General features: G+C 66.0%; 117 protein-coding genes and 3 tRNA genes (2 of these 120 running past the window's edge). 78 read left to right on the forward strand and 42 right to left on the reverse strand.

All coding sequences use genetic code 11. From position 1 onward, the window contains the following. The 38 genes from rpsL to IFT71_RS15355 all read left to right on the forward strand — a co-directional run. Positions 1–261 carry the 3' portion of a 30S ribosomal protein S12 gene (gene rpsL / locus IFT71_RS15170; protein WP_010164594.1) on the forward strand. 111 nt of this gene lie to the left of the window's left edge, so 261 of the gene's 372 nt are visible here — the last part of the coding sequence; its start codon lies off the left edge, out of view; the stop codon is at positions 259–261. 76 nt (positions 262–337) lie between these two features. Then, entirely contained in the window at positions 338–808 is a 471-nt protein-coding gene (gene rpsG, locus IFT71_RS15175; RefSeq protein ID WP_031393769.1) for a 30S ribosomal protein S7, read from the forward strand. Positions 809–931: 123 nt separating this feature from the next. Continuing rightward, positions 932–3,028, forward strand: coding sequence for an elongation factor G (gene fusA / locus IFT71_RS15180; protein ID WP_031393768.1), 2,097 nt, complete (start codon positions 932–934; stop codon positions 3,026–3,028). A 106-nt stretch (positions 3,029–3,134) separates the two neighbouring features. Beyond that, positions 3,135–4,328 carry an elongation factor Tu gene (tuf, locus tag IFT71_RS15185; protein ID WP_031393767.1) on the forward strand — a complete coding sequence of 398 codons (1,194 nt, stop codon included), beginning with the start codon at positions 3,135–3,137 and terminating at the stop codon, positions 4,326–4,328. 170 nt (positions 4,329–4,498) lie between these two features. Continuing rightward, complete coding sequence (locus IFT71_RS21995; RefSeq protein ID WP_197976162.1) at positions 4,499–4,852, forward strand: GFA family protein; 354 nt, start codon at positions 4,499–4,501, stop codon at positions 4,850–4,852. 268 nt (positions 4,853–5,120) lie between these two features. After that, entirely contained in the window at positions 5,121–5,429 is a 309-nt protein-coding gene (gene rpsJ / locus IFT71_RS15195) for a 30S ribosomal protein S10 (protein WP_007406109.1), read from the forward strand. 287 nt (positions 5,430–5,716) lie between these two features. Next, positions 5,717–6,463 carry a 50S ribosomal protein L3 gene (gene rplC, locus IFT71_RS15200; RefSeq protein WP_192141845.1) on the forward strand — a complete coding sequence of 249 codons (747 nt, stop codon included), beginning with the start codon at positions 5,717–5,719 and terminating at the stop codon, positions 6,461–6,463. A gap of 2 nt (positions 6,464–6,465) precedes the next feature. Beyond that, positions 6,466–7,092 carry a 50S ribosomal protein L4 gene (gene rplD, locus IFT71_RS15205; protein ID WP_031393764.1) on the forward strand — a complete coding sequence of 209 codons (627 nt, stop codon included), beginning with the start codon at positions 6,466–6,468 and terminating at the stop codon, positions 7,090–7,092. After that, on the forward strand, positions 7,085–7,399 hold the full coding sequence (locus IFT71_RS15210; RefSeq protein WP_031393763.1) for a 50S ribosomal protein L23: 315 nt from the start codon (positions 7,085–7,087) through the stop codon (positions 7,397–7,399). The genes rplD and IFT71_RS15210 overlap by 8 nt, the downstream gene beginning before the upstream one ends. Positions 7,400–7,403: 4 nt before the next feature. Beyond that, complete coding sequence (rplB, locus tag IFT71_RS15215) at positions 7,404–8,243, forward strand: 50S ribosomal protein L2 (RefSeq protein WP_031393762.1); 840 nt, start codon at positions 7,404–7,406, stop codon at positions 8,241–8,243. A gap of 1 nt (position 8,244) precedes the next feature. Then, the gene (rpsS, locus tag IFT71_RS15220) at positions 8,245–8,520 is read left to right on the forward strand and encodes a 30S ribosomal protein S19 (protein ID WP_031393761.1); all 276 of its coding nucleotides are present in this window, start codon (positions 8,245–8,247) and stop codon (positions 8,518–8,520) included. Next, entirely contained in the window at positions 8,520–8,897 is a 378-nt protein-coding gene (gene rplV, locus IFT71_RS15225; RefSeq protein ID WP_037529220.1) for a 50S ribosomal protein L22, read from the forward strand. The genes rpsS and rplV overlap by 1 nt, the downstream gene beginning before the upstream one ends. Further along, entirely contained in the window at positions 8,897–9,604 is a 708-nt protein-coding gene (rpsC, locus tag IFT71_RS15230; RefSeq protein WP_031393759.1) for a 30S ribosomal protein S3, read from the forward strand. The genes rplV and rpsC overlap by 1 nt, the downstream gene beginning before the upstream one ends. A gap of 15 nt (positions 9,605–9,619) precedes the next feature. After that, complete coding sequence (gene rplP, locus IFT71_RS15235) at positions 9,620–10,054, forward strand: 50S ribosomal protein L16 (RefSeq protein ID WP_031393758.1); 435 nt, start codon at positions 9,620–9,622, stop codon at positions 10,052–10,054. Between the two features lie 4 nt (positions 10,055–10,058). Continuing rightward, complete coding sequence (gene rpmC, locus IFT71_RS15240; protein WP_031393757.1) at positions 10,059–10,265, forward strand: 50S ribosomal protein L29; 207 nt, start codon at positions 10,059–10,061, stop codon at positions 10,263–10,265. A gap of 10 nt (positions 10,266–10,275) precedes the next feature. Further along, positions 10,276–10,548: a 30S ribosomal protein S17 gene (gene rpsQ / locus IFT71_RS15245; protein ID WP_031393756.1), complete on the forward strand. Its 273-nt coding sequence runs from the start codon at positions 10,276–10,278 to the stop codon at positions 10,546–10,548. A 164-nt stretch (positions 10,549–10,712) separates the two neighbouring features. Then, entirely contained in the window at positions 10,713–11,081 is a 369-nt protein-coding gene (gene rplN / locus IFT71_RS15250) for a 50S ribosomal protein L14 (protein ID WP_031393755.1), read from the forward strand. Continuing rightward, positions 11,081–11,398 carry a 50S ribosomal protein L24 gene (gene rplX / locus IFT71_RS15255; protein ID WP_031393754.1) on the forward strand — a complete coding sequence of 106 codons (318 nt, stop codon included), beginning with the start codon at positions 11,081–11,083 and terminating at the stop codon, positions 11,396–11,398. The genes rplN and rplX overlap by 1 nt, the downstream gene beginning before the upstream one ends. Further along, positions 11,391–12,005, forward strand: coding sequence for a 50S ribosomal protein L5 (gene rplE, locus IFT71_RS15260; protein ID WP_042466294.1), 615 nt, complete (start codon positions 11,391–11,393; stop codon positions 12,003–12,005). Before rplX ends, rplE begins: the two co-directional genes overlap by 8 nt. A 65-nt stretch (positions 12,006–12,070) precedes the next feature. Next, complete coding sequence (gene rpsN, locus IFT71_RS15265; RefSeq protein ID WP_031393752.1) at positions 12,071–12,376, forward strand: 30S ribosomal protein S14; 306 nt, start codon at positions 12,071–12,073, stop codon at positions 12,374–12,376. Between the two features lie 10 nt (positions 12,377–12,386). Continuing rightward, positions 12,387–12,782 carry a 30S ribosomal protein S8 gene (gene rpsH / locus IFT71_RS15270; protein WP_031393751.1) on the forward strand — a complete coding sequence of 132 codons (396 nt, stop codon included), beginning with the start codon at positions 12,387–12,389 and terminating at the stop codon, positions 12,780–12,782. Then, positions 12,782–13,315, forward strand: coding sequence for a 50S ribosomal protein L6 (gene rplF / locus IFT71_RS15275; RefSeq protein WP_031393750.1), 534 nt, complete (start codon positions 12,782–12,784; stop codon positions 13,313–13,315). Before rpsH ends, rplF begins: the two co-directional genes overlap by 1 nt. Beyond that, the gene (rplR, locus tag IFT71_RS15280) at positions 13,315–13,671 is read left to right on the forward strand and encodes a 50S ribosomal protein L18 (RefSeq protein ID WP_031393749.1); all 357 of its coding nucleotides are present in this window, start codon (positions 13,315–13,317) and stop codon (positions 13,669–13,671) included. Before rplF ends, rplR begins: the two co-directional genes overlap by 1 nt. Positions 13,672–13,674: 3 nt before the next feature. Further along, entirely contained in the window at positions 13,675–14,466 is a 792-nt protein-coding gene (gene rpsE, locus IFT71_RS15285) for a 30S ribosomal protein S5 (protein ID WP_244654946.1), read from the forward strand. Positions 14,467–14,472: 6 nt separating this feature from the next. Beyond that, positions 14,473–14,649: a 50S ribosomal protein L30 gene (rpmD, locus tag IFT71_RS15290; protein WP_031393747.1), complete on the forward strand. Its 177-nt coding sequence runs from the start codon at positions 14,473–14,475 to the stop codon at positions 14,647–14,649. A gap of 116 nt (positions 14,650–14,765) precedes the next feature. Beyond that, positions 14,766–15,308 (forward strand): 50S ribosomal protein L15, encoded by a 543-nt coding sequence (gene rplO / locus IFT71_RS15295; RefSeq protein ID WP_031393746.1) that lies wholly within the window; start codon positions 14,766–14,768, stop codon positions 15,306–15,308. Between the two features lie 325 nt (positions 15,309–15,633). Then, positions 15,634–16,998, forward strand: a complete 1,365-nt coding sequence (gene secY / locus IFT71_RS15300) for a preprotein translocase subunit SecY (RefSeq protein WP_031393745.1) — start codon at positions 15,634–15,636, stop codon at positions 16,996–16,998. Positions 16,999–17,049: 51 nt separating this feature from the next. Further along, positions 17,050–17,700 carry an adenylate kinase gene (locus tag IFT71_RS15305; RefSeq protein WP_037529375.1) on the forward strand — a complete coding sequence of 217 codons (651 nt, stop codon included), beginning with the start codon at positions 17,050–17,052 and terminating at the stop codon, positions 17,698–17,700. 210 nt (positions 17,701–17,910) lie between these two features. Further along, positions 17,911–18,603 (forward strand): winged helix-turn-helix domain-containing protein, encoded by a 693-nt coding sequence (locus tag IFT71_RS15310; protein ID WP_031395241.1) that lies wholly within the window; start codon positions 17,911–17,913, stop codon positions 18,601–18,603. 6 nt (positions 18,604–18,609) lie between these two features. Next, the gene (locus tag IFT71_RS15315; protein ID WP_192141847.1) at positions 18,610–19,953 is read left to right on the forward strand and encodes a sensor histidine kinase; all 1,344 of its coding nucleotides are present in this window, start codon (positions 18,610–18,612) and stop codon (positions 19,951–19,953) included. Between the two features lie 49 nt (positions 19,954–20,002). Beyond that, on the forward strand, positions 20,003–20,236 hold the full coding sequence (locus IFT71_RS15320; RefSeq protein WP_056674863.1) for a hypothetical protein: 234 nt from the start codon (positions 20,003–20,005) through the stop codon (positions 20,234–20,236). A 215-nt stretch (positions 20,237–20,451) separates the two neighbouring features. After that, on the forward strand, positions 20,452–20,820 hold the full coding sequence (gene rpsM / locus IFT71_RS15325; protein ID WP_192141849.1) for a 30S ribosomal protein S13: 369 nt from the start codon (positions 20,452–20,454) through the stop codon (positions 20,818–20,820). An 84-nt stretch (positions 20,821–20,904) separates the two neighbouring features. After that, the gene (rpsK, locus tag IFT71_RS15330; protein ID WP_031395237.1) at positions 20,905–21,294 is read left to right on the forward strand and encodes a 30S ribosomal protein S11; all 390 of its coding nucleotides are present in this window, start codon (positions 20,905–20,907) and stop codon (positions 21,292–21,294) included. Between the two features lie 100 nt (positions 21,295–21,394). After that, a complete protein-coding gene (locus tag IFT71_RS15335) occupies positions 21,395–22,465 on the forward strand; it encodes a DNA-directed RNA polymerase subunit alpha (protein ID WP_031395236.1) in 1,071 nt (356 codons plus the stop codon). A gap of 252 nt (positions 22,466–22,717) precedes the next feature. Further along, complete coding sequence (rplQ, locus tag IFT71_RS15340) at positions 22,718–23,140, forward strand: 50S ribosomal protein L17 (RefSeq protein ID WP_031395235.1); 423 nt, start codon at positions 22,718–22,720, stop codon at positions 23,138–23,140. 94 nt (positions 23,141–23,234) lie between these two features. Continuing rightward, positions 23,235–24,791, forward strand: a complete 1,557-nt coding sequence (gene guaA, locus IFT71_RS15345; RefSeq protein ID WP_192141851.1) for a glutamine-hydrolyzing GMP synthase — start codon at positions 23,235–23,237, stop codon at positions 24,789–24,791. 107 nt (positions 24,792–24,898) lie between these two features. After that, positions 24,899–26,515, forward strand: coding sequence for a carboxylesterase/lipase family protein (locus IFT71_RS15350; RefSeq protein WP_192141853.1), 1,617 nt, complete (start codon positions 24,899–24,901; stop codon positions 26,513–26,515). Between the two features lie 641 nt (positions 26,516–27,156). Continuing rightward, positions 27,157–27,588 carry a c-type cytochrome gene (locus tag IFT71_RS15355; RefSeq protein ID WP_192141855.1) on the forward strand — a complete coding sequence of 144 codons (432 nt, stop codon included), beginning with the start codon at positions 27,157–27,159 and terminating at the stop codon, positions 27,586–27,588. 6 nt (positions 27,589–27,594) lie between these two features. Here IFT71_RS15355 and IFT71_RS15360 read toward each other — a convergent pair. Then, positions 27,595–27,671: transfer RNA gene (locus IFT71_RS15360), tRNA-Arg, on the reverse strand. Positions 27,672–27,777: 106 nt separating this feature from the next. Between IFT71_RS15360 and IFT71_RS15365 the strand changes: the two genes are divergently transcribed. Further along, entirely contained in the window at positions 27,778–28,479 is a 702-nt protein-coding gene (locus tag IFT71_RS15365) for a queuosine precursor transporter (RefSeq protein WP_051916672.1), read from the forward strand. 127 nt (positions 28,480–28,606) lie between these two features. Here the strand turns inward: IFT71_RS15365 and purQ are convergent, their stop codons facing one another. From purQ to IFT71_RS15395, 6 genes are all read right to left on the reverse strand, one after another. Further along, positions 28,607–29,275 (reverse strand): phosphoribosylformylglycinamidine synthase subunit PurQ, encoded by a 669-nt coding sequence (gene purQ, locus IFT71_RS15370; protein WP_192141857.1) that lies wholly within the window; start codon positions 29,273–29,275, stop codon positions 28,607–28,609. Further along, complete coding sequence (gene purS, locus IFT71_RS15375) at positions 29,272–29,502, reverse strand: phosphoribosylformylglycinamidine synthase subunit PurS (RefSeq protein WP_031439802.1); 231 nt, start codon at positions 29,500–29,502, stop codon at positions 29,272–29,274. The genes purQ and purS overlap by 4 nt, the downstream gene beginning before the upstream one ends. Beyond that, positions 29,503–30,282 carry a phosphoribosylaminoimidazolesuccinocarboxamide synthase gene (gene purC / locus IFT71_RS15380; protein ID WP_031396310.1) on the reverse strand — a complete coding sequence of 260 codons (780 nt, stop codon included), beginning with the start codon at positions 30,280–30,282 and terminating at the stop codon, positions 29,503–29,505. Between the two features lie 148 nt (positions 30,283–30,430). Further along, positions 30,431–31,534 carry an acyltransferase family protein gene (locus IFT71_RS15385; RefSeq protein WP_192141860.1) on the reverse strand — a complete coding sequence of 368 codons (1,104 nt, stop codon included), beginning with the start codon at positions 31,532–31,534 and terminating at the stop codon, positions 30,431–30,433. Between the two features lie 140 nt (positions 31,535–31,674). Next, positions 31,675–32,889: a kynureninase gene (gene kynU, locus IFT71_RS15390; RefSeq protein ID WP_192141861.1), complete on the reverse strand. Its 1,215-nt coding sequence runs from the start codon at positions 32,887–32,889 to the stop codon at positions 31,675–31,677. A gap of 34 nt (positions 32,890–32,923) precedes the next feature. Further along, positions 32,924–33,820: an alpha/beta hydrolase gene (locus IFT71_RS15395; RefSeq protein ID WP_192141863.1), complete on the reverse strand. Its 897-nt coding sequence runs from the start codon at positions 33,818–33,820 to the stop codon at positions 32,924–32,926. Positions 33,821–34,042: 222 nt separating this feature from the next. Between IFT71_RS15395 and parC the strand changes: the two genes are divergently transcribed. Together parC and IFT71_RS15405 are read left to right on the forward strand one after the other, a co-directional pair. Beyond that, positions 34,043–36,292: a DNA topoisomerase IV subunit A gene (gene parC / locus IFT71_RS15400; RefSeq protein WP_192141865.1), complete on the forward strand. Its 2,250-nt coding sequence runs from the start codon at positions 34,043–34,045 to the stop codon at positions 36,290–36,292. A 186-nt stretch (positions 36,293–36,478) separates the two neighbouring features. Further along, positions 36,479–38,155, forward strand: a complete 1,677-nt coding sequence (locus IFT71_RS15405) for a putative bifunctional diguanylate cyclase/phosphodiesterase (RefSeq protein WP_037530078.1) — start codon at positions 36,479–36,481, stop codon at positions 38,153–38,155. A 4-nt stretch (positions 38,156–38,159) separates the two neighbouring features. Here IFT71_RS15405 and IFT71_RS15410 read toward each other — a convergent pair whose 3' ends face one another. The 4 genes from IFT71_RS15410 to IFT71_RS15425 all read right to left on the reverse strand — a co-directional run bounded on the left by IFT71_RS15410 (position 38,160) and on the right by IFT71_RS15425 (position 41,113). After that, positions 38,160–39,353 carry a CCA tRNA nucleotidyltransferase gene (locus IFT71_RS15410; RefSeq protein ID WP_192141867.1) on the reverse strand — a complete coding sequence of 398 codons (1,194 nt, stop codon included), beginning with the start codon at positions 39,351–39,353 and terminating at the stop codon, positions 38,160–38,162. Beyond that, complete coding sequence (locus IFT71_RS15415; RefSeq protein WP_031440742.1) at positions 39,344–39,940, reverse strand: CoA pyrophosphatase; 597 nt, start codon at positions 39,938–39,940, stop codon at positions 39,344–39,346. The genes IFT71_RS15410 and IFT71_RS15415 overlap by 10 nt, the downstream gene beginning before the upstream one ends. After that, positions 39,937–40,527, reverse strand: coding sequence for a DUF1285 domain-containing protein (locus tag IFT71_RS15420; protein ID WP_166745974.1), 591 nt, complete (start codon positions 40,525–40,527; stop codon positions 39,937–39,939). Before IFT71_RS15420 ends, IFT71_RS15415 begins: the two co-directional genes overlap by 4 nt. Before the next feature lie 76 nt (positions 40,528–40,603). Next, the gene (locus IFT71_RS15425) at positions 40,604–41,113 is read right to left on the reverse strand and encodes a GNAT family N-acetyltransferase (RefSeq protein ID WP_192141869.1); all 510 of its coding nucleotides are present in this window, start codon (positions 41,111–41,113) and stop codon (positions 40,604–40,606) included. A 138-nt stretch (positions 41,114–41,251) separates the two neighbouring features. Between IFT71_RS15425 and IFT71_RS15430 the strand changes: the two genes are divergently transcribed. Together IFT71_RS15430 and IFT71_RS15435 are read left to right on the forward strand one after the other, a co-directional pair. Then, the gene (locus tag IFT71_RS15430) at positions 41,252–41,623 is read left to right on the forward strand and encodes a dihydroneopterin aldolase (RefSeq protein ID WP_031395199.1); all 372 of its coding nucleotides are present in this window, start codon (positions 41,252–41,254) and stop codon (positions 41,621–41,623) included. A gap of 4 nt (positions 41,624–41,627) precedes the next feature. After that, positions 41,628–41,918 (forward strand): Rossmann fold domain-containing protein, encoded by a 291-nt coding sequence (locus IFT71_RS15435; RefSeq protein WP_192141870.1) that lies wholly within the window; start codon positions 41,628–41,630, stop codon positions 41,916–41,918. A gap of 24 nt (positions 41,919–41,942) precedes the next feature. On the opposite strand, the gene IFT71_RS15440 is transcribed toward IFT71_RS15435, so the two are convergent. Next, entirely contained in the window at positions 41,943–42,902 is a 960-nt protein-coding gene (locus IFT71_RS15440) for a hypothetical protein (protein ID WP_244654947.1), read from the reverse strand. Between the two features lie 254 nt (positions 42,903–43,156). On the opposite strand from IFT71_RS15440, the gene IFT71_RS15445 reads away from it, so the two are divergent. The 5 genes from IFT71_RS15445 (at position 43,157) to IFT71_RS15465 (ending at position 46,298) form a co-directional block, all read left to right on the forward strand. Continuing rightward, on the forward strand, positions 43,157–43,837 hold the full coding sequence (locus tag IFT71_RS15445; RefSeq protein ID WP_056406249.1) for an energy transducer TonB: 681 nt from the start codon (positions 43,157–43,159) through the stop codon (positions 43,835–43,837). 51 nt (positions 43,838–43,888) lie between these two features. Further along, a complete protein-coding gene (locus IFT71_RS15450) occupies positions 43,889–44,683 on the forward strand; it encodes a MotA/TolQ/ExbB proton channel family protein (protein ID WP_031395815.1) in 795 nt (264 codons plus the stop codon). Between the two features lie 92 nt (positions 44,684–44,775). Further along, the gene (locus IFT71_RS15455; protein WP_031395816.1) at positions 44,776–45,255 is read left to right on the forward strand and encodes an ExbD/TolR family protein; all 480 of its coding nucleotides are present in this window, start codon (positions 44,776–44,778) and stop codon (positions 45,253–45,255) included. 33 nt (positions 45,256–45,288) lie between these two features. Beyond that, positions 45,289–45,717 (forward strand): ExbD/TolR family protein, encoded by a 429-nt coding sequence (locus tag IFT71_RS15460; RefSeq protein WP_031395817.1) that lies wholly within the window; start codon positions 45,289–45,291, stop codon positions 45,715–45,717. Between the two features lie 233 nt (positions 45,718–45,950). Then, complete coding sequence (locus IFT71_RS15465; protein WP_235516361.1) at positions 45,951–46,298, forward strand: tetratricopeptide repeat protein; 348 nt, start codon at positions 45,951–45,953, stop codon at positions 46,296–46,298. 90 nt (positions 46,299–46,388) lie between these two features. Here the strand turns inward: IFT71_RS15465 and dcd are convergent, their stop codons facing one another. After that, entirely contained in the window at positions 46,389–46,943 is a 555-nt protein-coding gene (gene dcd, locus IFT71_RS15470) for a dCTP deaminase (RefSeq protein WP_031395819.1), read from the reverse strand. Between the two features lie 119 nt (positions 46,944–47,062). Here dcd and IFT71_RS15475 point away from each other — a divergent pair, with 119 nt between their 5' ends. Next, entirely contained in the window at positions 47,063–48,616 is a 1,554-nt protein-coding gene (locus tag IFT71_RS15475) for a porin (RefSeq protein ID WP_192141871.1), read from the forward strand. A 7-nt stretch (positions 48,617–48,623) separates the two neighbouring features. Here IFT71_RS15475 and IFT71_RS15480 read toward each other — a convergent pair whose 3' ends face one another. Genes IFT71_RS15480 through IFT71_RS15490 form a run of 3 tightly spaced genes read right to left on the reverse strand, consistent with a single transcriptional unit; the run spans position 48,624 to position 50,254 of the window. Further along, a complete protein-coding gene (locus IFT71_RS15480; protein WP_192141872.1) occupies positions 48,624–49,088 on the reverse strand; it encodes a cytidine deaminase in 465 nt (154 codons plus the stop codon). Beyond that, positions 49,085–49,762, reverse strand: a complete 678-nt coding sequence (locus IFT71_RS15485; protein ID WP_031395822.1) for a GH25 family lysozyme — start codon at positions 49,760–49,762, stop codon at positions 49,085–49,087. Before IFT71_RS15485 ends, IFT71_RS15480 begins: the two co-directional genes overlap by 4 nt. Positions 49,763–49,771: 9 nt before the next feature. Then, entirely contained in the window at positions 49,772–50,254 is a 483-nt protein-coding gene (locus tag IFT71_RS15490; protein WP_031395823.1) for a UPF0262 family protein, read from the reverse strand. 143 nt (positions 50,255–50,397) lie between these two features. Here IFT71_RS15490 and IFT71_RS15495 point away from each other — a divergent pair, with 143 nt between their 5' ends. Further along, a complete protein-coding gene (locus tag IFT71_RS15495; protein WP_031395824.1) occupies positions 50,398–51,888 on the forward strand; it encodes a replicative DNA helicase in 1,491 nt (496 codons plus the stop codon). A gap of 42 nt (positions 51,889–51,930) precedes the next feature. Here the strand turns inward: IFT71_RS15495 and IFT71_RS15500 are convergent, their stop codons facing one another. From IFT71_RS15500 to cobA, 5 genes are all read right to left on the reverse strand, one after another. Beyond that, entirely contained in the window at positions 51,931–52,683 is a 753-nt protein-coding gene (locus IFT71_RS15500) for a phosphoadenylyl-sulfate reductase (RefSeq protein WP_192141874.1), read from the reverse strand. After that, complete coding sequence (locus IFT71_RS15505) at positions 52,676–53,116, reverse strand: DUF934 domain-containing protein (protein ID WP_031395826.1); 441 nt, start codon at positions 53,114–53,116, stop codon at positions 52,676–52,678. The genes IFT71_RS15500 and IFT71_RS15505 overlap by 8 nt, the downstream gene beginning before the upstream one ends. Continuing rightward, complete coding sequence (locus IFT71_RS15510; protein ID WP_159512445.1) at positions 53,109–54,740, reverse strand: nitrite/sulfite reductase; 1,632 nt, start codon at positions 54,738–54,740, stop codon at positions 53,109–53,111. Before IFT71_RS15510 ends, IFT71_RS15505 begins: the two co-directional genes overlap by 8 nt. 273 nt (positions 54,741–55,013) lie before the next feature. Further along, positions 55,014–55,310, reverse strand: a complete 297-nt coding sequence (locus IFT71_RS15515; RefSeq protein WP_159512446.1) for a DUF2849 domain-containing protein — start codon at positions 55,308–55,310, stop codon at positions 55,014–55,016. Beyond that, the gene (cobA, locus tag IFT71_RS15520; RefSeq protein WP_031441363.1) at positions 55,307–56,095 is read right to left on the reverse strand and encodes a uroporphyrinogen-III C-methyltransferase; all 789 of its coding nucleotides are present in this window, start codon (positions 56,093–56,095) and stop codon (positions 55,307–55,309) included. Before cobA ends, IFT71_RS15515 begins: the two co-directional genes overlap by 4 nt. Positions 56,096–56,294: 199 nt before the next feature. Here cobA and IFT71_RS15525 point away from each other — a divergent pair, with 199 nt between their 5' ends. Then, positions 56,295–58,112 (forward strand): DUF885 domain-containing protein, encoded by a 1,818-nt coding sequence (locus IFT71_RS15525; protein ID WP_192141877.1) that lies wholly within the window; start codon positions 56,295–56,297, stop codon positions 58,110–58,112. 62 nt (positions 58,113–58,174) lie between these two features. Here the strand turns inward: IFT71_RS15525 and astD are convergent, their stop codons facing one another. Further along, the gene (gene astD / locus IFT71_RS15530; RefSeq protein ID WP_031441361.1) at positions 58,175–59,587 is read right to left on the reverse strand and encodes a succinylglutamate-semialdehyde dehydrogenase; all 1,413 of its coding nucleotides are present in this window, start codon (positions 59,585–59,587) and stop codon (positions 58,175–58,177) included. A 69-nt stretch (positions 59,588–59,656) separates the two neighbouring features. Further along, positions 59,657–61,036, reverse strand: a complete 1,380-nt coding sequence (locus IFT71_RS15535; protein ID WP_192141879.1) for a protein adenylyltransferase SelO — start codon at positions 61,034–61,036, stop codon at positions 59,657–59,659. A gap of 37 nt (positions 61,037–61,073) precedes the next feature. Here IFT71_RS15535 and IFT71_RS15540 point away from each other — a divergent pair, with 37 nt between their 5' ends. The 3 genes from IFT71_RS15540 (at position 61,074) to IFT71_RS15550 (ending at position 64,040) form a co-directional block, all read left to right on the forward strand. Beyond that, positions 61,074–61,955: an alpha/beta fold hydrolase gene (locus tag IFT71_RS15540; protein ID WP_192141881.1), complete on the forward strand. Its 882-nt coding sequence runs from the start codon at positions 61,074–61,076 to the stop codon at positions 61,953–61,955. 62 nt (positions 61,956–62,017) lie between these two features. Further along, positions 62,018–62,776: an SDR family oxidoreductase gene (locus IFT71_RS15545; RefSeq protein ID WP_192141882.1), complete on the forward strand. Its 759-nt coding sequence runs from the start codon at positions 62,018–62,020 to the stop codon at positions 62,774–62,776. Positions 62,777–62,924: 148 nt separating this feature from the next. Further along, positions 62,925–64,040 carry a glycoside hydrolase family 130 protein gene (locus tag IFT71_RS15550; RefSeq protein WP_192141884.1) on the forward strand — a complete coding sequence of 372 codons (1,116 nt, stop codon included), beginning with the start codon at positions 62,925–62,927 and terminating at the stop codon, positions 64,038–64,040. 35 nt (positions 64,041–64,075) lie between these two features. On the opposite strand, the gene IFT71_RS15555 is transcribed toward IFT71_RS15550, so the two are convergent. Beyond that, positions 64,076–64,282, reverse strand: coding sequence for a hypothetical protein (locus IFT71_RS15555; RefSeq protein ID WP_128082019.1), 207 nt, complete (start codon positions 64,280–64,282; stop codon positions 64,076–64,078). Between the two features lie 139 nt (positions 64,283–64,421). Here IFT71_RS15555 and IFT71_RS15560 point away from each other — a divergent pair, with 139 nt between their 5' ends. From IFT71_RS15560 to IFT71_RS15575, 4 genes are all read left to right on the forward strand, one after another. Continuing rightward, complete coding sequence (locus IFT71_RS15560) at positions 64,422–65,558, forward strand: glycosyltransferase family 4 protein (protein ID WP_192141886.1); 1,137 nt, start codon at positions 64,422–64,424, stop codon at positions 65,556–65,558. 68 nt (positions 65,559–65,626) lie between these two features. Further along, the gene (locus tag IFT71_RS15565; protein WP_031441354.1) at positions 65,627–67,030 is read left to right on the forward strand and encodes an NAD(P)H-dependent flavin oxidoreductase; all 1,404 of its coding nucleotides are present in this window, start codon (positions 65,627–65,629) and stop codon (positions 67,028–67,030) included. 26 nt (positions 67,031–67,056) lie between these two features. Beyond that, the gene (locus IFT71_RS15570) at positions 67,057–67,683 is read left to right on the forward strand and encodes a LysE family translocator (RefSeq protein WP_192141888.1); all 627 of its coding nucleotides are present in this window, start codon (positions 67,057–67,059) and stop codon (positions 67,681–67,683) included. A 122-nt stretch (positions 67,684–67,805) separates the two neighbouring features. Continuing rightward, positions 67,806–68,054, forward strand: coding sequence for a hypothetical protein (locus IFT71_RS15575; protein ID WP_197975206.1), 249 nt, complete (start codon positions 67,806–67,808; stop codon positions 68,052–68,054). A 47-nt stretch (positions 68,055–68,101) separates the two neighbouring features. On the opposite strand, the gene IFT71_RS15580 is transcribed toward IFT71_RS15575, so the two are convergent. Both IFT71_RS15580 and IFT71_RS15585 read right to left on the reverse strand, forming a co-directional pair. Then, on the reverse strand, positions 68,102–68,293 hold the full coding sequence (locus tag IFT71_RS15580) for a hypothetical protein (RefSeq protein ID WP_031395371.1): 192 nt from the start codon (positions 68,291–68,293) through the stop codon (positions 68,102–68,104). Between the two features lie 90 nt (positions 68,294–68,383). Continuing rightward, positions 68,384–69,406 carry a 2-hydroxyacid dehydrogenase gene (locus tag IFT71_RS15585; RefSeq protein ID WP_192141890.1) on the reverse strand — a complete coding sequence of 341 codons (1,023 nt, stop codon included), beginning with the start codon at positions 69,404–69,406 and terminating at the stop codon, positions 68,384–68,386. 162 nt (positions 69,407–69,568) lie between these two features. On the opposite strand from IFT71_RS15585, the gene IFT71_RS15590 reads away from it, so the two are divergent. From IFT71_RS15590 to IFT71_RS15630, 9 genes are all read left to right on the forward strand, one after another. Further along, positions 69,569–70,060 carry an SH3 domain-containing protein gene (locus IFT71_RS15590; RefSeq protein ID WP_166748445.1) on the forward strand — a complete coding sequence of 164 codons (492 nt, stop codon included), beginning with the start codon at positions 69,569–69,571 and terminating at the stop codon, positions 70,058–70,060. Positions 70,061–70,092: 32 nt separating this feature from the next. Continuing rightward, a complete protein-coding gene (locus tag IFT71_RS15595) occupies positions 70,093–70,560 on the forward strand; it encodes a GNAT family N-acetyltransferase (RefSeq protein WP_192141892.1) in 468 nt (155 codons plus the stop codon). Between the two features lie 61 nt (positions 70,561–70,621). Beyond that, a complete protein-coding gene (locus IFT71_RS15600) occupies positions 70,622–71,395 on the forward strand; it encodes a prepilin peptidase (RefSeq protein WP_244654948.1) in 774 nt (257 codons plus the stop codon). Then, positions 71,392–71,835, forward strand: coding sequence for a hypothetical protein (locus tag IFT71_RS15605; protein WP_052380969.1), 444 nt, complete (start codon positions 71,392–71,394; stop codon positions 71,833–71,835). Before IFT71_RS15600 ends, IFT71_RS15605 begins: the two co-directional genes overlap by 4 nt. A gap of 154 nt (positions 71,836–71,989) precedes the next feature. Beyond that, a complete protein-coding gene (locus IFT71_RS15610) occupies positions 71,990–74,107 on the forward strand; it encodes a BamA/TamA family outer membrane protein (RefSeq protein ID WP_342212670.1) in 2,118 nt (705 codons plus the stop codon). Then, positions 74,107–78,363 (forward strand): translocation/assembly module TamB domain-containing protein, encoded by a 4,257-nt coding sequence (locus IFT71_RS15615; RefSeq protein WP_192141900.1) that lies wholly within the window; start codon positions 74,107–74,109, stop codon positions 78,361–78,363. The genes IFT71_RS15610 and IFT71_RS15615 overlap by 1 nt, the downstream gene beginning before the upstream one ends. A 725-nt stretch (positions 78,364–79,088) precedes the next feature. After that, positions 79,089–80,378 carry an EAL domain-containing protein gene (locus tag IFT71_RS15620; RefSeq protein WP_244654949.1) on the forward strand — a complete coding sequence of 430 codons (1,290 nt, stop codon included), beginning with the start codon at positions 79,089–79,091 and terminating at the stop codon, positions 80,376–80,378. Then, a complete protein-coding gene (locus tag IFT71_RS15625; RefSeq protein WP_192141902.1) occupies positions 80,379–82,853 on the forward strand; it encodes an ATP-binding protein in 2,475 nt (824 codons plus the stop codon). Between the two features lie 64 nt (positions 82,854–82,917). Continuing rightward, entirely contained in the window at positions 82,918–83,310 is a 393-nt protein-coding gene (locus IFT71_RS15630) for a response regulator (protein ID WP_192141904.1), read from the forward strand. A 22-nt stretch (positions 83,311–83,332) separates the two neighbouring features. Here IFT71_RS15630 and IFT71_RS15635 read toward each other — a convergent pair whose 3' ends face one another. From IFT71_RS15635 to IFT71_RS15680, 10 genes are all read right to left on the reverse strand, one after another. Next, complete coding sequence (locus IFT71_RS15635) at positions 83,333–84,487, reverse strand: N-acetyltransferase (RefSeq protein ID WP_192141906.1); 1,155 nt, start codon at positions 84,485–84,487, stop codon at positions 83,333–83,335. 68 nt (positions 84,488–84,555) lie between these two features. Continuing rightward, positions 84,556–85,653 (reverse strand): LPS export ABC transporter permease LptG, encoded by a 1,098-nt coding sequence (gene lptG / locus IFT71_RS15640; RefSeq protein WP_056674932.1) that lies wholly within the window; start codon positions 85,651–85,653, stop codon positions 84,556–84,558. After that, positions 85,650–86,843, reverse strand: a complete 1,194-nt coding sequence (gene lptF, locus IFT71_RS15645) for an LPS export ABC transporter permease LptF (protein WP_031394134.1) — start codon at positions 86,841–86,843, stop codon at positions 85,650–85,652. Before lptF ends, lptG begins: the two co-directional genes overlap by 4 nt. 115 nt (positions 86,844–86,958) lie before the next feature. Then, on the reverse strand, positions 86,959–88,848 hold the full coding sequence (locus tag IFT71_RS15650; protein WP_192142104.1) for an ATP-binding protein: 1,890 nt from the start codon (positions 88,846–88,848) through the stop codon (positions 86,959–86,961). Positions 88,849–88,972: 124 nt separating this feature from the next. Next, entirely contained in the window at positions 88,973–90,235 is a 1,263-nt protein-coding gene (spt, locus tag IFT71_RS15655) for a serine palmitoyltransferase (protein WP_183936254.1), read from the reverse strand. 138 nt (positions 90,236–90,373) lie between these two features. Then, a complete protein-coding gene (locus IFT71_RS15660) occupies positions 90,374–90,619 on the reverse strand; it encodes an acyl carrier protein (protein WP_037527622.1) in 246 nt (81 codons plus the stop codon). 58 nt (positions 90,620–90,677) lie between these two features. Continuing rightward, entirely contained in the window at positions 90,678–91,577 is a 900-nt protein-coding gene (locus IFT71_RS15665; RefSeq protein ID WP_192141908.1) for an NAD-dependent epimerase/dehydratase family protein, read from the reverse strand. Between the two features lie 34 nt (positions 91,578–91,611). Beyond that, the gene (gene proB, locus IFT71_RS15670) at positions 91,612–92,712 is read right to left on the reverse strand and encodes a glutamate 5-kinase (RefSeq protein ID WP_192141910.1); all 1,101 of its coding nucleotides are present in this window, start codon (positions 92,710–92,712) and stop codon (positions 91,612–91,614) included. 187 nt (positions 92,713–92,899) lie between these two features. Then, positions 92,900–93,946 carry a GTPase ObgE gene (gene obgE / locus IFT71_RS15675; RefSeq protein ID WP_107929587.1) on the reverse strand — a complete coding sequence of 349 codons (1,047 nt, stop codon included), beginning with the start codon at positions 93,944–93,946 and terminating at the stop codon, positions 92,900–92,902. A gap of 66 nt (positions 93,947–94,012) precedes the next feature. After that, a complete protein-coding gene (locus tag IFT71_RS15680; protein ID WP_031441339.1) occupies positions 94,013–94,612 on the reverse strand; it encodes a TetR/AcrR family transcriptional regulator in 600 nt (199 codons plus the stop codon). Positions 94,613–94,645: 33 nt separating this feature from the next. Between IFT71_RS15680 and IFT71_RS15685 the strand changes: the two genes are divergently transcribed. Then, the gene (locus IFT71_RS15685; protein WP_056674939.1) at positions 94,646–95,542 is read left to right on the forward strand and encodes a metal-dependent hydrolase; all 897 of its coding nucleotides are present in this window, start codon (positions 94,646–94,648) and stop codon (positions 95,540–95,542) included. Between the two features lie 267 nt (positions 95,543–95,809). On the opposite strand, the gene IFT71_RS15690 is transcribed toward IFT71_RS15685, so the two are convergent. From IFT71_RS15690 to hspQ, 4 genes are all read right to left on the reverse strand, one after another. Beyond that, positions 95,810–96,361: a GNAT family N-acetyltransferase gene (locus IFT71_RS15690; protein WP_031441337.1), complete on the reverse strand. Its 552-nt coding sequence runs from the start codon at positions 96,359–96,361 to the stop codon at positions 95,810–95,812. A gap of 175 nt (positions 96,362–96,536) precedes the next feature. Continuing rightward, positions 96,537–96,827 (reverse strand): 50S ribosomal protein L27, encoded by a 291-nt coding sequence (rpmA, locus tag IFT71_RS15695; protein ID WP_031393730.1) that lies wholly within the window; start codon positions 96,825–96,827, stop codon positions 96,537–96,539. Between the two features lie 13 nt (positions 96,828–96,840). Next, on the reverse strand, positions 96,841–97,185 hold the full coding sequence (gene rplU, locus IFT71_RS15700) for a 50S ribosomal protein L21 (protein WP_031393729.1): 345 nt from the start codon (positions 97,183–97,185) through the stop codon (positions 96,841–96,843). A 172-nt stretch (positions 97,186–97,357) separates the two neighbouring features. Further along, positions 97,358–97,792 carry a heat shock protein HspQ gene (hspQ, locus tag IFT71_RS21750; protein ID WP_081874363.1) on the reverse strand — a complete coding sequence of 145 codons (435 nt, stop codon included), beginning with the start codon at positions 97,790–97,792 and terminating at the stop codon, positions 97,358–97,360. A 145-nt stretch (positions 97,793–97,937) separates the two neighbouring features. Between hspQ and IFT71_RS15710 the strand changes: the two genes are divergently transcribed. The 3 genes from IFT71_RS15710 (at position 97,938) to IFT71_RS15720 (ending at position 100,073) form a co-directional block, all read left to right on the forward strand. Further along, a tRNA-Ser gene (locus IFT71_RS15710) sits at positions 97,938–98,027 on the forward strand. A gap of 203 nt (positions 98,028–98,230) precedes the next feature. Further along, entirely contained in the window at positions 98,231–98,551 is a 321-nt protein-coding gene (locus IFT71_RS15715) for a hypothetical protein (protein ID WP_192141912.1), read from the forward strand. Positions 98,552–98,819: 268 nt separating this feature from the next. After that, positions 98,820–100,073, forward strand: a complete 1,254-nt coding sequence (locus IFT71_RS15720; protein ID WP_192141914.1) for a glycosyltransferase — start codon at positions 98,820–98,822, stop codon at positions 100,071–100,073. A 209-nt stretch (positions 100,074–100,282) separates the two neighbouring features. Here IFT71_RS15720 and IFT71_RS15725 read toward each other — a convergent pair whose 3' ends face one another. Together IFT71_RS15725 and IFT71_RS15730 are read right to left on the reverse strand one after the other, a co-directional pair. After that, complete coding sequence (locus tag IFT71_RS15725) at positions 100,283–101,365, reverse strand: cellulase family glycosylhydrolase (protein WP_192141916.1); 1,083 nt, start codon at positions 101,363–101,365, stop codon at positions 100,283–100,285. A 254-nt stretch (positions 101,366–101,619) separates the two neighbouring features. Continuing rightward, positions 101,620–101,693, reverse strand: a tRNA-Cys gene (locus tag IFT71_RS15730). A gap of 182 nt (positions 101,694–101,875) precedes the next feature. Here IFT71_RS15730 and IFT71_RS15735 point away from each other — a divergent pair. The 7 genes from IFT71_RS15735 to IFT71_RS15765 form a co-directional block, all read left to right on the forward strand. Further along, complete coding sequence (locus tag IFT71_RS15735) at positions 101,876–102,949, forward strand: AraC family transcriptional regulator (RefSeq protein ID WP_192141918.1); 1,074 nt, start codon at positions 101,876–101,878, stop codon at positions 102,947–102,949. Positions 102,950–103,288: 339 nt separating this feature from the next. Then, on the forward strand, positions 103,289–103,918 hold the full coding sequence (locus IFT71_RS15740) for a protein-L-isoaspartate O-methyltransferase family protein (protein ID WP_107931343.1): 630 nt from the start codon (positions 103,289–103,291) through the stop codon (positions 103,916–103,918). A gap of 8 nt (positions 103,919–103,926) precedes the next feature. Continuing rightward, positions 103,927–105,456: a TolC family outer membrane protein gene (locus tag IFT71_RS15745; protein ID WP_192141920.1), complete on the forward strand. Its 1,530-nt coding sequence runs from the start codon at positions 103,927–103,929 to the stop codon at positions 105,454–105,456. Between the two features lie 26 nt (positions 105,457–105,482). After that, entirely contained in the window at positions 105,483–106,103 is a 621-nt protein-coding gene (locus IFT71_RS15750) for a DUF2497 domain-containing protein (protein WP_244180299.1), read from the forward strand. 148 nt (positions 106,104–106,251) lie between these two features. Further along, a complete protein-coding gene (locus tag IFT71_RS15755) occupies positions 106,252–107,853 on the forward strand; it encodes a histidine kinase famiy protein (RefSeq protein WP_107929575.1) in 1,602 nt (533 codons plus the stop codon). 39 nt (positions 107,854–107,892) lie between these two features. Further along, positions 107,893–110,694 carry a valine--tRNA ligase gene (locus tag IFT71_RS15760; protein WP_192141925.1) on the forward strand — a complete coding sequence of 934 codons (2,802 nt, stop codon included), beginning with the start codon at positions 107,893–107,895 and terminating at the stop codon, positions 110,692–110,694. A 114-nt stretch (positions 110,695–110,808) separates the two neighbouring features. Continuing rightward, positions 110,809–111,210: the 5' portion of an MATE family efflux transporter gene (locus tag IFT71_RS15765; RefSeq protein ID WP_192141926.1), read on the forward strand. The gene runs 1,068 nt beyond the window's last position; only the first 402 of its 1,470 coding nucleotides appear in the window; it begins with the start codon at positions 110,809–110,811; the stop codon falls past the right edge of the window.

Raw genomic sequence — 111,210 nt, forward strand, 5'->3', positions numbered from 1 at the left:
TACACGACGACCCCGAAGAAGCCGAACTCGGCTCTGCGCAAGGTGGCCAAGGTTCGCCTGACCAACCAGCGCGAAGTCATCAGCTACATCCCGGGCGAGGGCCACAATCTTCAGGAGCATTCGGTTGTCCTGATCCGTGGCGGTCGTGTCCGCGATCTTCCCGGTGTTCGCTATCACGTCCTGCGCGGCGTGCTCGATACACAGGGTGTGAAGGACCGGCGTCAGTCGCGTTCCAAGTACGGCGCCAAGCGTCCGAAGTAAGCCGATCAATGCCAACCGACGCAAGTCGGCACTGGTATGTTTGATCACACAGGCTGAAGTTTAGAAGGAATATAAAATGGCACGTCGTCGTCGTCCCGAAAAGCGGGTCATCCTGCCTGATCCCAAGTTCGGGGATGAGGTTCTGTCGAAGTTCATGAACAGCGTCATGCTGGACGGCAAGAAGTCCGTCGCAGAGCTGATCGTGTACGGTGCATTCGAAACCGTCGAAAGCCGCGCCAAGCGCGACCCGATCGGCGTTTTCCACGATGCGCTGAACAACGTGAAGCCGGGCATCGAAGTCCGTTCGCGTCGCGTCGGTGGTGCAACCTACCAGGTTCCCGTCGAAGTGCGTCCCGAGCGTGCACAGGCGCTGGCAATCCGCTGGCTGATCGGTGCGGCACGTTCGCGCAGCGAGAACACGATGGCCGCACGGCTGTCGGGCGAGCTGATGGACGCGGCCAACAACCGCGGCAACGCGGTCAAGAAGCGCGAAGACACGCACCGGATGGCAGAAGCCAACCGTGCATTCTCGCACTACCGCTGGTAACAGCGGGCTTCGAAGCCTAGCATTGGTAACCGTGTCACGGGCGGTCTTTCGCCCGTAACGCAAACACCTATATATTGGGGAGCCGGCACGTTCGGCTCCCCATATCCTTAAGGAAGCACGATCATGGCCCGCAGCCATCCGCTCGACCGTTACCGCAACATCGGCATCATGGCGCACATCGACGCCGGCAAGACGACGACGACCGAGCGCATCCTCTATTACACCGGCAAGTCCTACAAGATCGGCGAAGTGCATGAAGGCACCGCGACGATGGACTGGATGGAGCAGGAGCAGGAGCGCGGGATCACGATCACGTCGGCTGCAACCACCTGCAAGTGGCGCGCCGAAGAAGGTAAGGGTGAAGAGCACCTTATCAACATCATCGACACCCCGGGCCACGTCGATTTCACGATCGAAGTCGAGCGTTCGCTGCGCGTCCTTGACGGCGCGGTCGCGTGCTTCGACGGCGTTGCCGGCGTTGAGCCGCAGTCCGAGACCGTGTGGCGCCAGGCCGACAAGTACGGCGTGCCGCGCATGTGCTTCGTCAACAAGCTCGACCGCACCGGTGCCGACTTCTATTTCTGCGTCGACTCGATCATCGAGCGTCTCGGCGCGCGCCCGGCGGTCCTGTACCTGCCGATCGGCATGGAAGGCGGCTTCAAGGGCCTGGTCGACCTCGTCGAGAACCGCGCGATCATCTGGCTCGAAGAGAGCCTGGGTGCGAAGTTCGAATATCAGGACATCCCGGCTGACATGGCCGACAAGGCCGCCAAGTATCGCAGCGATCTGATCGAGATGGCCGTCGAGCAGGACGATGCTCTGATGGAAGCCTATCTTGAGGGTAACGAGCCGAGCGTCGCCGATCTTAAGAAGCTGATCCGCAAGGGTACGCTCAGCATGGCGTTCGTGCCGGTGGTCTGCGGTTCGGCGTTTAAGAACAAGGGCGTCCAGCCCCTGCTCGACGCCGTGGTCGACTATCTGCCGTCGCCGCTCGACGTTCCCGCCATTCAGGGCCTGAAGCTCGACGGCGTGACGCCGGACGAGCGTCCGTCGTCGGACGAGGTTCCGTTCTCGGCATTGGCGTTCAAGATCATGAACGATCCGTTCGTGGGCACGCTGACCTTCGCCCGCATCTATTCGGGCAAGCTGGAGACCGCATCGCAGGTCACCAACTCGGTCAAGGACAAGAAGGAAAAGGTCGGCCGCATGCTGCTCATGCATGCGAACAGCCGTGAGGACATCCAGGAAGCGTTCGCGGGCGACATCGTCGCTCTCGCAGGCCTCAAGGACACGACCACTGGCGACACGCTTTGCGCGATGAACGCACCGATCATCCTCGAGCGGATGGAATTCCCCGAGCCCGTGATCGAGCTGTCGGTGGAGCCGAAGACCAAGGCCGACCAGGAGAAGATGGGCGTCGCGCTCAATCGTCTCGCACGCGAGGATCCCTCGTTCCGCGTGTCGTCGGACCCCGAGTCGGGCCAGACCATCATCAAGGGCATGGGCGAGCTCCATCTCGAGATCCTGGTCGACCGTATGAAGCGCGAGTTCAAGGTCGAGGCCAATGTCGGCGCTCCTCAGGTCGCGTATCGCGAATATCTGAAGAAGCCGGTCGACGTCGACTACACGCACAAGAAGCAGTCGGGCGGCACCGGTCAGTTCGGTCGCGTGAAGGTCAAGGTCACGCCGGGCGAGCGCGGTTCGGGCATCACGTTCAAGGACGAGATCAAGGGCGGCAACATTCCGAAGGAATATCTGCCCGCGATCGAGAAGGGCTTCCGCGAGACCGCTGCTTCGGGTTCGCTGGTCGGCTTCCCGATCATCGATTTCGAGATTGTGCTGTATGACGGCGCGTATCACGACGTCGACTCGTCGGCTCTGGCGTTCGAAATCTGTGCACGTGGCGCAATGCGCGAAGTGGCGCAGAAGTCGGGCATCACGCTGCTTGAGCCGGTCATGAAGGTTGAGGTCGTCACCCCGGAGGACTATCTGGGCGACGTCATCGGCGACATGAACAGCCGTCGTGGCCAGATCCAGGGCACCGACAGCCGCGGCAACGCGCAGACGGTCGAGGCGATGGTGCCGCTGGCCAACATGTTCGGCTATGTGAACTCGCTCCGCTCGTTCACGCAGGGCCGTGCGCAATACTCGATGCAGTTCTCGCATTATGATGAAGTGCCGCAGAACGTCGCTGACGAGGTGAAGGCGAAACTGGCCTAACCCTTTAAGGGGGTAGGGCTAGCGTCAGGCTTTAACAGCCGCTATGGGGCCGCGTTCGCGCGGTTCCCGGTGTGGCACCGGAATACGAATCAGAAGGTAGGAAACAATGGCCAAGGCAAAATTTGAGCGGAACAAGCCGCATCTCAACATCGGCACCATCGGTCACGTCGATCATGGCAAGACGTCGCTCACCGCTGCGATCACGAAGGTTCTCGCCGAGACGACCGGCGGTACCGCTGTCGACTTCGCAAACATCGACAAGGCTCCCGAGGAGCGCGAGCGCGGCATCACGATCTCGACCGCACACGTCGAGTACGAGACGGCCAACCGTCACTACGCGCACGTCGATTGCCCGGGCCACGCCGATTATGTGAAGAACATGATCACCGGCGCAGCCCAGATGGACGGCGCGATCCTCGTCGTTTCGGCGACCGATGGCCCGATGCCGCAGACCCGTGAGCACATCCTGCTCGCACGCCAGGTCGGCGTGCCTGCCATGGTCGTGTTCATGAACAAGGTCGATCTGGTCGACGACGAGGAAATCCTCGAACTGGTCGAGATGGAAATCCGCGAGCTGCTCAGCTCGTACGACTTCCCGGGCGACGACATCCCCGTCATCAAGGGTTCGGCAACCTGCGCGCTGTCGGGTTCGAACCAGAAGCTTGGCGCCGACGCCGTCACCGAGCTGATGCAGGCTGTCGACGACTACATCCCGCAGCCCGAGCGTCCGCTCGACAAGCCGTTCATGATGCCGATCGAGGACGTGTTCTCGATCTCGGGTCGTGGTACGGTCGTCACCGGCCGCGTCGAGACCGGCATCGTCAAGGTTGGCGAGGAAGTCGAGATCGTCGGTATCCACCCGACCGTTCGCAAGACCACGGTCACGGGCGTCGAGATGTTCCGCAAGCTGCTCGACCAGGGCCAGGCTGGCGATAACGTCGGCGCGCTGATCCGCGGCGTTGCACGCGACGAAGTCGAGCGTGGCCAGGTGCTCTGCAAGCCAGGCACGATCAAGCCACACACCGACTTCAACTCGGAAGTCTACGTGCTGTCGAAGGAAGAGGGTGGCCGTCACACGCCGTTCTTCGCCAACTACCGTCCGCAGTTCTACTTCCGTACGACGGACGTGACCGGCACCGTCGAGCTGCCTGAGGGCACCGAGATGGTCATGCCAGGCGACAACGTGTCGCTCGGCATCAAGCTGATCGCACCGATCGCCATGGACGTGGGCCAGCGCTTCACGATCCGCGAAGGCGGCCGTACCGTCGGTGCAGGCGTCGTCAGCCAGATCGACAAGTAAGCATCCTCTCCTTCGGGAGATGATCGAAGAGCCCGGCTTCTCGCGAGAGAGGCCGGGCTTTTTCGTGTTCGGGGGCGGCCACAGCGTCGCCAGAGCGTTGGGCGGCAAGCATGCAATTGCCAGGGTCCGGCGATCGGCTAGATTAGGCACGTCACAGGGGGGCGGGGCTCATGCGTGCGCAATGTCAGTGCGGCCAACTCACGGTCGAGCTTCCGGGGCCATCGCCTGCCGTGGTGGCATGTCACTGCATCGCCTGTCAGCGCCGAAGCGGATCGCCCTTTGGTGTTCTAGCCTATTATCCCGAGGAACTGCTCGCTGTCGCCGGTGAGGGCAAACGGTTTGAGCGAGCGACGGACGAAGGCAATCGCTTCGAGACGGTCTTCTGCCCAGAGTGCGGATCAACGGTCTATGCGAGGACCGCCAAGCACCCGTCGATGATCGGGTCGCCGTGGGCGCTATCGCCGATCCTGCTTTCCCAGCTCCCGTTCGCTCTGTTTGGGAGGAATCGATGCATCACTGGGTGACCTTGCCACGTGAAGTACAGCATTTCGCCAAAGGCCGCGTGTAGGCGTCGGTTATCCGGCTGCTCGGGCGCCCGCCCTAGACCGAGGTAGTGCCAAAGGGGTCGGGTGGGGGTAGTCATGAGCCTATTGCCGCCGCGAGGGGGCGGCCTAAAATCGTCGTCGCCCTAGTTGCCTTTTCGGCGACTCTCCCGTAATGGCCCGCCTTCGGTTTAAACATCAACCAGCAAGAGCCCGGAAACGGGCCCGCTCTTTCGCATCGGTAGGGACTATGGACAGCAATATCCGCATTCGTCTGAAGGCGTTCGATCACCGTGTGCTCGATCAGGCCACTGGCGACATCGCCGACACCGCACGCCGCACCGGCGCGCTCATCCGCGGTCCGATTCCCCTTCCGACGCGCATCGAAAAATTCACCGTGAACCGCGGCCCGCACATCGACAAGAAGTCGCGCGAGCAGTTCGAGGTGCGCACGTACAAGCGTATGCTGGATATCGTCCAGCCGACGCCGCAGACGGTCGATGCGCTGATGAAGCTGGACCTCGCCGCTGGCGTTGACGTCGAGATCAAGCTCGCCTAAGGGCGAGCGCGGCGCGGTCGACCGGTAACGGTCCCGCGCCGTTCGACATTGGGATACCGCCGTCGGTGCAAACCGACGGGGCAGCGTCCCCCGTCACGTTCCTGCATTCGCAGGAGCACCAGCCCGGGACGGGGCGCGTTTCGTATTTACCGGGTTGATCCGACTCCATTCAGGGCTTTTGCCGGGGATGGGGTCAGGTGGATGCATCATGGAGCTTGCTCCGGACATGGTCCGCAAGCCCCCGAGGAATAGTCCGACGGGGCCTCTGTCTAGGAAGGGACAAGATCATGCGTACTGGCGTGATCGCGAAGAAGATGGGGATGACCCGCCTGTTCCAGGAAGATGGTCGGCACGTGCCGGTCACCGTTCTGGCACTTGAAGGCAATCAGGTCATTTCCGTTCGCGAAATGGATCGTGACGGCTACACCGCCGTCCAGCTTGGTGCAGGCGTTGCCAAGTCGAAGAATGTCGCAAAGCCGCAGCGCGGCCATTTCGGCAAGGCCGAAGTGGAGCCCAAGGCTGTCGTCCATGAGTTCCGTGTGAACGCAGACGGCCTGCTCGACGTTGGCGCCGAGATCTCGGCTGACCATTATGTCGCAGGCCAGATCGTCGATATCCAGGGCAAGACCCAGGGTAAGGGCTTCCAGGGCGGCATGAAGCGTTGGGGCTTCGGCGGTCTGCGGGCAACCCACGGCGTGTCGGTCTCGCACCGTTCGCTCGGTTCGACCGGTCAGCGCCAGGATCCGGGCAAGGTCTTCAAGAACAAGAAGATGGCCGGCCACATGGGCGACAAGTATCGCACCCAGCAGAACCTCGAGATCGTATCGACGGACGTCGAGCGTGGTCTCCTGTTCGTCAAGGGTTCGGTTCCTGGCTCCAAGGGCGGCTGGCTCTTCGTCAAGGACTCGGTGAAGGTCGCGCGCCACGCCGACGCACCGTTCCCCGCCGGTCTCAAGACCGTCAACAGCAACACCGCAGCAGACACGCCGGCCGAATCGACCGACGCACCTGCAGCCGACGGCCAGGAGGGCTGAGCGTGAAGATCAAGCTTTCATCTTTCGCCGGCACCGAGGGCGCGGACATCGAGCTCAACGACGAGATCTTCGGTCTCGATCCGCGCGCCGACATCCTGCACCGTGTGGTCACCTGGCAGCTCGAGAAGCGTCGCGAGACGGCTCGTGGCACCCGTGAGCGCGCAGACGTCGCTCGCACCGGCAAGAAGTTCGGTCGCCAGAAGGGCGGCGGTACGGCACGTCACGGCGATCGCCGCGCGCCCGTGTTCATCGGTGGTGGTAAGGCTCACGGCGCTCGCGTCCGTGACTTCAACCCGTCGCTGAACAAGAAGGTTCGCGCGCTCGGTCTGCGCATGGCGCTCAGCAGCCACGCCAAGGCGGGTTCGCTGGTCATCATGGACAGCCTGGCTGTCGAGGGTGGCAAGACCAAGACGCTGCAGGGCGATCTCGCCAAGCTCGGCTTCGGCAAGCGTGCGCTCGTCATCGACGGCGACATGGTCGACACCAGCTTCGCATTCGCTGCGGGCAACCTGTACGAAGTGAACGTGATGCCGGCAGCCGGCGCGAACGTTTACGACATCCTGAAGCATGACACGCTGGTGCTGACGCGCGCCGCTGTCGAAAAGCTGGAGGCGCGCTTCCATGGCTAAGAAGCAGAAGGCGGGCATCGATAATCGTCATTACGACGTTATCCTGGCCCCGCACATCACCGAGAAGACGACGACCCTGTCGGAGCACAACGCGGTGGTGTTCAAGGTGTCCAACGACGCCACGAAGCCCGAGATCAAGGCGGCCGTAGAGGCGCTGTTCGACGTGAACGTCGTCGGCGTGAACACGCTCGTCCAGAAGGGCAAGACCAAGAAGTGGAAGGGCACGAACTACTCGCGCTCGGACATGAAAAAGGCAATCGTTACGTTGAAGGACGGTCAGTCCATCGACGTGACGACGGGGATCTGAGGCCATGGCACTCAAGCATTATAATCCGACATCGCCGGCACGCCGCGGTCTCATCCTGGTCGACAAGTCGTCGCTCTGGAAGGGCAAGCCCGTCAAGGCGCTGACCGAAGGCAAGCACAAGACCGGCGGTCGTAACAACAAGGGTCATGTGACCTCGCGCGGCATCGCCGGTGGTCACAAGCAGAAGTACCGCTACATCGACTTCAAGCGTCGCAAGTGGGACGTCGAAGGCACTGTCGAGCGGATCGAGTATGATCCCAACCGCACCGCGTTCATCGCCCTGGTCAAGTACCCGGACGAAGAGCTCGCCTACATCCTGGCGCCGCAGCGTCTGGCCGTCGGCGACAAGGTCCTCGCGGCTAAGAAGACCGACGTGAAGCCAGGCAATGCCATGGAACTCGGTCAGATGCCGGTCGGCACCATCGTCCACAATGTGGAGATGAAGCCGATGAAGGGTGGCCAGATCGCTCGCTCGGCCGGCACGTATGTGCAGGTTGTCGGTCGCGACAAGGGCATGGTGATGGTCCGCCTGAACTCGGGCGAGCAGCGCTACATCCGCAGCGATTGCATGGCGACGGTTGGCGCGGTTTCGAACCCCGACAACCAGAACCAGAACCTGGGCAAGGCAGGGCGTTCGCGCTGGCTTGGTATTCGTCCGCTGACGCGCGGCGTCGCCAAGAACCCGGTCGACCATCCGCACGGCGGTGGTGAAGGCCGCACCTCGGGTGGCCGTCATCCGGTCACGCCGTGGGGCAAGCCGACGAAGGGTGCGCGCACGCGTCACAACAAATCGACCGACAAGATGATCATCCGGTCGCGTCATTCGACGAAGAGGAAGGGCTAACATGGCTCGTTCAGTCTGGAAGGGTCCGTTCGTGGACCTTCATCTGCTCAAGAAGGCAGAAACCGCCCAGGACACCAACGCGCGTTCGCCGATCAAGACCTGGTCGCGTCGCTCGACGATCCTGCCGTCGTTCGTGGGCCTCACGTTCAACGTCTATAACGGCCGCAAGTTCGTGCCGGTCTCGGTCAACGAGGACATGGTCGGGATGAAGCTGGGCGAGTTCGCGCCCACGCGCTACTTCCCCGGCCACTCCGCCGACAAGAAGGGCAAGCGCTGATGTCTAAGCAAGTCAGCCCGCGCAAGGTCGCGGACAACGAGGCGCTTTCGGTCGGTACGCAGATCCGCGGTTCCGCGCAGAAGCTCGGCCTCGTGGCTGCGCTCATCCGTGGCAAGAAGGTCGGCGATGCGATGAACATCCTCGCCTTCTCGACCAAGGGCATGGCGATCGAAGCCCGCAAGGTTCTGGCCTCGGCCATCGCCAATGCGGAGAACAACCACAACCTCGACGTCGACTCGCTGGTCGTCGCCGAGGCATCGGTTGGCAAGTCGATCACGATGAAGCGCTTCGCGACCCGCGGCCGCGGCAAGTCGACCCGCATCCTCAAGCCATTCAGCCGTCTGCGCATCGTCGTGCGCGAGCAGGAAGAAGCATAATGGGTCAGAAGAGCAACCCCATCGGTCTGCGTCTGCAGATCAACCGTACCTGGGATAGCCGCTGGTACGCCGAAGGCGCCGACTATGGTCGGCTCCTGCTCGAGGATCTCAAGATCCGCGCATATATCATGAAGACGCTGCCGCAGGCCGCGATCTCCAAGGTTGTGATCGAGCGTCCGGCCAAGCTGGCCCGTATCTCCATCTTCGCTGCACGCCCCGGCGTGATCATCGGCAAGAAGGGTGCGGACATCGAGAAGCTGCGTTCGACGATCGGCAAGATGACGTCGTCGACCGTGTCGCTGAACATCGTCGAGATCCGCAAGCCGGAAGTCGATGCGCGTCTCGTCGCGCAGGGCATCGCCGATCAGCTCGAGCGTCGTATCGCCTTCCGTCGCGCCATGAAGCGTGCGGTTCAGTCGGCGATGCGTCTCGGTGCCGAAGGCATCCGCGTGAACTGCGGCGGCCGTCTTGGCGGCGCCGAGATCGCACGGTCGGAGAGCTATCGTGAGGGTCGGGTTCCGTTGCACACGCTGCGCGCGAACATCGATTATGCCGAGGCTACGGCGCACACGTCTTATGGCGTTTGCGGCGTGAAGGTCTGGGTCTTCAAGGGCGAGATTCTCGGCAACGATCCGACGTCGTACGACCGCATCATGATGGAGGCTCAGACCTCCGGCGTGCGGCCGCAGCGCGACGATCGTCGCTAAGGGGCAGGAACAGACATGCTGCAACCAAAAAAGACCAAGTTCCGGAAGGCCTTCAAGGGCAAGATTTCGGGCGACGCCAAGAGTGGCTTCTCGCTCAATTTCGGCTCTTACGGCCTGAAGGCCATGGAGCCCGACCGGATCACCGCACGTCAGATCGAGGCGGCCCGCCGCGCGATCACGCGTCACATGAAGCGCCAGGGGCGTTTGTGGATCCGTATTTTCCCAGACCTTCCGGTCTCGGGAAAGCCAGCCGAAGTCCGCATGGGTAAGGGCAAGGGCGCGCCGGAATATTGGGCCGCTCGAGTCAAGCCGGGTCGGATCCTGTTCGAGCTCGACGGCGTCGACGGCAAGATCGCCGCCGAGGCATTCGAGCGGGCGGCCATGAAGCTGCCGATCAAGGTAAAGGTCGTTGCCCGCCTGGGCGACACCTCGCATCTGGGAGGCGAGTAAGATCATGGCTCGTATCGACGACATGAAGGCCAAGAGCGACGACCAGCTGTCGGAGTCGCTTGGCGAACTGAAGCGCGAGCAGTTCAACCTGCGCTTCCAGGCCGCCACGAACCAGCTCGAAAAGCCGAGCCGCGTTCGTGAGGTCCGCCGCGACATCGCTCGCATCAAGACCCTGCAGGCTCAGCGCACCAGCGCTGACGCCGCGAAGTAAGGAACACATCATGCCGAAGCGCGTGCTGACCGGTCTGGTCGTGTCCGACAAGGGCGACAAGACGGTGGTCGTGAACGTCGAGCGTAAGGTGAAGCACCCGCTCTACGGGAAGATCATCCGTCGCTCGAAGAAGTATCATGCTCATGACGAGAGCAACGAGTTCAAGCAGGGCGAGACCGTGCGGATCGAAGAGACCGCACCGATCTCCAAGCTGAAGACCTGGAAGGTGATCGAGCGGGTCAACACCCACGCGACGCCGGAGCGGGCTTCGGCCGAGGGCTGAATCAAACATGAGGGCAGGGGGGCAACTCCCTGCGCTCTTGTTTTCGTAAACGGGAACGGCTAAGCGGCCGCTCCTCCCCGTTGCGGATTCGTCCGCGGCGGGGTGATTTTTTAGGCGGGGTTCGGTCGGTATCGACCCCAGAGACAGAGAAGGGATACGGATCCATGATCCAGATGCAGTCCAATCTCGACGTCGCTGACAACAGCGGCGCGAAGCGGGTGCAGTGCATCAAGGTGCTTGGGGGTTCCAAGCGTCGTGTTGCAGGCGTTGGCGACATCATCGTCGTCAGCATCAAGGAAGCGCAGCCACGGGGCCGCGTGAAGAAGGGCGACGTTCACCGCGCGGTGATCGTTCGTACCGCCAAGGATATCCGCCGTGCAGACGGTACAGTCATCCGCTTCGACGGCAACGCCGCGGTGCTGGTCAACAAGAACGAGGAGCCGATCGGCACCCGTATCTTCGGCCCAGTCGTTCGCGAGCTGCGTGGCAAGAAGCACATGAAGATCATCAGCCTTGCGCCGGAGGTGCTGTAATGGCGAGCCAGCGTATCAAGAAGGGTGACAAGGTCATCATCCTGTCCGGCAAGGACAAGGGCAAGACCGGCGAAGTCACGATGTCGATGCCGAAGACCGACAAGGTCGTCGTCTCGGGCGTGAACATCGCGGTGCGCCACACCAAGCCGACCCAGGGTGACCCGCAGGGTGGCCTGGTTCGCAAGGAAGCACCGATGCACGTCTCGAAGGTCGCTCACGTGACCGCAGACGGCAAGCCGACCCGCGTCCGCTTCGAGGAGCAGGATGGCAAGAAGGTCCGCGTGGCCGTCAAGACCGGGGAGAAGATCAATGGTTGATCAGAACACCGCCGCTGGCACCGAGGCCGCCTACACGCCGCGCATGCGGAAGATGTATGATGAGACGATCATCAAGGCGATGACCGAAAAGTTCGGCTACAAGAACGTCATGGAGATCCCCCGGATCGACAAGATCGTGCTGAACATGGGTGTCGGCGAAGCGACGCAGGACAAGAAAAAGGTCGACCAGGCAGCCCAGGAAATGGAGCTGATCGCCGGCCAGAAGCCTGTCGTGACGAAGGCCAAGAAGTCGATCGCGCAGTTCAAGCTGCGTGAAGGCATGCCAATTGGCGTGAAGGTTACCCTTCGCCGCGAGCGCATGTACGAGTTTCTCGACCGTTTCATCACGATCGCTCTTCCCCGCGTCCGCGATTTCCGCGGTCTCAACCCGAAGAGCTTCGATGGCCGTGGCAACTATGCCTGCGGTATCAAGGAGCAGATCGTGTTCCCAGAAATCAGCTATGACCGGGTCGACAAGGTCCGCGGCATGGATGTGATCGTGACGACGACCGCCAAGACCGACGACGAGGCTCGCGAGCTTCTCCGTCTCTTCGGCTTCCCGTTCCCGATCGAAGACGACGCTGCCGACGAGAAGAAGGCAGCTTAACTACCAACCGCCGCCCCTGACCTCGTGTCACGGGCGGCGCTTCAGGAAAGAAAGAACTTAAGTCGATGGCGAAACTGAGTTCAGTCAACAAGAACGAGCGCCGCAAGCGCATGGTCAAGCAGTATGCCCCGAAGTACGCGGCACTGAAGGCAATCGCAGCGGACAAGACGCTCGACGATGGGGAGCGTCTGATCGCTCGCCTCAAGATGGCGGCAATCCCGCGCAACGCGAACCCGACCCGCATCCGTAACCGGTGCGAGCTGACCGGTCGCCCGCGCGCCTATTACCGCAAGTTCCGGCTCTGCCGTATTCAGCTGCGCGATCTGGCCAACAAGGGCCTGATCCCCGGCGTCACGAAGTCGAGCTGGTAAGGACTACATCATGGCAGTGACCGATCCCCTGGGTGATTTGCTCACCCGTATCCGTAATGGCCAGCGCGCGAAGAAGGACTCCGTCCTGACTCCGGCGTCGAAGCTGCGCGTCCGCGTGCTCGACGTTCTGCAGCGTGAAGGCTATATCCGTGGCTATAGCGAAGAGCAGATGGGCCCCGCGGCCGGCCTTCGCATCGAGCTGAAGTATTTCGAGGGCCAGCCTGCGATCAAGCATGTCGCGCGCGTCTCGAAGCCCGGCCGTCGCGTCTATTCCGGTTCGCAGGAACTTCCCCGCGTCCGTAACGGCCTCGGCATCACCATCGTCTCGACGCCCCGCGGCGTGCTTTCGGATTCCGAAGCACGTGAGCAGAACGTCGGCGGCGAAGTCCTCGCGGAGGTGTTCTGATGAGCCGTATTGGTAAGAAGCCGGTCACCGTACCGGCGGGCATCACGCCGACGATCGAGGGCAAGCAGCTGACGATGAAGGGCCCCAAGGGGACCCTGAAGATGCCGCTGCGCGACGAGATCAGCTACACGATCGAAGACGGCGGCATTTCGGTGCAGCCGGCCAACGACACCAAGCGCGCTCGCGCGTTCTGGGGCATGCAGCGGACCATGGTTCAGAACCTGGTCACCGGCGTGTCGGAAGGCTTCACCAAGAAGCTGCTGATCAGCGGCGTCGGCTATCGTGCCGCAGCCCAGGGTCGCAACCTCAAGCTGCAGCTCGGCTACAGCCATGACGTCAACATCGACGTGCCCGAGGGCATCGAGGTGAAGACGCCGGACAACACGACGATCGAGATCTCGGGTTCGGATAAGCAGATGGTTGGCCAGCTGGCCGCGGAGATTCGTCAGTGGCGCAAGCCCGAGCCGTACAAGGGCAAGGGCATCAAGTACGACGGCGAGTTCATCTTCCGCAAGGAAGGGAAGAAGAAGTAATGACCAAGGGACTTTCTCTTTTCGCCAAGCGGCGTCGCCGCAACCGTACCGCGCTGCGCGCACGCGCCGGCACCCGTCCGCGCCTGTCCGTGCATCGCTCGGGCAAGCACATCTATGCCCAGGTGATCGACGATGCCGCCGGCACGACGGTCGCTTCGGCCTCGACGCTGGAGAAGGACGTGCGCGGCACGTCCGGCGCCAACATCGACGCGGCGACTTCGGTCGGCAAGCGCGTCGCCGAGGCTGCCAAGGCAGCGGGCGTGACCCAGGTCGTGTTCGATCGCGGCGGCTTCCTCTACCACGGTCGCGTGAAGGCTCTTGCCGATGCCGCGCGCGAAGCCGGATTGGAGTTCTAAGACATGGCTGACGAAAACAACACGCCAGCGGTAATCGCACCCGAGACGACCGCACAGGACGTCACGGCTCAGAACGTACCCCAGAGCACCGGGTACCAGGGCAACAGCGCCGGTGGCCGTGGTCGTCCTGGTGGCGGCGGCGGTGGCGGTCGTGGTGGCCCCGGCGGCAACCGTGGCGGTGGCCCCGGTGGCAACCGTGGCGGTCGCGATGGCGGTCGTGGCGGTCGTGACAATCGTGGCGGTCGTCCGGGTTCGGACGATGGCGGCGAAGAGCTGATCGAGAAGCTGGTGCACATCAACCGCGTCTCGAAGACGGTCAAGGGCGGCAAGCGCTTCGGCTTTGCAGCACTCGTCGTCGTCGGCGACGGCAAGGGCCGTGCAGGCTTCGGTCATGGCAAGGCACGCGAAGTGCCGGAAGCCATTTCGAAGGCGACGGCAGCTGCCAAGAAGAAGATGGTTCGCGTTCCGCTCAAGGACGGTCGCACGCTGCATCATGACGGCAACGGTCACTTCGGTGCCGGCAAGGTCACGCTGCGGTCGGCGCCTCAGGGTACGGGTATCATCGCCGGTGGCCCGATGCGCGCCGTCTTCGAGTCGCTGGGCGTTGCAGACGTCGTGACCAAGTCGGTCGGCACGTCGAACCCCTACAACATGATCCGCGCAACGTTCGAAGCCCTTGGCGAGCAGACCTCGCCCAAGGCCGTCGCACAGCGTCGCGGCAAGAAGATCGCCGACCTGCTCGGCCATGGTGGTTCGAAGACCGCCGAGGCCGATGCAGCTGCGATCACGGAGTAAGCGATCATGGCTACCATCAAGATCACGCAGACCGGTTCGCCGATCCGCCGCGAGAAGGACCAGCGCGCAACGCTGGTCGGTCTCGGCCTGAACAAGATGCACAAGACCCGCGAGCTGGAAGACAGCCCAGAGGTCCGCGGCATGATCCGCAAGGTGCAGCACATGGTGTCGGTCGAAGGCTGAGCCTTCACGTCCCACGTGACAAATACGGGAAAGGGGGCTAACGGCCCCCTTTCTTATTCCAGAATCCAACCCGGTTTTTCAACCAGCGCGTAACAAGCGAAAGCGAGTGCATTACCATGAAGCTCAACGAACTCCGCGATAACGAAGGTGCCCGTAAGTCCAAGATGCGCGTCGGACGCGGCATCGGCTCGGGCAAGGGCAAGACCGGCGGCCGCGGCCAGAAGGGCCAGAAGAGCCGCGAGGGCGTGTCCATCGCCGGCTTCGAAGGCGGCCAGATGCCGCTCCACATGCGTCTGCCTAAGCGCGGCTTCAACAACATCTTCCGCAAGGACTTCGCAGAGGTCAACCTCGGCGCGATCCAGCTCGCGGTCGATGCCGGCAAGATCGAGGCGAACGCCACGCTCGACCACAACGCGCTGAAGGCCGCTGGCCTGGCACGCGGCGGCAAGGACGGCGTCCGCCTCCTCGCCAAGGGCGAGCTGACCACGGTCCTCTCGTTCACCGTCGACGGCGCGTCGAAGGGTGCGATCGAGGCGGTCGAGAAGATCGGCGGCAAGGTCGAGGTGATCCACTTCGTCCCCGCAGCCGAGAAGGCTGCCGCCAAGAAGGGCGTGAAGTACAAGGAGCGTGCGGCGCACAAGGCGTCGTTCAAGGCCTGAGCCGAACGAGAAAGGGGGCGGGTGCGAGAGCGCCGGCCCCTTTTTTTTATTTGCCTGACCTGGCGCCTTCCTGTCGCCCGCTTCCGACCCGCCCGTTTTTCGGGACCACCCTTCCTCCGTTCGCCCTGAGCGTAGTCGAAGGGTACGTCACCTGGGGCAACGTCCTTCGACTTCGCTGAGGACGAACGGGGCAGGAGGCGACCGAGTGCCCCTCGGGCTCGCATAACGCACCTAGGCATTAGACAAGCGCGCTCCTGCGCCTATATGAGCGGCGGGGGCGGTCACAACGCTTCCCGCCTTCTTTGTTTCCAGGACGATCACACGTATGGCATCCGCAGCCGACCAGATGGCGCAAAGCGTCAGCCTGTCCAAATTCGCCAAGGCGACCGATCTCAAGAAGCGGTTGTGGTTCACGATCGGCGCCCTGATCGTCTTCCGCCTGCTCAGCTATGTCCCGTTGCCGGGTGTCGACCCGACCGCGCTGGGGCTGTTGTCGCAGCAGACGCAGGGCGGCGTGCTCGACTTCTTCAACACCTTCTCGGGTGGCTCGCTCAGCCGCATGTCGCTGATTGCGCTCGGCGTGATGCCCTACATCACTGCCTCGATCGTGGTGCAGCTCGCGACCTCGCTGAGCCCCACGCTTGCCGCGATCAAGAAGGACGGCGAATCGGGCCGCAAGCGCCTGAACCAGTATACCCGCTACGGCACGGTCGGTCTGACCGCGGTGCAGGGCTATTTCATCGCCGTCGGACTCGAGACGCTCGGCGCGAACCAGGGCATCGCCGCGGTGATCGAGCCGGGCATGACCTTCCGCATCGCGGCGGTCATCTCGCTGATCGGCGGGACGATGTTCCTGATGTGGCTGGGTGAGCAGATCACCAGCCGCGGCATCGGCAACGGCGTGTCGCTGATCATCATGGCGGGCATCGTCGCGCATCTGCCGACGACGCTGGTCAACCTGCTCGAGGGCGGCCGTTCGGGCAGCCTCGACCCGATCAAGCTGATCGGCATCATCGTCGCGGTCGTCCTGCTCGTCCTGTTCATCTGCTTCATGGAGCGCGCACAGCGCCGCATCCTGATCCAGTATCCCAAGCGCCAGACGCAGCGCGGGATGCAGGCCGATCGCAGCCATCTGCCGCTGAAGATCAACACCGCGGGCGTCATCCCGCCGATCTTCGCCTCGTCGCTGCTGCTGATGCCGCTGACGATCTCGCAGTTCGCCGGCCAGCGCGTTGCGGGCGAGTCGCAGTGGGGCGATTTCATCATCACGCTCAACCAGTATCTGCAGCACGGCAGCCCCGTGTACATGCTGCTCTACGGTGCCGGCATCATCTTCTTCTCGTTCTTCTACACCGCGATCGTCTTCAATCCCGAAGAGACCGCGGACAATCTGAAGCGGCATGGCGGGTTCATCCCCGGCATCCGTCCGGGCAAGAACACCGAGAACTACTTCGATTATGTTCTGACGCGCATCACCGTCATCGGTGCCGCCTATCTGACGATCATCTGCCTGCTGCCCGAATATCTGGTCACGGCGCTGTCGATCCCCTTCTATCTCGGCGGCACCAGCCTGCTGATCGTCGTCAACGTGACGATGGATACGGTGACACAGATCCAGAGCCATCTGCTCGCGCATCAATATGGCGACCTGATCAAGAAGGCGAAGCTGAAGGGCGGTCGACTTCGCTAAGTTGCGGGGTTACCGGTTTATAATCCTGCACGAACGAGGGGAGTGCGTTTCGTGAATATCATCCTTCTTGGCCCGCCAGGCGCGGGCAAGGGCACGCAGGCCGCGACGCTCGTGGCCGAACGCGGCATGGTCCAGCTGTCGACCGGCGACATGCTGCGCGCTGCGGTCGCCGCGGAATCGCCCGTCGGCCTTCAGGCGAAAGCCGTGATGGCCGCCGGTGGCCTGGTCAGCGACGACATCGTGTCGGGCATCATCGGTGAGCGGCTCGACCAGCCCGATACGGCAAACGGCGTGATCTTCGACGGCTATCCGCGCACTGCGGCCCAGGCCGAGGCGCTAGACGGGCTGCTCGCAGCCCGGGGCCGTACGCTCGACTACGTGATCGAGCTCGGCGTCGATGAAGCCGCACTGATCGACCGCGTGGTTGGCCGGTATACCTGCGCGAACTGCGGCGCCGGCTATCACGATCGGTTCAAGCAGCCGGCGGTTGCCGGAGTCTGCGACGTGTGTGGCTCGACCGAGTTCAAGCGCCGTCCCGACGACAATGCCGAAACCGTCAAGACACGCATGGCCGAATATCGCGCCAAAACCGCGCCGATCCTGCCAATCTACGATGCGCGTGGTCTTGTGCGCCGCGTCGACGGGATGGCGGACATCGGCCATGTCGGTGTCGCGATCGCAGCGATCCTCGACGACCGCTGACGAGACAATCACAGACCCGGACATGACAGGTTTGTCATGTTCGGGTCATCCCCCTGTCGAGTGCCCGATCCTAAGAGACGCGTGTCGCCCGAAAGAGCGGCGCGAGTTTCCAGAGATCGGTGCCCGTCACTCCCGGGGGTACCGTGGGGGCCGGCGGGAAGTGATTTCCGCCGGCCTTTCCGTTATGGGACAGGGGAAAGCGATGACGCCGTGAACCGCAAGATCCTGATTGTCGAAGATGATGTCTCGACCGCAAGCTATCTTGCCAAGGGGCTGACTGAGGCGGGCTACGCCGTCGAGACTTGTGGCGATGGGCGTGACGGACTGTTCCTCGCGAGCGAGGGCATCTTCGACCTCATCATCGCCGACCGGATGCTGCCAGGGCTCGACGGCCTCGCCATGGTCAGCGCGGTCCGCGCGGCCGGCATCGTCACCCCGGTCCTCATCCTCTCCGCGCTCGCCGCGGTCGATCACCGGGTCGACGGGCTGAAGGCCGGGGCCGACGACTATCTCTGCAAACCCTTCTCGTTCGCGGAACTGTCGGCGCGCGTCGAGGCGCTGGTGCGCCGGTCGGACCGCCTCGCGAGCGATCCGCAAAAGACCAAGCTGTCGGTCGGCGATCTCGAGATCGACCTGCTTTCACGCGTCGTGTCGCGCGGTGGGCACACGATCCCGCTGGGTGCGCGCGAATTCAACCTGCTCGAATTCCTCGCCCGGCATGCGGGGCAGGTCGTGACGCGGACGATGATGCTCGAGAAGATCTGGAACTATCACTTCGATCCGGGATCGAACGTCGTCGACGTCCATATCGGCCGTCTGCGGCGCAAGCTCGAGGACGGGTTCCCGACGCCGATCCTCCATACGGTACGCGGGGCAGGATACCGGCTCGCCGTGGAGGGCTGAACCGCGATGCGCCTGTCGGTCACCGCGCGGATCGCGCTGCTCGCGATCATGCTGTCGCTGGTGTCCAACCTCGCGCTGATCGGCTTCGTGTGGAAACAGACCAGCGCCGATGCGATCGATGCGATCCGGCGCGAGACCACCGAACAGTCTGATGCGCTGCGCACCGTCTGGCAGGTCGGCGGTATTCCGGAACTGCGCGAGGCGATCGGCGAGGCGGTCAGCCCCGGCGACGTCTCGCTGGTACTCGCGCTCGTCGACGCGGACGGACGGACCGTTCAGGGAGTCGCGCCCGCGCGGCTGACCGTGCCGCTGCGGATGACCCGCTTCAGGATCGCCCGGCTTGGCGACGACGCGTTGTGGAACGCGCGCGAGACGGGGTACGCCCTGTACCCGATCGGCCGGCAATGGCTGCTGACCGGCCGCAACCTCGACCTGATCGCGGCGGAGGAACGTGCGATGGAGCGCGCGCTGGCCTTCGCCATCACCCTCTCGCTCGCGCTCGGCATCGTCGGGGGACTCGTTCTCGCGCGTTATGTCGGGCGGCGTCTCGACGGGATTGCAAACGTGGTCGAGGCCGCAGGCGAAGGGGACCTGTCACGACGCGTCGCGGTGGTTGCAGGCGGCGGGGATGCGTTCGACCGGCTGGCCGCGCGGCTGAACGTCATGCTCAGCAAGCTTGAGGGGGTGATGGCCGAGCTGCGCGTCGTGACCGACAGCCTGGCCCATGACCTGCGCTCACCACTGGCCCGTCTGCGGACCAAGACCGAGCAGGCGGTGCTGATCGCGGACCCCGACGCGCGTGAAGTGGCATTGGGCGGGCTGCTGACCGAGACCGACCTCGTCATGCGGATGCTGACGATGGTGATCGAGATCAGCCGGTCTGGATCGGTGTCGCGCGACCGGTTCATCCAGGTGTCGCCTGCGAACCTGCTCGAGGAGATCGGCGAGCTCTATGCCCCGGTCGCCGAGGATGCGGGCCTCAGCTTCGTCGTGGCGATCGACGATCGGCCACCCGCCATGGCGCTGCACCGCGAACTGCTCAGCCAGGCGATCACCAACATGATCGACAATGCGCTGCGGCATGGGGCCAGCGGTGGCATGGTAACGCTCCGCCTGATCGAGCGCGGTGACGGCGTCGCGATCCAGGTCGAGGATCGCGGGCCAGGGATCGCGGTGGCGGACCGTGCACAGGCGCTCAAGCGATTCGGGCGACTCGACAGCGCACGCACGACCCCGGGGGCGGGGCTGGGCATGGCGCTGGTCGAGGCGGTCGCGCGGCTGCATGACGGCCGGTTCGAACTGGGCGACAATGCGCCCGGCCTCGTCGCGCGGATCGTCCTGCCAGTCTGACTGCGAGCGGGGATGGCTTTGTCCGGGCGGACGCGGCAAGAGGCTGCCGATGGACGCACTTTCGCTTTTCGGGCTTGCCGCGGTTTCCTTCACCCTGCTGTGCTACGCCAAGGAATCGGGATCGCACTGGTGGACGTTCGGCTTCGCGGTGGGGTGCCTGTTCGGATCGGCCTATGGCTTCCTGCAGGGGGCATGGCCGTTCGGGCTGGTCGAGCTGATCTGGTTCGTCGTCGCGCTGCGGCGCTGGATCGTGATGCGACGGGTGGCCGGGGCCCGGCCCTGACGCGGTCGCGCGGCGCGGCTTGCGGGGGCACATCACGCGGGCGGCGGAACCCGCGGCTTGACAGTTCGTTAGCGCGCGCCTAATTCGACCTCCCCGATACGACGGTTCCCGGCGGCGCTCTTTTGCGTTCGCCGTTATCGTGCGTTTCGGATCATCGCTAGGAGATGAGGGCCGTGCAGCCATGCCGGACCTCGTGGAGCAGGAGAACCAAGTTCATGGCACGTATCGCGGGTGTTAATATCCCGACCAACAAGCGCGTGGTGATCGCGCTGACCTATATTCACGGCATCGGTTCGACCAAGGCCAAGGAAATCGTCGTGAAGCTCGGCATTGCTGACACCGCACGAGTCCAGGACCTGACCGACCAGGAAGTGCTGCACATCCGTGAGGCGATCGACGCCGACTACACCGTCGAAGGCGATCTGCGTCGCCAGGTGTCGATGAACATCAAGCGCCTGATGGATCTCGCCTGCTATCGTGGTCTTCGTCACCGTAAGGGCCTGCCGGTCCGCGGCCAGCGCACGCACACCAATGCGCGCACCCGCAAGGGCAAGGCTAAGCCGATCGCCGGCAAGAAGAAGTAATCCGACTCAACACCGGATTACTCCGCCGGCGCTGGTCCCGAGGGACCGCCCGGCGTCACGCAGATACAGGTCAGGAAATACACCATGGCACGCGAACCTCAGCGCATTAAGCGGCGCGAGCGCAAGAACATCACCTCTGGCGTCGCACACGTGAATGCCAGCTTCAACAACACCATGATCACGATCACCGATGCCCAGGGCAACGCGATCTCGTGGTCGTCGGCCGGCGCAATGGGCTTCAAGGGCTCGCGCAAGTCGACTCCGTACGCGGCGCAGGTCGCAGCGGAAGACGCGGGCAAGAAGGCCGCCGAGCACGGCGTCCGGACGATCGAAGTCGAAGTGAAGGGCCCCGGTTCGGGCCGCGAGTCGGCACTGCGCGCGCTGCAGGCAGTCGGTTTCCAGATCACGTCGATCCGCGACGTGACCTCGATCCCGCACAACGGCGTTCGTCCTTCGAAGCGTCGTCGCGTCTGATTTCTCCGACGTTGCCCGTGCGCGGTTGATCGCGCGGCACGGGTGCATATTCATGGCCGGTGGACGTCCTGTCCGCCGGCCCCCAAATTAGGGGAAGCAAGTGTCTGTCAACGCAAAGAACTGGCAGGAACTCAAGAAGCCCAGCGGCCTGGAGAAAAAGGCCGGTGGCGACACCAAGCGCAAGGCGACCTTCATCGCTGAGCCGCTCGAGCGTGGCTTCGGCCTGACGCTCGGCAACGCGCTGCGTCGCGTGTTGCTTTCGTCGCTGCAGGGCGCGGCCGTGACCTCGATCAAGATCGAGAACGTGCTGCATGAGTTCTCGTCTCTGGCCGGCGTCCGCGAGGACGTGACCGACATCGTCCTCAACGTGAAGCAGATCGCGATCCGCATGCAGGGCGAGGGGCCCAAGCGCCTCCAGCTCTCGGCAACGGGTCCGGGTGAAGTCAAGGCCGGCGACATCGCCGTCTCGGGCGACATCGAGATCATGAACAAGGATCTCGTGATCTGCCACCTCGATGAGGGTGCGACGCTCAACATGGAGCTGACCGCCGACATCGGTAAGGGTTACGTGCCCGCTACCGCAAACCGCCCGGCCGACGCGCCGATCGGTCTGATCCCGGTCGATGCGCTCTACTCGCCGGTACGTCAGGTGTCGTACAAGGTCGACCCGACCCGCGTCGGTCAGGACCTGGATTACGACAAGCTGACGCTGACGATCGAAACCGACGGCACGATCACCCCGGAAGACGCAGTCGGCTATGCCGGTCGCATCCTTCAGGACCAGCTCGCGCTGTTCGTCCACTTCGACGATTCGTCGGTCACCCGTTCGTCGGCCCCGATCGGCCAGGCAGCACCCGCTGCCGGTGGTGCGGAGCCCGCAGGCGATACGCAGCAGATCAACCGTTACCTTCTCAAGAAGGTCGACGAGCTCGAGCTGTCGGTGCGTTCGGCGAACTGCCTCAAGAACGACAACATCATCTACATCGGCGATCTGGTCGGCAAGACCGAAGCCGAGATGCTGCGCACGCCTAACTTCGGCCGCAAGTCTTTGAACGAGATCAAGGAAGTGCTGTCGTCGATGGGTCTTCGTCTGGGCATGGAAATCCCGGGCTGGCCGCCTGAGAACATCGAAGAGATGGCCAAGAAGCTCGAGCAGGAAATCATGGGCTGATCTGGCACCGGGGCAGCCATGCTGCACCGGAGACCAGACAGCCCGGCCGGCGGGTCGGTTTCGACCGACCCGTTCGACGACACGGCTTTGCCGGGTCGCCACCCGGCTGGAGACAAAGCGGGCAAGGCGCGGGTTTCGTGATTGACGGAACCCGTCCTTGCCGTCTTTACGAAGGCATCGGTCGCCGGCCTTAACGGCGACCAGCTCCCGGGTACCTCATACGGCCCCTGAACGAACGAAAAGGTATTAAACATGCGCCATCGCGTAGGCGGCCGTAAGCTTCAGCGGACCTCGGCCCACCGTCTTGCTCTGTTCCGCAACATGAGCGCCGCGCTCATCAAGCACGAGCAGATCACCACCACCGTCGCCAAGGCGAAGGAATTGCGTCCCTACATCGAGAAGCTGATCACGCTCGCGAAGAAGGGTGGCCTGTCCAACCGTCGTCTCGCGCACGGCAAGCTGCTCGACGATGCCCAGCTGGTGAAGCTGTTCGACGTTCTGGCGACCCGCTATGCGGATCGCAACGGCGGCTACACTCGCGTCATCAAGGCCGGCATCCGCATGTCGGACGCCTCGCCGATGGCCGTTATCGAGTTCGTCGATCGCGACGTCTCGGCGAAGGGCCAGGATTCGGGTCCGGTGATGTCGGACGAGGATTACAACGAAGCGGCATAATCCCCGCCTCTCGTTAGTCGAATTGCAGGCCGCGTTTCCCATCCGGGAGGCGCGGCCTCTTTCGTTACGGGTCCCATCCGGCTATGCGCCCGACATGGAGCACCCAGACAGCATTCTCATCGTCGATTTCGGCAGCCAGGTAACCCAGCTGATCGCCCGCCGCGTGCGCGAGGCGGGCGTCTATAGCGAGATCGCCCCCTTCCAGTCCGCCGCGGCCGCGTTCGAACGGATGCAGCCAAAGGGGATCATCCTGTCGGGTGGTCCCGCCTCGGTCACGACCGAGAACAGCCCCCGGGTGCCGCAGCATTTCTTCGAGGCGGGGATCCCGATCCTCGGCATCTGTTACGGCCAGCAGGTCATGTCCGCACAGCTCGGCGGCAACGTGATCGTCTCGGGTGACGGCGGCGAATTCGGCAGCGCGTTCGTCGAGGTGAAGGCGCCTTGCGCGCTGTTCGACGGGCTGTGGGCCGAGGGTGAGCGGCACCAGGTCTGGATGAGCCATGGCGACAAGGTCGACGCGATCCCGCCGGGCTTCACCCCCGTCGCGGTGTCGACCGGTGCCCCCTATGCGATCGTCGCCGACGAGGCGCGGCGCTTCTACGGCGTGCAGTTCCACCCCGAGGTCGTTCACACGCCCGATGGCGGCAAGCTGATCGCCAATTTCGCGCGGCACGTCTGCGGGCTGAGCGGCGACTGGACGATGGCCGAGTTCCGCGAGACCAAGATCGCCGAGATCCGCGCGCAGGTCGGTAGCGGCCGGGTCATCTGCGGCCTGTCGGGCGGCGTCGATTCGGCGGTGGCGGCAGTTCTGATCCATGAGGCGATCGGCGAGCAGCTCACCTGCGTCTATGTCGACCACGGCCTGATGCGCGCGGGCGAGAGCGAGCAGGTCGTCAGCCTGTTCCGCGGCGCCTACAACATCCCGCTGATCCATGTGAACGTCGAGGAGCTGTTCCTCAGCGGTCTCGCCGGGATCACCGACCCCGAGCTGAAGCGCAAGTTCATCGGCAAGACGTTCATCGACGTGTTCGATGCCGAGGCCAAGAAGCTGGGCGGGGCGGAGTTCCTGGCTCAGGGTACGCTCTATCCCGACGTGATCGAGAGCGTCAGCTTCACCGGCGGGCCGTCGGTAACGATCAAGAGCCACCACAATGTCGGCGGTCTGCCCGAGCGGATGAACATGAAGCTCGTCGAGCCCTTGCGCGAACTGTTCAAGGACGAGGTCCGCGCGCTTGGTCGCGAATTGGGTCTGCCCGAGATCTTCGTCGGGCGTCACCCGTTCCCCGGACCCGGCCTCGCGATCCGCATCCCCGGCGAAGTCACCAAGGAACGCTGCGACATCCTGCGCAAGGCGGATGCGATCTATCTTGAGGAGATCCGCGCGGCGGGGCTCTACGACACGATCTGGCAGGCGTTCGCGGTGCTGCTGCCCGTGCGCAGTGTCGGCGTGATGGGCGACGGCCGCACCTACGACAACGTCCTCGCCCTGCGCGCCGTGACCTCGACCGACGGGATGACCGCGCAGGCGTTCCAGTTCCCCGGCGACTTCCTGCCGCGCGTGGCGACCCGGATCATCAACGAGGTCAAGGGCATCAACCGCGTCACCTACGACTATACGTCGAAGCCGCCCGGCACGATCGAGTGGGAGTGAGCCCCATGGGCGGCGTGCGCCTCTTCGCCTGAGCGGTTTCCCCGATTGCAGGATGGGCGCGGGTGTTCCATTCCCTCGTAGACAAGCAGGACCGGGGGAGAGCGGTGATGAACATGCAGAGGGCGTCGACGACGCTGGCGATCGCGATGACGTGTGTTGCCGCGATGGTCCCGGGCACAGGCGCGGCGCAGGGCGTGACGCCCCCGGTCAAGGTCGAGGGCGGGTCGGTGACCGGCACGACGGCCGCAGGCGTCGCGGTCTTCAAGGGCATAGCCTTTGCAGCGCCGCCGGTCGGCCCCTTGCGCTGGTGGGCGCCGCAGCCGGTGCAGAAATGGTCGGGCGTGCGCGCCGCGGACCGTTTCGGGCATGACTGCATGCAACTGCCCTTTCCGAGCGATGCGGCGCCGCTCGGCACGACGCCGGCGGAGGATTGTCTCGTCCTCAACGTCTGGCGTCCGGCGGCGTCAGCGGCGCCTAAACCCGTGCTGGTCTGGATCTATGGCGGCGGGTTCGTGAATGGCGGGTCGTCGCCTGCGGTCTATGACGGGTCGGCGTTCGCACGGCAGGACGTCGTGTTCGTCAGCTTCAACTACCGGCTCGGACGGTTCGGCTTTTTCGCGCATCCCGCGCTGAGCGCGGCGAACGAGGGACCGCTCGGCAACTATGCGCTGCTCGACCAGATTGCGGCGTTGCAATGGGTGCGGGCGAACATCGCAAAATTCGGGGGCGATCCGGCGCAGGTCACGCTGATGGGTGAATCGGCAGGGGGCGCTTCGGTTTTGAACTTGATGGCGTCACCGATGGCGAAGGGGCTGTTCGCGCGGGCGATCGTGATGTCGGGCGGCGGGCGGACATTGATCGGTGGCGTGCCGCTTCGCGGTGAGGCGGGCGGCAGGCCTTCGGCCGAGACGATCGGCGTCAACTTTGCGACGGCCCAGGGCATTACGGGACGATCTGATGCGGAAACGCTCGCGTCGCTTCGCGCCTTGCCCGCCGAGCAGGTGCGCGGCGAGTTGAACCTTGCCTATCGGGGCCCGGTGAATGTGCCGACCTATGCCGGCGGACCGATCGTCGATGGCCGCGTCGTGGTCGGCACGACCGACGGAGCGATGCGGCGGGGGACCGCGATAGCGGTGCCGATGATGGTCGGGACCACCGATGCGGATATCGCGGGCTTTGGCGAGACGTCCAAGCAGGGGCTGTTCGCCAGCTTCGGTGCGCAGGCCGACGCCGCCCGCGCCGCCTATGATCCCGCGGGCGCGCAGGAACTTGCCGCGGTCGGTCCCGAGGTAGGACGCGACCGCCTGATGCACGAACCCGCGCGGCTCGTCGCGCAGGAGACGCAGCGCGCGGGGCAGCCCGCCTATCTCTATCGCTTCGGTTATGTCGCGCAATCGATGCGCAAGGACTGGTCGGGTGCGCCGCATGCCACGGACATCCCGTATTTCTTCGACACGGTTGCGGCGAAATACGGCGCGGCGCTGACCCCGCAGGATGCCCGCGCCGCGCAGCTCGCCAACCGTTATGTCGTAAACTTCGTGCGCAAGGGCGATCCCAACGCGCCGGGACTACCGCGCTGGCCGGCCTTCGACACACGCCGGGGCACACTGCAGCTACTGCAGGCCGATGCGAGTGCGATCAACGGCGTGGATCCGCTCAAGGCCCGGCTGGACGCGGTACAGGCGGCCGCCGACGCCGTGGCAGCAGGCCCCGAACGGCGCTGAGGCACGCCGCGCAGCGCTCACGCACATAGTTCGTGCGTTCGTGTCTTCTGTCGCTTTCTGAGGGAATCGGCCCGCTCGAGAAAAGGGGATAACTCGTGCGGGCCGCAGTCCAGCGCCGACGCTGCTGTCTTGGGGAAGCGCGTCGGACAGATCGGATATGGGCGGAATGCCGCGATGTATCAAGACTTTTGAAAGGAAGTTGTGCCGACCGATTGCGGGACAAACCTGGAGATCGAATTGCGATTCGGCGAACCCGAATGCGCTATGTGCGGTCTGCACCGAACGATGCCGACAAAGCGGGGAGGGATGGTGCTGCGCGCCCCGCCGGCCCGTGTGACTGAAAACTGGCGGGGCGCTGAAGGTTACGCGATACTCGGCAACGCCTCTGCCCATGGCTTATGCCAAGCAGTCGTGAATTGAAAATGAACGGGGCGCCCCGCCCGTCCGTGCGACACTCTCGTATCCGGGCGGGGCGCCGAGGACGCGATGCCGTATCGGCACTGCGTCGCTGACGACAAGCTAGCACCGGCGGCAAAACTTGACAGCACCGCTCGTCACGCCGCTGCCTCGTTTCGCCCGAAAATCTGCGCTAGGCGGGGGATGCAGCCGTTAGGGCGGGCCGGTGGTATCGGAGCGAAGGCATGCGGAGGATCGGGGTGACACTGGGGGTGATGCTCGTCGGCGCATGCCAGCAGACGGGCGATGGCCGGGATGCCGCCGCCGTGGAACGCCGCGTGGTGGTCGGGACGCTGACCGGTGACCCCGTGGCGGGTGCGCGCGTGTTCGTTCAGTGCAAGGCCTGCCACACGATCGGTGCGGACGCGCCCGATACCGACGGTCCCAATCTCTACGACGTGGTCGACGGCCCGGTCGCGCAACGCCGGCCGCGATTTGCCTATACCGCGGCGTTGCAGGCAATGGGCGGGCGCTGGGATGCGGCGCGGCTCGATGCGTGGCTCCGGGCACCGCAGGGCCTGGTGCCGGGGACGACGATGCGCTTTGCCGGTCTGTCCGGTGCGCAGCAGCGCGCCGACGTGATCGCCTATCTCGCGACCTATCGCCGAGACCGTTAGGGAAATTGGCGCGCCCGGAGGGAGTCGAACCCCCGACCGAGGAGGTAGAAGCTCCTTGCTCTATCCAACTGAGCTACGGGCGCGCACGCGTTCCGATTAGCGTGCATTGCACGAGCTTGGAACCGTCATCATAACGACGCGATGAATATCGTGGATCCCGACGCGCCCGAGCCGGTGGCGGCCACTGCCATGCGCAGTGAACAGTTCCGCTATTTCGATTTCGTGATGGCGGCATTCGTCACGATCCTCCTGCTGTCCAACGTCATCGGCGCGGGCAAGCGGGCGGTGATCGACCTGCCGTTCATCGGTGCCTGGCCGTTCGGCGCGGGGATCCTGTTCTTTCCGGTCAGCTATGTGATCGGCGACGTGCTGACCGAAGTCTACGGCTATGCGCGTGCGCGCCGCTGCATCTGGGCCGGGTTCGGCGCGATGCTGTTCATGGTGTTCATGTCGACGGTGGTCGTCGCGCTGCCGCCGGACGCGGGGTGGACGGGGCAGGCGGCGTATGAGTCGGTGTTCGGACAGGTGCCGCGGATCGTGCTGGCCTCGATCTGCGCGTTCTGGGTGGGCGAGTTCGCCAACAGCTTCGTGCTCGCGCGGATGAAGATCTGGACCAAGGGGCGCATGCTGTGGACGCGGACGATCGGGAGCACGGTGGTAGGGCAGGCGTTCGACAGCCTGATCTTCTATCCACTGGCCTTTTACGGCGCGCCCGACTGGCCGGTCGAGGCGATGCTGATGGTGATGGTCAGCCAGTTCGCGCTGAAGGTGTCGTGGGAGGTGCTGCTGACGCCGCTAACCTATGTCGCGGTGGGGTGGCTCAAGCGGCGCGAGGGGGTCGATGTGTATGACGAGGGGACGGACTTCTCGCCGTTCCGGACGCGGGTTTGAGCCTGTCGCATGCGATCCGCTTCCGCCCCCACCCGTTCGTGCTGGGCGAAGTCGAAGCACCTGGGTCTCAGGCCCTTCGACTTCGCTCATGGCAAACGGATGGGGTGGGGTAGGGTGACGAACCCGATTAAGCGCTGACGGCTTCCATCAGACCTTCGAACAGCCGTCGGCCATCCGTGCCGCCATGCGCCGCTTCGATCCGGCGTTCGGGGTGCGGCATCATGCCGAGCACGTTGCCCTTGTCGTTGAGCAGGCCAGCGATGTTGCGCACCGATCCGTTGACGCTCTCGGCATAGCGGAAGGCGACGCGGCCTTCGCCTTCGAGGCGGTCGAGCGTCTCTGTGTCGGCGAAGTAATTGCCGTCATGATGCGCGACCGGGAAGGAGACGCGTTCGCCAGCGCTATAGCCAGACGTGAAGCGGCTCGAGGACGTCTCGACAGTCAGCGCGACGTCACGGCAAACGAAGTTCAGCCCCTGGTTGCGCATCAGCGCGCCGGGCAGGAGCCCCGCCTCGGTCAGAACCTGAAAGCCGTTGCAGATGCCGAGCACGGGTAGGCCCTTGCCCGCCTGCTCGACGACCGCGCGCATGATCGGCGAGCGTGCGGCGATCGCGCCCGAGCGCAGGTAATCGCCGTAGGAGAAGCCGCCGGGCACCGCGACCAGCCCGACATCGCCCGGCAGGTCGGCATCGCCGTGCCAGACCATGGTCGGCTTGACGCCGGTCACCGTTTCCAGCGCGACGGCGATGTCGCGGTCGCAGTTGGAGCCGGGGAAGACGATGACCGCGGTCTTCATGCCTTCTCGACCCGGTAATTCTCGATCACCGTATTGGCGAGCAGCTTGCGGCACATGCCGTCGATCGTCGCGTCGTCGGTATCGTCGGCGACCTCCAGCTCGATCAGCTTGCCCTGGCGGACGTCCTGCACGCCGTCGAAGCCGAGGCTGCCGAGCGCGTGGTGGATGGCGCGGCCCTGCGGGTCGAGCACGCCGGGCTTGAGTGTCACGAAAACCTTGAGTTTCATTTACTTGCCCCGGTTCTTGCGATGCTTTTCGAGGTCGAGGACCGAATTGTCGCCGCCTTCGGGCAGCAGGCCAAGACGGCGTGCAACCTCCTGATAGGCCTCGACTTCGCCGCCGAGATCGCGGCGGAAGCGGTCCTTGTCCATCTTCTCGTTGGTTTCCATGTCCCACAGACGGCAGCCATCGGGGCTGATCTCGTCCGCGAGGATGATGCGGCCATAGTCGTTGTCGAAGATGCGGCCGAATTCGAGCTTGAAGTCGACGAGGCGGATGCCGACGCCGGCGAACAGCCCGCACAGGAAATCGTTCACGCGGATCGCGAGGTCGGCGATGTCGTGCATCTCCTCCTGGCTCGCCCAGCCGAACGCGGCGATATGCTCGTCGGAGATCATTGGATCGCCGAGCGCATCGTCCTTATAGTAATATTCGATGATCGTGCGGGGCAGCTTGGTGCCCTCCTCGATCCCGAGACGCTTCGAGATCGAACCCGCGGCGACGTTGCGCACGACGACCTCGATCGGGACGATCTCGACCTGGCGGATCAGCTGCTCGCGCATGTTGAGCCGGCGGATGAAGTGCGTCGGCACGCCGATATGATCGAGCAGCGTGAAGATGTGCTCGGAAATCCGGTTGTTGAGAACGCCCTTGCCGTTGATCGTGCCCTTTTTCTGGGCATTGAACGCGGTCGCGTCGTCCTTGAAATACTGGATCAGCGTGCCGGGTTCGGGACCCTCGTAGAGGATCTTGGCCTTGCCTTCGTAGATCTGGCGGCGGCGAGCCATGCGCGGTCCCCTGAAAATTGAGCGGCCCCGACCCCCACGATAATCTTCGCGGAGCCGAGGCCGGAATAGGCCGCGCCTATAGGCGAAGGGCGCGGGCGGTGCAATCGGATCGGCGTACCGGTGTGAACGGAATGCAGGGCTGTCGATGCTATCCCGCGACTTCGGGAAGCGGCTGGTCCACCGGCGCCGCCCGGGCGGGGCGGGCCGGGGTCAGTCGGCGAACGGGACCGAGCAGCGGTTTCTCGACCAGCAGATGGGCGAGCAGGCCGATGATGATCGCGATGATGACGATCAGGACCACGACGGGTTGCTGCGGCAGTCGGCTGACCGCGGGGATCTTCACCAGCCATCCATAGCCCATCATCACGAAGGCGTGGGTGAGATACAGCGCATAGGAGGCGTCGCCGAGCAGGACGAGGAACCGCGCAACCGCGTTGCGTGGTGCACCGATCGTCAAGACGCTGGCGACGACGACGACTGCGGGCAGGCCCCACGCCGCGATGCGCGGCAGTTCGGGCAGGCTGGTGGTGGCGTCGTGCGCGACGAACAGCGGCACGACGGCCATGACCGCCATTGCGACAAGTGCCATGACGGGCGGCACGGGCCAGGCCCGGTCGCGGCGTGTCCAGGCGGCATAGCCATATCCAAGGACGAGGCCGAAGCAGAATTCGAGCGATAGCGGGCTCGCTAGAAACTTGGCGGTGGCGGTCGGAGGCATCAGCGATCCCGCGACCTGCAGGCACAGGATCGCCGCGATCGTCGCGATCACCGATAGCGTCGCCGAGCGCGCCCAGAGCGTGGCCGCGAAGAGAAGGTAGAAATACATTTCATAGACGAGCGTCCACGCGGTTCCGAGCAGCGCATTGCCCGGCAGCAGCATCAGCGCGCCGGCGATCGTCCGTGCGGGATAATGGTTGGAAGCTAGGAATCCCATCGCCGAGATCGTCAGCACGGCGAGGCAGCACAACCAGTAGAAGGGGTAGATGCGGGTGGCGCGGCGGAACAGGAAGGTCCCGGGTGTCGGCGGGCCGCGGCGATCCCTGAACGTGACGTGAAACATGATGAAGCCGCTGATGACGAAGAATATGTCGACGCCCGATGCGCCCGATGTCGTCAGCCAGTCGGGGCTGAACTTTCCGATCGCACCCCCCGACTCCTCCAGCGTGTGATGGACGACGACGGCCAGCGCCGCGATCGCACGCAGCATCTGAATGCCGTATAATTCGACATGATCCGACTGTTTGATTGTCACTGCTACGCCCCCACGGCGCGACGCTCCCCATGCGCCGCGCCTATCGGCTAACAGATCATGTAATGAAAGTCAGTGTTGGTTCGTAGGATACAAAGCAGCGTTATTTTACAACTCTTGGCCGTCAGCTAAGGCTTCTATTCTCAGGTAACGGCAAGTCGTTCCGAATACTGCGGATTCTGCCACTCTCCCGTTTCGACGATCTTTTTCAGCACCTCGCCCGCGCACCAGACGTCTTCATGACTGAGATAGAGCGGGGTCAGGCCGAGGCGGAGGATGTCGGGGTCGCGGAAGTCGCCGATGACGCCGTGCGCGATGAGCGCCTGCGTGATCGCATGCGCATGGGGGTGGCGGAAGCTGATATGGCTGCCGCGCTGGGCGGGATCGCGCGGACTGACGCAGTCGAGGCCGAGCGCGTCACCGGCGGCGGCGAGGATGTCGAACAGACGGGCGCTTTTGGCGGCGACGGCGTGCTGGTCGATGTCGGCCCAGAGATCGAGCGCGGTTTCGAGCGCGGCGGTCGACAGCATCGCGGGGGTGCCCGCGAGCCAGCGCTTCATCCCCGGCGCGGGGCGATAGGCGTCCTCGAACGCGAAGGGCGCGGCGTGGCCCATCCAGCCGGACAGCGGGCTGGCGAGCCTGTCCTGCCAGCGCGTCGCGACATAGATAAAGGCGGGCGCGCCGGGGCCGCCGTTGAGGTATTTGTACGTGCAGCCGACCGCCAGATCGGCGTCGGCGCCGTTCAGGTCGATCGGCACCGCGCCGACGCTGTGGCTGAGGTCCCAGAGCATCAGCGCGCCGGCATCGTGGGCGCGGGCGGTCCACGCGGTCATGTCGAAGCGCTCGCCGGTCTTGTAGTGGACATGGGTGAGCAGCAGCACCGCGGTGTCCTCGTCCAGCGCCTCTGCGAGATCCGCGCGCGCGACCACCTTCAGCCGGGCGCCGGGGATGCAGGCGACCGCGCCCTCGGCGATGTGGAGGTCGGTCGGGAAATTGCCGGCCTCGCTCAGCACCGTGTGGCGGTCGGGGTTGGCGCGCAACGCCGCGACGAGCGCCTTGAACAGATGCGTCGAGGTCGTGTCGCCGATGATCACCTCGTCGGCGGCGGCGCCGATCAGCGGGGCGATCTTCGCGCCGATCCGCTGCGGCGCGTCGATCCAGCCCTCGTTCCAGCTGCGGATCAGCCGGTCGCCCCATTGCCGGGTCGCGACGTCGGCGAGCGCGGCGGGCGTCGCCGTGGGGAGCGCGCCGAGTGAATTGCCGTCGAGATAGATGACGCCTTCCGGCAGCGCGAACTGCGCCCGGTACGCTGCCAGAGGATCGGCGGCGTCGAGTGCGCGGGCTTCGTCGAGGGTCATGGTCGGGCCTTTGTAGATACGGGCGGGTTCACGGTCATTTCAGGGCAGCCGCGATCAGCCGTTTCGCCTCCGCCCAGGCCGCTGTCTCGGGTGCGACGAGTTCGACATGGCCGGTTGCCGGGATGGTGTGGAGGAGGGCGGTGTCGCCTGCGGTTTTTGCCTTGGCGACATAGTCGGTGGCGAAGGGGAAGGGGATGATCCGGTCCTCGCGACCGTTGACGAGGTCCTGCACTATGCCGAGCGGGAGAAGGCGCGGCACCGAGGTGTCGGCGTACACGTCCCCGCGGGCCGCGCTGGGCATGCCGACGAGCTTGGCGACGACCTCCGTGCCGCAGCCATTGGCGGGGGTGGCCGCCGTCGCCTCAAGATCGGGCAGGCCGCCGAGGCTGATGACATGGTCGATGTGCAGCGGCGCGCTGCTATGAAGCGGGCTGGCAGCAGGAAGCTTCGCGCGGGCGGCGAGCCAGAGCGCGAGATGGCCACCGGCGGAATGGCCGATCGCGACGATGCGGCGCGTGTCGAGACTGAAGGTCGCCGCGTTCGCAGTGAGCGCGTCGGTCGCCTTCGCCGCGTCCTCGAAGCTCCCCGGATAACCTCCGCCGGCGCGGTCGACGCCGCGATAATCGATGTTCCAGACCGCGATGCCGTCCTTGCGCAGATCGTCCGCAACCCAGTTCATCAGGCTGCGGTCGGCGATGCTCGTCGTCCAGCAGCCGCCATGCACCATCACCACGACCGGGAAGGGGCCTTTGCCCTTCGGGCGCCAGACATCGACCTTCTGCATCTGGTCCGGGCCATAGGCGATGGTCGCGTCTGGGCTCGGCTTCGGCCGTTTGACGAGGTCGGGCCAGGTCAGGAGCTTGGGTGCGGGCGGTCCGGCGATCACCGGTGTGGAGATGGCGGCGAGCGCGAGAAAGGCAAGGCGGATCATGGGGTTGCGGGGCCTTTCGGGGAGCAGGTGACGAACGCAGAAGCGGTCATGGTCTGACGGTGGCGGACGTCGCGGGTGGACGCAATATCGGTGGGAGGCTTGGCTCGTGGGTCCTGACGTTCTTCAGGGTGACGGGCAGCGGATGAGGACAGGGCGTTCTGGTCGGGGTGGTGAGAACAACAGTGGAACCTTTGGGCCGCGCTTGCTATCCACAAGGCAACTATGGTCACCGATTTCAAAGATCCCTTCGATTCCATCGTCGACGCCCCCTTCGACAGCGCGCTGAGCGAGCGGTATCTCGTCTATGCGCTCTCGACGATCACCGCGCGGTCGTTGCCCGATGTGCGCGACGGGATGAAGCCGGTGCACCGGCGGCTGCTCTGGGCGATGCGGCTGCTGAAGCTCGATCCGAGCCAGGGCTACAAGAAATGCGCGCGCGTCGTCGGCGACGTGATCGGCAAATATCATCCGCATGGCGACCAGTCGGTCTATGACGCGATGGTCCGTCTCGCGCAGACCTTCTCGCTGCGCTATCCGCTGGTCGACGGGCAGGGCAATTTCGGCAATATCGACGGGGATAATGCCGCCGCCTACCGCTATACCGAGGCACGGCTGACTCAGGTTGCGGTCGACCTGATGGAGGGGCTCGACGAGGATGCGGCCAATCTTCGCCCGACCTATAATGGCGAGGACGAGGAGCCCGAGCTGTTCCCCGGCATGTTCCCCAACCTGCTCGCCAATGGCGCGAGCGGGATCGCGGTCGGGATGGCGACGAGCATCCCGCCGCACAACGCCGCCGAGCTGATCGAGGCGGCGATCCTGCTGGTCGATCAGCCCGATGCCGACAATGACGCGATCCTGGCGCATGTGACGGGGCCGGACTTTCCGACCGGCGGGCTGGTCGTCGATCCGCCCGCGGTGATCCGCGAATCCTACGCCACCGGGCGCGGCGGGTTCCGGGTACGTGCGCGTTGGGAGATCGAGCGTGAAAAGGGCGGGATGTGGACGCTGATCGTGTCCGAGATCCCGTACGGCGTACAGAAGGGCAAGCTGATCGAGCAGATCGCCGACCTGATCAACGCCAAGCGCCTCCCGATCCTGGCGGACGTGCGCGACGAATCGGATGCCGAGATCCGCATCGTGCTGGAGCCGCGCAGCCGGACGGTCGATCCGCAGGTGCTGATGGACGGGCTGTTCCGGCTGACCGATCTCGAGACGCGGGTGAGCCTAAACCTCAACGTGCTCGACAAGGATCGCACGCCGCGCGTGATGTCGCTGCGCGAGGCGCTGGCGGCCTGGGTCGAGCATCAGTTCGTGGTGCTGACCCGGCGGACCCAGCACCGGCTGGAGAAGATCGCGGACCGGATCGAGCTGCTCGACGGCTATCTGATCGCCTATCTCAATCTCGACCGCGTGATCGAGATCATCCGCACCGAGGACGAGCCGAAAAAGGTGATGATCGCCGAGTTCAACCTGACCGATCGTCAGGCGGAGGCGATCCTGAACATGCGGCTGCGGTCGCTTCGCCGGCTCGAAGAGTTCGAGATCAAGACCGAGCGCGACAAGCTCGACAAGGAACAGGCGACGCTGACCGCGTTGCTCGCCGATCCCAAGCTGCAGAAGAAGCGGATGAAGGCGGACCTGCGCAAGATCCGCGACCGCTATGGCGCCGAGACGCTGCTCGGCAAGCGGCGCACCACGATCGAGGAGGCCGCCCCGACCCGCGACATTCCGCTCGAGGCGATGATCGAACGCGAGCCAATCACGGTGATCCTGTCGCAGCGCGGCTGGATCCGGGCGATGCGCGGGCACAATGATCTGGCCAGCCCCGAGGCGCTGAAGTTCAAGGAGGGCGACGGCCCCGCCTTCGCCTTCCACGCGCAGACGACGGACAAGCTGCTGCTGGCGGCGGAGAATGGGCGGTTCTTCACGCTGGCGGCCGACAAGCTGCCGGGCGGGCGCGGCTTTGGCGAGCCGGTACGCGCGATGATCGACCTCGACGGCAGCGTCGGGATCGTCGCGCTCTTGCCTGCGGCGCGGCAGGCCAAGCTGATGGTGGCGGCGACCGATGGCCGCGCGTTCATCGCGACCGCGGCGGACGTGATCGCGGAGACGCGCAAGGGCAAGACGGTGATGACGCCGCGGATCGGCGAGAAGGTGAAGCTGGTCCGCCCGGTCGACCCCGCGGACGATTATGTCGCGGCGATCGGCGACAACCGCAAGCTGCTGGTGTTCCCGATCAACGAGCTGGTCGAGATGAATCGCGGGCAGGGGGTACAGCTCCAGCGTTACCGCGATGGCGGGCTGGCGGATGCGATCACCTTTGTGTTCGCCAACGGCTTGAGCTGGGCGATGGGCGGCGAGACCAAGCGCACGCGGACCGAGGCGGATCTGGGGCCGTGGCGTACGGCGCGCGGCGCGGCCGGGCGGATGCCCCCCACAGGTTTTCCCCGCGACAACCGATTCGGCTGAAATTCGTCTATGCTATGGCGATGCGTGCTGACCATCGCGATCTGGCTCTAGGGTAAACCGGGGGCCAGCGGCCGGGTCGTTGCGGACTGGTGCCGGGCTGTCTGAACCGGCGTTGAAATAATCGTACTCGTTTTGGGTCTTTTGTAAATTTCACGCGGCCTTAACGAAGCCGGGTTAGGCAGGACTATGGAATGGGTTCTTCACGAGGCCGAACAACCGGCAACCGTCTCGGCTGAACTCGTCGCGCGGGGCCTCGAGCTGAGCCCGATTCCGATGGTCCACCTGACGCTCGAGAACGGTGGGCTCGAGCTGTTCGCGATGAACCGGGCCTATCGCCTCGCCGGGCTGGGCGTCGTCGCGACGCGGTCGCCGATGATCGCCGATCTGGGCGATCGGATCATCGCCTTTCTGCTGACGTCGCAGACCCGACTCGACTTCGACTGGGCCTTTGGCGACACAATCGATTGCCGGCATTACCGCGTGACGATCGCGCGGAGCAGCGCAGCGATCCACGACCGGTGCACGCTGAGCTTCGTTGACCGGACCTCGCAGATCCATACCGAACGCAGCATGCGGCGCGAGATGACGACCGACAGCCTGACCGGGCTGCTCAACCGCGAAGGGTTCGAGGATCTGGTCGAGGCGGTCGAGGATCACGCCGCGCGCGCGGTCCTGGCGATCGATATCGACCGGTTCGGGCGGCTGAACGCGTGCCTGGGATCGCTGGTCGGCGACGAGATGCTGATCACCGTCGCGCGGCGGATCAAGGGCGCGCTGCGGGTGCGCGATACGCTGGCGCGGGTCGGCGGCGGGCAGTTCGCGGTGCTGATGACGATCGACGAGGATCCCGCAGAGGCACTGCGTCTCGCCGACCGGATCCAGCGCGCGCTGATCGCGCCGTTCCGCCTCACCGATTACGAGATCCGCGTCGAATGCTCGATCGGCATCGCCTATGGCCGGGACGAGACCGGGGACACGGCCGAGATGATCCGCCACGCGCAATTTGCGGTGAAGCGCGGCAAGGCGACGGGTCGGACCGAATGCTATCAGCGCCAGGAATTCGTGATCGCCCGCGAACAGTTCGGCATGGAGACCGCGCTGCGTCGCGCGATCGAGAATGACCGGCTGCGGCTCGCCTATCAGCCGATCTGCGACCTTGCGACCGGGCGTATCGTCGCGTTCGAGGCGCTGGCGCGGTGGACCGACGAGGATGGTCGCGAGATCCCGCCGACACAGTTCATTCCGGTTGCCGAGGAATCGGGGCTGATCGTTCCACTGGGGCGCTGGGCGATCGATGCGGCGGCGCGGACGCTGGCGGCGTGGGACGTGCGTGCCGGCGGGCATTGCGGCGTTCGCGTCGCGGTGAACCTGTCCGCGATCCAGCTGCAGCGCGACGCGATCGCGCCGGTGGTCGAGTCGGCGCTGTCTCGCTCGCGACTCGGCGGCGATCGGTTCACGCTCGAATTGACCGAAAGCGCGATCGTGTCCGACCCGGACCGGATCGCGCAGGCGATGCACGCGCTGAAGGATCTCGGTACGACGCTCGCCATGGACGATTTCGGCACCGGTTATTCCAATCTCGCCTATCTCCAGAAACTGCCGATCGATGTGCTGAAGATCGACCGGAGCTTTGTGACGGGGATGCTGGCGGACCGCGACAAGGTGTCGATCGTCCGCGCGATCCTCAGTCTCGCACAGGCGCTTAACATGCAGACGACCGCGGAGGGGATCGAGACGGGCGACTTGGCCCAGACGCTCGCGGCGCTCGGATGCACCTATGGCCAGGGCTATGTCTTCGCGCGGCCGCTCGAGGCGGCTCAGGCGTTCGAGTCGATCTTCAGCCGGGTCCCGATCCTGGCCTGAAGGCTCAGGCGAGCGTTTCGGTGACCGCCTTGTCCGCGATCGCATCGACCCGGGCCTGATCGGGAAAGCCCTCCGCAATCCACTGAGTCTCGATCCGCCGGCGCATTGCGGCGACGTCGGGCCCCTTGCGCAGGCCCCGTTCGACCAGCGCGCCGCCGTTGATCGGAAATGCCGGCGGCGACCAGTCGGCAATCGGCGCGACGTCCGCACCTGCGATCAGCAACCGGTCGATCGCGCCAGCCACGCCGTGGCGATAGGCGAGGGCGCGCGGGCCTTCGTCGCCAATCCCCTGCGTCGCCGCGACGACGCGTTTGCGATTGGTGTTCGACAGTTTCAGCCGTGCAGCGACCACATCGCCGTCGCGGGCGGGGATCAGTGCGGCCAGACGCCGGATCGGATCGGGCGCAATGCCGGCGGCATGTTCGTGATCGACCAGCGCGGCCAGCCGCTCGACCCCGTCGGCGTCGATCTCGGGCAGCACCGCACGCCAGATGCCGCGCTCGACCATCAGTGCGATCACCGCAACGGCGCGCGCCGCGACGAGCAGCTTGAGCAGTTCGGCGGCGATCCGCTCGCGGGACAGCGCCATCAGATCGTTCGCGCGGGTGGTGCACGCCTCCAGCCCGGCAGCGTCGATCTCGGTCCCGAACCGCGCATGAAAGCGGAAGAAGCGCAGGATTCGCAGATGATCCTCCGCAATCCGCTGCAACGGATCGCCGATGAAGCGCACGCGCCCTGCGGACAGATCGTCTAGGCCACCGAAATAGTCGAAGATCTCACCGCTGACGGGATCGGCATAGAGCGCGTTGATCGTGAAATCGCGGCGCGCCGCATCCTCGCGCCAGTCATCGGTATAAGCGATCGTCGCATGCCGCCCATCGGTCGCGACGTCGCGGCGTAGCGTCGTGATCTCAACGGTTCCCCCCTCGGTCATCGCGGTGATCGTGCCATGCGCGAGCCCGGTCGGCACCGCGCGGATCCGCGCATCCTCGAGCCGTTCGAGCACCTCCTGCGGAGGAAGGCTCGTCGCGATGTCGATGTCGATCGCGCCGGTATCGGCCGGTGCCAAGCCGAGCAGGGTGTCGCGCACCGCCCCGCCGACGAAGCGCGACTGCGCCGACGCGCCGCCCAGCACGGCGGTCAGCGCGGCGAGGCCGGGGCGCGTCCGCCAGGCGGCATCGGGAAGGCTCATGCCCATTGCAGTCGTCGCCTCAGATTGACGATCATTGCAGCGGTCGCGCCCCAGATGCGGCGGTCGTTCCAGATGATCTCGTAATAATGCCGCTCATGACCCTGCCACTCGACGCTGGCTTCGACATGATTGCCCGAATCGAGCAGGAATTCGAGCGGAACCTCGAACACGTTTGCAACCTCCGCCTCGCTCGGGTGGAGCACCAGGTCGGGGGGAATGACGCCGATCACCGGCGTCACCTGGAAGCCGGTGACGGTGCGATAGGTATCGGCCTGGCCGATGACGGTCACGCGTTCGCGCGGCAACGCGATTTCTTCCTCGGCCTCGCGCAGCGCGGCGGTGACGATATCCTCGCCGGGATCGATCCGGCCGCCGGGAAAGGCGATCTGGCCCGCATGCTTGCGCATCGTCTCGGTACGCTGGGTCAGGATCACCCCGGGTTCGGCACGATCGGTCACCGCGATCAGCACCGCCGCGGGCAGCAGCGTATCGCCGGGCGGCAGATCGATGTCGTCACGGTCGCCGGTCAGCAGGATCATGCCCGGTTCGACCCCCCGCGACAGCGCGCTGCGCAGCCGATCGGCGAGCGTCACGCGGCGATGTCTTCGGGCGACGGCATGGCAGGTTCGAGCGGGAAGAACTGGCCGTCGCTCCATAGTCCGACCGGCGACTCGCCGCCCGCGATCGCGCGGTCGGCGAGCTCGTAATAGACCGGCCGGGCGACCACCGCCTCCATCCCGCCACGGACCATCAGATAAGGTCGCGGGCCGTCTTCATCCTCGACGAAACGGATCGGGTGCGCGGCGCCCGCGGTTACGAGGTCGCCGGTGTTGAGCCGGAAGGTCAGCCTGGTCGCCGGACCCTCGCCATCGATCTTTACCTCGACCGCAACGAACGGCACGTCCTCGACGACGATGTCGAGCTTCTCGACCGGGGTAACCAGGACATAGCCGCCCGATGGCTCGCGCCGGAGGATCGTCGAGAAGAGCCGGACCATCGTCTCGCGGCCGATCGGCGTGCCCTGATGATACCAGGTCCCGTCGCGCGCGATCCGCATTTCGCTGTCGCCACAATGCGACGGATTCCATTTGTCGACCGGCGGCAGTTTCTGCTCGTCGGCGAGCCGGGCGATTTCGGCGAGGCTCAGTGAGGCAAGATCGGGGAGGGGGTCCATAGGCATGAGCGCGAGGTAGGGTGCGCATGGCCTCTCGTAAAGTCTCGCGGCAGGCGAAGCGCCAGGCCGCGCTGCGGCGTCGTCAGCCGGCTGCGCCTGGGCGCGGGCCGAGCATTCCAGCGTCGTCGGGTACGGCCCCGCCCAGTGCAAGAAGCCGGTGACGTTCGACCGGACCCGGTGCCTGCCACGCGGCTGTGCGCTCGGGGGAAAAGCCGAAGAACCGGCCATAATAGTCCGGATCGCCGATCAGCATCAGCGCGTCGCCCAGATCGCTCGCGGCGGCCACCTCGAGCGCACGCGCCACGAGTGCACGGCCGATACCGTCGCCCTGATGCCCCGGTGCGACCGCGACCGGGCCGACCATCACCAGCGGCAGCGCCGCCTGCGCGGTCATGAGTGCGATCGGCCAGCACTGGATCGAGCCCAGCAGCACGTCGCCCGACACGGCGGCGAAGCTGAGTGCCGGGATCGCTATTCCATCGCCGCGGATCATATAGGCGGTCCGGCCATGACGATCCTGCCCGAACGCGCGGTCGAGCAGCGCCTCGACCTCGGCATGCGGGACGGCGTTCAAGGGGACAAGTTCGAACACCGGCTTCTCCAGCGCCGGCGCAGGAACGTCCGGGGCCGCGCGCTTTACGCAGCACGTCGCCGAACGCAAGCGGAACCGGCGTAGCGCCGCGTCCGCCCCGGGCCTTCCCTACGGTCGCGGCTCTGCTAGAGCGCGGCGATGCAAGACAGTCTTCAGCTCGAAGTGCACGACATGGAAGTGCAGGTGCTCACCGGAATCTATTCGGAGGAGACGCATCTGCCCCAGCCGCTGCGGATTTCGCTCACCGTCGATCTCACCTGCCCGAGCCGGTTCGATCCCGACACGCCCTTGTCGGCGTCGAAAAACTATCTCGATCTGAAACATGCCGCGACCACGGCCTTGCCGACGGGCGTGCATTTCACGCTGATCGAGGCCGTTGCCGACCATATCTGCGAGACGCTGTTCCTGCAGGACGCGCGTGTTCAGCGGGTCGCGGTGAAGATCGTCAAGCTGGCGATCGCCGAAGCAGGCGAAGCGATCGGCGTGACGCTCGTGCGACATCGTCGGTGAGATCGTGCGGCTGATCCTGAGCGAGCGTGACGACATCGCGGCGTGCGTGCGCGATGCGCGCGCGCGACTGGGCACCGACGACAGCCTGGTCGTGGTGATTCGCGAAAGCAGCGATTCGCTTTTTGCCGCCCAGGCCCGCGCCTCGATCGCGCCGCTTGCGATCGAGGCGGCGCCGGTGACGCGAATCAACGCCATCCTGTCCCATAATGGGGCGCGGGCCGCCGATGTCGAGGCGGCGATCGGCTATCTCGAAACGGCGTCGTCGACGACCGGCCAGATCCTCGAGATCCGCTGAGCGGACCCTCGCTCGGTGGTCCGGTCAGCGCCGCGGGCTTCGTCCACAGGGGCCGAGCGCACGAAGAACGAACTGATAATCCTCACGCGCGATTACCGCATCGGTGGCTGCCATCGACGCGACGCTGCGATCAGGCATCGCGGCGGGAAGCGCGCAGGCTAGCCGGTACCACAACAGCGAACCACGCGGCGGGGGGGCCGCGGCCTCGTCGACGATCTCGCTCAGCGCGACCGCCCAGCGGGGTTGCTCGCCGGGCCGCCGCAGGATCGACAGCGAGACGGGACGCTGATCCGAAGTGGTCAGGAAGATCTGCGTTTCGCCTTCGCCGGGCAGGGCGCCGGGCACATGAAAGGCGTTGCCGATCCCGGTGATGACGGGCGGCGCGTCGGCGGCGAGCACCTCACGGGCGATGCGGCGGACCTGCGCGTCGAGTGCGGGCGTCCAGTCGCGTTGCGCGTCGCGCGCGACGAGCTGGATCTGGGCGGTCGACGTTCCGGCGGTACGTCCAAACAGCAGCACCCGCGCCTTTTTCAGCTTTGGCAGGCGACCGTTGGAATCCGGAGCGACATCAAGCAGATAGCCTAGTCTTGGGGCCACACCACCACTGCCGCGAATCAGCGCGGTCACGTCGGCCTCGACATAGAAACGGACGAGCCCGGGTGCGACGTCCGCCGCCTCTGCGCCCTTGATGCGCGCGGTCGAGCGAATCGTCGCGTCGGCGATCACCGGCGCGGCGAGAACGAGATCCGCAAGGTCCGCATAGCCCGCGCCTTGGTCGGCGGCCGCGGGCTGGGACGGCTCCGCGCCAGCCGCTCCAGCGGGCGCTGCATCGCGCGCGCCTTCCCATTGCCGATCAAGCTGTTCGGGGGTCAGCGTCGTCGAGTCGCCGGCGCTGTTTTGCTGCGGCGCGGTCGGCACGGATTGCGGCGGGGGGGCCGTTTGCGCAACGATCGGGGCCGCGGCGATGACGGCGAAGAGGGTCATGAGCGGTGGGATGGAACGTGGGGATATCATCGCCATGGGCTACGCGATGGCGCATGAACGTTACAGAAATAAAATTGCCATCATACGCTTGTACGTTTGTTGCGTCCGACAAAGCGTTTGCGTGTCGCATGGCGTGGCGATAGACATTGCGCACTGCCGCGTGGAATTTTTGCTTCACGGCACACGTTTGCGTTGCGCCTGCCCCCATGCGCGACTGCGTGAAGGCAGACAGAATAAGGGAGTGTCGTTGCTGAATGGCCTATGTTGACCAGAAGATGTCCTCAGGCAAAATCGTCGCGATCGTCATCGTCGCGCTGATTCATGCTGCCTTGGGCTATGCTTTCGTCACCGGCCTCGCGTTTCAATACGTGAAAAAGGCCACCGAAAAGTTAAACACGTTCGACGTGGAGCCGCCGCCACCGCCGCCTCCGCCCGACGAGCCCCCGCCGCCGCCGCCTGACCAGCCCAACCTGCCGCCGCCGCCGACCACCGTCGTCGTGCCGCCGCCGGTCGTTGTTACGCCGTCGCCCGCTCCGGCGATCACGACGTCGAACATCATCCCGCTGAGCCAGCCAACGGCACCGCCGGCGCCTCCCGCGCCGCCAGCGCCGCCGGCCCCGCCAGCAGCACCGACGGTCAGCAAGGCCGCGGGCGCCAAGGGTAATCCGGCTACGTGGGTGAGCCAGGACGACTATCCGCCGAGCGCGATCCGTGCCGGCGAACAGGGTGCGGTCGCGATGCGCTGGGACATTAATGCCCAGGGTCGTGTCGAGAACTGCACCGTGACGTCGTCGAGCGGTTCGCCTGCTCTCGATCGGGCAGCCTGTGCTGCGATGACGCGACGTGGTCGCTACTCGCCGGCGCTCGATCAGGCCGGGAACCCGATGCGTTCGAGTGCGACGCAGCGTATCCGGTGGACGTTGCCGGAAAATTAATCTGCGTCTCGGCGCACTTAGACCAACGAATCTTAAGAGGATCATCCGACCATGTTCACCACTATTCTTGCCGCGGCGGCGCCCGCAGCAGCCGAAGCCAACCCGTACGGCCTCGAAGCGGCACTTCGCGAAGGCGGTCTCATCTCCCAGACCGTGTTCGGCATTCTGGTGCTGATGTCGGTGGTTTCGTTCTACATCCTGTTCTCCAAGCTGTTCGAGCAGCAGAAGATCATCGGCCAGGGCAAGCGCGTTCGTCAGGCCTTCTGGTCGTCGAACAGCCTTCGCGAAGGTTCGGCCAAGCTCGAGAAGAACTCGGCCTACAAGCAGATCGTCGACGACGGTCTGGCCGCTCAGGAGCAGCATTCGAAGCTGACCGATCCGGTCGAGGCGCATGACTGGCTGCACGGTTCGCTCGCGCGTTCGGAAGCTGCGATCAACTCGAAGCTGGGTGGCGGTCTCGCCTTCCTTGCAACGGTCGGTTCGGTTTCGCCGTTCATCGGTCTGTTCGGTACGGTTATCGGCATCTACCGCGCACTCGTGAAGATCGGTGCATCGGGTCAGGCATCGATCGACAAGGTCGCAGGGCCGGTCGGTGAAGCACTGATCATGACCGCACTGGGTCTCGTCGTCGCAGTTCCTGCCGTGCTGTCGTACAACTGGCTGCAGCGTCGCAACAAGTCGATCGCGGAGGACCTGTCGGCCTTCTCGAACGACGTGCTCGGCTTCCTGGCATCGAACGGCGCCGTGCGTCCGATCACCGCTTCGGGCGTCAAGCCGGTTGTGGCCAAGCCTGCCACGGCGACCACGACTGCCGGTCAGACCGGTGGCGTGCCGCGCGCTAACTAAGACGCGAGAAAGGCGGGGCTGCCGTTCGCGGCAGCTCCGCTTCCTTCCCGCCGGCGGTGCCGGTGGCGATAAAAGAATAGGATAGTTCGCACATGGCGATGAGTGTTGGTGGCGATTCCACCGAGAAATCGATATCGGACATCAATACGACGCCGCTGGTCGACGTCATGCTCGTGCTCCTGATCATCTTTCTGGTGACGACGACCGTCGCGGTCCAGGCGGTGCAGCTGAAGCTCCCCGAGGTCAAATTTGATCCGACCACGACCAAGCCCGAAAATGTCTCGCTGTCGGTGACGACAAATGGCGATGGCAGCTGTGCTGTGTATTGGAACATGACCCCGGTCACCTCGACCGAGCTGCTCGATCGCGCGGTCGCCAAGCTGAAGACCGAGATCGACCGTCAGGGTGGCGTGAATGCCGCAGGTCTTGAGCTGCCCGAGGCGCATATTCGCGGCGACGTGAACACGCCGTACAAGTGCATCGGCGGCACGATCTACACGATGCAGCGCGCCGGCTTCGCCCGCGTCGGCTTCATCTCCGAGCCGCCCCCCGGCGGCACCACCGAACGCTGACGATCGCTCGGACGTATTTAGGAGTAGTATAGAATGGCAATGGGCGGCGGCAAAGAAGATGACGGGCCGATGATGGAAATGAACATGACGCCGTTGATCGACGTCCTGCTCGTTCTCCTCATCATGTTCATCATCACGATCCCGATCCAGACGCACGCGGTCAAGGTCGACCTTCCGGTCAACAGCAAGAACCCGCCGCAGAACCCGATCGACCCCGAGAAGAACAAGATCTCGATCGACGCATCGGGCACGGTGGCCTGGAACGGGTCGCCGGTCGACGAGGTGACGCTGCGCCAGTATCTGGACCAGACCGCGGGCATGAACCCCGAGCCGGAACTTCACTTCCAGCCGGACCCGCAGGCGCGGTACGAAGTCGTCGATCGCACGCTGGCCGTCGTGAAGCGGTCTTCGATCACGAAGCTCGGCTTCATCGGTAACGAGCAGTATCGCAACGACTTCTAAGTCACGCGACACGATCGATACGATGCCAGGGGCGGTCCGCAAGGGCCGCCCCTTTTGCATGTCCGACGTCCATGACACCGGGGGCGGAAAGAGCGACGGCATGCCGCGCGCGCACCTCACGGCCTTACCAGGGCAATATCCGTAAAAATCCCATATTGCGCCACAGTCATCGAAGTGACACAACAGTGTCACAAAAGTGAAACCTTTCGACTCAGAAGGGCGGTGGAGACGGGATGATGCGCAAATTCGGCTTTGTAGTTCTTGCCCTTGTCGGCGCGGCAGCACCGGCGCTCGCGGCGGATCAGAATGGCTATCAGGCGATCGTGTCGGGCGATCTGGCCGCGGCCGAACGCCATATCCTGGCAGAGCAGGCAGTCTATCCGGGTCGCCCCGAACTGATGCTCAACCTTGCCGCGGTTTACCGGCGGACCGGCCGCGAGGCGGACGCACGGGCGCTGTACAAGCGCGTGCTCGAACGCCGCGACATCGCGATGGACCTTCCCTCGGGTGCGGTGGCCTCGTCGCATGATCTGGCACGACGCGCGCTCGGCGTGGCCCCGGTACAGATCGCCACGCGCTAAACCAGGGCCGACGCGCTCGTCCGGCGCCGGTCCTGTGGTTCCGGTAGTGAGGCAGAGGCGTCGACCTCGCGCGTTCGACGCCTGAGGCGGTCAGAGGCGGGGCAGGGTGACCCCGCGCTGGCCCATATATTTGCCCGCGCGGTCGGCATAGCTGATCTCGCACGGCTCATTGCCGCGCAGGAACAGGAACTGGCAGGCGCCCTCGTTCGCGTAGATCTTCGCGGGGAGCGGCGTGGTGTTGGAGAATTCTAGCGTCACATGGCCCTCCCATTCGGGTTCGAGCGGGGTGACGTTGACGATGATCCCGCAGCGCGCATAGGTCGATTTGCCCAGACAGATCACCAGCGTGTCGCGCGGAATGCGGAAATATTCGACCGTCCGCGCCAGCGCAAAGCTGTTCGGCGGGATGATGCAGACATCCGTCTTGCGGTCGACGAAGCTGTTCGCGTCGAAATTCTTCGGATCGACGATCGCACTGTCGACATTGGTGAAGATCTTGAACTCGTCGGCGACGCGCGCGTCATAGCCGTAGGAGGACAGCCCGTAGCTGATACAGCCGTCGCGGCGCTGCGCCTCGTGAAATGGCTCGATCATCGCATCGCCCAGCGCGCGTTCGCGAATCCAGCGGTCGGACATGACGGACATGAGACATTCCCCTTTTCGCCGCTGCTTTCGCGCGGATGGTCGATGGCGGCAAGAGCGCGTGCACGCGGAGAGCGTTTTTGCCTTTGCAGCCGGCGTGTCGGGCGGTCATGGGGCGCGGCATGAACCAGATTCGGCAGCCTTTTCCGTGCGGTACCTCCGTCGAGCCACAGCTTCCGGACCATGATGACGAGCGGGACCGCGCCGCGATCCGCGCGCGCCGCGCCAGCCGCTATGTGCGGATCGCGCTGGCCGGATCGATCGCGCTGTCGGGCGGCGCGGCGCAGGCGCAGTCGGTGCAGGACCTGCAACGCCAGATCGACGAACTGAAGGCGACGATCGCCGAGCTCAAAGCCGCGCAGAACGGACCGATTGCTCAGGCGGCGCCGGTCACGGCGCCAGCTCCCGCGGCAGCCACTGCGCCGGTCGCGGTTGCGGCAACGCCTGCGCCCGCCCCGGCGCCCAAGCCGGCAACCGCGGTCGCCCCCTCGACGCAATTGGCCGCGGCAACGCCCGAGCCGAAGCGCGCCTGGTATGATCGCATCGCGATCCGCGGCTATACGCAGATGCGGTTCAACGAGATCGTGTCGGGCGATCGCACCGCGCCGGAGGGCAAGTCGCGGTTGCGGTCGGTGCATGACGGCAGCATCGGCGACAATACCGGCTTTTCGCTCCGCCGCGTCCGGCTGGTCCTGCAGGGCGATCTGACCGACCGGGTGTCCTTCTATCTCCAGCCCGACTTCGCGGTGAACGTCAGCAACCAGTCGGGCGGCGAGCGACGCGAGGGCTTTGCCCAGCTGCGCGACGCCTATGTCGACACGTTCCTCGACGCGGATCGCCGCTTCCGGCTGCGGTTCGGGCAGTCGAAGGTGCCATTCGGCTGGGAGAATATGCAGTCCTCGTCGAATCGCATCACGATCGATCGCAGCGACGGGATCAACAGCGCGGTCCCCGGTGAGCGCGATCTGGGCATCGTCGCCTATTACACGCCCACCGGCGTGCAACGGATCTGGGATCGCCTCGAGGAGGACGGCCAGAAACTGTTCGGCAATTACGGTGCGTTCGCTCTTGGCGTCTATAACGGCCAGGGGATCAGCCGTGCCGAGACCAATGACGGCATGATGACCGTGGCGATGGCGACGTGGCCGTTCGCGCTCGACGGGCTTGGCGGGGCGTTCAGCGGACAGGTGTTGGAGGTCGGCGCGGCGGCCATCCGTAATCGCGTCCAGCCCGAACTGCGCAGCGGCGGGGTCAGCGACACGAGCTTTGCCGATGAGCGGTTCGGGGTCCACGCGATCCTCTATCCGCAGCCCTTCGGGTTCCAGGCAGAGTGGAACTGGGGGCGCGGCCCCGAATATGACGACGTGTCGCAGTCGATTACGACCAAGCGGCTCAACGGCGGCTATGTCCAGGCGATGGCTCGCGTGCGGTCGTCGCCGCTCGGCCCGTTCATGCCCTATGCGCGCCGGCAATATTATCGCGGCGGGTGGAAGGCGCTGCCCAACGCGCCGCGGCTCGAGACCGACGAGTTCGAGCTGGGGATCGAGTTCCAGCCGACCCCGCCGATCGAGCTGACCGTCGCCTATGCGCGGATGACACGGCGCGAGGCCGACGAACGCCGCGAGGGCCGGGCGGAGGGCGATCTGATCCGCACGCAGCTGCAGTTCAACTACTGATCGGGGATCAGCCGATCCCGAGATCCGCCGGGCCGAACGCATCGGGGAGAAGCTCCGACAGGCGGTAGCTGCGGACAGCCTCGCCCTGTGCCGCGCCGCAATGCACGGGGAGATCGCGCCCGCCCATCTGCGCCGCCTCGTTGATCACCTGGCGGCACCGGCCGCACGGGCTCACGGGGGCGGTGCCGGTCGCGCGACCTTCGGCATCCATAGCCCCGCCGATCACGCCGATCGCAACGACGTCACGCAGGCGGCCCTGCGCGCTGGCGGTTGCGAGCGCCACCGTCTCGGCACAGAGCGACAGGCCATAACTCGCATTCTCGAAATTGGCGCCGGTGATCACGCTGCCGTCGTCGAGCAGCACCGCGGCGCCTACCGCGAATCGCGAATAGGGCGCATGCGCGTGACGCGCGGCGTCGCGCGCCGCGGCGATCAGGCGGGTTGCCTGATCGGTATCGAAACCATCGCTCATCCTGCCACCACGTCCCAATTCACCGGTCCCTCGATTCCCTCGACGCGCCGAAAATTGCTCGCGCGCCACATTCGCCAAGGCCGTGCCGCATAATCGGGCTTGAGCAGATTGGCCATCGCCCAGACCGGCCGCGGCAGCGCCGCCGACAACGCATAGCTGCCCTCGACCGACTTGCCGATCCGCAGCAGGACGGGCTTGCCGGTATGCGTCTCGACCATCGTCACGAAGCGCGTCAGATCGGCGACCAGCGCGGCCTTTTCGGGGCGGGCGACGCAATCATCACGGAACTGCACATCGACGGCGACGGGCAGCGCATCGGCGGCGGCGGGTACGAAGGTATTGAACGCATTGGCCTGTTCGACCGCGGGCTGGCACAACGAATAGATATGCACCGCGCCGCGCCGCAGCCCGGCTTCGGGAAGCGCCGCCCAGTTCGCCTCGAACGCGGGATCGCGGCGATCCTTGCCAGAGGTCGCGACGATATAGGCGAAGTCGACGCCGCGCGCGCGCACCGTTCCCCATTCGACCGGCGCGGGATTTTCGCCCAGGTCGACGCCTTGCAGCGGATAGGTCTCGGTCGCGGGATGCCACTGCGTCGCATAGGCCCAGCCGCCAATCGCGATGCCGCCCGTGCCGAACAGCAGCGTCGCAAGCTTCAGCAATGTCGTGGCCATCAGCGTTGCTCAGCCACGCAGATGGAGGACGCAGATGAGCGTGAACAAGCGGCGGGCGGTGTCGAAATCGACCTCGATCTTGCCCGACAGTCGGTCCTTGAGCAGCTCGGCGGCCTCGTTGTGGACGCCGCGCCGGGCCATGTCGACGGTTTCGATCTGCGCAGGCGAGGACTGGCGAATCGCCTGGTAATAGCTGTCGCAGATCGCGAAATAGTCCTTGATCGGTCGGCGGAAACGGCCGAGCGCGAGCACCAGTGTCTCAAGATGCGTGTCGTCCTCACGATGGATGTGAATGCCGAGACGGCCTTCCTCCGTCTCGAGCCTGATGCGGTACGGGCCGGCATAGCCATCGGCATGCTGGCGCTGCGGCGCGAAATAATTGCCCTCGATCAGGTCGAAGATCGCAATCCGGCGTTCCTGTTCGATATCCGCGGAGCGCCACGCAATCGTGCGCTCGTCGAGCTGTATGTCGATGATCCGCGGGTCGGCCATGCCATGTGCGATAGCGATGGTCGTAACGCGTGTCACTTGTCGCCTGCACCGGCGGCCGCCGATCCCGGCGGACTGGTCGACTTATCCCCATCAATCTGGCGCAGTTGGCTTGGAGCGATCGCGCGCAGTGCGTAGAACGCAGTATGGCAACCCTTGCATTCCCCGTCCCCGCCGTGGCCGAACCACAGCAGCTTCCCCGCAACGTCGAGGCCGAAGCCGCGATGCTCGGCGCGATGATGATCGACAACCGGCTCGCCGACGATCTGGTCGACAAGCTCGAACCCACGCATTTCTTCGAACCCGTGCACGGGCGCATCTTCGCCGCGATCAAGACGCTGCGCGGCAACGACATGCTGGTGACGCCGGTCACGCTGCGGCCGATGTTCGACGCGGACGAGGGCATGCGCGAGCTGGGCGGCCCCGCCTATCTGGCCGGCCTCACGGGCAGCGGCGCAGGGCTGATCGGTGCGCGCCAGTTCGCGCAGCAGATCTATGACCTGGCGATGCTGCGTGCGCTCGTCTCGGTCGGCCGCACCCTGGTCGACCGCGCGATGGACACCTCGGAGGAGGTCAATCCGCGTGCGCAGATCGAGCTGGCCGAGGAGGAATTGTTCAAAGTCGCCGCGGATGGCGGGGCGGAAAACTCGGTCAAGACGTTCGCGCAGGCGACCACCGCGGCGGTCAAGATGGCCGAGCGGGCGCTCAACTCGGGCGGCAATTTGTCGGGCGTGACGACGGGTATCGATTCGATCAACGCCAAGATCGGCGGCATGCATCACAGCGATCTGATGATCCTCGCCGGGCGTCCGGGCATGGGCAAGACGTCGCTCGCCACCAACATCGCGTTCAACGCCGCGCGGCGCTGGATGCGCGACATGGCCGACGGGATCGCCCCGAAGGATTCGGTCGGCGCGAAGGTCGCGTTCTTCAGCCTCGAAATGTCCGCGGATCAGCTGGCGACGCGTATTCTTGCCGAGCAGTCGCAGATTTCATCCGAATCGCTCCGCATGGGCAAGATCAGCCGGACCGAGTTCGCGCAGTTGGCGGCCGCGGCGGCCGAGCTGGAGAACCTCCCGCTGTTCATCGACGACACGGGCGGCCTGTCGATCGGCGCGCTGCACACGCGCGTCCGCCGGCTGCAGCGTCGCCACAATAACGAGATCGGGCTGGTGGTGGTCGACTATCTCCAGCTGCTGTCGGGGTCGGGCAAGAGCAAGGACGGCAACCGCGTCCAGGAAATCTCGGAGATTTCGCGCGGGCTGAAGACGCTGGCGAAGGACCTGAACGTCCCGGTGCTGGCGCTGTCGCAGCTGAGCCGCGCGGTCGAAAGCCGCGAGGACAAGACGCCGATGCTGTCCGATCTTCGCGAATCGGGGTCGATCGAGCAGGACGCGGACATGGTGTGGTTCGTGTACCGCGAGGATTATTACGTCGCGTCGAAGGAGCCCAAGCGTCCGGCCGAGGGCGACAGCGCGAAGATCTTCGAGGATCACGCGTCCTGGGCGGCCGAGATGGAGCGGGTCTACGGTCTTGCCGAGCTGATCATCGCCAAGCAGCGCCACGGCGCGACCGGCAAGGTGCGGATGAAGTTCGACCCGACGATCACGAAGTTCTCGGATCTGGCCGAGTATTGAAACTCTGGTGTCCCTCTCCCCCAGGGGGGAGAGGGACACGGATCAGATGATCGGGTCGTAGCCGCCGGGGGCGTGGATCCCGCATTCGACCTTGTCGAAACTGCGCCAGCGCCCCGCGCGCGGATCCTCGCCGGGGGCGACCTTGGTCGTGCAGGGCGCGCAGCCGATCGAGAGATAGCCCTGCGCTTCGAGCGGATGCCGCGGCAGGTCATGCGCGGCGAAATAGGCGTCGAGCCGCGCCTTGTCCCAGTCGGCGAGCGGGTTGATCTTCAACCGGCCCTCATCCTCCTCGAACCGCGGCAGCGCGGTGCGCGTGCCCGACTGGAAGCCCTTGCGCCCCGAGATCCACGCGTCGAACGGCGCGAGCGCCCGGCGCAGCGGCTCGACCTTGCGCAGGTCGCAGCAGCCATCGGGGTCGTAGGACCAGCGTTCGCCCGCACGATCCTTGACCGCGAGCAGCCGCGGATCGGGTCTGAACACGCGCAGGTCGGTCAGCCCGAGCCGCTCAGCCAGTGTATCACGATAGGCGAGCGTCTCGCCGAACATCTTCTGCGTGTTGGTGAAGACCACCGGCACGTCGACATCGACCTGCGCGACCATATGCAGCAGCACCGCCGATTCGGCACCGAAGGACGAAACCGACGCGATCCGCCCGGCCAGCTCGCCGGTCAGCAGTTCGCGCAGCATCAGCGCCGCCGGAACGCCGGCGAACCGGTCCTGCATCGCCTGTGCGTCCGCCCTGGTGAAGGCGGGGGTGACGTCGATCGTGTCGATCCGGCGGAGCGCTTCACCCATGGCGCAGCTTCCAGACCGGCACGGCGCCGTCGGCCGCCTTCTGATAGGGCGTGTCGTAGCGCGCGAGGCTGGCGCGGAGCACGTCGATATCGATCGGGGCCTCGGGCGCGAAGCTGTCGAAGCCGCAGCGGCGCATTAGCGGAATCTGGTCGACGAGCACGTCGCCCGCCGCACGCAGCTCGCCGGTATAACCCGCCTCGCGCAGGATCCGCGCCGCGGAATAGCCGCGGCCGTCGCGATAGCCGGGAAAGCTGACCTCGATCAGCGCGAGCTGGTCGATCTGCGGCAGCAGCGCGCGCGCATCGTCGCCCGCCTCGAGGCGAACGGCGGCGGCGTTGCTCTGGCCGATGAACGAATCGAGCGTCACCGCAGGCTCGTCATGCGGCTCGTCGTCGCGGAATCGCAGCAGCGTCTGGTCCGGATACTCAACCATAGATCGCCTCCTTGAACGTCTCGAAGCCGACGCGGCGGTAGGTGTCGAGGAAGCGCTCGCCGGGGTCGCGGACCTGAAGATAGCGGTCGGTGACGCGTTCGATCGCGTCGACCACGCCGTCTTCCGAGAAGCCAGGGCCGGTGATCTTGGCGAGGCTCACATCCTCCGCGCCTGATCCGCCGAGCGAGAGCTGGTAATTTTCGGTGCCCTTTTTGTCGACGCCGAGGATGCCGATGTGGCCGGCATGGTGATGCCCGCAGGCGTTGATGCAGCCGCTGATCTTGAGCTTGAGCTCACCCAGCTCGCGCTGGCGGCCGAGATCGCCGAAGCGCGTTGCGATCTTTTGTGCGAGCGGGATCGAGCGGGCATTGGCGAGGCTGCAATAATCGAGACCGGGGCAGGCGATGATGTCGCTGATCAGATCGAGATTGGCCTCGGCCAGCCCCGCCTCGTTCAACGTCGACCACACCGCGTGCAGATCGGCCATGCGGACGTGCGGCAGGACGATGTTCTGCGCATGCGTGACGCGCAGCTCGTCGAAGCTGTAGCGCGTGCCGAGATCGGCCATCACGTCGATCTGATCGGCCGACGCGTCGCCGGGGATGCCGCCGACGGGCTTCAGGCTGATGTTGACGATCGCATAGCCGGGCTGCTTGTGCGCCTTCACGTTCTGGTCGAGCCAGACCGCAAAGTCGGGATCGCTGCGGTCGATCTCGGTGGACGCGTTTTCCTCGAATGCGGGCGCGCCGAAATGGCTCGTGATCCGCTCGAGTTCGGCGCGCGGCGGATCAAGGCCGAGGCCCTTCACCGCGGCGAATTCCTCCTCGACCTGGCGACGATATTCGTCGGGGCCGATCTCGTGCAGCAGGATCTTGATCCGCGCCTTGTAGATATTGTCGCGGCGGCCGTAGCGATTGTAGACGCGCAGGCACGCCTCGAGATAGCTCATCAGGTCGTCGGCGGGGACGAAATCGCGAATCTCGTGGCTGATCATCGGCGTGCGGCCCATGCCGCCGCCGACATAGATCTTCGCGCCGAGTTCACCGTCGCGGACGTGCAGCCCGATGCCGATGTCGTGCAGCCGCATCGCCGCGCGATCCTCGTCCGCCGCGATCACGCAGATCTTGAACTTGCGCGGGAGGTAGGTGAATTCGGGGTGGAACGTCGACCACTGACGGATCAATTCGGCCCAGGGGCGCGGATCGGCGACCTCGTCCGCGGCGGCGCCGGCGAACTGGTCGGAACTGATGTTGCGGATGCAGTTGCCCGACGTCTGGATGGCATGCATCTCGACCGTCGACAGCTCTTGGAGGATGTCCGGGGTCTGGTCGAGCTGGATCCAGTTGAACTGGATGTTCTGCCGCGTCGTGAAATGGCCGTAGCCGCGATCATATTTGCGCGCGATGTGGCCGAGCATCCGCATCTGCCGGCCGTCGAGCGTGCCGTACGGCACCGCGACGCGCAGCATGTAGGCGTGCAGCTGGAGGTAGAGGCCGTTCATCAGGCGCAGCGGCTTGAACTGGTCCTCGGTCAGCTCGCCCGAAAGGCGGCGGCGGACCTGGTCGCGGAACTCGTCGACGCGCTGGTCGACGATGGCCTGGTCGTATTCGTCGTACTTATACATGGGGGGTTCCCGGTAGGATTTGGTTCACGCGGAGCCTGTCCTGAGCGAAGCCGAAGGGGCGCGATGGCGCGAAGAAGATTGGGTTCACGCGGAGGCGCGGAGACGCGGAGGAGAAAGACGAGTAAGGAACTCCCGCGCCAGCGGGCAGCAAATCTGCCTCAGTCAGCGAGTGTGAGGGCCGCTGCGCGGCAGGGGAGACACCTCCGCGCCTCCGCGCCTCCGCGCGAACCATCTTCTCACTGCTCTCGTCGCGCCTTCGCGCCATCGCGTGAATCATATAACCCAACTCCCAGCGCTAGGATCGGCCGGCTTGAGCGTAAGGTCGGGCCGCATCGTCGGACCCAGCGCACGGATGCGGTCCTTGATGTGCGCAGGGCGGGGGCCGTCTGCGGTTGCCGTCGCCTCGATCAGATAGGGGACGTTGACACGGCGTGCGCCTTCCTCCGCCTGGAGGATCGATTCCCCCGCGACGCCGACATCGGCCGCATCCTCGATATGGCGCGACCAGCCGTCGCCGGTCCACCAGATCACGTCGCCGGTGGGAAGATCGTTTCCGGTCAGGAGCTTCATGCGGCGGCCTCTGCAATTCGTGCCCAGCGGGCGAGCTTGTCCTGCGCGTCGGACAGTTCGACGACCTCGCCGACGACGATGATCGCGGGGCTCTTCACCGCCTCGCGCTGCACCATCGGGCCGAGATCGGCGAGCAGCGTCCGCATCGCACGGCTGCCCGATAGCGTGCCGCGCTCGAGCACCGCAACCGGCATGTCGGGCGCGACGCCATCGGCCATCAGCTTGTCGGCGATATCGGTCGCGGTTGCGATGCCCATGTAGATGACGAGCGTACGGCCCTGACCGGCAAGTCCGGACCAGTCCTGCTCGGTCAGACCCTTGCACTGGCCCGCGACGAAGCTGACCGCACTCGAATGATCGCGGTGGGTCAGCGGCAGCATCGCCTCGGCCGCGCAACCCAGCGCGGCGGAGACCCCGGGGATCACCTCGACCGGCAGGCCCGCCGCACGTACCGCCTCGACCTCCTCGCCGCCGCGACCGAACACGAACGGATCGCCGCCCTTCAGCCGGACGACAATCGCGCCGGTCTTCACATGCGCGATGATCAGCGCGTTGATCGCCTCTTGCGGCAGCGTGTGGCGCGCGCGCTGCTTGGCGACCGAGATGCGCTGGGCGGCAGGCGGCGCGATATCGAGCACGCGCGGATCGATCAGCCCGTCATGGACGACGACGTCGGCAATCTCGAGCGCGGCGACCGCACGCACGGTCAGCAGTCCGGGATCGCCGGGCCCCGCCCCGACGAGGATGACGCGCCCGCGGGCACCGGGGTCTAGCAAGCTTACCATATCAGGAAGATGGGCGCTGGGCGGGCGATTGGCGAGCCCAGCATTATTTGCCCCGGGGCTAGTCCTGCTTTCCCACGTGGTGCGGGGGCCAACGCCGGAAACGTTCGCAGGCCCCGGTCACGGGCTGGTGGCGGCGGAATCTGCGCGATAGGAAGGCGCGACGAACCGGGTAACCCGGACGCGATGGGGAACTTCGATAATGCGCCTGACCTGCCTTGCCGCCATGTTGCTGGCGACCACCTTCATCGGCGCGGTGCCGCTGTCGAGCCAGGCGCTGCCGCCGCCCGCGCCGATACCCGGCGACGGCCCCGAGGATGCGAAGCTCAAGCAGCTTTTCTATGCCAGCGACGAGCGCGATCTGAAGAACGATCCGCTGCAGGCGATCTTCCGCGGCGACATGCGCTATGCCGATCGCTTCGGCGAATATCTGACCGATGCGCGCACCGCGCAGGACAAGCGCAACGTCGAGCAGGATCTGGCTGCGATCGCCGCGATCGACCGGGCGAAGCTGACGCGGGTCGACCAGATCGCCTATGACGTGTTCCGCAACGGCCGCGAGGTCGCGCTGCGCGGGTTCGCGCCGAATCTGGTCGCGATCGACCGGCTGCTGCCGCTCAGCCATTTCGGCGGGTTCCAGACCTTCTATCCCGATTTCGCGTCGGGCAAGGGCGGCGCACCGTTCAAGACGGTCGCGGATTACGAGAACAACCTGCGGCGCAATGCGGGCTATGCCGCGGTCTATGACCGGGCGATCGCGCGGTTCCGCGAGGGGATGGCGAAGGGCGTGACCCAGCCCAAGCTGGTCGTGCGCAACATGATCGGCCAGTTCGACAATCTGATCGCCGAGGGCGTGGAGAAGTCGACCTTCTACGCGCCGGTGACGATGTTCCCCGCGTCGATCCCGGCGGCCGACCGCACGCGGCTGACCGCGGCCTATGCCAAGCAGGTGCGCGAGGTGATCAATCCCGCGCATGTCCGGATGCGCGATTTCCTCGCCAACGAATATCTCGCCAAGGCGCGCGACACGGTCGGGCTGTCGGCGCTGCCGGGCGGGGCCGCGCTTTATGCCCAGCGGATCGAGGACAGCACGACGCTGCCGCTCGAGCCCGAGGCGGTGCATCAGCTCGGCCTGTCCGAGGTCGCGCGGATCACGCAGGCGATGGAGGCGCAGAAGGCCGCGGTCGGGTTCAAGGGCACGCTGGCCGCGTTCTTCGATTATCTGCGGACCGATCCTCGCTTCCAGCCCAAGTCGGCGGCGGCGGTGCGCGAGGGCTATGAGGCGATCGGCAAGCGGGTCAACGCGCGGATCGCGACGCAATTCTCGCTGGTGCCCAAAAGTCCGCTCGAGATCCGTGCAGTGCCCGATTTCCGCGCGAAGACGGATGCGGCGGGGTCGTATCAGCAGGGGACCCCCGACGGCACGCGGCCGGGGATCTTCTACTACAACACCTATGACCTGCCGACGCGGTACCTGTGGGGGATGGAGACGCTGTACCTGCACGAGGCGGTGCCGGGGCATCATTACCAGATCAGCCTGGCGCAGGAGAATGTCGCGCTGCCCGCGTTCATCCGGTTCGGCGGCAACACCGCCTATGTCGAGGGCTGGGCGCTCTATGCCGAGACCTTATGGAAGGAATTGGGCGTCGAAAGCGATCCCTATCAGCGGATGGGCGGCCTGAACGACGAGATGCTGCGCGCGATGCGGCTGGTCGTCGATACCGGCATCCACGCCAAGGGATGGAGCCGCGACCAGGCGATCGCGTACATGCTCGCCAATTCGCCGATGGGGCGGACCGACGCGACCGCCGAGGTCGAGCGGTACATCTCGATTCCCGGGCAGGCGCTGGCGTACAAGATCGGCCAGCTGACGATCCTCAGGATGAAGGCCAAGGCGCAGGCGGCGCAGGGTGCCGCGTTCGATCCGCGCGCCTTCCATGCGCAGGTGCTCGATACGGGCGCATTGCCGATGCCGGTGCTGGAGAAGAAGATCGACGACTGGTTGGGCGGGGCGAAGTAAGCCCCATGATCCTCCCCCTGGCGGGGGAGGATTTCAGTGCGGCTTTAGGCCCGCTACCCGCCTCAGCCGTCGCGCAGGCCAATGCCGATGCTGGCGCGCGCGCTTTCGGATTCGCTGCTGACGACCGGATAGGCGCAATAGTCGGCGGCATAATAGGCGCTGGGGCGGTGGTTGCCCGACCAGCCGACGCCGCCGAACGGCGCGCCCGACGAGGCGCCGTTGGTGGGCTTGTTCCAGTTGACGATGCCGGCGCGGATATTGGCCCAGAACCGGTCGTAGAGCGCGGGCGTCTGGCTGATCAGCGCGGCGGACAGGCCATAGCGGGTGTTGTTCGCCTCGGCGATCGCGGCGTCGAAATCATCGGTGCGGAAGACCTGCAGGATCGGTCCGAACAACTCGAGATCGGGGCGCTCCGCCATGTCGGTGACGTCGATCATCGCCGGGCGGAGGAAGGGCAGCGTATCGACAGGGCGTTCGAGATGCCGGATCGGCCGGCCACCGCGCATCAGCAGCTCGAGAAAGCTCTCGGTCAGCTGGTCCGCCGCCTGATTGTCGATCACCGGGCCCATGAACGGCGCCGGGTTCGCATGCGGCTCGTCGACGATGATCCGCGCGATCATCCGCTCGATCGTGTCGAGCAGCGGCTGGGCGAGCCGTTCCTGGACGATCAGCCGGCGCGCGGCGGTGCAGCGCTGGCCGGCGGTGGTGAAGGCGGACTGGACGACGAGCACCGCCGCGGTGTGCAGGTCCGGCGTGTCCCAGACCATGATCGGGTTGTTGCCGCCCATTTCGAGCGCCAGGATCTTCTCGGGCTTCTCGGCAAAGGCGCGGTTGAGCGCGAGGCCGGTCTGGGCCGAACCGGTGAAGAGCAGGCCGTCGATATCGGGATGCGCAGCCAGCGCCTTGCCCTCCGCGGGGCCGCCGACGAGCAGCCGGATGCAATCCTCGGGCACCCCGGCGGCGCGGTAGCACTCGACGAGGAACGCGCCCGATGCGGGGGTCTTTTCGGACGGCTTGAAGACGACCGCGTTGCCGGCGATCAAGGCGGGGACGATGTGGCCGTTGGGCAGGTGTGCCGGGAAATTATAGGGGCCGAGCACCGCGAGCACGCCGTGCGGCTTGTGGCGCAGCGCGACGCGGCTGTTCATCGGCGCCTCCATCCGGCGCTGCGCGGTGCGTTCGGCATAGGCGCTGACCGAGATGTCGACCTTGGCGATCACCGTCTCGACCTCGCCGCGCGCTTCCCAGATCGGCTTGCCCGTCTCGCGCGCGATCAGGTCGGTGAACGCGTCGTTGCGCTGGCGGACGACATTGGCGAACCGGCGCATCGTCTCGATCCGGAACGCGAGCGGCTTGGACGCCCAGCCGGCCCAGCCCGACCGCGCGGTCGCCACTTCGGTATCGACATCCCCGATCGGGTGACGCCACAACAGCGTACCGGTTGCGGGTTCGTAGGAGAGGATCTCATCGGCCATATCGGGCTCTTGCCCCAATTTTAGAAGAGTTTCCACCATCCGCCGCACCGTCGGCCGCGGCACCCGCGTTCAGGCGAGCGCCTCGCCCATCGCCCGGATCGCCGCGACCTTCGCGGTAAGACGGCTCCAGTCGTCGGCGTCGGCGATCGGCGCCCAGATCGATTCCACCTCGTCGATCAGCAGGCTGCACGGCGTGCCCGACCAATAGGGATGGGTGCGATCCTTGCGCGCGGCATAGCCGCCAAGCGCGGCGCGGACCTCGTCCCAGTCGGGGCCGTAGCTTGCGGGAAGCTCGCCGCCGAACACATCGAAGAAGAACCGGTCGATACCCGTCCCGCTGGTCCGCAGCGCGCGTTCGGTCGCCTGGACGAGCGCGCGGTCACTGTCCGGATCGCGCGGGCGGACGCCCAGCCGCCACAGGATCGCCGCGCCCACTTCGGTCTGATAGGCGGGGCCGAAACCGTCGAGCGCGGCGATCAGCGGATCGCTCTCGGCGATCGTGCGCAGCGATACCGCGAGCTGCATCACGTCCCAGTGGATCGCCTCGGGCTGGCGACCAAAGGCGTACAGCCCCTGATGATCAAAATAGGCGGCGGTAAAGCCCGGGTCCCAGGTCGGCGCGAACCGCCACGGGCCATAGTCGAAGCTTTCGCCGGTGACGTTGATGTTGTCCGAATTGAGCACGCCGTGGACGAAGCCCGCGGCCATGTAGCGCGCCGCGAGCCGCGCGGTCCGCGCGACGACGAGCGCGAGGAGGCGGACCGGATCGTCGCCTTCCCCGTTCCCGTCCTCGTCGAACAGGTTGCGCAGCGTATAGCCGACCAGCCGGCGTAGGGCGCCGTCGTCGCGATGATAGGCGAGGCGCTGGAAGGTGCCGATCCGGACATGGCTGTGGCTGAGCCGGACCATGACCGCGGAGCGGGTCGGGCTCGGCTCGTCGCCGCGCTGCAGGTCTTCGCCCGTCTCGATAAGCGAGAGCGTGCGCGAGGTCGGGACGTTCAGCGCCTCGAGCATCTCGGTCGCGAGGATCTCGCGAACGCCACCTTTCAGCGTGAGCCGACCATCTCCCGCGCGGCTCCACGGCGTCTGCCCCGACCCCTTGGTGCCGAGATCCATCAGGCGGCCGCGATCGTCGCGCATCTGGGCAAAGATGAAGCCGCGCCCGTCACCCAGATCGGGATTGTAATTGCGGAACTGATGACCGTGATAGCGCAAGGCGAGCGGCCCGGGCAGCGTGTCCGGCAACGGCGCGAACCGGCCGAAATGGCGGGTCCATTCATCGTCGTCGAGCGCCGCGAGGCCGACCTGCGCGGCGGCGCGATCGTTGCGGAAGCGGAGCTGGGTGCGGGGAAAATCGGCCGCCGCGACCGGATCGAAGAACGGGTCGCCGAGGTCGAGCAACGTGGTTTCGGGGCGATAGGCGGGGAAGGCTTGCGGGTCGATGGGCATGCGGCGATATGGTGGCCGCTACCCGAAGGACGCAACCATGGCCGCTTACGAAAACCTCTATTGGTGGTCCAGGGACGGGCTGCGGCTGCATGCGCGCGACTATCCCGGCGGCGGCGATGGTCGTCCGCCGATCCTGTGCCTGCCCGGGCTGACGCGGAACGCGCGCGATTTCGATGCGCTGGCGGCGCGGCTGGCGGGACGCTGGCGGCTGATCGGGATCGATTTCCGCGGGCGCGGCGAGAGCGCCTATGCCAAGGATCCGATGTCCTATGTCCCGCTGACCTATGTGCAGGATGTCGAGGCGTTGCTGGTTGAGCATGGCATCGACCGTTTCGTCGCGTTCGGGACGTCGCTCGGCGGGATCGTCACGATGCTGATGGCGGGGCCGGCGCGCGGGCGAATCGCAGCCGCGCTGCTCAACGATGTCGGGCCCGAGATCGACGCGCAGGGCCTGTCGCGAATCCGCGGCTATGTCGGCAAGGCGAGCGTCTTTCCGACCTGGATGCATGCCGCGCGCTGCGTGTCGGAGAGCAATGCCGACGTCTATCCGGACTGGACGATCGAGGACTGGCTGGCGATGGCCAAGCGCATCTACCGGCTCAACAGCTCGGGCCGGATCGTGCTCGATTACGACCTGAAGATCGCCGAACCGTTCCGCGTGCCGGGCAGCGAGGCCGGGCCGGACATGTGGCAGGCGCTGGCAGGCCTGCGCGAGATCCCGACGCTGATCGTGCGGGGCGGTCGATCCGACCTGTTGTCGGCCGCGATCGCGGATCGGATGGTCGCATCGCTCGACCGCGCGACGCTCGTCACCGTGCCCGGGGTCGGTCATGCCCCGACGCTGAGCGAGCCGATCGTCCAGGCGCCGATCGACGACCTGCTGGCGCAGGTGCTTGAGGGGGATGCTGTCCGCGCCTAGGGGACGGGGACGGGGCGTCGCATCTGTGCCTCGTCCCGCCTGCTCGATGACCGGAACAGCTTATGACCGCACCCGCCGACCTTCATGTGAATCATCGCTCCCTCGAGGGTCGACGCGCGATCATCACGGGAGGGACGACAGGGATCGGCCGGTCGATCGCGGTGCTGCTCGCGGCAGGGGGCGCCAAAGTCTATATCTGCGGTCACGATGCGGGTCATCTCGAGGACGCGCTCGTCTGCATCCGCGCGGTCGGCGACGGCGACGGGATGGTCACCGAGCTTGCCGATCCGGACAAGGTCCGCGCCTTTTTCGATGCCGGCGAGGCGTATCTGGGCGGGTTCGACATCACCGTCGTTAACGCCTCGATCGCCGCGGGCGGGCTGACGCAGATGGACGAAGACGCGCTGCGCTACGCGATCGCGGTCAATTTCACCGCCTATCTGCTCAGCGCGCATCATGCCGCGCACCGGATGACGCCGATCGGCGACCTGATCCTCATCGGGTCGCTCAGCGCGCATATCCTCGGGCCGAGCTCGACCGTCTATGCGGGCATCAAATCGGGCATCGCCGGCTTCGCCGAGGCGCTGCGTCGCGAGCTGGGGCCCAAGGGGATCCGGGTGTCGCTGATCGAGCCGGGCAAGGTCGGCTCGAACATGCAATATCCCGACGTGCCCGACGAGAAGCAGCGGGAAATGATCGCGGCGGAGCAGATGCTGCGCGGCGAGGACATCGCTGCGGGCGTCGAGTTCCTGCTGACGCAGCCGACACGCAGTGTGATCCAGCAGCTCGTGATCGTGCCCCGCGCGCTGGAGGGGGAATAGCGACACCGCTCACCCGTCCCGTTCGTGCTGAACGAAGTCGAAGCACCTCCGCCCGGGGCATGCCCTTCGACTTCGCTCAGGGCGAACGGGGGAGGGGGCGGGCGTTGGAAGCGGGACTTCCGCAAGACAAGACTTCAAGGAGAATAGCATGTTCGATCAGCTCGTCTTCACTCCCGCCGACATCGACCTGTCGCGCTCGCCGCTGGCGGGCAAGGTCGGCGCCGAGACCTATGTGCTCGGCGCGTTCAATCCGGGGATGACGAGGCTGTCGAACGGCAACCTTCTGCTGATGGTGCGCGTGGCAGAGGCGTTGCGCGAGCCGGTCAAGGGCGGCAACGTCCATGCGATCCGCTGGCAGGACGGCGCCTATCTGCGTGATGCGTGGCCGTTGCAGATGGTCGACACCAAGGATCCGCGCAAATTCCTGATCCCCGGCGGCGGGTGGAAGGTGATGGCGCTCACCTCGCTGTCCTGGCTGCTGCCGGTCGAGCTCGACGCGGAGGGCCGTTCGGTCGTCGCGGTCCATTACGACAAGGCGATCGCGCCGCGCACGCCCTACCAATGCTATGGCGTCGAGGATGCCCGCATCTCGAAGGTCGGCGACCGCTATCTGATGACCACCTGTTCGGTCAGCCCGGAACGGCATTCGACCACCCTCTATTCGTCCGCCGACGCGCTCGACTGGCAGCTCGAGGGGATCGTGCTCGATCACCAGAACAAGGACATGCTGATCTTCGAAGGGCTGATCGGCGGGCAATATTGGGCGCAGACGCGGCCGCTCGGCGACCTGTATTTCGCCTATCCGCCGGGCAGCGAATGGCGCGCCGGGCCGTCGATCAACCTGTCGCGCTCGCCCGACGCGCTCCACTGGAAGCCGCATGACAAGCCCGGCATCCGCCCTCACGCCGCCACGGTCTCGACCGCGCGGATGGGCGGGGGGACACCACCGATCCTGACCGATCGCGGCTGGCTGAGCCTGTGGCACGGCGTCGAGCCGTCGGGCGTGGTCGGCATCTACCGCACCTATTGGTCGATCCTCGACAAGGACGACCCGTCGATCACGATCGTAACCCAGCACGCGCCGCTGCTCGAGGCGAACCCCGCGCTGACCGAGCCGCTGAAGGACCAGATGTACGTCGACAATGTCGTCTTCACGACGGGCATTGCGGACGCGGGGGATTTCTACGTGGTGGCGAGCGGCGAGGCGGACCTGGCGTGCCGGATCACCCACATCGCGAAGACTGCGTTCGACCCGCCCGCCTGATGCGGTTCGTGGCGTATTTTGGTGGGGAGCGGACCCTACCTCTCCAAGGCTGACACAAGACTGGTGAAAGCATCTACGTTCGCTTTCTGATGCGAAAGCACCCCGGCAGTAATATCCTGCGTAGTGCCATCCGGCATGACAAGCTGTGCCTTCACTCCGCCGTTACTGAAGAGATCGACCTGTCGCAGAGATTCTTTGCGCTGCTCGTTCGCCCATTTGATCAAGTCATCCAGTGTTTTCACCGTCCGCCCCCCTCCGTTGTCGGCATCATAGCACGGCATGAAATTATGCTTCTAGTGTCCGCAAGTGGGCGGAAGCTGACAGCAATCCAGCGCGCCTGCTCCCTTGAAACCCCGGCGAGAAATCGGCATCGCGTCGGGCATGGCCGCACCCGTCAACATCCTGCATCTCCACTCCTCGTTCGACCTCGGCGGGAAGGAGGCGCGGGCGGTGCGGTTGATGAATGCGTTCGGCGATCGCGCGAGGCATACCATCGTGTCGGGCGTGGCCGATGCGCTGGGCGCGCAGGCGTCGATCGCCAAGGGGATCCGCTACGAGATTGCGCAGAACCCGCCGCCGCTGACGGGCAAGCCGTCGGTCGCGCGCTACGAGGCGATCGCGCAATATATGCGGCGGTTCGATCTGGTGCTGAGCTATAACTGGGGGGCGATCGACGGGGCGATGGCGCGCCGCGCGTTCGGCAAGGGCGCGCCGCCGCTGGTCCATCACGAGGACGGGTTCAACGCCGACGAGGCGGGCGGGCTGAAGATCGAGCGCAACATCTATCGCCGCCTCGCGCTGGGCGCGGCGCATGCGCTGGCGGTACCGTCCGAGGTGCTTGAGGCGATCGCGCTGAAGACCTGGAAACAGCCGCGCGAGCGGGTGCACCGGATCGTGAACGGCATCGGCACCGCCTATTATGCGCAGAAGCCCGAACCCAAGGCGATCCCGGGGTTCGTCCCGAAGGCGAAGGAGGTCGTCATCGGCGCGCTGGCGGGTCTGCGCGAGGTGAAGGACCTCACCGCACTGGTGCGTGCGGTCGGCGGCGTGTCGGGGCGGGTGCGGCTGGTGATCGTCGGCGAGGGACCCGAGCGCGCGCGGATCGCCCAGGCGGCGGCGGCGATGGGGATGGCCGACACGCTCGTCCTGCCGGGATTTCTCGATCGGCCCTATCGTTATATCGGGCATTTCGACATCCTCGCTCTGTCGTCGCGCAGCGAGCAGTTTCCGATTTCGGTGGTCGAGGCGATGGCCGCCGGCCTGCCGATCGCGAGCTATCCGGTCGGCGACGTCGCGCGGATGGTCGCGCCCGAAAACCTGCCGTTCATCACCGAGGCGCCGAGCGAGGTACGGCTGCGCGATGCGTTGCAGGCGCTGGTCGCGGATCCCGCGCTGCGCGCGTCGATCGGGGCGGCGAATCAGCGGCGCGCGCGCGCCGAATTCGACGAATCGGTGATGATCGCGCGCTACCGTGCGCTGTACGAAGAGGCGCTCGGCAGACCCGGCGCGCTAACCTAGGTCTTAATTTGCTCGCACGCTGCGTCCTTGCGATATAGGGGGCCGTATTTTCCGGGAGAGGTGACGTCGTGTTCAAGGGCCTGAAGCCTATCGTCTATAACGGTCGCGAAGTGTGGCCGCTGGTGGAAGGCGGCAAGGGAGTCGCGGCGACCAACCATGCGTCGGCCGGAGCCTGGGCCGCCGCGGGTGGTATCGGCACGGTTTCTGCCGTGAATGCCGATAGTTACGATCCAGAGGGCAAGATCATCCCGCAGGTCTATGCTGCGCTGACGCGGCGTGACCGGCATGAGGAGCTCGTCCAGTATGCGATCGACGGTGCGGTCCAGCAGGTCGAGCGCGCCTATGAGATCGCCGACGGCAAAGGCGCGATCAACATCAACGTGCTGTGGGAAATGGGCGGCGCGCAGCGGATCCTGCACGGCGTGCTCGAGCGGACGCGCGGCAAGGTGGCGGGCGTCACCTGTGGCGCGGGCATGCCCTACAAGCTCAGCGAGATCACCGCGTCCTACGGCGTCAGCTACCTGCCGATCGTCAGTTCGGGGCGGGCGTTCCGCGCGCTGTGGAAGCGCGCCTATTCGAAGGCGGCACAGTGGCTCGCCGCGGTCGTGTACGAGGATCCGTGGCTGGCGGGCGGGCATAACGGCCTGTCGAATGCCGAGGATCCGCTGAAGCCGCAGGATCCCTATCCGCGCGTGAAGGAACTGCGCGACGTGATGCGCGAGGGCGGTATTTCGGACGACGTGCCGATCGTGATGGCGGGCGGCGTCTGGTACCTGCGCGACTGGAACGACTGGATCGACAATCCCGAGCTCGGCACGATCGCGTTCCAGTTCGGCACCCGCCCGCTGCTGACGCGCGAAAGCCCGATCCCGCAGGGGTGGAAGGACGCGCTGACGAAGATCGAGGAAGGCGATGTGCTGCTGCACAAATTCTCGCCGACCGGTTTCTATTCCTCGGCGGTGCGCAACCCGTTCCTGCGCAGCCTCGAGGCGCGGTCCGAGCGCCAGATCGCGTTTTCGACGCAGGAGGCCGGCGACCACATCTTCCAGCTCGACGTCGGCGTGAAGGGCAAGAATTTCTGGGTGACGCGCAACGACTTGCTGCGCGCACGCCAGTGGTTCGGCGAAGGCTTTACGGACGCGCTCAAGACCCCGGACAACACGCTGGTCTTCGTCGGTCCGGAAGAAAAGGGCATGATCCGCAAGGATCAGGCGGACTGCATGGGCTGCCTGTCGCAATGCTCCTTCTCGAGCTGGGCGGATACCGAGACCAACTCGACGGGGCGGCTAGCCGACCCGCGCAGCTTCTGCATCCAGAAGACGCTGCAGGATATCGCGCATGGCGGCGACATCGACCAGAATCTGATGTTCGCCGGCCATGCGGCGTATAACTTCAAGAAGGACCCGTTCTATTCCAATGGGTTCGTGCCGAGCGTCGGGCAGCTGGTCGATCGGATCCTGACCGGCGACTGAGTCGGTCAGGGCAGGGGGGCAAAGGCATGACGCTGCATGCGTGGACGGTGTTCCTGGTCGCGGTGATCCTGTTGTGCGGGACGCCGGGGCCGAACATGCTGCACGTCATGACGCGCAGCATCACCTTCGGCGCGCGGCGCAGCCTGGCGGCGATGGCGGGGTGCCTCACCGCGCTGGTCCTCGTCCTCGCCGCATCGGCGGCGGGCGTCGCGGCTTTGCTGACCGCCTGGCCGCGGGTGTTCGATGCGCTGCGCTATGCCGGTGTCGCCTATCTAATCGTGCTGGGGATCAAGGCGTGGCGCGGTGCCGGCGGACCGGTCGATCTGGGCGCCGACACGCTGCCGCGCACGATATCGGCTGCACGGCTGTTCCGCGGCGGGTTCGTGATCGGCATCAGCAATCCCAAGCTGCTGCTGTTCGCAGCCGCCTTCCTGCCGCAGTTCGTCAACCGCGCCGCACCGCAGGGGCCGCAGTTCGCGATCCTCGTCGTCACCTTCGCGGTGGTCGAAAGCCTCTGGTATGCGGTCTATGCGATGAGCGGGCGGACGCTCGCGCGGCATCTGACGCGACCGGCATTGCGGCGCGCCTTCGACCGCGCGACGGGGGCGGTGTTCGTCGGCTTCGGGCTCGCACTGCTCGGAACGCGCGTCTGACGCGGCGGCCGAGGTTGCCGATCGGCGGGATAGCGCGCATACCGGACGCATTGCGGCGCTTCATTCGGGCAAGCCACGACTGAGAGACGTATCGCGCTCCCGCTCCCTGCCGGGATTATCAGATGACCACCACGCCCAGCGCCGATGTTGCGCCCATTTCGCGTGCGATGAACGTACGCGTCACCGAGGCCCAGGCCGTCGCGATGTGCGCCAAGCACAAGGCCGAGATCAGCGCGATCGAATCGCTGCCGTCGGGCGGAACACGGATCGTCCTGATGAACATTGCGGATGCCGCGACCGTCGCCAAGGCGTTCGGGTCGAAGGTCCTGACGGGCACCGTTCAGCGGACCGGCTGGATCCGCGCACGGTGACTTGAGGGGCGACGCGCGGACCTTCAGGCCCGCGCGCGCCAGACGTTTCAGTCGGCGACCGTGCCGACCACCGCGCCGCCGGCACCACCGACCGCTGCGCCCTTTTCGACGCTACCCCCCGTCGCCGCGGCGACACCCGCACCGCCGGCTGCACCAATGCCTGCGCCCTTGAGCGTCGAACAGGCGCTCATCGACACGGCGGACGCGATCAGCAGCGCGGAAACAGCAATCTTCTTCATGGGATACTCCTTTTTCTCTCCGGGGGTATCCAACAAATGCCGCACTGCGGAATCAGTTCCGGGCACGGGAAAGGGGACGGGGAGCGGCCGTCAGGCCCAGCCTTCGAGCACCTGGTCTGGCGGACGGTGGCCATCGGCCCACATCCGGATGTTCTGGATCACCTTCTCGCCTGTCGCGATCCGCCCCTCGAACGTCGCCGATCCCATGTGCGGGAGCATCACGACGTTATCGAGCGCGAGCAGCCGCGGATCGATCTGCGGCTCGTGGCGCCAGACGTCGAGCCCTGCGCCGGCGAGCCGGCCCGCCTCGAGCGCGTCGACCAGCGCGGTCTCGTCGACCACGCCGCCGCGCGAGGCGTTGATGAGGAAGACGTGCGGGCGCATCAGCGCGATCCGGCGCGCGTCGATCATGTCCCGGCTGTCGGCGTTGAGCGGGGTGTGGATCGTGACGATGTCGACTGCGCCGAGCAGCTCGTCGAGCGAGGCGTGCCACGTCGCCCCGAGCGCCTGTTCGAGCGCGACGGGCAGGCGGCGGCGATTGTGATAGTGGATCGAGAGGCCGAATGCGGCGGCGCGGCGCGCGACCGCCTGTCCGATCCGGCCCATCCCGACGATGCCGAGTGCCTTGCCGCCGATCCGGTGGCCGAGCATCCCGCCGGGGCTCCAGCCGGTCCATGCGCCCGAACGAACGAGCTTCTCGCCCTCCGCCAACCGCCGCGGCACCGACAGGATCAGCGCCATCGTCATGTCCGCGGTGTCTTCGGTCAGCACCCCCGGCGTGTTGGTGACGATGATCCCGCGCGCACGCGCCGCCTTCAGGTCGATATGGTTCACGCCCGCGCCGTAATTGGCGATCAGGCGAAGGCGATCGCCCGCGCCGGCGATCAGCGCGGCGTCGATGTCGTCGGTCACGGTCGGGACCAGCACGTCGCAATCGGCCATCGCGGCGGCCAACTGGTCGCGGCTGAGCTTGGCATCGCCGTGGTTGTTGGTCGTGTCGAACAGCGCCGCCATACGGTCCATGACCGCATCGGCGAGTTCGCGCGTGACGGCCACCTTGGGGTTGGGGCAGCGCCGGGTGTCGGGCCAGCTATCGGGGCGTGGATCGGGCATGACTGTGGCTTGGCGAACGTCATCCACGGCGTCAACGATGGAGCGGCAAAACCGCGCTGCCATCCGTGGAACGGCGGCGCGCACGCTTAGCAGTTGAAACCGCCGCCGCGGTGGCGATAGAGCTTGGCCGGACACGAACCGCGTCGGCAACAGGACATCAGCATGCGCATTCTCGCCTTCGGGCTCGCCGCCCTCGTCACGGCGGCGCTGGGCACCGAGCCTGCCGCCGCCGCGGATCCGGTGCGCAAGCTTCCCTATTATGCCTCGATCTCGGCGGGGCGCGCGCGATTGCGGACCGGCCCGGCACGCGCCTATCCCGCCAGCTGGCTGTATCAGCGTGCCGACCTGCCCGTGCGCGTGATCGCGATCCACAAGGAATGGCGCAAGATCGCCGATCCGGACGGCACCGAAGGCTGGATGCAGGCCAATCTGATGAGCAGCACGCGCACCGCGATCGTACGCGGCACGACCCCGATCGCGATCCTCGACCGCCCGAGCGAGAGCGGACGCCTGCAATGGCGCGCGGCCCCGGGCGTGGTCGGTCGGCTGAGCCAGTGCGGCAATGGCTGGTGCAAAATGGACATCAAGGGGCAGGCGGGTTTCGTGCGCGTCGACGCGCTGTGGGGAGTCGACGCGGACGAAGCGCTGCCCTGAACGATGACGGGCCATCGCACCCGGATCGCGTCATGCGGATAGAGCGCGACGATCTGACGCGCGACGCGGTCGTCGATCTGGTCGCGCTGCACCAGCGCGCCGCGCATGCCAACTCGCCGCCGGACTGTGTCTTTGCCCTCGACCTCGCCGGGCTGCGCGATGCGTCGGTGGTGGTGTGGTCGGCCTGGGACGAGGCGGGGGACGATGCGACGCTGCTCGGGATCGTCGCGGTGAAGCGGCTCGACGCGGGGCATTGCGAGCTGAAATCGATGCGGACGCATCCCGACCATGTACGTCGCGGCGTCGGCGCGGCGCTGCTCGATCATGCGACCAGCCATGCCAGAGACATGGGCGCGACCCGGATCAGCCTCGAGACCGGGAGCAACGCCGCCTATGCCGCGGCCCGCGCGCTGTACGAACGCGCAGGCTTTGTCCGCTGTAAGCGGTTCGGATCTTATCCGCCCTCGCGGTTCAGCCGATATTACACGCTGGATCTCTGACGGCGGCAGCGCCGGCCGGGATCGACTTGACGGCGCGGGACGTGCCCGGCACGCGCGGCGGATGATCGACGCCATGCCCGTGCCGAGCCCAATGATCGCCGCGGCGGCACTGGGCGTGCTCGGGGCGATCGTCGGCAGCTTCATCGCCGCGCTCGTGATTCGCTGGCCGCAGGACCGGTCGGTCGTTCGCGGGCGGTCGGCGTGCGACGCCTGCGGGCGCACGCTCACCGCGATCGATCTCGTCCCGCTGGTCAGTGCACTGCTGCTGCGCGGCCGGTGTCGGTCTTGCGGTGCTCAGATCGATCCGTTGCACTGGCGGATCGAGGCGTGCGGGCTGGGGATCGGTATTGCCGCCGGGCTCGCTGCGCCGGGGCAGGCCGCCTTGTGGGGCGCGGCCTTTGGCTGGCTGTTGCTGGCCCTCGCCGCCCTCGACCTCGTCGCCTTCTGGCTGCCCGACCGCCTGACCCTCTTGCTGGCGCTCGGCGGCGCGGCGGGCGGTGTTGCCGGACTGGCGCCCGACGGAGTCGACCGGCTTATCGGCGGGGTCGCGGGGTTCGGGCTGCTCTGGGCGATCGCGGCGGGCTATCGCCGGATCCGCGGACATGACGGGATGGGCGGCGGCGATCCCAAGCTGTTCGGTGCGATCGGGCTGTGGCTCGGCTGGCAGATGCTGCCCGCCGTGTTGCTGATCGCCAGCATGGTCGGGCTGGGCGCGGTGCTGACGATGCGCGTCGGCGGCAAACCCGTGACCGGGCAGACCGCGATGCCGTTCGGCGCATTGCTGGCGATCGCGGCTTATCCGGCCTGGCTCTTCATGATAGCGTCGGGCGGATGATGCTATTGCTTATCGCCGCGGCCGTGCAAGCCGCCACGCCCGCCAAGACGGTGCCCGGCGACACCACCAAGGCTCCCGCGACGCTCGGTCCGATCGGCAAGCAGGCGATGCCCGCACGGGGATGCGCGGCGTATCTCTGGTCGACGGGCGACCGCGCGCTGGTGGCGATGGCGACCGCCGACTCGGCTCGGCTGCGTCTCGCAGTCGACGGCAAGCCGGTCGATTATGCACGAGTCGACGAGGCCGGGCCGGGTGGCTACGGCTTTGCCGGGGTGACGACCTATCGCGGTGGCGACCTGACCGTCGCGCTCGACATGACGATCGTCACGCGCGAGGATCTGGCGTCCGGCGCGATGGTGCCCAATGCGACGCTACGGCTTGAGCGGCCGGGCCGCGATACCATCGTCCTTCCGGTGGCCGGTATGATCGGCTGCGTGTGAATCGCCGGATGACGGAAACCAACCCAAGTTTCGTGCGTTGCGAGGGATTAACGGGGATGAATCGAACGCGGTCGCCCTTCGAAAGGGGATCGTGTTTCCTGTGACGAGTTCGACAAGACGGCACTATTGGCTGGCGATCGCTCTGGCGGCTACTGTGGCTGCGCCCGGCGAAGCCCAGCTGGCAAAGCCCGGTACCGCGCCCGCCAAGGGACCGGATGCACCCACGGCCGAGCAGCGATCCGACACCGGCGTGGCCGATCCGAAGGGCAACGCCCCGATCGTTCCCGACGCGGAATTCAACCAGGCGCTGCCGCCGCTTTCGAACGACATCAACGCACCGCTCGAACCGATGGCGAGCGAGACCGCGCCCGTGACACCCGCGACGGATGTGACCTCCGCGACAACCGCGACGGGCGCCGTATTGCCCCCCATCGGTCCCGAAGATCCCCAGCTGGTCGTGCCGCTTCCTGCACTCGCGAGCTACGACACGGCACCGCTGGCGACTGCTGCGGACATCAAGGACAAGGATGCGCCCGAGATCCGCTATGATGCGGAGATCAATGGTCTGGCCGATGCGGGCGACGGGCTCGAAGCGCGCTACAAGGCGCTGTCCGCGCTGAAGGGCGGCGGCAAGGCGGCGAACACGACGCAGGTTTCGGCGCGCGCGAAGGAAGATGAGGCGCTGGTCGTCCGGCTGCTGAAGTCGCTCGGCTATTATGACGCGACCGCAGTCTCGACGATCGAAACCGTGCCCGACAAGCCCGGCCGGCTGAAGGCGATCGTCAGCGCGCAGCCGGGGCGGCTCTACACGCTCGGTTCGATCGACGTGAAGACCGCGCAGACCATTCCGCCGGATCTGGTGCGGAGCCAGTTGCCGCTGAAGGTCGGCGATCCGATCCAGGCGGACCGGATCCAGGGGGCGGAAGCCAATGTCTCGCTGATGCTGCCGCAGATGGGCTATCCCTTCGTCAAGGTCGGCGAGCGCGACATCCTGCTCGACGACGAGGCGCAGGTCCCGACCGGTGCCTATACGCTGCCCGTCGATACGGGTCCGCGCGCCTCGTTCGGGCAGTTGCGCACCGAAGGCGACGCGGTGTTCGACATCGAGCATCTGAACGTCTTTCCGCGGTTCGAGGCGGGGCAGCTCTACGACAACCGGATGACCGACGACCTGCGCGACGCGCTCGTCGCGACCAGCCTGTTCCAGAGCGTTTCGGTGGTCCCGCAGCGGACTGGCCGCACCGACCCCGACGGCACCGAGCAGGTCGACTTGCTGGTCCGGCAGGAAAAGGGCCCGGCGCGCACGCTGGGCGGCAATGTCGGCTTCTCGACCGGGCAGGGCTTCCGCGCCGAGGGGACCTGGCAGCATCGCAACCTGTTTCCCTATGAGGGTGGCCTGCTCGCGTCGGTGATTGCAGGGACGCAGGAACAGGGGCTTGCGGGCACGTTCCGTCGCGCCAATGCCGGGCGTCGCGACCGCACCTTTAGCCTGACGGCGGGGGCCAATCATTCGAACTACGACGCCTATGAGGCGTTCACGACGAGCGTCGGCATCCGCTGGAGCTATGATTCGACGCCGATCTGGCAGAAGCCGATCACCTATTACTACGGCGGCGAGCTCGTCGGCACGAACGAGAGCGTGTATGATTTCGCTCGTGGCGAGAACGTCCGACGCACCTACGGCATCGTCGCGCTGCCCGGACAGCTGCTGTTCGATCGCTCCGACAGCCTGCTCAACCCGACCAAGGGGTTCCGCCTGAGGCTCAACGCCAGCCCCGAAACATCGGTGCAGGGCTCGGTCAAACCCTATGTCCGCGCGATGGTCGAAGGGACCTTCTACTATCCCGTGTCGAGCAGCATCGTGATCGCCGGCCGCGCCAAGGCGGGGACGATCCAGGGCGTCGCGCGCGACGACCTGGCACCCTCGCGGCGCTATTATGGCGGCGGCGGCGGATCGGTCCGCGGCTATGGCTATCAGCGGCTCGGGCCGTTCGATCCCAATGGCGACCCGGTCGGCGGTCGTTCGCTCAACGAATTCGCGCTCGAGGCGCGCTACCGGTTCGGCGATTTCGGCATCGTGCCGTTCATCGACGCGGGCAACAGCTATGAGAGCAGCACGCCGAACCTGTCGAGCCTGCGCTACGGCGCGGGTATCGGCGGCCGCTTCTACACCAGCTTCGGTCCGATGCGCATCGACGTCGCGACGCCGCTGAACCCACGCGAGGGCGATGGCAAGGTCGCGCTCTACATCTCGATCGGGCAGGCATTCTGATGGCCGAAAACGGCGCACCCCCTGCCGACCAGGGACCTATCGATCAGGCTGACGACAGCGTCGTAGCCCGGCGGCCGCTCTGGCAGCGGATCCTCAAGGGGATCGTGATCCTGGTCGTGGCGCTGATCGCACTCGTGCTGATCGTGCTGTTCGGGATCAACACCGATCCCGGTCGCCGCCTCGTCGCGGATCAGATCGGTGGCTATACGACCGCGTCCGGCCTCAACATCAAGGTCGGGCGGATCGATGGATCGATCTACGGTGCAATGACGCTCAGCGACGTTCGCGTGTCGGACCCGACCGGCGTGTTCCTCACCAGCCCGAAGCTGCGCGTCGACTGGCGCCCATTCGCCTTTGCCAGCAACCATGTCGACGTCCGGTCGCTGACCACGCCACTCGTCACGCTGCAACGGCGTCCGGTGCTCAAGGCAACCCCGACCGATCCCAACGCGCCGCTGCTGCCCGATCTCGATATCGACGTGAACCGGCTGGTGATCGACCGGTTCGTGATCGGCAAGCCGGTGACGGGCCAGACGCATATCCTCAAGATCGACGGCGCGGTCCATATCGCGGACAAGCGTGCACAGCTGACGACCAACGCCGCCGCGCTGACGGGCCCCGGCATTGCTGGCGGCGACCGGCTGATCCTCAAGCTTGATGCAGTGCCCGAACAGAACAAGCTCGACGTCAACGTCAAGCTGACCGCGCCGGTCGGCGGCGTGGTCGCGACGATGGGGTCGCTCAAGGCACCGTTGACCGCGACGGTGGACGGACGCGGAAGCTGGGCCGCATGGCGCGGTCGTGCGGTCGCGACGCTGGGCGGCGGCGAGCTCGCCAATCTCGGCCTGACCGCGAAGAACGGCCATATCGAGGTACGCGGCGCGACCCGCCCCGGCCTCTATCTCGAGGGACCGGTCGAGCGCCTGACCGCGCCACAGCTCGACGTGTCGATCGACACGACGCTGAACGACCGCAAGGCCGACACGCGCATGACGCTGAAGTCGGACGCGCTGGCGGTCGATGCCGGTGGCCTGATCGATCTCGCCAACAGCCGGTTCGCCAATTTCGCGGTCGACGCGAAGCTTCTGACCCCGGGGGCGATCCTGCCCAATCTGCGCGGTCGTGATGTCACCGCGCGCGTCGTTCTCGACGGGGCGTTCGCGACCCCGACGGTCGACTACAAGGTCCGGGCGGCAACGATCGCCTTTGGCGACATGGGTGTCGAGAACCTCTATGCCGAGGGTCTCGCCCGCGTGAATGCCGACCGCATCCTCCTGCCGATCAAGGCGCGCGCACGTCGCGTGACCGGGCTCAATGCGGCGGTTGGCGGCCTCGCGACCAACGTCGCGATCGACGGGGACTTCGCGATCTCCGGCGTCAATGTCCTGTCGGACAACCTCAAGATCCGTTCGGACAAGATCGACGCGACCGCGGTCGTTGTCGCGAACATGTCGACCGGACGCTACACCGGCGCGCTCAAGGGGCGGGTCAACAACTACCGCGTCGACGGGATCGGCATCGTCAACCTGACGACCGATGCGAAGCTGGTGCCGGGTCCCAATGGCGGATTCGGCATCACCGGCCGCGTCGTCGCGCAGACCGCACAGATCTTCAACGAGGGCGCGCGCAGCTTCCTCGGCGGAAACGCGATCGTCCGCTCTGATATCGGGTACAGTCCCGAGGGGATCGTGACCTTCCGCAACCTCCGCATGAACGCGCCGCAATTCCGCGTGACGCGCGGTGAGGGGCGGTTCGATCCGGCCACCGGTGCGGTGCTCGTCAACGCGGATGCCTATTCGACCGTCTACGGGCCGCTGTCGGCGCGGGTAACGGGCAGTGCGACGGCGCCGGTCGTCGTTCTGCGCGCACCGCGGCCCGGCGTCGGCGTCGGGCTGGTCAACCTTCAGGCGCGGGTCGTCGGGCGGAACGGCGCCTATGCCGTCGTCGCCAGCGGCGGCACCGATTACGGCCCCTTCACCGCCGATGTGCTGGTCACGCCGGGCACGCAGCTGGCGGTCGACGTGCGCCGTGCGGTCTTCGCGGGCATCGTTGCACGCGGCCGGATCGTGCAGAGTGCGGCAGGGCCGTTCGCCGGTGCGCTGCAGTTCGCGGGGCAGGGGCTGACGGGCAATGTCCGTCTCGCCAACCAGGGCGGGTATCAGCGCGCCGATGTCGCTGCGCGGGCCTATGGCGCGAAGATCCCGGGGATGGTCGATTTCACGATCGGCCGCGCGATCGTCGATGCCAGCGCCGTGCTGTATCCCAAGGCGCCCGAAGTGATCGCCGACGTCCAGATCGCCGACATGCGCTACGGCGAGGTCGTGTTGTCCGCCGCACGCGCGAAGGTGAATTACGTCGGTGGCAAGGGCACCGCCCAGGCGCTGGCGACGGGGTCGAGCGGCGTGCCGTTCCGCCTCGCGATGAATGCGAAGCTGAGCCCCGATAACTATCTGGTCGCGCTCAAGGGCCAGGCGAACGGGATCGACTTCCGCACCGCCAATCCCGCGCGGATCCAGGCGACGCAGGGCGTCTATCGTCTTTCGCCGACCCGGATCGACTTTGGTCAGGGGACCGCGGCCGGCGCAGCGCGGCTCGCGGGCACCTATGGCCGCGGATTGAACGCACAGGCGCGGCTCGACAAGCTCGACCTGTCGGTGCTGAGCGCGCTGATGCCGAACCTCGGGATCGGCGGCACCGCGACGGGCAGCCTCGACTTCGCCCAGGCCAACAGCACTGCGGTGCCCACGGCGAACGTCCGCGCGACGGTGAGCAACTTCACCCGTACGGGGATCGCGGCGGTTTCCGATCCGGTCGACATCGTGTTCGCCGGCACGCTGAATGCCGATGGCGGGACCGGCCGCGCGCTGGTTCGGCGCGGGCCGACGGTGGTGGGGCGCATGGTCGCCAATCTCCGGCCGCTGGGCGCTGGCGCGTCCTGGTCGGAACGACTGATGGCGGCACCGCTTTCGGGTGGCATCCGCTACAACGGGCCATCGGCGGTGCTGTTCAGCCTTGCCGCGCTGCCCAATCAGCAGCTGTCCGGGCCGATCGCGATAGCGGCGGACTTCTCCGGGCGCGTTCAGGCGCCGCGTCTGAACGGCATCGTACGGGCCGATTCGCTGACCTATGACAATGAGGTCTACGGCACGCGCCTGTCGCAGATGGCGATCAATGCGCGGTTCAACAACGACCGGCTTGAACTGACGCAGCTGCGGGCCCGTGCCGGCAATGGCAGTGTACAGGCCCAGGGCAGCGTCGGGCTTGCCGCGGACAGCGGCTTCCCGATCGATCTGCGCGCGGCCCTCGACAATGCACAGCTTGCCAAGAGCGACGCGCTCAGTGCGACGACGACCGGGTCGGTGCGGTTCACCTATGGCCGCGATGGCGGACTGCTCAAGGGTGACCTGCAGATCCCGGAGGCGCGCTACGAGATCATCCGCCAGGGTCAGGCGGAAGTCGCCGAGCTGACCGGTATCCGTCGCAAGAGCGAGATCCGGCCGGCCCTGCCGACCGATCGTCCGGCGCGGCCCGCGCCGCCGAGCCTGATCAAGCTCGACCTCCGGGTGCGGGCGCCGAACCAACTGTTCGTGTCCGGCATGGGTCTCGAATCGGAATGGGAGATGGACATGCGGATCACCGGCACGTCGACCGCGCCGGTCGTCACCGGTGGGCTCGACATCGTCCGCGGTACCTATTCGTTCGCGGGCAAGCGGTTCGAGGTCAATCGCGGCACGATCCGCTTCCGTGGCGGGGCGCTGACTGATCCGGACATCAACATCCAGGCGACGACGACCACGAACAACATCACCGTCGTCATCAACGTCACGGGCACCGGCCAGCGGCCGCAGATCGCTTTCACCTCGACCCCGGCGCTGCCACAGGACGAGGTGCTGAGCAGGCTGTTGTTCGGGACCAACCCCGAGAATCTCTCGGCGACCGAGGCGATCCAGCTGGCGTCTGCGCTCAATTCGCTGCGCGGATCGGGTGGCGGGCTGAACCCGCTCGGCAAGCTGCGCTCGGCGACCGGCTTCGATCGTCTGCGCGTCCTTGGCGCCGACGAGGCCAGCGGGCGTGGCACTAGCCTTGCGGCAGGCAAGTACCTGACCGACAACATCTATGTGGAGATCGTGACCGACGCGAAGGGCTTCACCTCGACCCAGCTCGAGATTGCCCTGACCAAGGCGCTCAGCCTGCTCTCGTCGGCCGGCGCGCAGGGCGGGACCAATGCCAGCGTGAAATACTCCAAGGACTATTGATCGCCTCATCCCGTGGCGGCGCGGATCGCGCCCGCCACGGGATCTTCCCAGACGCGAGACGCGGCGCGTAAAGCTCGCCGCGCGATCCTCGCAGCCAGACCCAGTGCTGCCCGATTGCGGACGCGGGCGCGCTACGCCGACCCATATACTGTGTTGCTGGTTTTGCAGGCGAGCTGCTTCGGCCTGCGCCCTGGCGCTGATGCGCTACCCATCTTGTCTGTATGGTGCAGCCGGGCGGCGTCATGCGCGCGCTGCAGCGGTAGCGACCGGTCACATATCCAGACGGCCGTGGGGTTGGCCAGTCGGCGTCTACCCGTCGGCTTCAGGCCATAACGGGTCTTAAAACACTATAGTTGAATGGCATTCAAAGTGGCCCGGCGCCAATGGAAGCTTGCCCGCGATACGCGGGTTTTTCCAAAAACGCCGGGCCGGCACCTGTTTACCAGGGGCGCATGTGGTCGCCGTAGATGAGCGAAAGAATGAGCTTCAGCACTTTTTTCTCCCTTGTTCACGCCCGTTAGGACGCAAGGGGAAGTTAACCGGGCGTTAACTTGAATTCAACATGGTTTATTAATCGTTAACCACGTTTACGTGCCAGCATGGGAGGCTTAACGCTATCTTCAGTATCGGCAGCTAGCGTTTAGGGATGATCGACCTCTCGCATATTCCTTTCGGCTGCACGTGCGACTCGCATCGCGGCGGTTATGCGTCTGCGAGGCTGTCGCATGACTGACGTGTCGGATCCCGCGACTATGTCGTGCCTGCCCGTGGCCTTTCATGGCTGGCAATTCGTCATCCTCGCCGAGGTCGCGAATTTCGCAATGCTTCGCCGCCATGTCGGACGCGCGCGCGCGGACACGCTGGTCGGCGATATCGCGCTGCGGATCGCGGCGGTTCTGCCGCAATCGCGTACAGAAATAGCAGCGCGTGATCTGATCGACATCGCGCTTCTGGCGGATCAGCAGAACGAGCTCGACCTCGCGCTCGAGCTGATCGCACATGCCTTCACCACGCCGTTCGACATCGACGGCGAACTTTATCACGTCGACCTGACGCTGGGCGGCGCATCGGTCCGCGCACCGCAGCACGACGAGGTCCGCCTGATCGAGGAAGCCGAGCTCGCGCTTGCCGATGCCCGGGTCGAGCGCGGACCGATCGCACGCGACGTATCGGCGGCCAGCGCGTCGCTCGACCGGCTGATGCTGGCGCGCGAGCTGCACAAGGCGATCGGCGGCGACCAGCTGTTCCTTCAATATCAACCCAAGGTCCATCTGCGCCGGCAGGAGATCGTCAGTGTCGAGGCGCTGGTCCGCTGGCGCCATCCGCAGCGCGGCCTCGTACTGCCGAGCGACTTCATCCCGATCGCGGAGGAGAGCCGCGACATCGTTGCGCTCACGCTGTGGACGATCGGGCAGGTGATCGGCGACCAGCGGATCCTGGCGGCGCATGGTCATGAACTGCCGATCTTCATCAATATCGCCGGCGTCTTGCTCGCCGATGCGCGTTTCGTGCGGCAGGCGTGCGAGATGATCACGTCGAGCGGTGCGCGTCTCGGCTTCGAGATCACCGAGACGTCGGTGATTCGCGATCCGGAAAGCGCGATCCGGAATTTGCAGATCTTCGCGGATATCGGCATCGTGATCGCGATCGACGATTATGGTGCCGGCCTGTCGTCGCTCGCCTATCTCAAGCAGCTTCCCGCCAGCGAGCTCAAGATCGACAAGCTCTTCGTCACGCAACTCACCAGTTCGAACCGCGATCCGCTGATCGTCCGGTCGACGATCGACCTCGCGCACGCGCTCGAAATGGAAGTCGTTGCAGAAGGGGTCGAAACGCCCTCGGCGATGGCGCTATTGTCGGTCATGGGGTGCGACATGATTCAGGGATTTCTGGTGAGTCGCCCGATCGGTATCGACGCTCTGCTGCCGTTCCTCGCGGAAGAGCGTCATCTGGCAATCGCCCGCGACGTGCGGTCACCGCTCACGCGGATCGCGGCTGTCCGGAAGACCGGCTGAGTGAACCAGCTGGGTCGGCGGCGGCTAAGCCTTTGGCATGGGCTGCCGGCGATCCTTCTCGCCGTCAGCGCAGTGCCCGCGGCAGCCGGGGCAGAGCCGCTGCCGCAGGTCCGGTTCGATATCGCCATCGGGAACGCCAAGTCGCTGGTGCAGACCGATCCAGGTGAGGCCATCCGCAGGGCATCGACAGCCGAACAGGCCGCCGCCGCCATAGCGGATCCCGAAAGGCGGCAGCTGGCCGTCGCGACCGCGCGCTGGCTGCAGGGGGAAGCGGCGCTGCGGATCGATCGCGACGATCGCGCCGCCGTGCTGATCCACAACGCTCTGGCAACGGTGGTTAGGCTGGATCCCGGTTCGGCGCTGAATGCCGAGATCCTTCTATCCCGCGGGGGCGTTCATGCGACTCGCGCGGAGTTGGCGTCGGCGCTGGCGGACTATCAGGCCGCGCACAATATCTTCCGCACGCTTGGGGACATGCGCAACCGTGCCAAGGCGCTCATGCTGATCGCCACGCTGTACGGCGATGGCAATGACAGCGAGTCCGCCCTCAAATATCTCAGCCAGGCGCTCGACGTCTACCATGGCGACCCGGGCCTGCTGGTGGCGATCTACAATAACCGGGGCTCCTGCTATCAGGATCTTGGCCGTTACGACCAGTCTGTCGCACAGTATCGCAAGGCACTGGCGCTCGCCGAGCAGATGAAGAGCCCGCTGCTGCAGTCCCGCATCCAGGGGAATATCGCGCATGTATTGCTAAAGGCGGGCAAGACCGCAGCCGCGGCAAAGGCGATCGCTGCCAGCCAGCGCCTTGCCATGCAGTCGGAGGCCGCAGTCTGGCGGGTTCAGCTGCTGCCGATCGCCGCCGAAGTCGCCCTCCAACAGGGGAATTTGCCGCGCGCGCTCGCGCTCATCACGCAGCGTTTTGCGGGCGTCGATCTGACGAAGACCAACCTGTCGTATCGGGAGGGGCATCAGGTTGCCTATGCGATCTATAAGGCCCTCGACCGGCCCCTCGACGCGCTCGTCCATCTCGAGGCGCAGAAGCGTCTGGATGATCAGGCGACCACACTCGCCACGAATATGAGCACGGCCTTGCTGGCGGCGCGATTCGACTTTGCGAACCAGGAACTCAAAATTTCCAAACTGCGCGCCGATGAGCTCGAGCGCAGCGTGCGGTACGAAAAGGACCGGGCGAAGACGCAGCGACTGATGTTCATCGGCGCGATCGCGGCGGTTTCAATCATCATCGGCCTGCTCGCGCTGGGGCTGGTGACGATTCGCCGCAGTCGCGACAAGGTGCGCGCCGCGAATGACGACCTCGCGATCACCAACGCGGCGCTCGGCAAGGCGCTTGCGGCGAAGACCGAGTTCCTGGCCACGACCAGCCACGAGATCCGCACGCCGCTGAACGGGATATTGGGCATGACCGAGGTCATGCTCGCCGATGCGCGCCTGACGCCCGACCTGCGCGATCGCCTCGGCATCGTGCGCGGCGCGGGGGCGACGATGCGCGCGCTGGTCGACGACATTCTCGACATCGCCAAGATGGAAACCGGCAACCTGACGATCGAGTTCGCGCCGTTCGATCTGTGCGCCACGGTGACCGATGCTGCGCAAATGTGGGAGGAGCAGGCCCGGTCGAAGGGGCTGTCGTTCACGCTCGACATGGCCGACTGCCCCGCCCGGATCATGGGCGACGCCGCGCGGGTGCGGCAGATCGTGTTCAACCTGTTGTCGAATGCGCTGAAGTTCACCCGCGTGGGCGCGGTGACGGTGGCGTTGCGAACCGGTGAAGACCGGCTGTGGCTCGACGTATCCGATTCGGGCATCGGCATTCCGGCGAACAAGCTCGACGAGATCTTCGAATCCTTCCGCCAGGCGGATGCCGGAACGACGCGGCAGTTTGGCGGCACCGGGCTCGGCTTGTCGATCTGTCGCAACCTCGCGCGCGCGATGAACGGCGACGTCACGGTCACCAGCCGCGAAGGGCAGGGCGCCACGTTCACGCTCAGCCTGCCGCTGGTCCATGCGGAGGCGATCGCGCTCGGCGACCTGGGGGCCGATCAGGGACCCGGCGCGGCGACGCTGATCATCGACCGAAATCCGATCATGCGCAGCATGTTCCGGACCCTGGTGACGCCGCATTGCGACATCGTCCTGACCGCCGCCTCGATCGACGAGGCTGTTACACTGCTGGCGCAGACGGTCGTCGCGAACATCGTGATCGACGATGCGACGTTGCGCGCCGGTGGCGATCTGGGGCCGGCGCTGGAGCAGCTGACGCGGGCGGCAGGTGATGCCGCGACGACGCTGTTGTGGCCCGCCGATCGGCTCGACGATCCGGCGCTGCTCACGACTGCCATTACACGCATCGTTGCGAAGCCGGTATCGGGTGCGGATTTGGTCGAAGCGATCTTCGCGTCGCCGGTAGTTAAAAACAACGCAATTCCCGATCTTGTCTCGCGGGCGGCTTGATGCGTAAACGCCTAGCAATGACGGACAGCGCGCCTCTCCCGGTCGAACCGTCACGGAGGATATGTTGAACATCTTGTTCATCGAGGACGATCGGATGAACCGCCGCGTGGTGGGCGACATGCTCGACGTGGCCGGCGCGACGATGGTCGAGGCGGAAAGCGCCGAGCGTGGCCTCGAAATCCTCGACGAGCAGGATTTCGAGATGGTGCTGGTCGACCTGCGCATGCCGGGCATGGACGGGATCACCGCGATCCGCCACATCCGCGCGCGGTCCGACGGCAAGGGCATGGTCCCGATCATCGTCGTGACCGCGGACGTCGCCCCCGACCTTCGTCAGCGCTGTCTTTCCGCGGGCGCCGACGATGTGATCTTCAAGCCGGTCGCGATGGATTCGCTGTTCGACGCGATCGGCCGGATCCTCGCACGTGAGGCACAGGGCGACGGGCTGATCGGCTGATCACAGGCCGGTCATACGGCCGCTAGAGCGTCTTTTCGTAGACCTGATAGACCTTGTTCATGCGGCTCTCGATCGTTTCGGCGATCGAGCGCATCCCCTGATTGTCGTCGAGGATCCAGCCGATCTCGGCGCGGGTGGCGCCGTAATCCTGCGAGGCGGAACGCCGGATATATTCGATCATCATGAAGGCGAGCTGGCTTGCCATGCGCGACGACTGCAGCTCCCGGACGACGCCCATCAGCGGGACGCGGACCGTCTTCACCTTTGGCTTGCGCAGCCACAGCAAAAGCTTGGCCCAGCCGAACGGCAGGAGCGACCCGCGCAGCGGCTTGATCGCCTCGTTCAGGTCGGGCAGCGTGATCATGAACGCGACGGGGTTGCCGTCGACCTCGGCGATCCGGATCAGGTCGTTGAAGACGATCGGCTTGAGCTTGACCCCGACATCCTTGATCTCGGGGGGCGTCAGGGGCACGAACCCCCAGTTGCTCGACCAGGCATCGTTGAGGATGGCGAGGATGATCGCGGCCTCGTCCTCGAACCGCGACTTGTCGACCTCGCGGATGACGATCCTCGGATTTTTCTCGCCGGACTTGATGATCCGCTGGACGATCGGCGGGAACTGCCGCGTGACGTCGACCTCATAGGTCATCAGCCGCTTGACGGGGACCTGGCCCGACCGCTCGACCCAGTCGCGATATTCGGGGCGTGCATGCCCCATCATGATCGTCGGCGCGTGATCATAGCCTTCGACGAGGAGCCCGGGCTCCTCCCAGATCGACATGCTGATAGGGCCGAGCATCCGCGCCATGCCCTGCGCGCGCAACCAATCCTCGGCCGCGGCGAGCAAAGCCTGGAACACCGGCTCGCTCTCCGCCTCCATCAGCCCCCATTGGCCGACGCCCGGGCCAAAGCCCTGTTCGGCGGGCATGGTGAGCGCGAGCGTGTCGATATGCGCGGAGATGCGGCCGACGACCCGGCCATTCTCCTCGGCGAGGAACAGCTGCGCCTTGGCATGGCTGAACCAGCCATTCTTTTCGGGCGTGATCAGCCCGAGCGCTTCGGTCTTGAGCGGCGGGACCCAGTGCCGATCGTCGCGATAGAGGCCGAAGGGCACGTCGACAAAGACCTTGCGATCACGCTTCGTCTCGACCTTGCGGATCGTTATCGTACCGGCCATTGGCTCGCCCCTCAGCGCATCGTCGTCAGCCGCTGCGGATATCGACGATTACGCGGTTCGTACAGCGGCTATTCCTCGGTCCGGAACAGCACCGCCTCGCCGATCAGGAAGAACAGGAGGAAGGGCGCCCAGGCGGCGAGAAACGGCGGATAGGCGCCGAGATTGCCCATCGCGAGCGCGAAATTGTCCGCGACGAAATAGGCAAAGCCCAGCCCCATGCCGATCACCGCGCGGATGAACAGCTTGCCCGAGCGAGCGATGCCGAACGCCGCGACCGCGCCCAGCAGCGGCATCAGCACCGACGACAGCGGTCCCGACAGCTTGTGCCAGAGCGATCCCTCGAGTGCCTTGGTCGGGCGCCCCGCATCGGCCAGATCGCCGATCGCCGCCTTCAGCGCGCCGAAGGACAGGCTGTCGGCGTCGACGCTCGCGAGCGTGAACTGGTCGGGCCGGACATCGCGCCCGACGACCACCGAGCCGAGCGTGGTCAGCGTGCCGCTGGCGACGTCGAACCGCGTCGCGGGGCCGATCTCCCAGCCCCCGGCGACGCGCTTGCCATTGGGGGCGCGAATGATCGAGACGAGGCTTCCGCCAGCGCGATCATAGAGCGTCACCCCGCCGAGCCGCGTTCCGGCGCCCTTGCCGCGCGTCTGGTTCACCTGGATCAGGTCGTCGCCGTCGCGCACCCAGACATTGGCACGGTCGCCACGGTCGATCGGCATCGCGCCGTAATTGACCTTCTGCCACTGCGACAGGGTGGCGGTGGCGCGCGATACGACGCGGTCGTTGAAGCTGAAGCTGACGATCGCGACGACCAGGCTGGCGATCAGCAGCGGGGCGAGCACCTGATGCGCGGACAGCCCCGACGCCTTGAGCGCGATGATCTCGCTGTTCTGGTTCATCGTGATCAGCGTCAGGATGGTGCCGAGCAGGACCGAGAAGGGCAGCGCGAAGGCGATGATCTGCGGTGCGCGCAGGCTGACATATTGCCAGACCTGCGCGTCGCCATTCCCCGCCTGCGCGAGGATGTTGCCCGATTCGCTCAGCAGGTCGAGCGCCTGGAGCACGAGGACCAGCGCCGCGAGGATGCTGAACGTCCGCGTCATGAACAGCCGGCCCATATAGACCGCGACCGTGCGCGACGGAAAGATCGTGATCCTGCTCATGCCGTCTTCTCTTTGCGGCGCCCGGGCAGCCGGCTGGTGATCGCCTTGCCGATCCGGCCGACGCCGCGCTCGAGCGCACCGATCGGCTCGCCGCCGGGCACATAGGCGATGGTGTAGTACATCCACAGGATCAGCCCTGCGAACACCGTGAACGGCACCCAGAGCGCGATCAGCGGGTCGATCCGGCCAAGCTCGCCGACGTCCGCCGCATATTGGTTCACCTTGTGATAGGTGACGATCATCACGATCGACAGGAAGACGCCGAGACCGGACGTCGATCGTTTCGCCGGCACGCCGAGCGCCACCGCCAGCATCGGCAGCAGGAACATCATCGCGACCTCCGCCAGACGGAAGTGGAATTCGGACCGGCTCGCATCACGCAGCTCGGGCGTCGCCGCCTCATGCCCCGCACGCGCGAGTTCGGGCAGCGTGAATTCCAGGTTGCGCCCGCCGCGGACGCGGAAGCTCTCGAACTTGGGCAGGTTGATCGGCAGGTCATGGCTGCTGAAGGTCAGCACGCGCGGCGTCTTGAATTCGGGCCGTTCGTGGATCAGCGTGCCGTTGGCGAGACGGAAGATAATGACGTTGGGATCGTCGGTCGCGAGGAAGCGTCCCTTTTCGGCGGTGACGCCGATCCAGTCGTTCTTGGGCGTCTGCGCATGGACGAAGATACCCGACAGCTCGCGCCCCTTGTCGCGGCTCTGCTCGATCCGCAGCGTCATCCGGTCGCCCAGATGCGTGAACTCACCGACCTTGATCGATGCGCCAAGCGCGCCGGTGCGCAGCTCGAAGCGGAGCCCCTCGTAATAATAGCGGGCGATCGGCTGGAGATAGCCGACGATCAGCAGGTTCGCGATCGCCAGCACGATGGCGAACATATAGGGCACCCGCAGCAGCCGGGTATAGCTCATCCCGACGCTGCGCAGGACGTCGAGTTCCGACGTCGTCGCGAGCTTGCGGAACGCGAGCAGGATACCGAGCAGCAGCCCGATCGGGATCCCGAGGCCGAGATATTCGGGCAGCAGATTGGCGAGCATCCGCCAGACAACGCTGATCGGTCCGCCCTCGGTCGCGACGAAATCGAAAAGCCGGCGCATCCGGTCGAGCACGAGCAGCATCGCCGCGATGATCAGCGTCGAAAAGAGCGGGACCGCGATCAGCCGGGCCATGTAGCGATCGATGGATTTCATGAAGCGGGGGCTCTGCGAGCGCCTCGAACGCGAGGCGTGGGGCGGGTCTATATCAGCTTTTCGCGCGGGATATAGGGCGACGGCTATAGTTCGGACGGGGCGGGCCTGTCACGGTCTATTCGGCCGCCATCTGGCGGGGCGGGGTGGGGCGATCGCTGCCCATCGCCGCCGCGACCGCGCGTTCCAGGCCGCTCAGCGTGAAGGGTTTGCGCAACACCTCATGCTCACCGAATTCGCTCGTCGCGGCTTCACCCGCAAAGCCCGTGACGAACAAGATCGCGATGTCGGGGAACAGCGGCCGCAATGCCGCGATCATCTCGGGCCCCGTCTGCCGCGGCATCAGCACGTCGGAAATGATCAGGTCGATCGCGCCGTGACGCGCGAGCATCGCCGCCGCATGGGTCGGGTCGTCACAGGCGACCGGATGATGGCCAAGCTCCTCGAGCGCACCGATCGTCGCGGCGAGCACGCGCGGATCATCCTCGACCACCAACACGTTCAGCCCCGTCGGCGCGACGGGCTGTACCGGCTCTGGCAGGTCCGCAAACGGCAGGACGGGCTGCGGCTCGATCGCGGGATCGCTGGTGTCGCGGGGCAGATACAGCGTCACCGTCGTCCCTTCACCGACCACGCTGGCAATCGCGATCTCGCCGCCCAGCTGCCGGACGAGGCCGAAGATCTGGCTGAGGCCAAGGCCCGTGCCCTTGCCGGTTTCCTTGGTGGTAAAGAACGGCTCGAACACGCGCTCGGCGACGTCGGGCGACATGCCGCTGCCGTCGTCTGCGACCGTGATAGTGGCAAAGTCGCCCGCCGGGCAGTCGCCGATCGCGCCCGCGGCCAACACTGCCGCGCCGGTGGTCACGATCATCGTGCCGCGGCCGTTCATCGCGTCGCGCGCGTTGACCGCAAGGTTGAGCACCGCATTTTCGAGCTGGACGCGATCCGCGCGGACCCGCCAGCCCTCGGAGGCGTCGACCACGTGCAGCGTGATCGCATCGCCGAGCGTCCGGTCGAGCAGGTCGGACATGCCCTCGACCAGCCCTGCAACCCCCATCGTCTCGGGTTTCAGCGAATCCTCGCGGCTGAACGCGAGCAGCCGGCGGGTCAGCGCGGCGGCACGGGTGGCGCCGTCGGTCGCGCTCTCGATGTGCCGCCGCGCGGTCGCCGGATCGCGCGCGATGTTGCGCAGTGCCAGTTCCAGCCCGCCCAGAATGACGGCGAGCATGTTGTTGAAATCATGCGCGATACCCCCGGTCAGCCGGCCGACCGCGTCCATCTTCTGGACTTGGCGCAGCTTGGCGTCCTGCACGCGCAGCTCGGCCGTCGCCTGTTCGACCGCGGCGGACAGTTCCTCGGCACGGCTGCGCTCCATGTCCGCGTCCGCCTGCGCGACCGCCCGGTCGCTGACCGCGCGGATCGTGAACCAGCCCAGCCCGATCGCGCCGAGCACGATCAGCATCCCGAACACCGCGAGCACGCCCGCGATCGAGCTCGAACGTTCGACCGATGCCATCGCCCGCGACGTCCGGTTGTCGAGCAGCGCCCGCTCGCGCGCGATGAGCCGGTCGAGCGTCCGGTTGATCGCGATCAGCGTCGGGGCGTTGCGGCCCTGGTAATAGCGCGCGAACGCCTGCGAATTCTTGCCGTAATTGGTGCTGAGCGCGGTCATCGACAGCTCGCGGCCGCGGTCCTCATAGGCCTGGCGCAGTTCGGCGATGTGCCCGCGTTGTTCGCCATTGTCGTAGGTCAGTCGCTCGAGCCGGTTGAGCTGCGTCCCGGCCAGGACCCATTCCTCGAAATAGAGCCGGCCCAGTTGCCGGTCGCCGCTGATCACATAGCGGCCGAGCGACGCCTCCGACCGGGCGATCGTGCTCGAGAGCGTGCGCGCGAGGATCATCACGTCATAGCTGTGCGCCTGCAGCCGCAACGCGCTGTCGCGCTGGCGGTTCGCGCTGCTCAGCGTGGCGATGAGCCCGACCAGAACGGCGGCGCCCAGCAGCGCCATCACGATGAGCGTGATGGTCCGCCAGGTCGCACCGCCCCCAAGGGCTGCCGCGTCGGCCTCGTCCTGCGTCACCCCGCGACGATAGCGTGCGTATTGCTCCCGACGCAATGACAGCGGCCGGCTGCTAGCCGATCACGCCGACGGCGCGACCCGCGTCGCGGAACATGGAGAGGATCGTCTCGACTTGCGCGTCGGTATGTTCGGCGCACAGCGAACAGCGCAGCAGGAACGTGCCCGCAGGCGTCGCCGGCGGGCGCGCCATGTTCACGTACAGCCCGCCCTCGAGCAGCGACTGCCAGATCGCGATCGCCTGTTCCTGGTCGGTCAGGATGATCGCGATGATCGCCGAATCCGACGTCTCGGTGCCGAGCTTGAAGCCCATCGCCTTGAGGCCCGCATGCATCGCCCGCGCATTCTTCCAGAGCTGCGCGCGCTTGTCGTGCGCGGTCATGAGCTTGCGGATCGACGTCGCGGCAGTGGCGACCACCGACGGTGGCAGCGACGCGGTGAAGATGTACGGGCGGCAGGCGAAGCGGACCATCTCGAACTTGGGATGGTTCGACACGACGAACCCGCCGACTGTGCCGACCGATTTCGAGAAGGTGCCGACGACGAAATCGACCTGGTCGGTCAGCCCCATCTCCTCGTACACGCCGCGGCCATTGGGGCCGAAAAAGCCCATCGAATGCGCCTCGTCGACCAGCACCATGCAACCATGCTTCTTGGCGACCGCGACCATTTCCTTCAGCGGGGCGATGTCGCCGAGCATCGAATAGACGCCTTCGAGCACCACCAGCTTGCCGGCCTCCTTGGGCAGGCGGCCGAGCCGCTTGTCGAGATCGGCGACGTCGTTGTGGCGGAAGCGGACGATCTCGGCATTGCCCTGCTTGCAGCCGTCATAGATCGACGCATGGCTGTCCGCGTCGAGGATGACGTACTCGCCCTTGCCGGCGAGCGTCGAGATGATCCCGAGATTGGCCATGTAGCCGGTCGAGAACACGATCGCGCCGCTCATGTCGTAGAACTCGCGCAGTGCCTGCTCGACGTCGATATGATCGTGGAACGTGCCGTTGAGCATCCGGCTGCCATTGGTGCCTGAGCCGAATTTCTCGAGCGCGTCCTTGCCCGCCTGGATGACGTCGGGGTCGAACGTCATGCCCATATAGTTGTAGGTGCCGAGCAGGATCGTGTCCTTGCCGCGGATCACCGCCTGGGTCGGCGACTTGACCTCGTCCATCACGATCGTGAACGGATTGCGCACGCCGGACTTCACCAGCGCCTCGCGTTCGGCGATCAGCCCGTCGAACTTGCTCATCAGATCGCGTTCGGGCGCGACCTCGGGGGGATCGACGGGGAGGGCGTGGGCGGTGGTGGCGGCTTCGGTCATCGTCATTCGGCCTTAAAAACTTCCGTTCGTCCTGAGTAGCGGCTGAGCAAAGCCGAAGACGCGTATCGAAGGGCAGGTGGTTCGATACGGGCCTTCGCCGCGCTCAGTCCCTACTCACCACGAACGGGATATTTTTGGTTAGTCCTGCTTCAACTTCGCGACCGCATCGACCAGCTGGCCGACGGTCTCGATCTCGGCCTGCATGTTCATCGTGATGATGATGTCGAATTCATCCTCGATCGCGGCGACGAAATCCATGACGGTCAGGCTGTCCCATTCCAGATCGCCCTGGAAGGTCGTCGCATCGCTCAGCGCGACGCCCTTCTTGTTGAACGGCTCGATCTGCGCGGTGACGGTGTCGTAGATCTGCTGACGGTCGCTCATGCTCTTCCTTCCGGGTGTCGACGCAATCCTGACAGCGAATTGCGGCGGCTTTTCGGCGCTATAGCAGCCCCGCCGCGCGATACCACGCCGCGGTTTGCGCCAGCGCCTGCGGCGTCGGGACCGAGGGCGTCCAGAGCGTGGCCGGCGGCGGCGTGTGCGAGACCCAGTCGGGATGGCAGAAATAGCGGACCCGGTCGCGCGTCAGCTTGGCCTTGCCGCGCCGGACGAGACGGTCGGCGGCCGACGCCAGCGACAGGACGACACGCGGCATCGACAGCGGCGTCACCGATTTGCCGACCGCGACGCCGATCGCACGCGCGAAGTCGCGATTGTCCCAGCCCTTGGGCGTGCCGTCATCGGGTTCCATGATCGCCGGCGCCACCGGGATCTCGGCCAGCGCGAGCAGCAGCGCGGTCAGATCCTCGACATAGAGCAAGGAGACGCGCGTGCCGGCAGGGGGCATCGGCACATATCCCGATCGCGCGGCCTTGAACACGTCGAGCAGGTCGTGATCGCGCGGGCCGAAGATCGCCGGCGGGCGGACGATCGTCCAGTCGAGCCCCGACGCAGCAACGCACGTCTCCGCCTCGGCCTTCGACCAGCCATAGTTGGAGAGCGCCGGCGCGCGCGCCGCCAGCGACGAGACCTGGACGAAGCGGCGGATCCCCGCCGACCGCGTCGCGTCGACGATCGCCTGGGTGCCGGCGATATTGCCCTCGGCAAAGCCCGCGCGATCGGCGGCGTTGACCACGCCGGCGACGTGGATCACCACGTCCGCGCCCTCGACCAGCGTCGCAAGGCTCTTCGGGCGATCGAGCGCGCCTTCGATCCAGGTCACGCCGGTCCGCTTGGCCTGCGGCTTGCGGGCGAGCGCGCGGATCGCGTGCCCCGTCTCCAGGGCATGGTCGATCAGGTGGCTGCCGACGAACCCGGTGCCGCCGGTGATGGCCAGGATCATGACGGCTCGCTCCATATCGACGGTTGCGCGGCAGTCATACGAGCGCCAGATGATTGCGATGGACGAGCGCCGAGCGCGGCGCATAGCCGAGGATCGCGGCGTGATCGTCGCTGTGATGGCCGAGCAGACGCGCGGTGTCCGCCGCGTCATATTCGGCAAGACCGCGCGCGACCGTGCCGGCCGGCCCCTCGATCGTCACCAGATCACCGCGCACGAAGCCCCCGTCGAGCCCCGTCGCGCCCGCGGCCAGCAGGCTGCGTCCCTGGCCGAGCGCGGCGGCGGCGCCGGCGTCGACATGGATCGTGCCTTTCGCGGTCAGCCCGCCCGCCAGCCAGGCTTTCCGCGCAGACGCGGTGCGCTCTGCGCTGAAGATCGTGTGGCGGGCAGGGGTGGAGAGCGGATGGTTGATCCGGCCCGAGGCGATCACGAGCGGAATGCCTGCCGCCGTGGCGATTCGCGCGGCGGCGATCTTCGATGCCATGCCGCCCGATCCCATCCCGGACCCCGATCCGTCGTCCGCCATCGCGGCGACCGTGTCGATCCGCGGGACATCGGCGATGTGGGTGGCCGAAGGGTCGACATGCGGATTGGCGGTATAAAGTCCGTCGACGTCGGACAGCAGGACGACGCCCTGCGCGCCCGCGGCCTGCGCGACCCGCGCCGCGAGCCGGTCATTGTCGCCGAAGCGGATTTCGGCGGTCGCGACGCTGTCATTCTCGTTGATGACCGGCACGACCCCGAGCGACAGGAGCCGGTTGAGCGTCGCGGCGGCGTTGAGATAGCGGCGGCGGTCCTCGAGATCGTCGAGCGTCACCAGCATCTGCGCCGCGTTCAGCCCCTTCGCGGCGAGCAGCTCGGCCCAGACCTGGCTCAGCGCGATCTGCCCGGTGGCGGCGGCGGCTTGCGCATCCTCGAGACTCGCGCGGCCGCCCTTGGCCAGGCCAAGTCGCCGCGCGCCGAGCGCGATCGCGCCGGACGACACGATCGCGACCTGCTGCCCTGCACTGGTGCGCGCGGCGATGTCGGCGACGAGCCCGGCGAGCCAGTCGCGCCGGACGCTGCCGTCGGGACCAACGAGCAGTGCCGAACCGATCTTTACGATCAGGCGGGGACAGGAGGACGGCGGAAACATCATTGGTCGACCCCGTAGGTCCTCCCCGTAGGTCGTCATAGCCTGCAACACCCTATCGTCATTCCCGCGAAGGCGGGAACCCATATTGGCTGGCCTCACCACCGAATCGCATACCCCTGAGGCTATGGATCCCCGCCTGCGCGGGGATGACGATGGCGTACATGATCGGGATACGGCGCGGTTTTGAACGCTACAGCGGCGACCATGCGACCGGCTCTTCGCCCTCCGCCAGCTCCTTCGGCGCACCCGGTGCCGGGCCGATCTCGCCGATCAGCTTGTCGAGGACTGCCTCTACGCCGGCGCCACTCGCGCCGGACATCGCCATCACCTCGGCGCCGCTGGCCTCGGCCAGTTCGGCCGACAGCGCTGCGATCAGCTCGGCGTCGAGCATGTCGGTCTTGTTCAGCGCGACGATCACCTTCTTGTCGGTGAGGCCCTCGCCGTAATTGGCCAGCTCGTCGCGGACGATCCGGTAGGATTCGCCGACATCCGCGTCGTTCGCATCGACCAGATGCAGCAGCACGCGGCACCGTTCGATATGCCCGAGGAACCGGTCGCCGATGCCTGCGCCCTCGGCCGCACCCTGGATCAGCCCGGGAATGTCCGCGACCACGAATTCGCGCTGCTTGTGGCGAACCACGCCCAGCTGCGGCCGGGTGGTGGTAAAGGCATATTCGCCGACCTTGGCCTGCGCGTTCGTGACCTGGTTGATGAAGGTCGACTTGCCCGCATTCGGCAGGCCGACGAGACCCGCATCGGCGAGCAGCTTCAGTCGCAGCCAGACCCAGGCCTCGCCGAACGGCCAGCCGGTGCCGTGCTGGCGCGGGGCGCGGTTGGTCGATGTCTTGTAGCTGGCGTTACCGCGCCCGCCATCGCCGCCGCGGAACAGCACTTCGCGCTGGCCGACTTGCGTGAAGTCGATCAGCACCTCTTCCTTGTCCTCCGACAACACCTGCGTGCCGAGCGGGACGCGGATCACGAGGTCCTCGCCGCCCGCGCCGGTGCGGTTCGAGCCCGAGCCGCCCGAGCCGCGCGGGGCACGGAAATGCTGCGTGTAGCGAAAGTCGATCAGCGTGTTCAGGCCGGCGATGCATTCGAACACGATGTCGCCGCCCTTGCCGCCATTGCCGCCATCGGGGCCGCCATATTCGATGAATTTCTCGCGGCGGAAGCTGACGGCACCGGGGCCGCCCTCACCCGAACGTACGTAGATCTTGGCTTGGTCTAGAAAATGCATTGCCGCCCCATAGCGAAATTGGCGAAAATCGCCAGCCTCTGCGACTCGGGCCCTGGTCGGCGTTGCTCAGGCCGACGGGCAGGCGGCGGCGTCCTTGCTCGCGAGCAGCGCGTCGAGCGCGAGTTCGCGCGCCCTGGTCGCGGGCAGGCCGAGCGCGCGGGCCATCGGCGCGCCCATTAACGCGTCGCCCAGCGCCATCAGGACCAGCGTCAGCGTCTGGTCCTGGATCGGCTGGTCGCCGGGCATGTCGCCCTCGGCAAGTTCGTCGACCAGATCGTGGATCGCGGTCAGAATCGGGTCGAGCGCGTCGGTGTTGCCCGACAGGATCATCCAGCTCGCCAGCGCGCCCGCGCCGCCCTTGCCGAATGCGTCGAACGTCATCTCGACTACTTCGCGCGGATCCAGCTCGCCCGCGCGCACGCGCAGCACTGCGGCGCCGATCGTGCCGACGATGTCCGCCGCCATCCGCGTGATCAGCGCCGTCTGCAGCGCCTCGGCCGAACCGAAATGGTGGAGCAGATTGGCGTGCGTCCGCCCGATCCGGCCCGCAACCGCCTTCAACGTGACCGCGCCGGGACCGCTTTCGACCAGGAGCGCGCGCGCGGCCTCGACGGCGGCATCACGCGATTCGGTCGGGGAGAGGCGCTTGCGGGGTGTTGACGTCACGAAATGAAAAACCTACTTACAACTGTGTCAGTAATGACGATCTGTCTCTGTTTGGAGGTTTCCGTGGCGAAAGCAACCACACCCGTCGATCTGACGATCACGCCGCGCGATCGTCGTTTTGGCCGGGGCTCGCCGATTCGCCGGTGGTGGCTGAACGACGATCCGATCGCGACGGCCTTTTACAACGCCTTGTCGGTCACCTTCCCCAAGGGCGAGGGCTATTTCGTCGACAGCGTTCGCCGGTTTCGCGACGGTACGCCGCCCAAGCTGACCGCCGAGATCAACGCGTTCATCAAGCAGGAGGTGATCCACACCCGCGAGCATGTCGCGTTCAACCGGCACGTCACCGACCAGGGGTATGACGTCGCGCCGCTGATCGCCGATGTCGACGCCGCGCTCGCACTGACCAAGGGGCGCCCGCCGATCGCGAGTCTCGCCGCGACGACCGCGCTCGAACATTTCACCGCGATGCTCGCGCATGAACTGATCGCGAACCCCCGGCACCTCGCCGGCGGCGACCAGCAGGCGGCGGCGCTGTGGCAATGGCACGCCGCCGAGGAGATCGAGCACAAGGGCGTCGCCTATGACACCTGGCTGCATGCAACGCGCGACTGGCCGCGGTTCACGCGCTGGCGGGTCAAGTCGCTGGTGATGCTGATCACCACGTGGCGCTTCTTCACGGGGCGGGCGCGGGGCATGACCGAATTGCTGCGGCAGGACGGGCTCACGGGCCCGCGGATCTGGGCGCGGATGGCATGGTATGCGTTCGGCAATCCGGGGATGGCGCGCAAGATCGCGGGTGTCTGGGCTGCCTATTTCCTGCCCGGTTTCCATCCCTGGAAACACGACGACCGCGCGCTGATCGCGCTGGCCGAGAGTGATTATGAGGCGGCGGTGCTGCCGGTCGAGAGGCGGGCGGCGGTGGCCTGAGCTACGGTTGCGGCCACTCTTCTGCCGCGTTCTCCCGCGAAGGCGGGAGCCCAGAGTCCCAAACGGCACCGCCCGCGACTCCTTGACCCCCGCCTTTGCGGGGAAACGGGAGTAGGGCGAATCGTCGCCCAACATTTCACCCCGGCGGAGGCCGGGGCCCAGTTGGAAAGGTCGTAGTAACGACGCGATGACCGCAGTCAGCGACGTCCCCCAACTGGGCCCCGACCTTCGCCGGGGTGGTGCAATTTCAAGGTCGGGATGCGCGAATCACGCCGCCATCGGCATCGGCGCACATCGGTCCTCATCGAGCACCAGCTCGAACAGCACGGCCTGAGCCTCGCCGCCACGCCCGCGCGACGTTCGCGGCTCGACCCGCCCGGTTGGCCGGAAGCCAAGCTTGGCCAGCACGCGGCCGGAGGCGGGATTGTCGACGAAATGGAACGCCTCGAGCCGCCGGAGCCCGAGCGCATGGCGGGCGATCGCGATCACCGCCTCGCCAGCCTCGGTCGCATAGCCGCGTCCCCAGGCATCGGGCGTCACCCAATAGCCGAGTTCGTGGCCGTACCCGTCCGGCGATGCATGGATATCGATGCCGCCAACCAGCCGCGGCGCGCCGGGGTCGAGCGCATCGATCAGGAAGCGCGGCTGATGCTCGCCGCGCGGTTGCGCCAGAAAGGCCGCCGCGTCGCCAAGTGAATAGGGCCAGGGTGCCCGCGTCAGCTTGGCGATCACGGCTTCGTGCCCGATCGCCTGCGTCAGCGCAGGCGCATCCTCGGGCCAGCCAGGCCGCAAGGTCAGTCTCTTCGTGCGCGCGAACATTGCTCTTTTCCTCTCGCGTCGTCGGCTGCGCGCATGCCACGTCAGGATGACGGGACGGCGACAGCCAAGGGGAGGGAGCAATAAAAAAGGGAGCCGGGGTGACCCGTCTCCCTTGTTCAGGTTCGCTTTCGCGACCCGGGTCACCCTGGTGGGCAACCCGGATGGTTACCCGATGTTATTCGGCTGCAACTGCCATGTCGGCGGCATCATTCGCTGCCAGCTCGACCGAGCAGAACTTGCGACCAAGTTTGCCCTGGCTGAACACGACGCGACCATCGACCAGCGCGAACAGCGTATGGTCCGTGCCGATGCCGACATTGGTGCCCGGATAGAACTTCGTCCCGCGCTGGCGCACGAGGATGTTGCCGGCAACGCATGCCTGGCCACCGAACTTCTTTACGCCGAGACGACGACCGGCTGAATCGCGACCGTTGCGCGAAGAGCCGCCTGCTTTCTTATGTGCCATCTGAAGCTACTCCTTATGCCTGAGCGGCCGGGGCGTCAGCCTCGGTCTGCTTGGCGGTCTGGCCGCCGACGGACACGATCTTCAGGATCGTGTGCTGCTGGCGATGGCCGTTCTTGCGACGATAGTTGTGACGACGACGCTTCTTGAAGACGATGACCTTGTCCGCCTTCGCCTGAGCGATGATCTCTGCAGCGACGGTGAAACCCTCGACCGAGCGCAGTTCCGAGCCTTCGCCCGCCAACAGCACATCACCCAGCGTCACCGACGCACCTGCATCGCCCTCGATCTTCTCGACGACGATCTTATCTCCGGCGGCGACGCGATACTGCTTGCCGCCCGTGCGCACGACTGCGAACATGGCCCTTGTCACTTTCCAAATACATGTGCCCCACGAACGCAGGGTCCGCCGGGAGAAGCCGGGGAGCTAAGCGAGGGGCGTGACGATGTCAACCAAGAAGGGCCATTGCGGGGGGCTAAAACATCGCGGGCCCTGGCAGGAACCACGTCAGGGCGCCGCGCCCGGCAGGCGATCAGTGCCGGTGGACGGCGCGCAGCGTGTAGCGACCATCGGCAAAGTCGGTGAACAACCCGGCGATACCCGGATGGTCGACCGGCTCGTCGCCCGCGTCCGACACCAGATTCTGCTGGCTGACATAGGCAACGTAACTCGACTCGCGATTCTCGGCGAGCAGATGGTAAAAGGGCTGGTCCTTCTTCGGCCGCATCTGTTCGGGGATCGCCTCATACCATTCATCGGTATTGGCAAAGACCGGATCCACGTCGAACACGACCCCGCGGAAATCGAACAAGCGGTGCCGGACGATGTCGCCGATCGAGAAATTCGCATGGACGATTGGCGGGGCAACGACCTCGACCGCCGCCGCCGGTGCCGGCTCGGACGAGAGGGCATCGGACGCGGCGATGTCGGGGGTGGCGGGGTCGATGGGGATGTCGTGGCGGGGCATGGCGACAATTTAAGCGCTGTTTCGCGACGCACAAGCCGGGCCGCTCGTGATTGCAAAAACCCTCTTGCACTGCGGCGAGGTCTGATTTAGAGGCCCGCCCTCGACCGATCGGAGGCGCTGCTTGCAGCTCTTCGGATGACCTTGCGGAGAGGTGGCAGAGTGGTCGAACGTACCGCACTCGAAATGCGGCGTACCCGCGAGGGTACCGTGGGTTCGAATCCCACCCTCTCCGCCATTTATCTTGCGCCATGTGGATCACAGAGATCCCTGGCCACCGCGCCGGGGCCGCGCACTTCTCTATAGCTATCGTCCGATGATCCGCTGCTGTGGACAGCGCATTCATGTGCTCAGAGCAGTAGGCGCGGGACGACAGTCGGGGAGGGGGTGCGTTATCTCCCATGCCCGTCCCGGCCAAGGCCCCTCCAGATCGAGACCGCGATGCGTACGTTCCTTCTGAACATCCTGCTGGCGGTCGGGCTGGTGGCCCTGGCCGTCCTTTCGCGGTTCATGCTGCTCGATACCTATTCCCGCTGGCAGATCGCGGCATTCTGGCTGCTGGCGGCGCTGCTCGAATGGGGCGTCAAACCGCGGATCGGTCTGAAAGCACGCTGGCTGACCGCGCTCGCCACCGCGATCGCGACGACGCTGGCGATCCTCGCCGTGCGCTGGCACGTCGAAGGGCTGTGCCCGCACACCTGGCCGCAATGCGCGTCCTATCCGTTCTGGCGTGTCGTCCTGCACCTGATCCAGCGCGCATAGACCAGAGGTGCGGCCCGGTATCGCCAAAGCAACGCCGGAAGCGTGGCCCGACGGCAACAAGTCCCGATAAAGTACAAGGATCGCCGATAGACCCGCAATTTTCCGTGGAGAAATTCTTCTGTATCCGCCTAGGCGTTGAATTGCTTGAACTCGCCTATGTGCTGGCTCGGCGTGAACCGCATCGACGGCGCTCGTAAGCAATGCTGCATTGCCCAGTGGCGTCGCCAGTCCGGTTACATCATTCGTTCAATATACCGGGCGGCACGTCATGAAGATTGCTTTCTTTCTTTCGAACTATCCCGTTCTTTCGGAAACGTTCGTCGTTCGTCAGATCAGGGGTATGATCGACCTCGGGCATCAGGTTACGATCATTACCGGCCAGCATGATCTTTCTGTCGATGATCCACTATCCGGTGCCGCGCGTATCGTCTCCGTTCGCGCGAATACAGGAGGCTCATCGCCGATCGCGCATTTGCTGAAAAAGTCGGCTCGACTTCTGCTTGGTGCGCAATCCGGCAAGAGCCGACGGCGAATTCGCGCAGGACTTACTGGCTTGCGCGATGGAATTGTCGCGCCGATCGTCGATATTCTCAGTGTCGGCGAACAGGGACTTGGTCATTTCGATGCCATCATCGCGCATTTCGGTCCCGCGGGCGTGCGGGCCATGTATCTGCGCGATGCCGGTCTGATCTCGGGCCCGATCGCCACAGTCTTTCATGGTCTTGACGTGACCGAGCATAGTCTCGTCAAAAAATTCCTGCCGCATTACCGCCGCCTTTTCACCCAGACCGAATCACTGCTTCCGATCAGTGAATTGTGGAAGAAGAAGCTGATCGGCTGGGGTGCTGACCCGGCGATGATCACGGTCCACCGGATGGGGGTCGACGTCAGCGACTTTCCAATGCCGCAGCCACGTCGCGGCGCTGCCGGGCCATTGCGGCTGCTGACGACGGCGCGCTTCGTCCAGAAAAAGGGGCTGATCTACGCGATCAACGCGATGTGCGCGGCGCCGGGCGACTCGCATCTGTCGATCATCGGCTACGGGCCGCTGGAGAAGGAACTGCGCGAGGCTGCTGCGGCCTGTCCGGCGCGTGTGACGTTCCTCGGCAAGATCCCGCACCGCGAGGTGCTTGCGGAACTCAAGCGGTCCGACGTGTTCCTGCTGCCGTCCGTCGTCGCCGACAATGGCGACATGGAAGGGATTCCCGTGTCGCTGATGGAAGCCATGGCGCTCGGCGTCATCACCGTCTCCACCTGGCATAGCGGCATCCCGGAACTCATCGACGACGGCGTCGAGGGCTTTCTGGTCGAGGAGCGCAATGCCGGACAGATCGCCGACATCATAACGACAATCGAATCGGGGGAGGTGGATCTGGCGAGCATGCGGGTGGCGGCACGCGCCAAGATTGAGCGCGAATTCGACAATCGGGAGCTCGATACCAGACTCGAGCAGATTGCGTTCACGCTAGCGGGCATCGTTCCGGCGACGGAGCCGGTACGCGTGGCGGAAGCGGTGTCCTGATGCTCATCTGCTGGCATCGCCTCGGCGAATGGCGCGTTGTTTCAGTGGATGAGGCCGGTGGCGAGACTTGGGTGCGGCAATGCAAGAAGTGCGCATACTCCCAATCGCGCTTTTCCTTCGGGAGACGGCCGCACCAGCGTTGATGCCGCCGTCCCGAGGTCGGGGTTCGTTCGTCCGCCTCTATCCCGCCCGGCCACAACCCCGCGCGGTCAGCGGCCGAGCAGGCGGTCGAGATAGGCGTCCTTGTGCTTGGGGCCGAAGCTGCCCTTTTTCGGCTCGATCTTGAACAGATACCGCTCATTCCAGGCCGCGCCACCGCCCCACCAGGTCACGCCGACGACCGTATCGGCATTGGTCTTGAGATAGGCGATCGCCGCTGCGCCTGCCGCCTCGCAGCTCGGCGGTATCGCCCCGGCGCGTCCGAACGCCGATTCGGTGATGATCCCCTTCAACCCGCGCGCCCGCAGTTCGGACGCGAAATTGTCATAGCCCGGCGTCCCCGTGCAGCTCGGCTGGGTCCCGCTCGACCCCTTGTCGAAATAGCGGTGCCCGTTGATGATGGTCAGGCCGAGCGGATCCTTCAGCCCGCCCGCGCGGTCGAGTGCGACCAGCGCGCTTTCGGACGGCTTGGCGGCGTTCTCGCGCTTGCGGAGCCGGAAGGTGGCGGAGGACCCGGGATATTCCGGCGCGATGACATTGCGGATCCCCGCGGCGCGCAGGCCCGCGATGATCTGGTTGGTATCGCGCGCCCATTGATCCCAGTCGTTGGTCAGCACCGGGTCGTCGAAATGCCTCGGCTCGTTCATCGGGTCGATGATGATCCGGTCGGACTGCGGCATGCTCGCCATCAGCGACGTCCAGAACGCAACCTGTTCGGATACCGATGGCCAGCTATAGTCGTGACGATCGAGCACGACATAGGCACCGCGCTCGAGCGCGGCGCGCGTCGCTGCCACCAGCTTCCTGCGGATCGCAGGGTCCGCCATCTGCGGTCCCTTGAACGGCAGGCGGACCATCGTGAACCCCTTGTCGAGATAGGCGCGGACCGACGCTGGCGTCGGGCAGAGCGTACCATCGGCGACAAAGCTGCACCCGGCAATGTTTACGCCGAAGACGGGGCCCCTGATACGGACGTTGGTGCTCGCGCTGGACCTGACGGGCGTGTTTGCTCTTTGGGGTGCGTCGGGCGGCGGCATGCGCTGTGGGGATGGCGCGGCCGAGGCCGGACAGCCCAGCCCGGCGGTGGCGATGGCAAGGCCGACAAGGCCGGCGGCGATCGATGGTCGGGTCATGACATGTACCTGGCGAATAAGGGTGAAAGCGAATCGGTCGCGCTTCGGATCCGCCTCCCTATCATCGAATGTCGGGATGCTTGGCGTCGATCAGAGTCCGCGGTCTGACGCCGCGAGGGCCGCGTTATCGCGGGGAAGTGTCCCAAGACAGAGCTCATGCCTGGCAAAGCGCCGTCCAGATCCGCGCACATCACACCGCCGAACGCGATCGCCGCAGTGCATCGCGTGATGTGGCGACGATTAGGATATGAAACTGGAGGCCCGACCGGGAATCGAACCCGGGTGCGAGGATTTGCAGTCCTCTACGTCACCACTCCGCCATCGGGCCTCGATGCGGAGCGCGCAAATGCGGGCTTTTGTGCGGCGGGTCAACCGGGCGATCGCGTTTGAGGGCTAAAATAGTCGTGGGGTGTGCCACGGCGGTGCGGTGCCGGGTTGGGGGACGGCTTGCACGCCGGCGATGGATTGGGCACGATACGGTCCAATCCCTGGCTTCATATGGAGTTTCTTTTGGACGTGATGCAGGTGTCCGGGGGAACGAACCGTGCAGGGCTGGCGCCCGATGTCTTCGCGATGCCCGCGGGCATGGCGATCCGATATGACCAGCCCTGCGACGCGCTCACCGACCTCATCACCGGCTATCATGTCTATCGCGCGACCGGTCCGGCCAGCATCGGCCAGGTCAACCGCTTCCTGCCGGGGACGGCCAATGTCCGGTTCGCGTTCGAGGCGGGACCGATCAGCGTGGCGATCGGCCGGCGGACCTTCGGCCCCCTGCCGGCAGCGACTTTGTACGGCCCGACGGGGACCGCGCTGAAGGCGACGACCAATGGCGGCGTCATGATCGGGTTCGGGGTCAGCGCGCTGGCCTGGAGTCGGTTGTTCAACCGGTCGGCGGCGGAGTATCGTGACCGGATCGTGCCGCTTGCCGACGCGCTCGGGCCGGTCGCGACCCAGCGTCTGACGACCGCACTACGGGCGGCCGAGCGCGACGACCAGGTCGCGCCGATCCTCGATGCCATCCTGTGCGACCTGCTCGGGCCGCCGCACTGCGAATCTGCGACGATCCGTCAGCTTACCCGGCTGATCGGGCAGGATGGCGGCGATGACGTCGCCGCGGTCGCGGCCAAGCTGGCGATCAGCCCCGACACGCTGCGGCGGCTGGCGGTGCGGCATTTCGGCTTCACCCCCAAGATGCTGCTGCGGCGCGCACGGTTCCTGCGCTCGTTCCTGCGCGTGTTCCGGACGCCCGGCGGCACCGATTATTCGGCGATCGACCCGAGCTATTTCGACGTGTCGCATTTCCTGCGCGACGCCGGCACGTTTCTCGGGATGACGCCGCGGCGGTTCATGGCGATGAGCACGCCGTTTCTCGACGCGAGCGTCCGCGCGCGCGCCGCGGTGCTCGGCGCGCCGACCCAGGCGCTGCAGGTTCCCGCCGAAACGAGCGAGCGGATCATCAGCGCGGTGCCGGCCCGCCGGGCACCGAAGATCGATACCGCCCCCGATTCCACGCCCACCCCCGTCATCGACCCGGCGGAAATTCCGATGCCCGATCAGGGCGGGCCCGTGCTAGGCGCCTGAGCGAGGTGTTGCCGCATTCTGCGTGCGCCCTCGGCGTCCCGCCCGCGGCATTTCGGTGTCACACGGGCGGGCGGGGCGCCCTAGTCCCGGCATCCGGCCCCTGTGCCATTCCGACCTCTGTGCCGTTCCGAGCCGGGCCGTCTCGCGCGATTCGCGACAGGTCGCTTGGCGCGACGCTGGCGGCACGGTAGAGATTGACGCAAGCGAACAAGTGTATTGCGCAACTAAAACAGCTGTGCGACAGGATGGACCATGACGACGATCAGCCTCGATACGAACTCCACTACCCGCACGCGTGCGGCTGTCGGCACGTCCGACGGCAGCCCCGATTTCGCGGTCATGCGTCACGCCATGGTGGCCAGCCAGCTGCGCACGAACGCGGTCAGTGACCAGCGCGTCGTCGCGGCGATGGCGCGGGTGCCGCGCGAGGCGTTCGTGCCTGACGATGTCCGGTCGATCGCCTATCGCGACGCACCGATCCCGCTCGGCGGTGGCCGTTACGCCAATCTGCCGATGGCGACCGGGCGGTTGCTGACCGAGGCCTATCTGACCGCCACCGACCGGGTCCTGCTGATCGGTGCCGCGACGGGCTACACCGCCGCGGTTCTCGCCGAGATCGTCGGCACGGTGGTTGCGGTCGACAGTGACGCGTCCTTGCTCGGCACCGCGCGCGATGCGCTGGGCGCCACGCTGTCGGTCGAACTGGTCGAGGGGCCGATGGCACAGGGCCATGCCGCGGGCGCGCCCTATGACGTGCTCGTCATCGACGGCGCGGTCGAGGCGATCCCCGACACGCTGGTGGCGCAGATCCGGTCGGGCGGCCGCATCGTCGCCGGGATCGCGGATCGCGGCGTGACCCGGCTCGCATCGGGACGAAAGACCGATGGCGGCTTTGCACTGGCGGCGTTCGTCGATGTCGAGTGCGTGACGCTGCCGGGTTTCGAAACACCCAAACCCTTCAAGTTCTGAGGCACATCATGCCGCGCGCCGCTCAAGTCCGCCGTCTGCTCTCGGGTGTTGCGCTGCTATACAGCGCTGCACCGGTCCATGCGGAGACGCTCCGCGAGGCGCTGGTCAAGGCCTATAAGACCAACCCGACGATCACGGCGCAGCGCGCGACGCTGCGCGCGACCGACGAGAATGTCCCGATCGCGCGCGCCTCCGGGTTGCCCTCGGCGAATGCGACCGGCGATTACACCGAGTTCGTCGTGACCGCCGCGAACAGCTTCATCGCCTTGCCGCGTCAGGTCGTGGCACGCGCGAACGTCTCCGTGCCGCTCTACCAGGGCGGGCAGGTGCGCAACTCGGTCGCCGCGGCCAAGACGCGGGTCGAGGCGGGCCGCGCGACGCTGCGCGGTACCGAGGCCGATCTGTTCACCAACGTCGTCGGCGCCTATATGGACGTGATCCGCGACGAGGCGATCGTCGGCCTGAACACGCAGAATGTTCGCGTACTCGACATCAATCTCCAGGCCAGCCGCGACCGGTTCCAGGTCGGCGACCTGACCCGCACCGATGTCGCTCAGTCCGAGGCGCGGCTCGCGCTCGCGCGGGCGCAGCTCCAGTCGGCCGAGGCGCAGCTGATCACCAGCCGGGAAAACTATATCCGCTTTGTCGGGACGCCCGCCGGCACGCTCGATACGCCGCCGACGCTGCCGCATCTGCCCGACAGCCCCGCTCTGGCGGTGACGGTGGCGATCGACAATAATCCCGTGCTGATCGCGGCGGCGAAGGAACGCGACGCGACGCGGTACGATGTCGGTGTCGCGCGGGCGAGTCGCCTGCCGCAGATCAGCGCGACCGGCGGCGCCAGCTACACCAACTATCTCGGATCGGCGTCGACGACCGACGGCAGCATCAACACCTTTCCCAATGCGAACAAGGCGGTACAGGCGGGCCTGTCGCTGACGATGCCGCTGTTCCAGGGCGGTCGTCCCGCCGCGCAGGTCCGCCAGGCCGAAGCGTTTCAAAGCCGCGCGATCGAGAATGTGACCGCAGCCGAGCGCAATGTGATCGCGCAGGCGCGCTCGGCCTATGCCGTCTGGCGTTCGTCGGAACAGGTGATCCAGTCGTCCGAGACCGCGGTCAACGCGAACAAGCTGAGCCTCGAGGGTGTCCGGGCGGAGAACAGCGTCGGGACGCGCACGATCCTCGACATCCTCAATGCCGAGCAGGAACTGCTCAACAGCCAGGTCACGCTCGTGACGGCGCGGCGCGACGCCTATGTCGCGGGCTTCGCGCTGCTGGCGGCAATGGGGCAGGCGGAGGCGCGCGACCTCGGGCTCGACGGCGGCGTGCTGTACGATCCGGTCGCCAATTACGACCGCGTCCACAAGAAGATCTGGGACTGGGGCGGTGATGGCGAGCCGGTGCCGGTCGCGACGCGTACCGTCCAGTCTCCCACGCAGGACGCCGCCGTACGCCGTGAACTTGACCCGTTGCTCGACAGCCCGGTTGACAGGAACCCGGCATTGACGACAGGTAAGGATGCGCCGAGCCGCCAATAGGGGCGCGTGGGGCGACGGGGTTTGGAATGGTCCGTATGGGGGATATCAGCGCGGAGCCGTCGATGGAGGAAATCCTCTCGTCGATCAAACGCATCATTGCCGAAGAAGGCGACGGCATGCCGAGCCGCCAGCGGCGCCACCAGCGGGCGATGCCCGCATCGGCGGCCACCGATTACGCGGCCGATTACGACGACGACGCGATCGACGACGATGAGATCCTCGAACTGAGCGACCCGATGCCGATGGTTGACCGCACCCCCCGCCCGCCGAAATCGCCGGTGCTGACCTCGGTCGACGCCGCGCCGGAACCACGCCAGGCGCCGCCGCGAAGCCAGCCCCAGCCGCATGTCGCACCGCATGTCGCGCCCACAGCCTCGCATGCGCCCCAGCAGCATGCTCCGCAGCCTGCAGAAGAACCGGCCCAGCCGATCATGTCGCGCGAAACCGCTGCGGCGACGCGTGCGCCGCTCGAGGCGCTGACGCGGATGATGGTCAAGCCCGAGGGAAGCAGCGACGGCACGCTCGAGGGTCTGGTCCGCGAGATGCTGCGCCCGATGCTGCGCGAATGGATCGACGCGAACCTGCCCGACATGGTCGAGGACATGGTCGCGCGCGAGATCGCCAAGATCATGAACCAGCAGCCCTGACCGGGCCGGCCGCAGCGTTTCGCGCTGCGGCCTGTATCGGGACCTGGCCGGCCGGCGGCGATCGGACGATGCTCGCCGGGTTCTGGTCCAAACGACTGTAATGTCACGACGAGCGGAACCGTGACGGTTCCGCTATGGTTGTTGGCGAATGTCCGATCACAGTGTGTCCGCGCCTGAAATCCCCGCCCGTCTCGCCGCGCAGGGCGTCCGGGGCGATATCGCGCCGGCCGATGCCAGCAGCGACATCTTCTTCGCGGCGGTGCGGACTACGCGGATGCCGATGGTGGTCACCGACCCGCATCGGCCCGACAACCCGATCATCTTCTGCAACGATGCCTTCTCGTTCATGACCGGCTACTCGCAGGACGAGATCCTGGGCTACAACTGCCGCTTCCTGCAGGGCCCCGAGACCGACCGCACGGTCGTCGGCGAATTACGCGCCGCGATCGCCAAGCGTGAGGAAGTCTCGGTGGAGATGCTCAACTATCGCAAGAACGGCTCGACCTTCTGGAATGCGCTCTACGTCTCGCCCGTGTTCGGCGACGACGGCGAGCTGCGCTATTTCTTCGCGAGCCAGCTGGACATCTCGCGCCGCCGCGAGGCCGAGGAGGCGCTGCACGAGGCGCAGCGGATGGAGGCGGTCGGTAAGCTGACCGGAGGGATCGCGCACGATTTCAACAATCTGCTGCAGGTCATCCAGGGCTATGCCGACATCCTCGACGCACGGATCGACGCGAGCGATCGATCGGCGCGGCGGGCGGTCGATGCGATCTCGACCTCGGCCTCGCGCGCGGCGACGCTCACGCAACAGCTGCTCGCCTTCGCGCGCAAGCAGGAATTGCGCGACCGCTTGATGAACCTCAACCAGCTGCTGGGCGATTTCCGGCCGATTCTCGACCGCAGCATCGGCAGTGGAATCACGCTGAAGCGCGACCTGGCGACCGATCTGTGGAATTGCCGCGTCGATCCGGTGCAGGCCGAGATGGCGCTGCTCAACATCATCGCCAACGCGCGCGACGCGCTCGACGGCACGGGGGAGATCACGATCACGACGCGCAACGCCGTCCTTCCCGAGGATGGCGGTGTCGCGAGGCTGGAGCCCGGCGAATATGTCGTGCTGAGCATTCGCGACAACGGGCCTGGGATCGATCCCGGGACGGTCGACAAGATCTTCGAACCCTTCTTCACGACGAAGGAGATGGGCAAGGGTGCCGGGCTGGGGCTCGCAATGGTCTACGGCTTCGTCCGGCAGTCGGGCGGCCTTGCGACGGTGCGCAACCTCAGCGGGGGCGGTGCCGAATTCTCGCTCTACTTCCCGCGTGCGAGCGGTGCGGTCGAGCGCAAGACCGCGGGGCCGATCGCACCGCATGCGGGCGGTGCCGAGCGGGTGCTGATGGTCGAGGATCAGCGCGAAGTGGGCGAGCTTGGGCGGACGATCCTTGAGGATCTCGGCTATGACGTCGTCCTGGTCAACAGCGCGCGCGCCGCGCTCGACACGCTCCGTCAGGACGCCGAATTCCGGTTGCTGTTCACCGATATCCTGATGCCCGGCGGCATGAACGGCGTCACGCTGGCCCAGTCGGTGCGGCGCGACTATCCGCACACCGCGGTGCTGCTGACGACGGGCTTTGCCGACGAGGCGATCGACGAGGGCAGCCGGTCGTTCGAACTGATCCGCAAACCCTATCGCCGGAATGAGTTGAACGACCGCATCCGGGCGGTGCTCGACAAGCCGGGGGCGCGGACGTGAGGCTGGTCTAGCCCGGACACGCTCGCTAAGGCACGCGGTATGAGCGAGCTTCCCAAAACCTTCGACCCCGCCTCCATCGAATCGCGCTGGTATGCGCATTGGGAGGCCAGCGGCCAGTTCCGCCCCGACCGCCCGAACGCCGAGCCCTGGACGATCGTCAACCCGCCGCCCAACGTCACAGGCAGCCTGCATATCGGCCATGCGCTCGACAACACGCTGCAGGATATCCTGACGCGCCATGCACGCCTTAAGGGCAAGGACGCGCTCTGGGTGGTCGGCACCGATCACGCGGGTATCGCGACGCAAATGGTGGTGGAGCGTCAGATGGGCGCGATGACCCCGCCGCAGAAGCGCACCGACCTCTCGCGCGAGGATTTCATCGCCAAGGTCTGGGCGTGGAAGGAAGAGAGCGGCGGCGAGATCACGCAGCAGCTCCGCCGCTTGGGCTGTTCGATGGACTGGGCGAACGAGCGCTTCACGATGGACGAAGGCTTTTCGAAGGCCGTCCTCAAGGTGTTCGTCGACCTGCACAAGCAGGGGCTACTGTACCGCGACAAGCGCCTCGTGAACTGGGATCCGGGCCTCGGCACCGCGATCAGCGACCTCGAGGTCGAGACGCGCGAGATCAAAGGCAGCTTCTGGCACCTGCGCTATCCGCTCGCCGACGGATCGGGGTTCATCGAGGTCGCGACGACGCGGCCCGAAACGATGCTCGCCGACATGGCGGTCGCGGTGAACGGCGCGGACGCGCGCTACACCGCGCTGATCGGCAAGCAGGTGAAGCTGCCGATCACCGGGCGTCTGATCCCGATCATCGCCGACGACCATGCCGATCCCGAGCTCGGATCGGGCGCGGTGAAGATCACGCCGGGGCATGACTTCAACGATTTCGAGGTCGGCAAGCGCGCCGGCATGGCCGCGGGCGCGATGCTCAACATGCTCGATGCCAAGGCGCGCGTCGTGCAAGTGACCGACGGGCTGATCCCCGCCGACCTGCTCGGGCTGACGACCGCGGAGGCGCGGAAAGCCGTCGTCGCGCAGCTGAAGGCCGAGGGCTTCCTGATCGCGCATCTCGACAAGGACGGCGTCGAGCACGACGCCGAGCCGCGCACGATCCAGACGCCCTATGGCGATCGCTCGGGCGTGGTGATCGAGCCGTGGCTGACCGACCAATGGTATGTCGACGCCAAGACGCTCGCCCAGCCCGCGATCGAGGCGGTGCGCGTCGGCGCGATCGATATCGTGCCCAAGACCTGGGAGAAGACGTTCTTCAACTGGATGGAGAACATCCAGCCCTGGTGCGTCTCGCGCCAGCTCTGGTGGGGCCATCAGATTCCCGCATGGTTCGGGCCCGACGGTACGCCGTACGTGGCTGAAACCGAGGCCGAAGCGCAGGCGCTCGCCGGCGCCGGCGTGACGCTGGTGCGCGATCCCGACGTGCTGGATACGTGGTTCTCCTCCGCACTCTGGCCTTTCGCAACGCTAGGCTGGGACGGGTCTTCTTACCCCTCCCCTTCAGGGGAGGGGCAAGGGGTGGGGCCGTCCCATCTCATCGAGACCGACGCGCGCGGGGCGGCTCCCCACCCCAACCCCTCCCCTGAAGGGGAGGGGCTTGCCCCCGCGTCTCAACTCGGCGGCCGCTATCCCAACGACGTGCTGATCTCCGGCTTCGACATCCTGTTCTTCTGGAACGCGCGGATGATGATGCAGGGGCTGCACTTCATGAAGGACGTGCCGTTCCGCACGCTCTACCTGCACGGCCTTGTCCGCGCGGCGGACGGCGCGAAGATGTCCAAGTCGAAGGGCAATGTCGTCAACCCGCTCGGGCTGATCGACCAATATGGCGCCGATGCGCTGCGCTTCTTCATGGCGGCGATGGAAAGCCAGGGCCGCGACATCAAGATGGATGAGAAGCGCGTCGAGGGCTATCGCAACTTCGCGACCAAGCTGTGGAACGCCGCGCGGTTTGCGCAGGCCAACGGCATCGTCGCGAGCACCACGCTCGAGGCGCCCCGCGCGGAACTCGCGGTCAACAAGTGGATCATCGCCGAGACGATCGCGACCGTGCAGCAGGTCGACCTCGCACTCGCCGACTACCGCTTCGACGGCGCCGCCAACGCGATCTACCAGTTCGCGTGGAGCCGCTTCTGCGACTGGTATCTCGAACTCATCAAGCCGCAGATGGTCGATGACGTCCGCGGCCAGATCGACGATGAATCCAAGGCGGTCGCGGGCTGGGTGCTCGACCAGATCCTGGTCCTGCTCCACCCGTTCATGCCGTTCATCACCGAGGAGCTGTGGCACGCGATGGGCGAGCGCGATCACGACCTGATCGTCGCGCAGTGGCCGATGGCCGATGCGCGCTCGCTCGATCCCGAGGCGAGCAGGGAGGTCGACTGGCTGATCCGGCTCGTCGGCGAGATCCGTACGGCGCGCAACGAGCTGAACGTACCGCCGGGTGCGCGTCTGCCGCTGCACGTCCGTGATGCCAACGCGGCGACTCTGGCGCGGCTCGAACGCCAGGCCCCCGCGCTCGCACGCCTCGCGCGCGTCACGCATGCCGAGGGCGAAGCCACCGGCGGCGCGGCGCAGGTCGTGGTCGACGAGGCGACCTTCGTCCTGCCGCTCGAAGGCGTGATCGATCTCGACGCCGAGCGCACCCGCCTGACCAAGGCGATCGCGGCGGCGGAGAAGGAGCGCGACGCGCTCGCAGGGAGGCTCGGCAATGCAAGCTTCGTCGAGCGCGCCAAGCCCGAAGCGGTCGAAAAGGCCAAGGCGGACCATGCCGACAAGGCCGCCGAAGCCGCGCGGCTGCAGGCGGCACTGGGACGGCTGGGCTGACCTGCCCCCGTCCGCTGTGCGGGACGGGGCCGGGGTGTGCGTACGCGTGCTGCGAGCATATGGGGTCAGGGTCGGTCCTGACCCCATATGCAAAGGGGAGGGGACCCGACTGCGATGCCTGATGCGACGGACACGCCTGCACCAAGGACCGGCCAGCGCGACCTGACCACAGGGCCGATCGGCAAGACGTTGCTCGCGTTCGCGCTGCCGACGCTAGGATCGTCGGTCCTGCAATCGCTCAACGGTTCGATCAACGCGGTATGGATCGGCCAGTTTCTCGGCGAGCGCGCGCTGGCGGCGACGACCAACGCGAACATCATCATGTTCCTGCTGGTCGCCGCGGTGTTCGGCTTCGGCATGGCGTCGACGATCCTGATCGGCCAGAACATGGGCCGCCGCGACATCGATGCGGTGCGCCGCGTGCTCGGCACGTCGTTCGGGCTGTTCACGATCATCTCGGTGCTGACGGTGGCAATCGGCTGGCTGGTCGCGCCGGCGATCCTGCGCGTGCTCGCG

The organism is Sphingomonas sp. CFBP 13733, assembly GCF_014841795.1.
GTDB classification, from domain to species: Bacteria; Pseudomonadota; Alphaproteobacteria; order Sphingomonadales; family Sphingomonadaceae; genus Sphingomonas; species Sphingomonas aerolata.

Coding starts and splice junctions, on each gene's coding strand:
- IFT71_RS15535 (WP_192141879.1), bottom strand. CDS start 61,036: ATGCCCATCGACCCGCAAGCCTTCCCCGCCTATCGCCCCGAAACCACG.
- tuf (WP_031393767.1), top strand. CDS start 3,135: ATGGCCAAGGCAAAATTTGAGCGGAACAAGCCGCATCTCAACATCGGC.
- rpmC (WP_031393757.1), top strand. CDS start 10,059: ATGGCTCGTATCGACGACATGAAGGCCAAGAGCGACGACCAGCTGTCG.
- IFT71_RS15315 (WP_192141847.1), top strand. CDS start 18,610: ATGCGCCTGTCGGTCACCGCGCGGATCGCGCTGCTCGCGATCATGCTG.
- IFT71_RS15495 (WP_031395824.1), top strand. CDS start 50,398: ATGGCAACCCTTGCATTCCCCGTCCCCGCCGTGGCCGAACCACAGCAG.
- IFT71_RS15600 (WP_244654948.1), top strand. CDS start 70,622: ATGATCGACGCCATGCCCGTGCCGAGCCCAATGATCGCCGCGGCGGCA.
- hspQ (WP_081874363.1), bottom strand. CDS start 97,792: ATGCCCCGCCACGACATCCCCATCGACCCCGCCACCCCCGACATCGCC.
- rplV (WP_037529220.1), top strand. CDS start 8,520: ATGTCTAAGCAAGTCAGCCCGCGCAAGGTCGCGGACAACGAGGCGCTT.
- rplX (WP_031393754.1), top strand. CDS start 11,081: ATGGCGAGCCAGCGTATCAAGAAGGGTGACAAGGTCATCATCCTGTCC.
- IFT71_RS15210 (WP_031393763.1), top strand. CDS start 7,085: ATGGCTAAGAAGCAGAAGGCGGGCATCGATAATCGTCATTACGACGTT.
- IFT71_RS15505 (WP_031395826.1), bottom strand. CDS start 53,116: ATGGTTGAGTATCCGGACCAGACGCTGCTGCGATTCCGCGACGACGAG.
- IFT71_RS15760 (WP_192141925.1), top strand. CDS start 107,893: ATGAGCGAGCTTCCCAAAACCTTCGACCCCGCCTCCATCGAATCGCGC.
- rplN (WP_031393755.1), top strand. CDS start 10,713: ATGATCCAGATGCAGTCCAATCTCGACGTCGCTGACAACAGCGGCGCG.
- rplE (WP_042466294.1), top strand. CDS start 11,391: ATGGTTGATCAGAACACCGCCGCTGGCACCGAGGCCGCCTACACGCCG.
- IFT71_RS15750 (WP_244180299.1), top strand. CDS start 105,483: ATGGTCCGTATGGGGGATATCAGCGCGGAGCCGTCGATGGAGGAAATC.
- IFT71_RS15480 (WP_192141872.1), bottom strand. CDS start 49,088: ATGAGCGATGGTTTCGATACCGATCAGGCAACCCGCCTGATCGCCGCG.
- IFT71_RS15395 (WP_192141863.1), bottom strand. CDS start 33,820: ATGATCCGCCTTGCCTTTCTCGCGCTCGCCGCCATCTCCACACCGGTG.
- IFT71_RS15550 (WP_192141884.1), top strand. CDS start 62,925: ATGTTCGATCAGCTCGTCTTCACTCCCGCCGACATCGACCTGTCGCGC.
- IFT71_RS15660 (WP_037527622.1), bottom strand. CDS start 90,619: ATGAGCGACCGTCAGCAGATCTACGACACCGTCACCGCGCAGATCGAG.
- rplU (WP_031393729.1), bottom strand. CDS start 97,185: ATGTTCGCAGTCGTGCGCACGGGCGGCAAGCAGTATCGCGTCGCCGCC.
- IFT71_RS15450 (WP_031395815.1), top strand. CDS start 43,889: ATGTTCACCACTATTCTTGCCGCGGCGGCGCCCGCAGCAGCCGAAGCC.
- IFT71_RS15460 (WP_031395817.1), top strand. CDS start 45,289: ATGGCAATGGGCGGCGGCAAAGAAGATGACGGGCCGATGATGGAAATG.
- IFT71_RS15405 (WP_037530078.1), top strand. CDS start 36,479: ATGGAATGGGTTCTTCACGAGGCCGAACAACCGGCAACCGTCTCGGCT.
- purQ (WP_192141857.1), bottom strand. CDS start 29,275: ATGAAGACCGCGGTCATCGTCTTCCCCGGCTCCAACTGCGACCGCGAC.
- kynU (WP_192141861.1), bottom strand. CDS start 32,889: ATGACCCTCGACGAAGCCCGCGCACTCGACGCCGCCGATCCTCTGGCA.
- rplF (WP_031393750.1), top strand. CDS start 12,782: ATGAGCCGTATTGGTAAGAAGCCGGTCACCGTACCGGCGGGCATCACG.
- IFT71_RS15465 (WP_235516361.1), top strand. CDS start 45,951: ATGATGCGCAAATTCGGCTTTGTAGTTCTTGCCCTTGTCGGCGCGGCA.
- guaA (WP_192141851.1), top strand. CDS start 23,235: ATGGAGCACCCAGACAGCATTCTCATCGTCGATTTCGGCAGCCAGGTA.
- astD (WP_031441361.1), bottom strand. CDS start 59,587: ATGGCCGATGAGATCCTCTCCTACGAACCCGCAACCGGTACGCTGTTG.
- spt (WP_183936254.1), bottom strand. CDS start 90,235: ATGACCGAAGCCGCCACCACCGCCCACGCCCTCCCCGTCGATCCCCCC.
- IFT71_RS15560 (WP_192141886.1), top strand. CDS start 64,422: ATGGCCGCACCCGTCAACATCCTGCATCTCCACTCCTCGTTCGACCTC.
- IFT71_RS15490 (WP_031395823.1), bottom strand. CDS start 50,254: ATGGCCGACCCGCGGATCATCGACATACAGCTCGACGAGCGCACGATT.
- lptG (WP_056674932.1), bottom strand. CDS start 85,653: ATGAGCAGGATCACGATCTTTCCGTCGCGCACGGTCGCGGTCTATATG.
- parC (WP_192141865.1), top strand. CDS start 34,043: ATGGTCACCGATTTCAAAGATCCCTTCGATTCCATCGTCGACGCCCCC.
- rpsN (WP_031393752.1), top strand. CDS start 12,071: ATGGCGAAACTGAGTTCAGTCAACAAGAACGAGCGCCGCAAGCGCATG.
- IFT71_RS15320 (WP_056674863.1), top strand. CDS start 20,003: ATGGACGCACTTTCGCTTTTCGGGCTTGCCGCGGTTTCCTTCACCCTG.
- IFT71_RS15445 (WP_056406249.1), top strand. CDS start 43,157: ATGGCCTATGTTGACCAGAAGATGTCCTCAGGCAAAATCGTCGCGATC.
- IFT71_RS15365 (WP_051916672.1), top strand. CDS start 27,778: ATGCGCAGTGAACAGTTCCGCTATTTCGATTTCGTGATGGCGGCATTC.
- IFT71_RS15515 (WP_159512446.1), bottom strand. CDS start 55,310: ATGAAGCTCCTGACCGGAAACGATCTTCCCACCGGCGACGTGATCTGG.
- IFT71_RS15605 (WP_052380969.1), top strand. CDS start 71,392: ATGATGCTATTGCTTATCGCCGCGGCCGTGCAAGCCGCCACGCCCGCC.
- rpsE (WP_244654946.1), top strand. CDS start 13,675: ATGGCTGACGAAAACAACACGCCAGCGGTAATCGCACCCGAGACGACC.
- rpsS (WP_031393761.1), top strand. CDS start 8,245: ATGGCTCGTTCAGTCTGGAAGGGTCCGTTCGTGGACCTTCATCTGCTC.
- IFT71_RS15475 (WP_192141871.1), top strand. CDS start 47,063: ATGAACCAGATTCGGCAGCCTTTTCCGTGCGGTACCTCCGTCGAGCCA.
- IFT71_RS15525 (WP_192141877.1), top strand. CDS start 56,295: ATGCGCCTGACCTGCCTTGCCGCCATGTTGCTGGCGACCACCTTCATC.
- rplQ (WP_031395235.1), top strand. CDS start 22,718: ATGCGCCATCGCGTAGGCGGCCGTAAGCTTCAGCGGACCTCGGCCCAC.
- rpsJ (WP_007406109.1), top strand. CDS start 5,121: ATGGACAGCAATATCCGCATTCGTCTGAAGGCGTTCGATCACCGTGTG.
- rplC (WP_192141845.1), top strand. CDS start 5,717: ATGCGTACTGGCGTGATCGCGAAGAAGATGGGGATGACCCGCCTGTTC.
- IFT71_RS15540 (WP_192141881.1), top strand. CDS start 61,074: ATGGCCGCTTACGAAAACCTCTATTGGTGGTCCAGGGACGGGCTGCGG.
- IFT71_RS15740 (WP_107931343.1), top strand. CDS start 103,289: ATGCGTCACGCCATGGTGGCCAGCCAGCTGCGCACGAACGCGGTCAGT.
- lptF (WP_031394134.1), bottom strand. CDS start 86,843: ATGAAATCCATCGATCGCTACATGGCCCGGCTGATCGCGGTCCCGCTC.
- IFT71_RS15725 (WP_192141916.1), bottom strand. CDS start 101,365: ATGACCCGACCATCGATCGCCGCCGGCCTTGTCGGCCTTGCCATCGCC.
- IFT71_RS15570 (WP_192141888.1), top strand. CDS start 67,057: ATGACGCTGCATGCGTGGACGGTGTTCCTGGTCGCGGTGATCCTGTTG.
- IFT71_RS15410 (WP_192141867.1), bottom strand. CDS start 39,353: ATGGGCATGAGCCTTCCCGATGCCGCCTGGCGGACGCGCCCCGGCCTC.
- IFT71_RS15715 (WP_192141912.1), top strand. CDS start 98,231: ATGCGTACGTTCCTTCTGAACATCCTGCTGGCGGTCGGGCTGGTGGCC.
- IFT71_RS15650 (WP_192142104.1), bottom strand. CDS start 88,848: ATGGCGCTGCTGGGCGCCGCCGTTCTGGTCGGGCTCATCGCCACGCTG.
- IFT71_RS15690 (WP_031441337.1), bottom strand. CDS start 96,361: ATGTTCGCGCGCACGAAGAGACTGACCTTGCGGCCTGGCTGGCCCGAG.
- rpsC (WP_031393759.1), top strand. CDS start 8,897: ATGGGTCAGAAGAGCAACCCCATCGGTCTGCGTCTGCAGATCAACCGT.
- IFT71_RS15440 (WP_244654947.1), bottom strand. CDS start 42,902: ATGACCCTCTTCGCCGTCATCGCCGCGGCCCCGATCGTTGCGCAAACG.
- IFT71_RS15585 (WP_192141890.1), bottom strand. CDS start 69,406: ATGCCCGATCCACGCCCCGATAGCTGGCCCGACACCCGGCGCTGCCCC.
- dcd (WP_031395819.1), bottom strand. CDS start 46,943: ATGTCCGTCATGTCCGACCGCTGGATTCGCGAACGCGCGCTGGGCGAT.
- IFT71_RS15545 (WP_192141882.1), top strand. CDS start 62,018: ATGACCGCACCCGCCGACCTTCATGTGAATCATCGCTCCCTCGAGGGT.
- cobA (WP_031441363.1), bottom strand. CDS start 56,095: ATGGTAAGCTTGCTAGACCCCGGTGCCCGCGGGCGCGTCATCCTCGTC.
- IFT71_RS15745 (WP_192141920.1), top strand. CDS start 103,927: ATGCCGCGCGCCGCTCAAGTCCGCCGTCTGCTCTCGGGTGTTGCGCTG.
- IFT71_RS15485 (WP_031395822.1), bottom strand. CDS start 49,762: ATGGCCACGACATTGCTGAAGCTTGCGACGCTGCTGTTCGGCACGGGC.
- IFT71_RS15590 (WP_166748445.1), top strand. CDS start 69,569: ATGCGCATTCTCGCCTTCGGGCTCGCCGCCCTCGTCACGGCGGCGCTG.
- IFT71_RS15350 (WP_192141853.1), top strand. CDS start 24,899: ATGAACATGCAGAGGGCGTCGACGACGCTGGCGATCGCGATGACGTGT.
- IFT71_RS15420 (WP_166745974.1), bottom strand. CDS start 40,527: ATGCCTATGGACCCCCTCCCCGATCTTGCCTCACTGAGCCTCGCCGAA.
- purS (WP_031439802.1), bottom strand. CDS start 29,502: ATGAAACTCAAGGTTTTCGTGACACTCAAGCCCGGCGTGCTCGACCCG.
- purC (WP_031396310.1), bottom strand. CDS start 30,282: ATGGCTCGCCGCCGCCAGATCTACGAAGGCAAGGCCAAGATCCTCTAC.
- rplO (WP_031393746.1), top strand. CDS start 14,766: ATGAAGCTCAACGAACTCCGCGATAACGAAGGTGCCCGTAAGTCCAAG.
- secY (WP_031393745.1), top strand. CDS start 15,634: ATGGCATCCGCAGCCGACCAGATGGCGCAAAGCGTCAGCCTGTCCAAA.
- rpsK (WP_031395237.1), top strand. CDS start 20,905: ATGGCACGCGAACCTCAGCGCATTAAGCGGCGCGAGCGCAAGAACATC.
- rpsQ (WP_031393756.1), top strand. CDS start 10,276: ATGCCGAAGCGCGTGCTGACCGGTCTGGTCGTGTCCGACAAGGGCGAC.
- IFT71_RS15620 (WP_244654949.1), top strand. CDS start 79,089: ATGACTGACGTGTCGGATCCCGCGACTATGTCGTGCCTGCCCGTGGCC.
- IFT71_RS15430 (WP_031395199.1), top strand. CDS start 41,252: ATGCAAGACAGTCTTCAGCTCGAAGTGCACGACATGGAAGTGCAGGTG.
- obgE (WP_107929587.1), bottom strand. CDS start 93,946: ATGCATTTTCTAGACCAAGCCAAGATCTACGTACGTTCGGGTGAGGGC.
- rpmA (WP_031393730.1), bottom strand. CDS start 96,827: ATGGCACATAAGAAAGCAGGCGGCTCTTCGCGCAACGGTCGCGATTCA.
- IFT71_RS15580 (WP_031395371.1), bottom strand. CDS start 68,293: ATGAAGAAGATTGCTGTTTCCGCGCTGCTGATCGCGTCCGCCGTGTCG.
- rpsH (WP_031393751.1), top strand. CDS start 12,387: ATGGCAGTGACCGATCCCCTGGGTGATTTGCTCACCCGTATCCGTAAT.
- IFT71_RS15455 (WP_031395816.1), top strand. CDS start 44,776: ATGGCGATGAGTGTTGGTGGCGATTCCACCGAGAAATCGATATCGGAC.
- proB (WP_192141910.1), bottom strand. CDS start 92,712: ATGATGTTTCCGCCGTCCTCCTGTCCCCGCCTGATCGTAAAGATCGGT.
- IFT71_RS15665 (WP_192141908.1), bottom strand. CDS start 91,577: ATGATCCTGGCCATCACCGGCGGCACCGGGTTCGTCGGCAGCCACCTG.
- IFT71_RS15720 (WP_192141914.1), top strand. CDS start 98,820: ATGAAGATTGCTTTCTTTCTTTCGAACTATCCCGTTCTTTCGGAAACG.
- rplR (WP_031393749.1), top strand. CDS start 13,315: ATGACCAAGGGACTTTCTCTTTTCGCCAAGCGGCGTCGCCGCAACCGT.
- fusA (WP_031393768.1), top strand. CDS start 932: ATGGCCCGCAGCCATCCGCTCGACCGTTACCGCAACATCGGCATCATG.
- IFT71_RS21995 (WP_197976162.1), top strand. CDS start 4,499: ATGCGTGCGCAATGTCAGTGCGGCCAACTCACGGTCGAGCTTCCGGGG.
- IFT71_RS15575 (WP_197975206.1), top strand. CDS start 67,806: ATGACCACCACGCCCAGCGCCGATGTTGCGCCCATTTCGCGTGCGATG.
- IFT71_RS15755 (WP_107929575.1), top strand. CDS start 106,252: ATGTCCGATCACAGTGTGTCCGCGCCTGAAATCCCCGCCCGTCTCGCC.
- rpmD (WP_031393747.1), top strand. CDS start 14,473: ATGGCTACCATCAAGATCACGCAGACCGGTTCGCCGATCCGCCGCGAG.
- IFT71_RS15510 (WP_159512445.1), bottom strand. CDS start 54,740: ATGTATAAGTACGACGAATACGACCAGGCCATCGTCGACCAGCGCGTC.
- IFT71_RS15500 (WP_192141874.1), bottom strand. CDS start 52,683: ATGGGTGAAGCGCTCCGCCGGATCGACACGATCGACGTCACCCCCGCC.
- IFT71_RS15615 (WP_192141900.1), top strand. CDS start 74,107: ATGGCCGAAAACGGCGCACCCCCTGCCGACCAGGGACCTATCGATCAG.
- IFT71_RS15355 (WP_192141855.1), top strand. CDS start 27,157: ATGCGGAGGATCGGGGTGACACTGGGGGTGATGCTCGTCGGCGCATGC.
- rpsG (WP_031393769.1), top strand. CDS start 338: ATGGCACGTCGTCGTCGTCCCGAAAAGCGGGTCATCCTGCCTGATCCC.
- rpsM (WP_192141849.1), top strand. CDS start 20,452: ATGGCACGTATCGCGGGTGTTAATATCCCGACCAACAAGCGCGTGGTG.
- rplB (WP_031393762.1), top strand. CDS start 7,404: ATGGCACTCAAGCATTATAATCCGACATCGCCGGCACGCCGCGGTCTC.
- IFT71_RS15685 (WP_056674939.1), top strand. CDS start 94,646: ATGACGATCTGTCTCTGTTTGGAGGTTTCCGTGGCGAAAGCAACCACA.
- IFT71_RS15595 (WP_192141892.1), top strand. CDS start 70,093: ATGCGGATAGAGCGCGACGATCTGACGCGCGACGCGGTCGTCGATCTG.
- IFT71_RS15635 (WP_192141906.1), bottom strand. CDS start 84,487: ATGGCCGGTACGATAACGATCCGCAAGGTCGAGACGAAGCGTGATCGC.
- rplP (WP_031393758.1), top strand. CDS start 9,620: ATGCTGCAACCAAAAAAGACCAAGTTCCGGAAGGCCTTCAAGGGCAAG.